The organism is Yinghuangia aomiensis, from assembly GCF_039542225.1.
Classification (GTDB): Bacteria; Actinomycetota; Actinomycetes; order Streptomycetales; family Streptomycetaceae; genus Yinghuangia; species Yinghuangia aomiensis.
In genome coordinates this window covers 287,838-371,981 of the sequence record NZ_BAABHS010000006.1, presented here as the reverse complement: position 1 = coordinate 371,981, position 84,144 = coordinate 287,838, and the positions used below count along the sequence as shown (strand labels likewise).

Annotated in this window: 68 protein-coding genes and 1 pseudogene (1 of these 69 cut by a window edge); 31 read left to right on the top strand and 38 right to left on the bottom strand. The window is 72.4% G+C overall.

All coding sequences use genetic code 11. The features are described 5' to 3' along the window. Window positions 1-116: 116 nt before the first annotated feature. Complete coding sequence (locus ABEA93_RS11060; protein WP_345675224.1) at window positions 117-1,175, bottom strand: MsnO8 family LLM class oxidoreductase; 1,059 nt, start codon at window positions 1,173-1,175, stop codon at window positions 117-119. A 1-nt stretch (window position 1,176) separates the two neighbouring features. Here ABEA93_RS11060 and ABEA93_RS11055 point away from each other — a divergent pair, with 1 nt between their 5' ends. Further along, window positions 1,177-1,788, top strand: a complete 612-nt coding sequence (locus ABEA93_RS11055) for a pentapeptide repeat-containing protein (protein ID WP_345675223.1) — start codon at window positions 1,177-1,179, stop codon at window positions 1,786-1,788. 1,218 nt (window positions 1,789-3,006) lie between these two features. Here ABEA93_RS11055 and ABEA93_RS11050 read toward each other — a convergent pair. Then, window positions 3,007-3,507 (bottom strand): methylglyoxal synthase, encoded by a 501-nt coding sequence (locus tag ABEA93_RS11050; protein ID WP_345675222.1) that lies wholly within the window; start codon window positions 3,505-3,507, stop codon window positions 3,007-3,009. Window positions 3,508-3,727: 220 nt separating this feature from the next. Here ABEA93_RS11050 and ABEA93_RS11045 point away from each other — a divergent pair, with 220 nt between their 5' ends. From ABEA93_RS11045 to ABEA93_RS11035, 3 genes are all read left to right on the top strand, one after another. Next, window positions 3,728-4,099 carry a DUF488 domain-containing protein gene (locus ABEA93_RS11045; protein ID WP_345675221.1) on the top strand — a complete coding sequence of 124 codons (372 nt, stop codon included), beginning with the start codon at window positions 3,728-3,730 and terminating at the stop codon, window positions 4,097-4,099. A 246-nt stretch (window positions 4,100-4,345) separates the two neighbouring features. Continuing rightward, entirely contained in the window at window positions 4,346-5,422 is a 1,077-nt protein-coding gene (locus ABEA93_RS11040; protein WP_345675220.1) for a Dyp-type peroxidase, read from the top strand. A gap of 128 nt (window positions 5,423-5,550) precedes the next feature. Next, entirely contained in the window at window positions 5,551-6,369 is an 819-nt protein-coding gene (locus ABEA93_RS11035) for a family 1 encapsulin nanocompartment shell protein (protein ID WP_345675219.1), read from the top strand. 106 nt (window positions 6,370-6,475) lie between these two features. Here the strand turns inward: ABEA93_RS11035 and ABEA93_RS11030 are convergent, their stop codons facing one another. Then, a complete protein-coding gene (locus ABEA93_RS11030) occupies window positions 6,476-7,288 on the bottom strand; it encodes an MHYT domain-containing protein (RefSeq protein ID WP_345675218.1) in 813 nt (270 codons plus the stop codon). Window positions 7,289-7,788: 500 nt separating this feature from the next. Here ABEA93_RS11030 and ABEA93_RS11025 point away from each other — a divergent pair, with 500 nt between their 5' ends. Beyond that, window positions 7,789-8,181, top strand: a complete 393-nt coding sequence (locus tag ABEA93_RS11025) for a sigma factor (protein WP_345675217.1) — start codon at window positions 7,789-7,791, stop codon at window positions 8,179-8,181. Between the two features lie 145 nt (window positions 8,182-8,326). Here ABEA93_RS11025 and speB read toward each other — a convergent pair whose 3' ends face one another. The 3 genes from speB to ABEA93_RS11010 are packed head-to-tail and all read right to left on the bottom strand — an operon-like array spanning window position 8,327 to window position 11,728. Then, window positions 8,327-9,292: an agmatinase gene (gene speB, locus ABEA93_RS11020; RefSeq protein ID WP_345675216.1), complete on the bottom strand. Its 966-nt coding sequence runs from the start codon at window positions 9,290-9,292 to the stop codon at window positions 8,327-8,329. Further along, window positions 9,289-10,254 carry a nitrilase-related carbon-nitrogen hydrolase gene (locus ABEA93_RS11015; RefSeq protein WP_345675215.1) on the bottom strand — a complete coding sequence of 322 codons (966 nt, stop codon included), beginning with the start codon at window positions 10,252-10,254 and terminating at the stop codon, window positions 9,289-9,291. The genes speB and ABEA93_RS11015 overlap by 4 nt, the downstream gene beginning before the upstream one ends. Before the next feature lies 1 nt (window position 10,255). Beyond that, complete coding sequence (locus ABEA93_RS11010; protein WP_345675214.1) at window positions 10,256-11,728, bottom strand: purine-cytosine permease family protein; 1,473 nt, start codon at window positions 11,726-11,728, stop codon at window positions 10,256-10,258. A gap of 114 nt (window positions 11,729-11,842) precedes the next feature. Between ABEA93_RS11010 and ABEA93_RS11005 the strand changes: the two genes are divergently transcribed. Further along, window positions 11,843-13,540: a PucR family transcriptional regulator gene (locus ABEA93_RS11005; RefSeq protein ID WP_345675213.1), complete on the top strand. Its 1,698-nt coding sequence runs from the start codon at window positions 11,843-11,845 to the stop codon at window positions 13,538-13,540. Between the two features lie 44 nt (window positions 13,541-13,584). Here ABEA93_RS11005 and ABEA93_RS11000 read toward each other — a convergent pair whose 3' ends face one another. Next, the gene (locus tag ABEA93_RS11000; protein ID WP_345675212.1) at window positions 13,585-14,349 is read right to left on the bottom strand and encodes a crotonase/enoyl-CoA hydratase family protein; all 765 of its coding nucleotides are present in this window, start codon (window positions 14,347-14,349) and stop codon (window positions 13,585-13,587) included. A gap of 242 nt (window positions 14,350-14,591) precedes the next feature. Between ABEA93_RS11000 and ABEA93_RS10995 the strand changes: the two genes are divergently transcribed. Then, complete coding sequence (locus ABEA93_RS10995; protein WP_345675211.1) at window positions 14,592-15,626, top strand: hypothetical protein; 1,035 nt, start codon at window positions 14,592-14,594, stop codon at window positions 15,624-15,626. 24 nt (window positions 15,627-15,650) lie between these two features. Here the strand turns inward: ABEA93_RS10995 and ABEA93_RS10990 are convergent. After that, window positions 15,651-15,857 (bottom strand): annotated as a pseudogene (locus tag ABEA93_RS10990) (ubiquinone-dependent pyruvate dehydrogenase); the annotation flags it as partial. 258 nt (window positions 15,858-16,115) lie between these two features. Here ABEA93_RS10990 and ABEA93_RS10985 point away from each other — a divergent pair. Further along, window positions 16,116-17,057, top strand: a complete 942-nt coding sequence (locus ABEA93_RS10985; RefSeq protein ID WP_345675210.1) for a hypothetical protein — start codon at window positions 16,116-16,118, stop codon at window positions 17,055-17,057. Window positions 17,058-17,096: 39 nt separating this feature from the next. Here ABEA93_RS10985 and ABEA93_RS10980 read toward each other — a convergent pair whose 3' ends face one another. Then, a complete protein-coding gene (locus ABEA93_RS10980; RefSeq protein WP_345675209.1) occupies window positions 17,097-18,833 on the bottom strand; it encodes a pyruvate dehydrogenase in 1,737 nt (578 codons plus the stop codon). Window positions 18,834-18,915: 82 nt separating this feature from the next. Between ABEA93_RS10980 and ABEA93_RS10975 the strand changes: the two genes are divergently transcribed. After that, entirely contained in the window at window positions 18,916-21,198 is a 2,283-nt protein-coding gene (locus tag ABEA93_RS10975; RefSeq protein WP_345675208.1) for a molybdopterin-dependent oxidoreductase, read from the top strand. A gap of 236 nt (window positions 21,199-21,434) precedes the next feature. Here ABEA93_RS10975 and ABEA93_RS10970 read toward each other — a convergent pair whose 3' ends face one another. Further along, window positions 21,435-21,815, bottom strand: a complete 381-nt coding sequence (locus ABEA93_RS10970) for a hypothetical protein (RefSeq protein WP_345675207.1) — start codon at window positions 21,813-21,815, stop codon at window positions 21,435-21,437. A 262-nt stretch (window positions 21,816-22,077) separates the two neighbouring features. On the opposite strand from ABEA93_RS10970, the gene ABEA93_RS10965 reads away from it, so the two are divergent. Then, the gene (locus ABEA93_RS10965) at window positions 22,078-22,989 is read left to right on the top strand and encodes a helix-turn-helix domain-containing protein (protein WP_345675206.1); all 912 of its coding nucleotides are present in this window, start codon (window positions 22,078-22,080) and stop codon (window positions 22,987-22,989) included. On the opposite strand, the gene ABEA93_RS10960 is transcribed toward ABEA93_RS10965, so the two are convergent. After that, a complete protein-coding gene (locus tag ABEA93_RS10960) occupies window positions 22,964-23,668 on the bottom strand; it encodes a class I SAM-dependent methyltransferase (RefSeq protein WP_345675205.1) in 705 nt (234 codons plus the stop codon). The genes ABEA93_RS10965 and ABEA93_RS10960 overlap by 26 nt on opposite strands. A 295-nt stretch (window positions 23,669-23,963) precedes the next feature. Here ABEA93_RS10960 and ABEA93_RS10955 point away from each other — a divergent pair, with 295 nt between their 5' ends. Then, window positions 23,964-24,449 carry a hypothetical protein gene (locus tag ABEA93_RS10955; RefSeq protein WP_345675204.1) on the top strand — a complete coding sequence of 162 codons (486 nt, stop codon included), beginning with the start codon at window positions 23,964-23,966 and terminating at the stop codon, window positions 24,447-24,449. 62 nt (window positions 24,450-24,511) lie between these two features. Here the strand turns inward: ABEA93_RS10955 and ABEA93_RS10950 are convergent, their stop codons facing one another. The 4 genes from ABEA93_RS10950 to ABEA93_RS10935 form a co-directional block, all read right to left on the bottom strand. Then, window positions 24,512-24,745: a hypothetical protein gene (locus tag ABEA93_RS10950; RefSeq protein ID WP_345675203.1), complete on the bottom strand. Its 234-nt coding sequence runs from the start codon at window positions 24,743-24,745 to the stop codon at window positions 24,512-24,514. Between the two features lie 50 nt (window positions 24,746-24,795). Continuing rightward, window positions 24,796-25,650, bottom strand: coding sequence for an acyl-CoA thioesterase (locus ABEA93_RS10945; protein WP_345675240.1), 855 nt, complete (start codon window positions 25,648-25,650; stop codon window positions 24,796-24,798). A gap of 168 nt (window positions 25,651-25,818) precedes the next feature. After that, a complete protein-coding gene (locus ABEA93_RS10940) occupies window positions 25,819-26,988 on the bottom strand; it encodes a penicillin-binding transpeptidase domain-containing protein (RefSeq protein WP_345675202.1) in 1,170 nt (389 codons plus the stop codon). 135 nt (window positions 26,989-27,123) lie between these two features. Next, on the bottom strand, window positions 27,124-27,657 hold the full coding sequence (locus ABEA93_RS10935) for an arsenate reductase/protein-tyrosine-phosphatase family protein (protein WP_345675201.1): 534 nt from the start codon (window positions 27,655-27,657) through the stop codon (window positions 27,124-27,126). Window positions 27,658-27,902: 245 nt separating this feature from the next. On the opposite strand from ABEA93_RS10935, the gene ABEA93_RS10930 reads away from it, so the two are divergent. Beyond that, a complete protein-coding gene (locus ABEA93_RS10930) occupies window positions 27,903-29,288 on the top strand; it encodes a DUF5685 family protein (protein ID WP_345675200.1) in 1,386 nt (461 codons plus the stop codon). Between the two features lie 46 nt (window positions 29,289-29,334). Here ABEA93_RS10930 and ABEA93_RS10925 read toward each other — a convergent pair whose 3' ends face one another. Together ABEA93_RS10925 and ABEA93_RS10920 are read right to left on the bottom strand one after the other, a co-directional pair. Further along, the gene (locus ABEA93_RS10925) at window positions 29,335-31,629 is read right to left on the bottom strand and encodes an FdhF/YdeP family oxidoreductase (protein ID WP_345675199.1); all 2,295 of its coding nucleotides are present in this window, start codon (window positions 31,627-31,629) and stop codon (window positions 29,335-29,337) included. A 45-nt stretch (window positions 31,630-31,674) separates the two neighbouring features. After that, entirely contained in the window at window positions 31,675-32,787 is a 1,113-nt protein-coding gene (locus ABEA93_RS10920) for a globin domain-containing protein (RefSeq protein WP_345675198.1), read from the bottom strand. A gap of 540 nt (window positions 32,788-33,327) precedes the next feature. Between ABEA93_RS10920 and ABEA93_RS10915 the strand changes: the two genes are divergently transcribed. Next, complete coding sequence (locus ABEA93_RS10915) at window positions 33,328-33,888, top strand: histidine phosphatase family protein (RefSeq protein ID WP_345675197.1); 561 nt, start codon at window positions 33,328-33,330, stop codon at window positions 33,886-33,888. Window positions 33,889-34,328: 440 nt separating this feature from the next. On the opposite strand, the gene ABEA93_RS10910 is transcribed toward ABEA93_RS10915, so the two are convergent. The 3 genes from ABEA93_RS10910 to ABEA93_RS10900 form a co-directional block, all read right to left on the bottom strand. Then, window positions 34,329-38,711, bottom strand: coding sequence for a protein kinase domain-containing protein (locus ABEA93_RS10910; RefSeq protein WP_345675196.1), 4,383 nt, complete (start codon window positions 38,709-38,711; stop codon window positions 34,329-34,331). A gap of 578 nt (window positions 38,712-39,289) precedes the next feature. After that, on the bottom strand, window positions 39,290-40,477 hold the full coding sequence (locus ABEA93_RS10905; protein WP_345675195.1) for an acyl-CoA dehydrogenase family protein: 1,188 nt from the start codon (window positions 40,475-40,477) through the stop codon (window positions 39,290-39,292). Beyond that, window positions 40,477-41,517, bottom strand: coding sequence for an acyl-CoA dehydrogenase family protein (locus ABEA93_RS10900; protein ID WP_345675194.1), 1,041 nt, complete (start codon window positions 41,515-41,517; stop codon window positions 40,477-40,479). The genes ABEA93_RS10905 and ABEA93_RS10900 overlap by 1 nt, the downstream gene beginning before the upstream one ends. A 252-nt stretch (window positions 41,518-41,769) precedes the next feature. Here ABEA93_RS10900 and ABEA93_RS10895 point away from each other — a divergent pair, with 252 nt between their 5' ends. The 3 genes from ABEA93_RS10895 to ABEA93_RS10885 all read left to right on the top strand — a co-directional run bounded on the left by ABEA93_RS10895 (window position 41,770) and on the right by ABEA93_RS10885 (window position 44,559). Next, entirely contained in the window at window positions 41,770-42,771 is a 1,002-nt protein-coding gene (locus ABEA93_RS10895) for a hypothetical protein (protein WP_345675193.1), read from the top strand. Window positions 42,772-43,268: 497 nt separating this feature from the next. Beyond that, window positions 43,269-43,817: an ATP-binding protein gene (locus tag ABEA93_RS10890; RefSeq protein ID WP_345675192.1), complete on the top strand. Its 549-nt coding sequence runs from the start codon at window positions 43,269-43,271 to the stop codon at window positions 43,815-43,817. 505 nt (window positions 43,818-44,322) lie between these two features. Next, window positions 44,323-44,559, top strand: a complete 237-nt coding sequence (locus tag ABEA93_RS10885; RefSeq protein ID WP_345675191.1) for a DUF397 domain-containing protein — start codon at window positions 44,323-44,325, stop codon at window positions 44,557-44,559. 173 nt (window positions 44,560-44,732) lie between these two features. Here the strand turns inward: ABEA93_RS10885 and ABEA93_RS10880 are convergent, their stop codons facing one another. Beyond that, on the bottom strand, window positions 44,733-45,599 hold the full coding sequence (locus ABEA93_RS10880; protein WP_345675190.1) for a helix-turn-helix domain-containing protein: 867 nt from the start codon (window positions 45,597-45,599) through the stop codon (window positions 44,733-44,735). Window positions 45,600-45,921: 322 nt separating this feature from the next. On the opposite strand from ABEA93_RS10880, the gene ABEA93_RS10875 reads away from it, so the two are divergent. Both ABEA93_RS10875 and ABEA93_RS10870 read left to right on the top strand, forming a co-directional pair. Then, window positions 45,922-47,286: an SWIM zinc finger family protein gene (locus ABEA93_RS10875; protein ID WP_345675189.1), complete on the top strand. Its 1,365-nt coding sequence runs from the start codon at window positions 45,922-45,924 to the stop codon at window positions 47,284-47,286. Continuing rightward, window positions 47,283-50,024 carry a DUF6493 family protein gene (locus tag ABEA93_RS10870; protein ID WP_345675188.1) on the top strand — a complete coding sequence of 914 codons (2,742 nt, stop codon included), beginning with the start codon at window positions 47,283-47,285 and terminating at the stop codon, window positions 50,022-50,024. Before ABEA93_RS10875 ends, ABEA93_RS10870 begins: the two co-directional genes overlap by 4 nt. A 350-nt stretch (window positions 50,025-50,374) precedes the next feature. Here ABEA93_RS10870 and ABEA93_RS10865 read toward each other — a convergent pair whose 3' ends face one another. Both ABEA93_RS10865 and ABEA93_RS10860 read right to left on the bottom strand, forming a co-directional pair. Next, window positions 50,375-51,601, bottom strand: coding sequence for a helix-turn-helix domain-containing protein (locus tag ABEA93_RS10865; RefSeq protein WP_345675187.1), 1,227 nt, complete (start codon window positions 51,599-51,601; stop codon window positions 50,375-50,377). 50 nt (window positions 51,602-51,651) lie between these two features. Continuing rightward, window positions 51,652-52,314 (bottom strand): O-methyltransferase, encoded by a 663-nt coding sequence (locus ABEA93_RS10860; protein WP_345675186.1) that lies wholly within the window; start codon window positions 52,312-52,314, stop codon window positions 51,652-51,654. Between the two features lie 126 nt (window positions 52,315-52,440). Here ABEA93_RS10860 and ABEA93_RS10855 point away from each other — a divergent pair, with 126 nt between their 5' ends. Further along, complete coding sequence (locus tag ABEA93_RS10855; RefSeq protein WP_345675185.1) at window positions 52,441-52,860, top strand: ankyrin repeat domain-containing protein; 420 nt, start codon at window positions 52,441-52,443, stop codon at window positions 52,858-52,860. A 91-nt stretch (window positions 52,861-52,951) separates the two neighbouring features. Beyond that, window positions 52,952-53,650: a hypothetical protein gene (locus ABEA93_RS10850; RefSeq protein ID WP_345675184.1), complete on the top strand. Its 699-nt coding sequence runs from the start codon at window positions 52,952-52,954 to the stop codon at window positions 53,648-53,650. A gap of 4 nt (window positions 53,651-53,654) precedes the next feature. Here ABEA93_RS10850 and ABEA93_RS10845 read toward each other — a convergent pair whose 3' ends face one another. The 4 genes from ABEA93_RS10845 to ABEA93_RS10830 form a co-directional block, all read right to left on the bottom strand. After that, complete coding sequence (locus tag ABEA93_RS10845; protein ID WP_345675183.1) at window positions 53,655-55,016, bottom strand: M16 family metallopeptidase; 1,362 nt, start codon at window positions 55,014-55,016, stop codon at window positions 53,655-53,657. Further along, a complete protein-coding gene (locus ABEA93_RS10840; RefSeq protein ID WP_345675182.1) occupies window positions 55,013-56,338 on the bottom strand; it encodes a M16 family metallopeptidase in 1,326 nt (441 codons plus the stop codon). The genes ABEA93_RS10845 and ABEA93_RS10840 overlap by 4 nt, the downstream gene beginning before the upstream one ends. A gap of 234 nt (window positions 56,339-56,572) precedes the next feature. Next, window positions 56,573-57,001: a type II toxin-antitoxin system Rv0910 family toxin gene (locus ABEA93_RS10835; RefSeq protein WP_345675181.1), complete on the bottom strand. Its 429-nt coding sequence runs from the start codon at window positions 56,999-57,001 to the stop codon at window positions 56,573-56,575. Between the two features lie 235 nt (window positions 57,002-57,236). Beyond that, window positions 57,237-57,722, bottom strand: coding sequence for a winged helix-turn-helix transcriptional regulator (locus ABEA93_RS10830; RefSeq protein WP_345675180.1), 486 nt, complete (start codon window positions 57,720-57,722; stop codon window positions 57,237-57,239). Window positions 57,723-57,899: 177 nt separating this feature from the next. Here ABEA93_RS10830 and ABEA93_RS10825 point away from each other — a divergent pair, with 177 nt between their 5' ends. The 3 genes from ABEA93_RS10825 to ABEA93_RS10815 all read left to right on the top strand — a co-directional run bounded on the left by ABEA93_RS10825 (window position 57,900) and on the right by ABEA93_RS10815 (window position 61,925). Next, complete coding sequence (locus ABEA93_RS10825) at window positions 57,900-59,324, top strand: MFS transporter (protein ID WP_345675179.1); 1,425 nt, start codon at window positions 57,900-57,902, stop codon at window positions 59,322-59,324. Between the two features lie 84 nt (window positions 59,325-59,408). Next, complete coding sequence (locus tag ABEA93_RS10820; RefSeq protein ID WP_345675178.1) at window positions 59,409-60,092, top strand: TetR/AcrR family transcriptional regulator; 684 nt, start codon at window positions 59,409-59,411, stop codon at window positions 60,090-60,092. Window positions 60,093-61,064: 972 nt separating this feature from the next. Continuing rightward, a complete protein-coding gene (locus tag ABEA93_RS10815) occupies window positions 61,065-61,925 on the top strand; it encodes an SCO6745 family protein (protein ID WP_345675177.1) in 861 nt (286 codons plus the stop codon). A 419-nt stretch (window positions 61,926-62,344) separates the two neighbouring features. Here the strand turns inward: ABEA93_RS10815 and ABEA93_RS10810 are convergent, their stop codons facing one another. Beyond that, the gene (locus ABEA93_RS10810) at window positions 62,345-63,328 is read right to left on the bottom strand and encodes an STM4015 family protein (RefSeq protein ID WP_345675176.1); all 984 of its coding nucleotides are present in this window, start codon (window positions 63,326-63,328) and stop codon (window positions 62,345-62,347) included. 255 nt (window positions 63,329-63,583) lie between these two features. On the opposite strand from ABEA93_RS10810, the gene recD2 reads away from it, so the two are divergent. Next, the gene (gene recD2 / locus ABEA93_RS10805) at window positions 63,584-65,857 is read left to right on the top strand and encodes an SF1B family DNA helicase RecD2 (protein WP_345675175.1); all 2,274 of its coding nucleotides are present in this window, start codon (window positions 63,584-63,586) and stop codon (window positions 65,855-65,857) included. Here recD2 and ABEA93_RS10800 read toward each other — a convergent pair. From ABEA93_RS10800 to ABEA93_RS10760, 9 genes are all read right to left on the bottom strand, one after another. Further along, window positions 65,850-66,686, bottom strand: a complete 837-nt coding sequence (locus ABEA93_RS10800; RefSeq protein ID WP_345675174.1) for an ABC transporter permease — start codon at window positions 66,684-66,686, stop codon at window positions 65,850-65,852. The genes recD2 and ABEA93_RS10800 overlap by 8 nt on opposite strands. Further along, window positions 66,683-67,588, bottom strand: coding sequence for an ABC transporter ATP-binding protein (locus ABEA93_RS10795; RefSeq protein ID WP_345675173.1), 906 nt, complete (start codon window positions 67,586-67,588; stop codon window positions 66,683-66,685). Before ABEA93_RS10795 ends, ABEA93_RS10800 begins: the two co-directional genes overlap by 4 nt. 192 nt (window positions 67,589-67,780) lie before the next feature. Further along, complete coding sequence (locus tag ABEA93_RS10790) at window positions 67,781-68,503, bottom strand: response regulator transcription factor (protein WP_425584894.1); 723 nt, start codon at window positions 68,501-68,503, stop codon at window positions 67,781-67,783. After that, window positions 68,500-69,708 (bottom strand): sensor histidine kinase, encoded by a 1,209-nt coding sequence (locus tag ABEA93_RS10785; protein ID WP_345675172.1) that lies wholly within the window; start codon window positions 69,706-69,708, stop codon window positions 68,500-68,502. The genes ABEA93_RS10790 and ABEA93_RS10785 overlap by 4 nt, the downstream gene beginning before the upstream one ends. 124 nt (window positions 69,709-69,832) lie before the next feature. Further along, window positions 69,833-70,552 (bottom strand): rhomboid-like protein, encoded by a 720-nt coding sequence (locus ABEA93_RS10780; RefSeq protein ID WP_345675171.1) that lies wholly within the window; start codon window positions 70,550-70,552, stop codon window positions 69,833-69,835. 6 nt (window positions 70,553-70,558) lie between these two features. Continuing rightward, window positions 70,559-71,257, bottom strand: a complete 699-nt coding sequence (locus ABEA93_RS10775) for a rhomboid-like protein (protein ID WP_345675170.1) — start codon at window positions 71,255-71,257, stop codon at window positions 70,559-70,561. A 164-nt stretch (window positions 71,258-71,421) separates the two neighbouring features. Then, window positions 71,422-72,264, bottom strand: a complete 843-nt coding sequence (gene pssA / locus ABEA93_RS10770) for a CDP-diacylglycerol--serine O-phosphatidyltransferase (protein WP_345675169.1) — start codon at window positions 72,262-72,264, stop codon at window positions 71,422-71,424. Further along, on the bottom strand, window positions 72,251-72,919 hold the full coding sequence (locus ABEA93_RS10765) for a phosphatidylserine decarboxylase (RefSeq protein WP_345675168.1): 669 nt from the start codon (window positions 72,917-72,919) through the stop codon (window positions 72,251-72,253). The genes pssA and ABEA93_RS10765 overlap by 14 nt, the downstream gene beginning before the upstream one ends. Before the next feature lie 459 nt (window positions 72,920-73,378). Then, window positions 73,379-75,064 carry an N-acyl-D-amino-acid deacylase family protein gene (locus tag ABEA93_RS10760; RefSeq protein WP_345675167.1) on the bottom strand — a complete coding sequence of 562 codons (1,686 nt, stop codon included), beginning with the start codon at window positions 75,062-75,064 and terminating at the stop codon, window positions 73,379-73,381. A gap of 143 nt (window positions 75,065-75,207) precedes the next feature. On the opposite strand from ABEA93_RS10760, the gene ABEA93_RS10755 reads away from it, so the two are divergent. The 5 genes from ABEA93_RS10755 to ABEA93_RS10735 all read left to right on the top strand — a co-directional run bounded on the left by ABEA93_RS10755 (window position 75,208) and on the right by ABEA93_RS10735 (window position 79,509). Further along, the gene (locus tag ABEA93_RS10755; protein WP_345675166.1) at window positions 75,208-75,858 is read left to right on the top strand and encodes a TetR/AcrR family transcriptional regulator; all 651 of its coding nucleotides are present in this window, start codon (window positions 75,208-75,210) and stop codon (window positions 75,856-75,858) included. Between the two features lie 163 nt (window positions 75,859-76,021). After that, window positions 76,022-76,873, top strand: coding sequence for an alpha/beta hydrolase (locus tag ABEA93_RS10750; protein ID WP_345675165.1), 852 nt, complete (start codon window positions 76,022-76,024; stop codon window positions 76,871-76,873). 77 nt (window positions 76,874-76,950) lie between these two features. After that, on the top strand, window positions 76,951-77,640 hold the full coding sequence (locus ABEA93_RS10745; RefSeq protein WP_345675164.1) for a peptidyl-tRNA hydrolase: 690 nt from the start codon (window positions 76,951-76,953) through the stop codon (window positions 77,638-77,640). Window positions 77,641-77,986: 346 nt separating this feature from the next. Then, window positions 77,987-78,361, top strand: a complete 375-nt coding sequence (locus tag ABEA93_RS10740) for an STAS domain-containing protein (RefSeq protein WP_345675163.1) — start codon at window positions 77,987-77,989, stop codon at window positions 78,359-78,361. A gap of 233 nt (window positions 78,362-78,594) precedes the next feature. Beyond that, window positions 78,595-79,509 (top strand): NAD-dependent epimerase/dehydratase family protein, encoded by a 915-nt coding sequence (locus ABEA93_RS10735; protein WP_345675162.1) that lies wholly within the window; start codon window positions 78,595-78,597, stop codon window positions 79,507-79,509. Between the two features lie 99 nt (window positions 79,510-79,608). On the opposite strand, the gene ABEA93_RS10730 is transcribed toward ABEA93_RS10735, so the two are convergent. Next, window positions 79,609-80,793, bottom strand: coding sequence for a phytanoyl-CoA dioxygenase family protein (locus tag ABEA93_RS10730; RefSeq protein ID WP_345675161.1), 1,185 nt, complete (start codon window positions 80,791-80,793; stop codon window positions 79,609-79,611). A gap of 279 nt (window positions 80,794-81,072) precedes the next feature. On the opposite strand from ABEA93_RS10730, the gene ABEA93_RS10725 reads away from it, so the two are divergent. Continuing rightward, complete coding sequence (locus ABEA93_RS10725) at window positions 81,073-82,449, top strand: peptidoglycan-binding protein (RefSeq protein WP_345675160.1); 1,377 nt, start codon at window positions 81,073-81,075, stop codon at window positions 82,447-82,449. Between the two features lie 1,400 nt (window positions 82,450-83,849). Further along, window positions 83,850-84,144, top strand: the beginning of a protein-coding gene (locus ABEA93_RS10720) for an SPFH domain-containing protein (protein WP_345675159.1). 941 nt of this gene lie beyond the right edge of the window; only the first 295 of its 1,236 coding nucleotides appear in the window; it begins with the start codon at window positions 83,850-83,852; its stop codon lies off the right edge, out of view.

Below are 84,144 nucleotides of genomic sequence, written 5' to 3'. Positions count from 1 at the left end.
ACCCAGGCTGTCCTGGCCCTGGCTCGCCGGAGAGTCAACGTCCTGTGGGCGCTGATTCGCGACGGACAGTGCTTCCAACGCGGACTCCCGGTCACAGCAGCGGCTTGACAACATCATTAGGAGGTGGTGACCGGTGCCGGTGCCGGTGCTATTGCCGTTGCCGTTGCCGTTGCCGTGGTCAGGGCGGCGAGGCGGGCGAAGGAGTCGTCCAGCGCGTCGCGGTCATAGGTGCTCGTGGTCACCAGGAACTCGTCGGCGCCGGTGCGGCCCAGCATCGCGCCCAGTTCCTCCTCGACCCGGTCGGCGGTGCCGCGGATCTGGCCGCGGAGGGCGTCGGCGAAGTAGGTCCGCTCCCGGTCGGTCATCGCCAGGCCGCGCACCTCGGCCGCGGGCACCAGCGGCGGGAACACCCCGTGCGTCCGCGAATACGCCGCCGACCAGGCCTCGGGGACCAGCAGCTCCTCGGCGGCGGCGTCGGTCTCCGCGACCGCCACCGTTCCCGCCACGACGACGTAGGGCACGTCGGCCCACGGCGACGGCCTGAAGCCGGTGCGGTACGCCTCGATCGAGCGCAGCAGCCGCTCGTCGTCGCCGCCGAGCGGCGCGATGACCAGCGGCAGGCCCGCCCGCGCCGCGATCTCGGCGCCGTCTTTGGTCGCGAGCACGAACGGCGCGGGACGCAGGCCCTCGGCCGGGCGAGCGTGGACGTCCGGGTACACCACCTGATCACCCGTGAAAAATCCCAGCAGTTCGTCGAGTTGCGCGGAGAATCCGGCCGCCGCGTCCTTGCCGTGGCCGAGCGCCCGCCGGATCCCGTCGGTGAACCCCACCGAGCGCCCGAGCCCCATGTCGATCCGCCCCGGAAACAGGCTCTCCAGCACGCCGAACTGCTCCGCCACCACCATCGGCCGGTGGTTCGGCAGCATCACGCCGCCGGTGCCCACCCGGATCGTCTCCGTGGCTGCCGCCACCGCCGCGGCCAACACCGTCGGCGCCGATCCCGCGACCCCCGGCACCCCGTGATGCTCCGACACCCAGAACCGGCGGTACCCCCACGCTTCGGCCTTCCGGGCGAACGCGACCGTCGACGCCAGCGCCCGGGGATAAGGTTCGCCGCGCCGGGTCCGCGACCGATCGAGGACCGAGAACGGTGTGGTGCGCAACAGCGAGGTCATGATGACGACAACAGATGACACGCCGGAGGATTCCCGCGACGAGGTCTACACGGGGGAGGACTGGTACGCCCGCGACCTGTCCGGGCGCACCTTCCGCGACTGTTCGTTCATCGACTGCGACTGGACGGAGGTCGTCGACGACGGCGCCGTCTTCGCCGGCTGCACGTTCGCCAACGTGATGTTCAACGCCTCCCGGCACACCGGTGCGGCGTTCACGAACTGCACGTTCCGCAACTGCACCTTCTTCGACGTGCAGTTCACCGACTGCAAGCTGATGGGCAGCCAGTTCACCCGCTGCTCGTTCGCCGCGTTCGAGGTGGACGGCGGCGACTGGTCGTTCGTGGGGCTGGCCGGCGCGGAACTGAAGCAGTCCACCTTCGACGGGGTGAGGCTCCGCGAGGCGGACCTCGGTGAGGCGGTCTTCACGAAGGCCGCGGTCACGGGCTGCGACCTGTCCGGGGCGCAGCTCCGCGGCGCCCAGTTCACGGATGCGGACCTGCGGGGGAGCGACCTGAGTTCCCTGGAGCCGCTGACGGTGGACCTGCGGGGGGCGTTGATCGGGGTGGAGCAGGCGGCGGTTATCGCGGTGGGGTTGGGGATGCGGGTGGGATAGGGGGAGGGGGAGGAGGAGCGGGAGTGTCGGGTGGGGGCTGCGTGGCCGGGTTTGGGGGGCGTTGGCTGTGTGGGGCTCTGATCCGGCGTTGGGGTCGGGCGGCGCCGCCGGCCAGGGCGGGGGTGTGGGCGCTGTGGCGTCGCGGTCACGGTGAGGTTTTGCGGTGTTGCCCGTTGTGGGTGGTGTTGAGGGGGCGGGCTGCGACTGGTTGCCCGGGCGCACACGCTGAGCGTCGCCGCGGCCGGACTGTGGTGCGGGCGGTGCGGGGTGCTGTGCTGAAGCGCGGGTTGCCCGGGCTGCCGCGGAGGGTGGCGGGCCGGGGGCCCGGGGCCGTGGCTTCGGCGGTGGGGGCGTTGCGCCTGAAGCGTCGGCAGGTCTGTGATGACGCGCAATCCGGGGGACGCCCGCTCGCGAGCACGAGTGGCCCGCCCAACCGCTGAGGGGACGGTCTGGAGTGTCGAATTTGTCGGGTTTGCCGGGATGCTGCGCCGGAGCGCAGGTCGCTGGCCCCGCTGCCGAGGCTTTTGTGCTCCTGCTTGCTTTCCGGCCGTAACCGGGGCGTGGTGTCGGCGTTTGCAGGGCGAGGTGTGGTGACCGACGGGTGACGGGCGCTGGTTGAGGGCTCGGCTGTGCTGCGGTTTCGTCCGCGCGTTCGACGTCTCGCGCCTGCCGGGTCCCCCGGACGAGCGCGTCGCCGTCGGTGGGCGCGACCTTTTCGCGTCTCAATCGTTGGCGGAACAAAGGGAGCCAGGCCGCACGACACACATGCCCGACGGGGGTGCATGAGTGCCCCGGGCGGCCGGTGCTCCTTGACCGGTCGACGAACGGCTGCCGACGCCCAGCGCCGCAGCCGAACGCCGCGCCGGTTCGTCCACGCGACGAACCGGCCGAGCCGACCGGCCCGGGCGGCGACGGGGGCCGCCTGGGCCGGGCGGTGCCGGGTGGTGCGGGTCAGATTCCCCGGAGCTGTGCTGTGGCCTGCTCCGAGGCGAGCCCGGGCAGCCACGGGGGCTGCCCGGGCCGACTGGTGCGGGCGTTGTGCTGTGCGAGGCAGGTGGGTTGAGGCTTGGCTCGCGCAGGGGGAGTCCAGGCAGTGACGGGGGCTGCCTGGGCTCACCGTGAACGCTGCGCGGCCGGCCGGCTTGCGCGGCCCGCCTGCCCGAGGCGCCTACGTGGCCGGGCTGCGTGTCACGGACGCGCGGCGCCCCGCTCGTCGCCTCAGGAGGCGACGCGGCCCGCCAGCCGGGTGTCCACGTGTTCCCGCGTCGCGCCGCCGAGCAGCGGGGAGGTGATCACCAAGTCCGCGGTCGACCGGTTGCATGCGACCGGGACGTTCGCGAGTACGGCCAGGCGCAGCAACGCCCGGACGTCGGGCTCGTGAGGCTGCGCGGTCAGTGCGTCCCAGAAGAAGATCAGCAGATCGACGTCGCCTTCGGCGATCCGCGCCCCGACCTGCTGGTCGCCACCGAGCGGCCCGCTGCGGAAGCGCACGATCGAAAGCCCCGTCGCGTCGGCGACCAAGCCGCCGGTGGTGCCCGTGGCGTACAACCGGTGCGGCGCGAGCACCTCACGGTGCTCCAGCGCCCACGCCACCATGTCCGGTTTGCAACTGTCGTGCGCGACCAGCGCAATGCCCATGGCCTCGGTGGCGGCTATGCCGGCACTGTCGGCCGGAGCGACGTCCAGCGGGTCCGCGGAACTCAGCGCGTCTCGGGTCATTCGGGTTCTCTGACTCTCTTCTCGCGGTCGCCCGCGTTCGATCCGGCAGTGTGCGGACAGGACGGACAAGACCGGCCCCACCGGCCCCGCCCACTGGTCTGGTCCACGCATTATCGGCCACCCGTGTGACGTGTCGATGTCCCGGACCAGTCCCCGAGATGACCACCCCGGCGGTCCGACCCCCGGTTTCCCCCACCCCACCAACGGGCAGCCGCGCCCCATGGGCAAATCGAGTGCCAACACCCCGTTCCGCCTCCGCCGGATCTACGACCCGGTGGAGGAGGACGGTGGGCGGCGGGTGCTGGTCGACCGGCTGTGGCCGCGCGGCATCAGCAAGGAGCGGGCGCACCTCGACGACTGGGCCAAGGACGTCGCCCCGTCGACCGAACTCCGCAACTGGTTCCACGTCGACCCCGACAAGCGCTTCCCCGAGTTCGCCAAGCGCTACGACGCCGAACTCGGCGGTCCCGCACAGCAGGACGCCATCGCCGGACTGCGCGACGCCGCCGCCCACGGCCCCGTCACCCTCCTGACCGCCGTCAAGGACCCCGACGGCAGCTACCTCTCCGTCCTCCTCAAGCGCCTCGAATAGCGACCCGCCTCATCGGGAGACGACGCGGACGACCGCCCACCGGCGACCGCCCAACGACGACCGCCCACCGGCGCGCGTAAACCACCGATACAGGCCCTTGGTCCCGGATTCACCCCCGCATCCGCGGGGCACCCTTCCCAGACCACGAGCCACCCGCCAACAAGCCACGCGCCCACAGGCCCACACGCCCACACGCCCGCAGACCAACAGACCCCCGACGCACCCCCGGCCCCCAGGAGCCCGCGCATGATCCCGTCGCCCTCCCCCTTCCCCGAGCCCCAACCCGCGCTGGCCCCCCTGACCAGCGCGGCCGTGTTTCTCGTGGTGACGGTCGAGCCGGGTGGCGAGCAGCAGGTCCGGGATCTGCTGCCGGAGATCTCCGCGCTCACGCGCTCCGTCGGTTTCCGGGTGCCGGAGGCCGCGCTGTCGGTGTGCACGGGGATCGGCTCGGACGTCTGGGGCCGGCTCTTCGCCGGCCCGCGGCCCGCCGAGCTGCACCCGTTCCAAGAACGCGTCGGGCGGATCCACCGGGCGCCGTCCACCCCGGGCGATCTCCTGTTCCACATCCGCGCGCACCGCATGGACCTGTGCTTCGAGCTGGCCTCGCACTTCATGTCGCGCCTCGAAGGCGCCGTCGCCGTGGTCGACGAGACGCACGGGTTCAAGTACTTCGACGACCGCGACCTGCTCGGCTTCGTCGACGGTACGGAGAACCCCGTCGGTTCCCCCGCCTACCGTGCCGCCATCGTCGGCGACACCGACCCCGAGTTCGCGGGCGGCAGCTACGTCATCGTGCAGAAGTACCTGCACGACCTCACCGGCTGGAATGCCCTGACCGTCGAAGCCCAGGAACGCGCCGTCGGCCGGACCAAGCTGTCCGACATCGAACTCGACGACGACGAGAAGCCCGCCGACTCGCACGTCACGCTCAACACCGTCGAGGACGACGACGGCAACCAGCTGCAGATCGTGCGCCGGAACATGCCCTTCGGGTCGTTCGGCCGCGGCGAGTTCGGGACGTACTTCATCGGCTACGCGGCCACCCCGTCGGTCACCGAACGCATGATCGACAACATGTTCCTCGGCGACCCGCCCGGCATCCACGACCGCCTGCTGGACTTCTCCACCGCGGTCACCGGCGGATTGTTCTTCGTCCCGTCGCAGGAGTGGCTCGACGCCGACCACCCGGCCGCCGGCAGCGGCGCCGCCACGGAACCGGCACCCGCGACCCGTGCCGAGCCGGACCCGGCACCGACGGCCGAACCGGCGCCCGACCCGGACCCCCACGCCGGCTCCCTCCGCATCGGCAGCCTCAAAGCCTGACACCGCAGCCACCGCAGCCACCGCAGCCATCGCAGCCGGAACAGCAGCCAAGCCGCCGGCCGAGGACCGAACCCCACCCCCCGCCAGCAGAAAGCCGCAAGCCGCAAGCCCGAACAGGAGCACCCCCGATGAACAACCTCCACCGCGAATTGGCCCCCGTCTCCGAGGCCGCCTGGGCCGAAATCGAGGAGGAGGCGAAGCGCACGTTCACGCTGCACCTGGCCGCGCGCCGCGTCGTCGACCTGGACGGGCCGTCGGGGACCGCGCTGGCCGCCGTCGGCACCGGGCACCTCACGGCACTGGACTCGCCCGGCGACGGCGTCCAGGCGCGGCGGCGCGAGGCGCAGCATCTGGTGGAGCTGCGCGTGCCGTTCGAGCTGGACCGGGAGGCCGTCGACGACGTGCTGCGCGGCTCCGCGGACTCCGACTGGCAGCCGGTCAAGGACGCGGCCCGCACCATGGCGCTCGCCGAGGACCGCGCCGTGTTCGAGGGCTGGGCCGCGGTCGGTATCGAGGGGATTCGCGCGGACGCGAGTACCGCTGCGGTGGCGCTGCCGCCGCGGGTCGAGGACTACCCGGACGCGGTGTCGCGCGGCCTCACCGCGCTGCGCCTGGCGGGTGTGGGCGGGCCGTACGCGCTGCTCCTCGGCGCGGATGCCTACACGGCGGTCAACGAGACGTCCAACCACGGTTATCCGGTCCGCGAGCACGTCGCCCGGGTGCTGGCCGGCGGCGGCGAGATCGTGTGGGCGCCCGCGCTGCAGGGCGCGGTGCTGATGTCGACGCGCGGCGGCGACTTCACCCTGCACCTGGGCCAGGACCTGTCGATCGGCTACGAGTCGCACGACGCGACGACGGTACGGCTCTACCTCACCGAGTCGCTGACGTTCTCCCTGTACTCGCCGGAAGCCGCCGTGGCCCTCACCGCCTCGGCCACGCCCCTGTAGCCAAGAACGCCGCACGAAGAACGAAGAACGAAGCACGAAGAACGAAGCACGAAGCAACGAAGAACGCCGCAGGAGTCCGCCGGCCCGACAGGCCGGCGGCTCCGTCTCACCGCCCCGACGTGCCGGCGTGCCTGCCGTGCCGGCCGCGGGACAGCCGGTCGAGGCGTTCGTCGAAGTCGGCGTCCTCGCGCAGTTCGTCCTCGGTCGGGGAGAGCGCGACGACGAACAGCGTGATGACCGTGAACAGGCTGATGCCGGTGATCAGCGGCGCGATGAAGTTGCTCGCCTGCGCACCGGCGACCGGCGCCGTGCTCATCTGCACGGTCGCGCTCAGCGAGGCCATGCCGGTGTAGTGCATGCCGCACACGGCGATGCCCATGACCAGCGCGGCGCCGGTCGTGGCCAGCGGGCCGCGGACGTTGAGGGCGAACCAGAGCGCGGCGGTCGCGGCGACCACGGCGATGACGACGGACGCGGCGACGGTGGCCGGGGCGTAGGACAGGTGGCCGTGCATGTTCATCGCGTACATGCCCATGTAGTGCATGACCGCGACGCCGCAGCCGGTCAGGAGGCCGCCGACGGCGAGCCGCCGGTAGCCGCCGTTGCCGGTCGCCGCGGTGATCAGGCCCGCGGCCACGACGGTGATGGAGACCAGCAGGCTGAGCACGGTCTGCGGGACGTCGTAGCGGATCGGCGTGCCCTCGACGGAGAAGCCGAGCATGGCGACGAAGTGCATGACCCAGATGCCGGTGCCGCCGATGGAGATCGCGGCGAGCGTGAACCAGGCGACGCGGGCCCAGCCGGTCAGCGCGCGGGCCCGGGACGTGCACAGGAGGCCGAGTGATGCGCCGACGCACGACATCACATAGGCGAGCACGGGTGTGAGCGCACCCGAGGAGAAGTGGTCGATGTGCCCCATGGCGGGGGGTTCCCTTCGGAACGAGCGGAGGAGGCGGCCGTGATGTGCAGGCCGCGGAGGGGCTCGGCAAGGCCTCGTTCCGTCCGGGCGCGTTACGTCGGGAACCCCACCCGGCGCCGGGGCGGAATCGGAAGGCCGACTGCGCGGCGTCGATGATGGCATAGGCGAAATCCCGCCATGGTGCGGGGGTCTGCGCGTGTGGTGGGACGATTACTAGGCGGTATTACGTCGTATACGGAATGCAGCGCGGGACACAGGGCGGGACCCAGGGCGGGCGCAGTGCGGGCGCAGTGCGGAACGCGCTGCCGAACGCAGCGCCGAACGTATGCGGAATGCGTGCCATCACCGTCGATTGCCATCCGATCGTTAAGCCACAGGCACCCGGCATTCCCCAAAACACCGTTGATCCGCCCACCCGGAAATCGGAAGGTAGGACCAGGAAACTCAGCTCACCCCATGCCGGCCACCGCCCACCCCCTCGCCAACCACGGGAGCCCCCGATGTCGACCCGCCTCGAAGACGCCGCCCGCCCGTCGGCCCCGCACTCGGGCACGCCCGTCGGCACGCCCGGCCGCGATGCCGCGGATCCGCGCGGACCCGGCCCGGAGTCGGGGCCACCCGGTACCGCGGCCGCGATTCCGGAGCAGCCCGCCGACCTCACCCGCCGCTTCGAACACGAAGCGCTGGTCCACCTCGACACGCTCTACGCCGTCGGCCTCCACCTCACGCACGGCGACCGCGCCGACGCCGAGACCCTCGTCGAGGAGACCTACGTCCGCGCCTACCGCGCCTACGCGCAGTTGCGCCGCGGCGTCGACCTCGGCGCGTACCTGCTGCGCACCCAGCGCGAGGTCTGGCGGGACACCCATCCCAGCCGGCCGCTCAGCGCATAAGCACCGCGAAAAGCACACAGCCCCGGGGCCGCGGCTCACGCCGTGCCCCGGGACCGCGCCCACGGTTCCGCCCCCGTTCCACCCCTGTTCCTCGTTCCTCCGTCCCCCGATCCCTCGTTCCTCCGTCCCCCGTTTCGGCCCCCGCTCAGCCGCCGTCCCGCCGGTTCCGCGCCAGCACCGACAGCAGCTCGTACGCGGTGTGCGCGGCCGCCACACCCGTCAGTTCGGCGTGGTCGTAGGCCGGTGCGACCTCGACGATGTCCGCCCCGACCACGTTCAGTCCGACCAGGCCGCGCAGCGTCCCGAGCAGCTCGCGGCTGGTGAGGCCGCCTGCCTCCGGCGTCCCGGTGCCCGGCGCGTGCGCCGGGTCCAGCACGTCGATGTCCACGGACACGTACACCGGCCCGTCGCCCAGCCGGGCCCGCATGCGCTCGACCACGGACGCGACGGTGGCGTCCTGGTAGTCGTCGCTGTGCACGACCTGGAAGCCGAGGACACCGTCGTCGGTGAGGTCCTGCTCGCTGTAGAGCGGCCCGCGGATGCCCACGTGCAGGCAGCGCGTCGGGTCCAGCAGCCCTTCCTCCGACGCGCGCCGGAACGGGGTGCCGTGCGTGTACGGCTGGCCGAAATACGTGTCCCACGTGTCGAGGTGCGCGTCGAAGTGCACCACGGCGACCGGCCCGTGCGCGGCGGCCGCGGCGCGCAGCAGCGGCAGGGCGATGGTGTGGTCGCCGCCGATGGTGAGCAGCCGGGTGCCCCGCGCGGCGAAGTCCCGCGCGGCCAGTTCCACGGTCTTGATGGCGTCTTCGATGTCGAACGGGTTGACGGCGATGTCGCCCGCGTCGGCGATCTGCAGTTCGGCGAACGGCGAGACGTCGAGCGCCGGGTTGTACGGCCGCAGCAGCTTCGACGAGGCGCGCACGTGCCCGGGGCCGAACCGGGCGCCCGGCCGGTAGCTGACACCGCTGTCGAACGGGACGCCCACCACCGCGACGTCCACGTGCTCGACCTCGTCCGCGCGCGGCAGGCGCGCGAAGGTGGCGGGTCCGGCGAAACGCGGGATGCGCGTGGCGTCGACGGGGCCCTGAAGCGAGCCTCGGGGGTCGGTCATCGGGAGTCCTTTGCGGGGTTGTCGCCAACGGTGTCGCGGGTGCCGACGGCCACCGGCGCATACAGCTCCGGCCGCCGGTCGGCGTGTACGTCGTTGTATGTGCCGATGTGTTTGTCGCGGGCGTCCGCCAGGCGGCATTCCGCGATCAGCAGGGTTTCCTCGCCGGGGTGCGGTCCGGCGAGCGGGAAGCCGTCCGGGTCGGTGATGACCGAGCCGCCGACCCAGTCGGTGCCGCGTTCCGGTCCGGCCCGGTCGCACGCGGCGACGAACATGCGGTTGACCGCGGCGTCCGCCTGCACCCGCACGACCTCGGCGGGGCGTTCGCCTTCCGGGCGGGGCGCGTACGGCCAGTTGACCGGTGCGCACAGCAGCTCGGCACCGGACAGGGCCGGAAGCCGTACCCATTCGGGGAACTCCAGGTCGTAGCAGACCATCAGGCCCACGTCGCCGAACGCGGTGGCGACCACCGGCGGGGGAGCGTCGCCGGGCACGAAGAACTCGCTCTCCCGTCCCCAGAGGTGAGCCTTCCGGTAGACGGCGCGCACTCCGTCCGGGTCGATCAGCACCGCCGAGTTCCGGATCAGCCCGTCCGGAGCGCGCTCGGCGAGCCCGGCCACGATCACGATGCCGTGCCGCCGGGCGGCTTCCGTCCACGCGGCCACCGCCGGCCCCGCGGCTTCGGCTCCGGGCCCTTCCCCGGCCGGCGGCCCGACCGGTTCGGCGAGCGCCGCGGCCTCCGCGGCATCCCGGAACACATAGCCGCTGTTGGCGAGTTCGGGCAGCACCACGATCCGGGCCCCGGCCTCCGCCGCACGGTCGACCGCGTCCAGGGTCGCGGCGCGGTTGGCCGCCGGATCGCCGACGGCCAAACGCACCTGCGCGCAGGCCACCACCGTCACCCCGGAGCCGGTTCCGGAACCGGCTCCGGCCATCGCCCCCGACTCGGCCGCGGCGCCGTCCACGTCAGGCCTCCCGTGCGCCGAGCGCGGCGTCCGCATCCGCTTCGGCGGCTTGTTCCGCGGCGGTGTCGATACTCCGTCCCAGCCACGCGTACAGCACGCCGGAGACCAGCAGGCCGACGAGGAAGGACAGGTCCGCGCCGCCCAGCGCGTCCGCCGCGGGGCCGGTGAAGAACGAGATCTTGAAGAACGGCACCATGGCCGCGAAGCCGGCGACGTAGGCGACCATGCCGCGCCACTGCCAATTCCCGTACGGGCCCTTCGGGTCGAAGATCGCCGCGATGGAGTAGTGCCCGCGCCGCACGAAGTAGAAGTCCGTGAGGTTCACGGCCGTCCACGGCACCAGGAAGTACAGCATCATCAGCACGAAGTCGTTGAAGTTCGCCAGGTAGTCGTCCGGCAGCACCAGCGCGACGACGAAGATGACCACCGCGATGACGCCGATGCCGGTGACCCGCACCCGGATCGTCGGGCGCACCGGCCGGAACGCGTCGACCGCGCTCGTCGTGGTCAGCATCGCGCCGTACGCGTTGACCGCCATGATGCCGATCAGCGCCACCGAGGACAGCAGCACGGCGAAGGTGCCGAAGCCCGGCATGATGTCGTTGCCGACCTGCCGGATCGCGCCGATCGCGCTCGGCTCCGGCAGCGCGGACGCGATGAGCGCGCCGAGCGACATGAGCCACGCGGCGGACCCGGCGGCGCCGGCGTACGTCCACCAGATGACCTTGCGGGCCGGGACGTTCGCGGGCAGGTAGCGCGAGTAGTCGGAGACGTAGACCGCGTAGCTGATCTGGTAGCCGGCCGCGGCGGAGAACACGATGAGGAACGACGTCCAGTCCAGGCCGCCGCCGGTCGCGGGCGCGTGCACGTCGAGGTTGACGGCCGCGCCGACGGTCAGGATGCCGAAGACCGCGATGAGGATGTACGTCAGCCAGCGCTGCACCAGGTGCAGCAGGTCGTGTCCGATGATCGCGAGGACCACGGCCACGCCGATGAGCGCGGCGTACCAGAAGACCTTGCCGCCGGGCAGCACGGTCTGCAGGCCCTCGGTGGCGAGGATGACGTTGAAGACGTTGAAGCCGACGTACACGAACACGACGGCGGCGAACGGCAGGATCGCGCCGCGCAGGCCGAACTGCGCGCGCGACTGGATCATCTGCGGCAGGCCCATACGCGGGCCCTGGTTGGCGTGGAACGCCATGAAGAAGGTGCCGAAGCACGCGCCCAGGACGACCGCGAGGACCGACCAGCCGAGGCCGAGGCCGAGGGACGGGCCGATGAAGCCGGTGACCATCGTGGTGAGGACGAAGTTGCCGGTGAACCAGAAGGGGCCCTGGTGCCAGACCTTGCCGTGCCGCTCGTTCGCGGGCACGTAGTCGATCGACCGGGTTTCGATGCGCCCGGACAGGGGGGCGGGTCCGTCGAGTCCGGAGACTCTCACCGGTCCCGCGGCGGGGCGTTCGGTGGTGTCCATTCGGGTCTCCTGGGGGAGCGCGGCAGGGATGACCTCGTGAAGGTATGCCTGCCGTACAACCGTAAACGATCGAAAAATTGTCGAACCTGGGGAAAAGTCGTCGACACTGTGTCCATGGATGCCCACAGGGATATGTCCGGTGATGACAGTTTTTCCAGCGGTTCGGGCGTTTCCGCGGGTGCGCCGGGCGTCGGGACGGACGTGGTGCGGATCGCCGACCTGGTGGCGCTGCCGGAGCTTCGCCTTGCGGTCGCCGCGGGCGCGGCGCACCTCGGCCGCCCGGTGGAGGCCGCGCACGTGTCCGAGCTGCTGACGCCGGGGCAGTGGCTGCAAGGCGGCGAGCTGCTGATGACGATCGGCCTGCTGCTGCCGATGACGGACGAGGCGTGTGCGGCGTACGTGCGCGACGCGGCCGCGGACGGGTCCGGCGCGTGCGGCCTGGTGCTCGGCCTGGGGCGCGACCTGCCGCACCAAAGCGCACCCGAGCCGCTGGTCGGGGCGGCGGAGGCGGCGGGCATGCCGTTGCTGACGGTGCCTGACGAGGTGCCGTTCATCGCGGTGACCAAGGCGGTGTTCGACGCCCGGGCGGCCGTGCAGCGGCGCGCGCTGGAACGTGCGTTCGAGGCGCAGCGGCGGCTGACCACGGCGGCCGCGTCGGGGCAGGGCCTGACGGCGACGCTGCGGGCGTGGACCGTCGCGACCGGGGTGACGGCGGTGGTGACGGATCCGCTGGGGCGGCTGATCGCGGACGCGGGCAACGGGGTGGCCGGAGGATCCTCGGGTGCCCTCCCCGACGCCGCCGGGGACCTCCTCGGCCGGGTCGCCGCGCGCGGCCTGCACGGCAGCGGCAGCAGCATCCGCGGCGATCTGCGGGTCGAGGTGCTGCCGCTCGGTGCCGAGCGGCTGCGCGGGCTGCTCGTGCTCGGCGGACACATCGGCGCGGAGGAGCGGCTGCTGGCGTCCGGCTTGGTGTCGTTGCTGACGCTGGAACTCGAACGGCGCCACCTCGCCGACGAGCCGGTGCGGCGCCGGCGGGCGGCCCTGCTCGGCCGCCTGCTGGCCGCGGAGACCACGCCGGAGCAGGCGCGCGACGTGCTCGCGGGGGCGGGGCTGGGGGCGGAGCGGGTGCGGGGCTTTGCGGTGGAGACGGCCACCGGGGGAGAACGTGCGGAGTCGGCCCCGGGGGCGGCCCAGGCCGGACCGCCCCCGGGGCCGGCCGCTGCCGACGTGCCGTCCCGTGCCGGTGCGGACCCGGGCTCGGCCGCCGAGCTGGCCGCGGACCTCGCCCTGGCCCTGCCCGGCGGCCTCGTCCGGATCGGCGGCGGCGTGGTCGAGGCCGTCTGCGGCGACGACCTCGACGTCCGCGAAGTCCTCGACCGGTTCGCGCCGGGACGGGCGGCCGGGATCGGCCCTGTCACCCCGCCGGAGGCGGCCGCGTCGTCGGTCCGCCAGGCACGGGCGCTGCTGCCGCTGAGCCGCGCGTCCGGGCGCCCCGTCGAAGCCGAGCACGGCGGGTCGAGCGCGCTGCTGCTCGACCTCGCGGACCGGGACACGCTGACCGCGTTCGCGGACACCGTCCTCGGCCCGCTGGACGCCGCCGACCCGTCGGGGGAGCTGGCCGCGACGCTGGAAGCCTGGCTCGAAGCCGGCGGGTCCTGGGACGAGACCGCCCGCCGCCTCGGCGTCCACCGGCACACCGTGCGCAACCGCATCGACAAGGCCATGGCCGCGACCGGCCGGCACCTCGACGCGGGCGGCGACCGGTTCGACCTGTGGATGGCCGTCCGGATCCGGCGCCGGGAACGGCCGTAGTCCGCGCGGTCAGGCGCAGACCGGGGCCGCCGTGCGCCGCACCGTCACTCGCCCCGCCACACCGGCGCCCGCCGCTCCGCGAACGCCACCGCGCCCTCCCGCGCGTCCGCCGACCTGAACACCGGAGAGAGGATCGGCGACTGCCGGGCGAACGCCTCGTCCGCCGGCCAGTCCTGCGACTCCGCCACGATCCGCTTCGTCGCCGCGACCGCCAGCGGAGCGTTGGCCGCGATCCGCGCCGCCAGCGCCCGCGCGCCCGGCAACGCCTCGCCGGGCGCGGTCAGCGCACTCACCAGTCCCAGACGCTGCGCGTCGACTGCCGACAACTCGTCGCCGGTCAATGCCAGTTGCAGGGCGACGGCGTACGGGATCCGGCGCGGCAGCCGCATCAGGCCGCCCGCGCCCGCCGCCAGACCGCGCTTGACCTCGGGAAGCCCGAACCGCGCCTCGTGCGAGGCCACGATCAGGTCGCAGGCCAGGACGATCTCGAAGCCGCCCGCGAGCGCGTAGCCTTCGACCGCGGCGATCACCGGCTTCGCGGGCGGCTTGGCGGTGATCCCGCCGAAGCCGCGCACGTCGTGGATCGGGTTGTCGCCCGACACGAACCCCTTCAGGTCCATGCCCGCGCAGAACGAGCCGCCCGCGCCGGTGAGGATCGCGACCGTCAGATCCTTGCGCGCCTCGAACTCGTCGAGTGCGGCCGCGATTCCCTCGCTCACCGCGTGGTTCACCGCGTTGCGGGCGCGCGGCCGGTTGATCGTCACGACGGCGATCCCGTCGGCGTGCTCGACCAGCACCTCGTCGGACATCGGACCCCCTGCGTCTCGCGTTCCCGGACCGGATCGACCAATGGAGCTGAACTAGCGTTAACTTATGGGTCGTTCCTTGAGGCGACAAGGACGATCGGCCGGCCGTGAGGATTCGCGCGGCGTGGATGGTGCCGCGGCGGATGCGCGTGTGATGGTCGACACGACGCGGGCGGCGGTGCGACATTGAGCCGACGGCGAGGCAGCCCGGCCTCGCTGCCTTGCCGGTGGTCGAGGAGGCGCACATGAGCGGTCCCGACGGTGGATCCGAGAGCGGAGCGGCGCCGCACCGCCCCGGAGCCGGGCTGCCCTTGGGCGATGTGGACTGGACGTGGCGGCCGCCGCCGCTGGAAGCGGTCGCACCGGGATTCGGGGCCGCGCAGGGGCGGATCACCGTCGTGCGCGGGCACGAACAGGCGTTGCGGCAGGCAGGCTCCGGCCCGGACGGGGTGCCGCTGCTGGTGCGGCCGCCGGCGGGTGCCGACCCGGCCGCGCTGATGGCGGCGTACGGGGAGCACTTGGAGCGCGAGCGCGACGGCGTACTCACCCAGGCAATCGTGGCGGTCAAGGACGCGGTCGTGCAGAAAACCCGGCACTACCTCACCAATTCGTCGGTGTTCGACCCGTCGCAGGTCACGTCGTCGATGCAGGCCGCCACCCTGGACGTCGCCGGGCGCGTGACCGCGGCAGCTTTCGGCAGGTCGTCCGATGCCGGGGCACAGCCCGGCCTGCCCCGTACACGGTCGCGCGACCACACGTGGGCCGCGGCGGAGATCGACGCAAAGGAAAAGGTGCTCGGCCGAAGTCCGGGCGGCCGACACCAAATGGACGCCCTCAAAGTGGCGGTCGAGCTCGGCGGCCTGGCCGCGGCCGCCCGGGAACACGTCGAGATCAGCCGGGCGCGGGGCGACACCGTGGCAGGGAACCGCTCGGCCGAGTACGGCAGGCAGGGCCTCGCCGAGGCCGAGTACCACGCGGGTCTCGCCGCGGAGTCGGGCCGGAGGGGAGTCAAAGCCTACGCCGACTGGCTCACGATCCCTGGCGGTGCCCGAGCGACGATCGACCTCACGCGCGGGCACGTCGGGCAGGCCGCGGCGCGCCTCGACCGCGTGGCGGCCGGCCTCTCGTCCGCGACGGACATGAAGGCCGCACGGTCGCCGGTGTCGGCTGATGCGGTCAACGGAGCCATGCAAAACTTCACCATCGCGCGGGCCTTCTCGAACGTACCTGCGCTGGCCGCCGAACTCGTCCCCGGAGCGGGCCGTTCGCCGGCCGGTTGAGCCGACCACGTCAGTCCCGCGCGCCTACGGCCGCGGAATGTTCCGCAGGTTCGACCGCGCCAGGTCCAGCATGCTGCCAACGCCGCCGGCCAGCACCGTCTTGCCCGCCGCCAGCGCGAAGCCCTTGACCTGGCCGAACGTGAAGTGCGATGGCACGGACAGGGCGTTCGGGTCGGTCACCACGTCCGCCAGCGCCGGGCCGGGCGTGCCCAGCGCCTCGCGCAGCACGCCTGTACCCGGGGTGGATCGGCGCGTGGTGGTCGACGTCCTTCTGCGTCTCGCGTTCTCGGGACGAAGCTGAACCAGCGTCAACTTGAAGGCCGTTCTTTGAGCGGACAAGTGTGGACACGGCGCGCTCGGCGATGCGAGATTGGCGGTCCCGATCGGCTGCCGGGCCGACCGCCGGTGGCCGAGGAGGAACGGGTGAGCGGATCCGACGGGCCTGGCACACCGATCCGTCAGCCTGGTGTCGTCCTGCCATCGGGCAACATGAAATGGACGCTGCAGCGGCCCCCGTTGGACGTGGCCATGCCCGCGGTCAGCAGCCTGCTGGGGCGGCTGAACGCCGTCCGAGGCCACGAAGCGGCGCTGCGGGAGCGGGGATCCGGAAGCGATGGTGTGCCGTTGCTGGTTCCGCCGCCGGCGGGCCGTGACCCACACACGCTGATGAAGGCCTATGGGGACACCTTGGAAGGGGATCGGGACAGAGCGCTCGTCGGCGCGATCGGCTCGGTGGCCGACACCATCGTGAACAACACGCTGGTGCAGGTTCGCAAGCTGAAGGAGCGTCGGGAGATGCTGGATGAGGCCGCGCAGCATGTCACCAGGCACGTGGCGGCCGCCGCGTCCGGCAGGCTGTACCAAGCCGGCGGGCCGCCGTCGGAGCCCCCGCCCTCGCTCGACCACACCTGGGCCGCGGCCGAGATCGACGCCAAGGACAAACTCCTCGGCAGGCGGTCGGCCGACGACCGGCAGGCGCACGCCCTCAACATCGCCGCCGACCTCGGCGGCCGGGCTGCCGCGGCCGGAGCGCACGCGGCGATCCAAGACAGCTGGGGCCGCGCCGAGAAGGCGTCCTTGGTCCGCCGCCACCACCAGCGGAGCCTCGACGAGGCCGTACGCCACGCGGGGCTCGCCGCCGAGCAGGCCCGGACGACAACGGCGGCCTACGCGGCGTGGTTGGTCGCCCCCGACGGGGCCCGGTCGGTCGATGCCGCCCGCGAGCGTGCCGGGCAGGCCGTGCAGGCGAGCCTCGACCGTGCGGCGGTCGGGCTGGCGTCCGCGACGGAAACGAAAGTGCCGAGGCCTCACGTGGCGGCGAACACAGTCAACCGCTCCATCCAGTCCGCGAACGTGACCAGGGCTTTGGCCGCCACACCCGCCTTGGCTGCCGAACTCGTCCGCGAACCGGGAGTGTCGCTGGGCGGCTGAGCCGGCGACTGCCTTCCGCGGCCTCTGTGCCTCGCCGCCCTACGGCCGCGGAATGTTCCGCAGGTTCGACCGCGCCAGGTCCAGCATGCTGCCCACGCCGCCGGCCAGCACCGTCTTGCCCGCCGCCAGCGCGAAGCCCTTGACCTGGCCGAACGTGAAGTGCGATGGCACGGACAGGGCGTTCGGGTCGGTCACCACGTCCACCAGCGCCGGGCCGGGCGTGCCCAGCGCCTCGCGCAGCACGCCTTCCAGATCCGTCGGCGACGTCACCCGCCACGACGGCATGCCCACGCCGCGCGCGATCGCGGCGAAGTCGACCTGGGGATGGTCGGTGCCGTAGGCCGGCATGCCGTCCACCAGCATTTCCAGGCGCACCATGCCCAGGGACGCGTTGTTGAACACAATGGTCTTCACCCCGAGCCCGTGCTGCACGACGGTGATCAACTCGCCCAGCAGCATGCTCAGTCCGCCGTCGCCCGACAGCGACACCACCTGCCGCTCCCGGTCGGCGAACGCCGCGCCGATCGCGTGCGGGAGCGCGTTCGCCATCGTGCCGTGCGTGAACGAACCGATGATCCGCCGCCGACCGTTGGGAGTCACATAGCGCGCAGCCCACACGTTGTTCATGCCGGTGTCGACGGTGAACACCGCGTCGTCGGCGGCCACCGTGTCCAGGATGGCGGCCGCGTACTCGGGATGGATCGGCACGTGGTGGTCGACGTCCTTCGTGTACGCGTCCACCACACCGCTCAGCGTCTTCTCGTGCTTGCGCAGCATCGTCTCCAGGAACTTCTGGTCCCGCTTCTGCCGCAGCAGCGGCTGCAAAGCCTCCAGCGTCGCGCCGACGTCGCCGTGCACGGCCAGCTCCAGCGGCGTGCGGCGGCCGAGACGGCTCGCGTCCCGGTCGATCTGGACGGTGCGGGCGCCGGGGAGGAAGGAGTCGTAGGGGAAGTCCGTGCCGAGCAGCACCACCAAGTCGGCGTCGTGCACCGCGTCGTAGCAGGCGCCGTAGCCGAGCAGGCCGATCATGCCCACGTCGTACGGGTTGTCGAACTGGATCCACTCCTTGCCGCGCAGCGTGTGCCCCACCGGCGCTTGCACCGTCGCCGCCAGCCGCATCACCGCCGCATGCGACCCGCGCACGCCCGCACCGCAGAACAGCGCGACCTTGGACGCCGCGTTGATCTTCTCCGCGAGCGCCGCCACCGCGTCCGGCGCGGGCGACAGCACGCCCGTCGACGCGGACACCGCGCTGCGCCCGACCGGGTTCGACGCCGACTTGTCCGCGATGTCGCCCGGCACCACCAGCACCGACACCCCCGGTCCGGCGATCGCGTGCTGCACCGCCGTGCGCGCCATCCGCGGCATCTGCTCGGGCTGCGACAACATCTCGCACCACTGCGCCAGGTCGCGGAACAGCAGCTCCGGATGCGTCTCCTGGAAGAAGCCCGTGCCGATCTGCGACGCCGGAATGTGCGAGGCCAACGCCAGCACCGGCGCGCCGCTGCGCTGCGCGTCGTACAAGCCCTGCACCAGGTGCGTGTTGCCCGGGCCGCACGACCCCGCGCACACCGCCAGCTGCCCGGTGACCTGCGCTTCGGCGGCGGCCGCGAACGCGCCCGCCTCCTCGTTGTGCACGTGCACCCACTCGATCGCGCCATCCGAACGCCGGATCGCATCGACCACCGGGTTGAGGCTGTCACCGACCACCCCGTAGATGCGGCGCACCCCCGCCTGCCGCAGAACGGTCACCAGCTGATCGGCGACGGTGGGCATGCTGCACTCCTCGCACTCTTCATCCTGCAGGGCATCTCTGCCATAGTCGCCGACGCTTCAGCGCGACCAGGGGAGGCACGCCGTGACCAGCGCAGTAGACCCGAACACCGGCGCGAACGGGGCCGCCGGCCCCGAACCGACGACAACCGTGCACCGGCGCACCTGCCACCTGTGCGAAGCCATGTGCGGTCTGGAGATCACCGTCTCCGGCAACTCGGTGCAACGCATCAAACCCAACAAGAACGACGTGTGGAGCAAGGGGCACATCTGTCCGAAGGGCACCACGCTCGGCGCCCTGCAGAACGACCCCGACCGGCTCCGCACCCCGATGATCCGCACCGGCGACACCTGGCGCGAAGCCACCTGGGACGAGGCCTTCGCCGAATGCGAACGCCTCCTGCGGCCGGTCCGCGAAACCCACGGCCCCAGCGCCCTCACCGCGTTCCTCGGCAACCCGCTCGCGCACAACATGGCGCTCGCCCGCTACTCCGGCATCCTCATCGGCATGGCCGGAATCCACCACATCTACTCGTCCGGCACCGTCGACCAGTGGCCCAAGAACGTCTCGTCGCTGCTCATGTACGGCGGCATGTGGACGATCCCGGTGCCCGACCTGCGCCGCACCAGCGACCTGTTCGTCGTCATGGGCGCCAACCCGCAGGCCTCCCAAGGCTCGCTGCTCGCCTGCCCGGACATCATGGGCGAGATCAAACGCATCCGCCGCGGCGGCGGCAAGGTCGTCGTCATCGACCCGCGCCGCACCGGCACCGCCGACGCCGCCGACGAATGGCTGCCGATCGTCCCCGGCACCGACGCCGCGCTGCTCATGGCCGTCGTGCACACCCTGTTCGACGAGAAGCTCGTGGAACTCGGCGACGCCGCCCCGCACATCGCCGGTGTCGACCAGGTCGCCGCACTCGCCCGCGACTGGACCCCCGAATCCGTCGCCGCCACCTGCCGCATCCCGGCCGACCGCATCCGCGAACTCGCCCGCGAACTCGCCGCCGCCGAGTCCGCCGTCGTCTACGGCCGCATCGGCCTGTGCAACCAGGAGTTCGGCACCCTCGCCAGCTGGCTCGTCGACGTCGTCAACATCCTCACCGGGCACTTCGACACCCCCGGCGGGCTGATGTTCCCCAAGCCCGTCAACTGGTCCGTGGCCACGCTCACCCAGGGCAGCAAGAACGCCGACGGCGCGCCGTTCGGACGCTGGCACTCCCGCGTCCGCGGCGCCGCCGAAGTCCTCGGCCAGGTCCCGGTGTCCTGCCTCGCCGAGGAAATCGACACCGAAGGCGAAGGCCGCATCCGCGCGCTCATCACCATCGCCGGAAACCCGGCGGTCAGCGCCCCCGGCGCGGCCCGCCTCCGCGAGGCGCTGCCCAAGCTCGACGCGATGATCAGCATCGACAACTGGATCAACGAGACCACCCGGCACGCCCACGTCATCCTGCCCGGCCCCGGCCCGCTGGAAAGCCCGCACTTCGACGACCTGATGTGGAACTTCGCGGTCGGGAGCGCGGGCAAGTGGTCCGAGCCGGTCGTGGCGCCCGAGGACCCGGACCGGCCCGCCGAATGGGAAATCGTGCTGCGCCTCGCCGCGATCGCCGCGGGACAGCCTGCCGCGGGCGTCGACGTCGCGGCCCTCGACGACATGTGGTTCGGCGTCCTCGCCCGCGCCTGCGGCCTCGACCCCGACGAGATCCTGCCGCACTACGACCACGGCGGCCCGGAACGCATCGTCGACCTGTCCATTCGCACCGGCCCGTGGGGCGACCGCTACGGCCAGGTCGAAGGCGGCCTCACCCTCGCCGACTTCAAAGCCGCCCCGGACGGCATCGACCTCGGCCCGATGGTGCCGCGCGTCGCGGAGATCCTCACCACGCCCACCGGCAAGGTCGAGATAGCCCCCGACTACATCACCGCCGACCTGCCGCGCCTCCGCGCCCATCTCGACCGGGTGGCCGACCCGTCGACGCTGCTGCTGGTCAGCCGCCGCCACCTCCGCTCCAAGAACTCGTGGCTGCACAACGTCCCGGCTCTCGTCGGCGGGTCCAACAAGTGCACCCTGCTGATCCACCCCGACGACGCCGCCCGCAGCGGCCTCCACGACGGCCGCCCCGCCGAAGTGGCCTCCGACGAAGGCGTGATCGAGGTCGCCGTCCAGGTCACCGACGAGATGATGCCCGGCGTGGTCTCCATGCCCCACGGCTGGGGCCACGACGAACCCGGCACCCGCATGGACACGGCCCGCAGCCACGCGGGCGTGAACTCCAACATCCTCGCCCCCGGCACCTTCGTCGACGCGATCTCCGGCAACGCCGCCGTCAACGGCATCCCGGTCCGCGTCCGGGCAGTGGCCGGTTAGGACCCGCCCTGGGGCGGTTCGGGGACGGTCCCGGGACGGCGTCGTCGTCGTGGACGCGGGCCGCGACCCGGGCAACGTCGGCGACGTCGACGCCCCGTCCGCCCGCGAACCGGCAGGTCTCGTCACCCCGTCCCCGGCGGTCTCCCGCTCATGCCGCCCCGCCCGGCCGGCGCCTGCCTGGTCGACGGCCGGGCGGGGGCCGCGGGGCCGGGTGGCCGCGCGGTCAGGGGGTGCGGTCAGGGGGTGCGGTCGGCGGAACCGGCGCGGAGGGCGGCGGTGCGGCAAGGGCGGCAGGCGAAGACGGGCGTGCCGGACGCAAGGCGGCCGATCGGGCGCAGCGTGGGGTGGGGGGTGTCGCAGGCGACGCAGGTGCGGCCGCCGCGCTGGGCGTCGGTGAGGGTGTCCGCGGGGCCCGGCCACGGCTCCCGGGCGGCCGGGCCCGCGTTGCCTCGGGGACGGCGCAGGACCGCCGCGACCAACCCGGGCAGCCCGCCGCCGGGCGTGGCCCCGTCGCGCCCGTAAAGGGGCTCGCGGGACCACGCCGACGGGCGCGCGGCGGAGCGGTCGCGCCGGCGCGGGGTTGGGCGGCCGCGGCGGGTGATCCGGACGACGGGCACGGCACACACCTCGATGCAGGGGCAGGGGTGTGCGGGCCCCCGGCCTTCCGGACGGGCCGCGAACGCGGCCCGACGCGCCCCGCCGCGTCCCACCCGTCAGGTGGCCGGCGGCGGCTTCGAGGGTGGCGGCCCTCGCGGCCATCCTCGCGACGTGCTTTGCTGCGGGGCAACGTCCATTTTTTGAACGGTTACCGGGCAGCGCGGCCGCGACCTATGATCGGCGCCGCCGGAGATCCGGCAGAGCCGGGGGAGCGACGAGCCGATGCCACGAGACAGCACCAGGACGGCGCAACTACCGGCCTCCGCACTAGCGTTGCGCTGGCTGCGGCACGACCGCGGGTACACCCAGGACGAAGCCGCGCAGGTCACGGGCGTGGCCACCTACCGGCACTACGAGCACACCAGGCCGCTGCGCGACCATGCGCTGCACCAGATCATCACCGGCTTCGCGCTGGACGCCGAGGAGATCGCCCCGCTCGCGGAAGCCGCCGACCGGGGAAGGCCGGTCGTCGACTGCATCAGCCAGGCACCGGAAACGCTCGGTGATTTAGGCGAGTTCGTCGACTCGCTGGCAGTCCCCGCCTACGTCACCGGGCCGTGGTGGCAGATCGTCCGCAGCAACCAAGCGGCCGGCGAATGGCTTTCCGACCTGCTGGAGCCCGACGCGCCCGAGACGATCGGCCGCAACTCGCTCGCCATGATCTTCTCCGAGAAACGGCGCGCCGTCAGCCGCGACGGCAGCGAATGGCACGACGGGGCCAAGGCGTTCCCCGAACCCGCACCCGAACGGCGGGAGTACCTCGACCGGTTCATCGGCGCGTTCAAAGCCACCTGGCTGCGGCACTGCGCCCACGAGCCGTGCCGCAGCCGCTTGGACGCGGTCACGTGTTACCTGGCCACGGTCAGCCCGTACTGGAAGCACCGCTGGGAGCACGTCCCGGCCCGCGAACGCGGCCTCGCGTCGTCCGGGCACACGCTGACGCCGCGCTGGAACTCCCGCCCCGAGCACAAGTGGTACGACCCGGACCGGGAACTCCTGTACCGCGTCTCCACGTTGATCACCGAGCCGTGGACTCCGCTGGCCCGCACCGACTACCGGGTGACGATCGTGTCGATTCCCGGCCTGATCCCCGGAGTCCGCCCGGAACCTACCGCGTGGCGGCCCCGCGCGTGACGATGAGGCTGCGCCCGACACCGCGCGCTTTGCCGTACGGGACCTCGACGACCTCGCCGCGGTGGCCGTCCCCTTCCAGCCAGGCGAGCACGCGCTCGACCGGGTAAGGCACGCCGTCGCTCGCCACCAGCGGGTGGATGCGTATCGTGCCGCCGGGCCGGACGACGCGCAGGAGTTCGCGAAGTCCTGCGTCCGGGTCGACGGCGTCGTACGTGAACAACAGGTGCGACACCAGGGCGACGTCGAACTCGGCGTCCGCGAAGGGGAGATCGGGCAGGACGGCGGGCTGGTAGCGGCGTGTCCGCCCGTCCGGGCGGTAGTCGGCGAAGAACCGTTCGCCGGCCACCCGCCAGCGCTCCTTCTGCTCCGCCAGCCAGTCCGAGTCGATCTCCGGCCGCTCGTCGTGCACGCCGAACGCCAGCTCCACGTCCGAGGCCAGCCGACGGCGCAACTCGTCGGCGGAGAGCACATACAGCGGATCGACCGCGGACACGTCCGCCCCGGCATCCGCCGCCTCCGCCGCGAACGACGAAGCCCCACCCGGACAATCGAGCACCCGACGCCCCGCCAACGCGGCCAACTCCAGGGCGAACATCAACTCGTAGTCCCGGGCCGGCCGCGAGGAAACGATCAGGCGGTCGAGGTCGGGCCATGGCGAACTGCGCGGAGGTTGTTGCACCTCCACACGATGGCGGCCCCGCCGCGCCCCGCGCAAGATCACAAAACGGGTTGGGTGGTCACGGGGCGTAGTCGGGCGTCGAATCCCGGACACCGCGGGGGAACCCCGACCCGGCCCGCCCACCGGCGGACCGGCCCGGACCGCGCAGAGACCGCGCCGAGGTCGAGCCGAGGTCGAGCCAGGACTGCGCCGAACAGGCGACTCCGCCGCGTGGCACCCGCCCGCCGCGCGCCCTCCATGCACACGATCGCCGTGGATGCCCCGCACCCGGCGGGGCCGCACGAAGGTGGACCCGATGCCGCGCCTCGCCCGACGCACCGCCCCTGTGGTGGCCCTCTCGGCCGCCCTCGCGACGCTGCTCGCCGCCCCGGGCGCCGCGGGCGCCGACCCGGCCCCGCAACCGGGCTACCGCGCCGCCGTCGTCGGCGGCGGCAAACCCCACGACGCGGTCGAGGGCACCACGTGGGGCACCTACGCCCGCCTGATCGACACCGCCACCAACAGGCGCGTCGGCGAGGCGAGCATCGGCTGCACGGTCGAAAAGGCCCGCGCCGAGCGGCTGATCGCCCACTGCATCCACAGCCTCACGGTCGACGGCCGCGGAACGCTGCTGATCGAGGGCACCCACCACTACCGCGACGTCACGGTCATGCCGGGGACTGCGGACCCGATGCGGCTGATGGTGATCGGCGGGACCGGGGCGTACGCCCGGGCGTCGGGGACGGCGGACGCGACGGAGGCCCCGGGCGGGTATGTGTACAAGATCAACGCGGTCCTGTAGCGAACGAGTCGGCGTCGGGCAGCCCGGTGACGGGCTGCCTCGTCACCCGTCCAAGGCGGTTCTCAGTCCTCGCCTTCCGGAATCCCCGGCACCCCCAGCGCCGCGAGCACACTGAAGAACAGATCCTCGGCGAACGTCTCGTCCTCTTGCATGGCGGCCAGTACCGCGTCCGGGTCGGGCGTCAGTCCGGCTTCCTCGGCCCAGGCGGCGGCTTGCCGTGCCCGCTCGGGCAGTTCGGCGCGGATGCGGGCTTCGGCGGCGTCGAACGCGGCATCGTCGGCGCGCAAAGGTGGCACGTGCGTCCGACATCGGCCGAGGTCGGGTTCGCCGGTTATGTGCCGAAAGGTCAGTGCTGCCGGATCAAGGCTTCCTGTACCGCGCTTGCCACCAGGATTCCTTGGTGGTCGTAGAACTCGCCCATCGCCAGGCCGCGCGCGTCCTGGGCCGTCGGCGAGGCCTGTGCGAACAGGAGCCACTCGTCGGCGCGGAACGGGCGGTGGAACCACATGGCGTGGTCGAGGGAGGCCATCTGGAGGTTCTGCGGATCGGTGATGTGCGGGCCTGCCGCGGTGCCGGCCAGGGTCAGGTCGGACATGTAGGCCATCGCGCAGACGTGGAGCAGCGGGTCGTCCGGAAGCTTCTCCGCGGCCTTCATCCACACGCGCTGGTGCGGGATGCCGTCGGTCATGTGGGTGACCGCGGTGCTCTCCGGCGGGACGAAGCGCATGTCCATGACGAGGCGGGTCTGGGAGACCTCGTAGTGGTCGCGGGCTTCGCGCGGCAGGCCTTCGTACGGGTCCGGCAGGTCCTCCGGCCGCGGCACCTCCGGCATCGCGCGGCGGTGCTCGGGGGTCTCCTCGGGCACCTTGAAGGACGCGGACAGGGCGAAGATCGTCTCGCCGTTCTGCACCGCGGTGACCCGGCGGGTGGTGAACGACCGGCCGTCCCGCATGGTGTCGACGAGGTAGACGATCGGCGACGTGGTCCGACCCGGGCGCAGGAAGTAGCTGTGCAGCGAGTGGACGTGCCGGTCGGACATGACGGTGCGTCCGGCCGCGACCAGCGCCTGCGCGGCGACCTGCCCGCCGAACGCCCGCAGCGGGGCGCCCGCGTGGACGTGCCCGCGGAAGATGTTCTTCTCGATCTCCTCGAGAGCGAGCAGGTCCACGAACGTTTCGGCGCGGCCGCCGGCGAAGGCCACCGGGCGGCCGGACGCGGCCGGGGTGTCCGGACGGCCCGGCCGTCCCTCGGGAAGATCGCTCACGTCGTCATGGTGCCAGATACGGGGTCGCGGAGCGATGCACGCGCGCCTGCGGAATTCATGACGTTGCGCACGCCCGCGGCCCCGTTCGGTTGGCCGGGGCGGAGGTCAGTTGGCCGGGACGGCGCGCAGGAACTCGGCGACGGCCGGGCCCGCGGCCTTCGAACCGGACGCGCCGCCGGGGGCGTACGCCGCCACCGCGATCTTGCCGCGGTAGGCGACCATCCAGCCGTCGGTGGTGTCGCCGCCCTTCTCCGCGGTGCCGGTCTTCGCGCCGACGCCGGGGATGCCGCGGAACACGTCCTTCGCGGTGCCGCTCGTCGCGCAGTCGGCCATCATGCCGCGGATCGCGGTGGTCACCGAGCGCGGCAGCTTGGCCTTCGTCGAGTACACCGGGCCGCCGCGGACCAGGACCGGCTGGTGGAATTCGCCGGTGATGGCGGTGGCGACGACCGACGCCATCGTCATCGCGTTCATCTGGATCCTGCCCTGGCCGATCATCTGCGCGGCCTTCTCGTTCTCGCTGCCCGCCGCGGGGACCTTCCCGTCGACCGTCCCCAGGCCCGGTTTGACCTGCCAGGCGTTGCTGTTGAGGCCGAAGTACGTGCTGGAGAAGTCGGCGAGGTCGCCGGTGCCGATCTTGCCGCGCTGCTCGATGAACGCGGTGTTGCACGACCGGGCGAAGTCCTGCCGGAACGTCGCGCCGGGGATCGCCATGTTGTCGACGTTGTGGAACGGCTGCCCGTCGACGTTCGAGGTGGCCGGGCACGGCGCGGAACCGTTCGGGCTGACGATGCCCTTCGACAGCAGCAGTGCCGACGTGACGATCTTGAACGTGGAGCCGGGCGGGGTCGCGCCGGAGAGCGCGTCGTTCTGGCCGGTGATCGCGACGATCTCGCCGTTGTCGACGTTCAGCGCGACGAGCGCGATGTTGCGGTCGCCCACGGCGGCCTCCGCGACGGCCTGCAGTTCGGGGTCGATCGTGCGGGAGCCGGGGCCGGTGTCGGCCGGCTCGGGGGACGCGGACGCCGATTCCGTGGCGGACGGCTCCGGGCTCGGCAGCGTGAACGTCGGCGTCGGGGCCGGCGTCGGTGTAGGCGGCGGCGGTGTGCTGACCGGGATGGTCGCCGGGGCGGTCGCGGACGCGTTGCCGGTGTTGTCGCCGTCGGACAGTGCGCGGTAGCCGACGAGACCGCCGACGGCTATCGCGCCGATCAGAAGAAGACCGAGGACGGCGCCGAGCATGCCTTTGGCGCCGTCGAAACCTCTGCTGGACATGGGTGCCGAGATCCTGTTCCCCCGTGGTGCGCACACGAGTTGTGCGACCGGACAGTTGCCTTCGTGGCAGGCCGTGGAGCCTAGCCGCGACGGAACCGGATTTCGACCCCTTGCCGGGAAGGTGTTCGGCCGGCGTCAGCGCGTGAGCAACGCGACCAGCCGGCGGACCTGGCCCTCGGCCCGGTCGGCGAGCGTCCGGTAGGTCTCGATCGGCTCGCCCAGCGGATCCGCCAACTCGTCGTCGGCCCGCGCCATCCGCCGCGCGTCCCGCAACCCGTCGACCTGCGCCACCCACTCGCGCACCGTCAGCTCGCCCCGCGGCCCTGCCTTCTCCCCGAGCCGCGCCAACTCGCCCAGCACGAACGCCCGCGGCTCCACCGCCGCCGACCGTGCCGTCATGCCCCACACGTGCTCGCGGGTCATCCCCACGACGACGTCCGCCTCGTCGAGCATCTCGGCCGTCAGCTTCCGACTCGTATGCGCATGCGGCGCGATCCCGTGCTCGCGCAGCACCTCCGCGCTCTCCTCGGTCATCGCCGCCTCCCCCCACCCGAGAGTCCCGGCCGACGCCACCTGCCATGCCCCCGGCACCCCCGCCAGGTGATGCCGCAACATGGCCTCCACCATCGGCGAACGGCAGATATTGCCGGTACACACCACGAGGATCATGGGGGAACGGTACTGCGACCCACGGCGGCGGTGACACGGGCCGCCCCTCGGGATCGAAGCGGGCGGCCGACCCGGTCGCTACCCTGAGGCGCGTCGGACCGGCGGGTCGGTACGGGTGGGTGTCGTTGTGGCGCCCGGGGGCGTGCCGTCGCGGGTTCGAGGGAGGGGTCTGTCAGGGGGACCTGGGCCAGTACGACTTGCCGGGGACACCGCGTGCGGTGGACCGGCCTCGGGGAGGGATCGCGTTGTTCGGGATCATCAGGCCGTGCCGCCATTCGCTGGCGGAGGGGTTGCGGGACTCGTGGATGGCGCACTTGTGCGGGCTGTGCCTGGCGCTGCGCGACGACCACGGGCAGGCAGCGCGGGTGGCGACGAACTACGACGGGCTGATCATCTCGGTCCTCGTCGAGGCGCAGGCCGAGCCCGGGGACGGCTCCGGGCGGCGGAAGGCCGGGCCCTGTCCGCTGCGCGGGATGCGGACGGCGGAGGTCGCGCGCGGCGAAGGCGCCCGGCTGGCCGCGGCCGTGTCGCTGGTTCTCGCGTCCGCCAAGATGCAGGACCACGTCGACGACCGCGACGGTGTGTTCGCGCGCAAGACCGTGGCCGGCGGGGCCCGGAAGGTCGCCTCCCGGTGGGCGCGGCAGGGCGGCGACACCGGGCAGGAAGTCGGGTTCGACACGGCGCTGCTGACCGACGCGGTGCGGCGGCAGGGCGACGTCGAGGCGCTCGCCGGGCCCGGCACGCCGATCCTGGCGGTCACCGAGCCGACCGAGACCGCGACGGGTGCGGCGTTCGCGCACACCGCGGTGCTCGCCGGGCGGCCGGAGAACGTCGAGGCGCTCGCCGAGGCCGGCCGGCTCTTCGGCCGCCTCGCGCACCTGCTGGACGCCGTCGAGGACGTGTACGCGGACCGCGAGTCCGGGTCCTGGAACCCGCTGTTGGCGACCGGGACCGGACCCGACGAGGCCTACCGGCTCTGCCGCGACGCGGCGCACGGCATCAAGCTCGCGCTGCGCGATGCCGTGTTCACCGACCAGCGCTTGGTGCACACCCTGCTGGTGCACGAGGTCGACAACGCGGTCGACCGGACGTTCTCGCACGCCGGGTTCCCGCCGCCGAAGAAGAAGCAGCACGGGGCGTCGTGTTCGGGCAAGAACCACCGGCATGAAGGCGAACCGGCGGTCGGGCTCGGGCTGATCGCCGCGCCCGAGGTGCTCGGGATCGCCGCGGCGCCCGGGAACTCCGAGGCTCCGGCCGCCTCGTGGCCGCAGCAGAATCCGCAGGCTCCGCCGCAGCAGCCCGGCAACCCGTTCGGGCCGCAGCACGGCAACCCCAACTGGAACCCGCAGCAGCCCAACGGCCCGTGGAACCCGCCCCCGGGCGGCGGCGGCCGCGGGCCCGGCCGGCGGCACAACCCGCTGCTGGCGTGCCTGATCTGGACCGGCCTGTGCTGCACCTGCCAGGCGTGCTGCCGCGAGGAGTTCAACGACCCCTGCACCGGCCAACTGCGCAAGGGGCCCTGCCGGGACTGCGACTGCGATTGCGACTGCTGCTCCGGCTGCGGCGACTGCTGCAGCTGCTGCGACGGGTGCGACTGCTGCGACTGCGGCGGGTGCGACTGCAGCTGTTGACGCGGCCAAGTGCCGGGGGCGTCGACGCCCCCGGCACCACGGGACGTCAGGCCCGCTGCTCCAACCGCACCACCACCGACTTCGACGTCGGCGTGTTGCTCACCTCCGCCGTACTGTCCAGCGGCACCAGCACGTTCGTCTCCGGGAAGTACGCCGCGCAGCAGCCCTTCGCCGTCGGATACGCCACGACCCGGAACTCCGGTGCGCGCCGCTCGACCCCGTCCTTCCACTCGCTCACCAGGTCCACCACCTCGCCGTCCGCGACACCCAGCGCGGCCAGGTCGGCGGGGTGGACGAAGACCACCCGGCGGCCGGCCTTGATGCCCCGGTAGCGGTCGTCGAGCCCGTAGATCGTGGTGTTGTACTGGTCGTGCGACCGCACCGTCTGCAGGATCAGCCGCCCGTCCGGGACCCGCAGCACCTCCAGCGCGTTGACCGTGAAGTTCGCCTTGCCGGTCGCCGTCGGGAACCGGCGCTCGTCGCGCGGCCCGTGCGGCAGCACGAAACCGCCCGGCACCCGCACCCGCGCGTTGAAGTCCGCGAACCCCGGGATCACCCGCTCGATCCGGTCCCGGATCAGGTCGTAGTCGCCCGTGAAGTCCCGCCACGGCACCGCGACCCGGTCGCCCAGCACCCGCTCGGCGAGCCCGCACACGATCGCCACCTCGGACCGCAGCTCCGGCGACGCCGGGTGCAGCCGGCCCGTCGACGCGTGCACCGCGCTCATCGAGTCCTCGACCGTCACGAACTGCGGCCCGCTCGCCTGCACGTCCGCGTCCGTCCGGCCCAGCGTCGGCAGGATCAGCGCCCGCCGCCCGGTCACCGCGTGCGAGCGGTTGAGCTTCGTCGACACCTGCACCGTCAGCGCGGTATTCCGCAGCGCCGCCTCGGTGGCCGGCGTGTCCGGCGTCGCCGCCACGAAGTTGCCGCCCACCGCGAAGAACACCTTCACCCGGCCGTCGCGCATCGCCCGGATCGCGTCGACCACGTCGTGCCCGTGCTCGCGCGGCGGCGCGAACCCGAACTCGGCCTCCAGCGCGTCCAGGAATGTCGCCGACGGCTTCTCGTAGATGCCCATCGTGCGGTCGCCCTGCACGTTGCTGTGCCCGCGCACCGGGCACACACCCGCACCCGGTCGGCCGATGTTGCCGCGCAGCAGCAGGAAGTTGACGACCTCGCGGATCGTCGGCACCGAATTGCGGTGCTGCGTCAGGCCCATCGCCCAGCACACCACGACGCGGCGGGACTTCAGCACGCGCTCGTGGATCCGCTCGATCTGGATACGCGGCAGACCGGTCGCCTCCAGCACGTCCGCCCAGTCCGTCGCCCGCACATCGGCCGCGAACTCCTCGTAGCCGGACGTGTGTTCGTCGACGAACGCGCGGTCGACCACGGTGCCCGGCGCGGCGTCCTCCGCCTCCAGCAGCATCCGGTTGAGCGCCCGGAACAGCGCCAGGTCGCCGTTCACCCGGATCTGCGCGAACTCGTCGGCGAGCGGCGTACCGCTGCCCGCAATACCGTTCGGCCGCTGCGGGTTCTTGAACCGCATCAGGCCCGCCTCGGGCAGCGGGTTCACCGCGACGATGTGCGCGCCCGCCCGCTTGGCCTTCTCCAGCGCGCTCAGCATGCGCGGGTGGTTGGTGCCCGGGTTCTGGCCCACCACCATGATCAGGTCGGCCTCGTGCAGGTCCTGGAGCGACACCGAACCCTTGCCGATGCCGATCGTCTCGGACAGCGCGGAACCGCTCGACTCGTGGCACATGTTCGAGCAGTCCGGCAGGTTGTTCGTGCCGAACGCGCGCACGAACAGCTGGTACACGAAAGCGGCCTCGTTGCTCGTCCGGCCCGACGTGTAGAACGCCGCCTGGTCCGGCGAGTCCAACGCCGCGAGTTCCTCCGCGACCACGCCGAACGCGTCGTCCCACGAGATCGGCGTGTAATGCGTGGCCCCCTCCGCCAGGTACACCGGATGCGTCAGGCGCCCCTGCTGCCCCAGCCAGAAATCGGTGCGCTCCGCCAGGGACGCCGCCGAGTGCGCCGCGAAGAACTCCGGCGTCACCTGCCGCAGCGTCGCCTCCTCGGCGACCGCCTTCGCGCCGTTCTCGCAGTACTCGCCGATCGGACTCCGGTGGTCGCCCTCCGGCCACGCGCAGCCGGGGCAGTCGAATCCGTCCTTCTGGTTCACCTTGAGCAGCGTCTGCGCACTGCGCTTGACGCCCATCTCGCGCCCCGCGTGCTTGAGCGTCGACAGGATCGCCGGAACACCCGCGGCGAACCGCTTCGGCGCGCCCACGGTCATCCCGCTGTCGTCGACATCCGAGACGGGTGGTTTGGTGACCATGAGTGTGCGCCTGCCTTTCGAGCCCTGGGGGGTGCGGGTCACACGCTAGTCCCCGGGTCGACCGGCCCCCAAGAGCCGGTCTCCGTGCGCCACGGTGTCCAGGCTCTCGGTCAGCATCCGGGCGGGCGGCACCCCCAGGTCGGCGGTCAGCCGCCGTGTGGTCGCCTGCACCATCGCGGACGAGCCGCTGATGAAGATGTCGTGGTCCTGCCACGTGCCGTAGCGGGCGACGATGTCCGGGAGCGTGCCGCGGGCGCCGCCGAAGTCGCGGTCCTCGGAGACGGTGGGGACGACGTGCAGCCACGGGTACATGTCCGCCATCGCGCTGAGGGCGCGCAGGTCGTACAGCTCCGAACTGTGCCGGGCGCCGATGAACACGTGCGCCTGGTGTGCGAGCTGACGCTGGGCCATGTGCTCGACCAGGGCTTTGATCGGGGCGAGGCCGGTCCCGCCGGCGATGCACAGCGCACGGCGCAGGGATTCGCCCCGCATGACGAGGGCGCCGCGGGCGGGGCCGAGGCGTATGTGGTCGCCGACGGCGGCTTTGTGGACCAGCGCACGGCTCACCCAGCCGGCGGGGACAGCACGCACGTGCAGTTCGAGGAGGTTGTCGGGCCGGGGCGCGTTGGCGATCGAGTAGTGCCGCCACACGCGCGGCCACCAGGGCGTTTCGACGGTGACGTGCTGGCCGGGGCGGTACGGCAGCGGACGGTCGGGGGCGACGGTGAGAACGGCGATGTCGGAGCCGCGGCGCTCGTGGGCGATGATCGTGCCGTCCCACCAGGGCGGGGACTCGGCGGCGTCCTGCTCGGCGGCGTCGATCATGACGTCGGATGCCCAGGTGTAGAGCGCGAGCCAGGCGTCCTGGGTCGCCTGGTTCCAGCCGCTGCCGCTGTAGCGGGCGAGCGCGCCGATCAGGGCGTGGCCGACGGCGGTGTAGTGGGCGGGGAGGACACCGTATTTGCGGTGGTCGCGGCCCAGTTGGCGGAGGAAGCCGGTGTGGTCGTCGGGGTCTCCTGTGCTGAGCCTGAGCAAGGCGGCGAGGAGGCGGTCGCGTTGCGCGTTCATCATCGGCGGGAACATCGCGCGGAGGTCGGGGCGCTCGAGGAAGAGCAGGGCGTAGAAGTGCGCCACGAGGTCGTCGGCGCGGGGGGCCACCAGGGCGAGGTTCTTGTGGAGGAGGGCGGTGGCGGTGGGGTTGTGGGGCGGGGTGAGGTTCGGGGGGCGATGGGGATGGGGTCGGTCTGCGGGTGGCTCCGCGGGCTGGGGTGGCTCCGCGGGCTGTGATGGAGGCGGCGGGATCGTTGGGGGAATGGCCGCGGGCAGCGCGGGGAGCGGTACGCCGGTGGGTGGCGTATCGCGGGGCTTGCGGGGTTGTGCGGCTTTGCGAGGTCTCATTCGACGCACCCGGACGGCGTGGCTAGGCGGACCGCGCCCTCGTGGGCCGGGTACGGCCGCCGAAGAGGCGGACAGACCGGACACGACGCGCAGGCGGAGCGACAGCGACGCTAGGCCGGGGCAGGGGGCACGGAGTGCGGGTTCCGGCGAAGCGGGACGGTGCACGCGGGTGGGGCGTAACGTTGATCGGATGCCCGGAAAGGGACGGGTGGGGGTGGGCGGGGCAAGGGGGACAGTTGCCGAAATCCGACGGGCGGGTTGGGGCTGGTGTGTTCGCTCGGTCCTGGGAACGGAGCGCCGATGGCGGTCGAGATCGTGTACGAGACGCACGCCACCACTACCGACAACGAATCGGGCATCGCCACCGGTTGGCTCCCGGGCCGGCTCTCCGAACTCGGCCGCCGCCAGGCCGCGGAACTCGGCGAACGCCGCCGCGCCGGCGGCTTCGCGGCCGTGCTCACGTCCGACCTCCACCGAGCCGTCGAGACCGCGCGGATCGCGTTCCCCGACGGAACACCACCGCTGCACCTGGATACCCGGCTGCGCGAATGCAACTACGGCCACCTCAACGGCAGCCCGGTCTCCCGCATCGCCGCCCAGCGGCTCCACCGCATCGACGACCCTTTCCCCGGCGGCCAGAGCTACCGCCAGGTCCTCGCCGCCACGGACGCGTTCCTGCACGACCTGGCCGCCCGCCGGAACGGCACCCGGGTCCTGCTGATCGCCCACTCGGCCAACCGCTGGGCCCTGGACTGCCTGCTCACCGGAGCCTCACTCGAAGACCTCGTGACGGCCCCACCGGCCTGGCGCCCGGGCCGGCACTACACCCTGCCCGCCGACTGGACTGCCACGACCCGCTGAGATGCCCGGAGACCGCACTACGCCCGGCGTTTGCGCTTGAGCAGCCCGCAGCCCGCAGCCCGCAGCCCGCAGCCCGGCGTTGGCGTCCGTCCCGGCACAGCGACCTGCCGCGGTGTCCGGGCGGTAGGGCAGGACCCGCGGAACCAGCCGAGAAGTCCCCGTGAGGACACCAGGGCGGGAACGGCTTGTCGGGTTCACCCAGTTCCGCGACGGCCATGTTCCCGGCCCGCGGCCCGAAGTCGGTGTGCTGTCTTCGTGCTCTGGCCGTGGTCGACGTCGCCGCAACCGCCGGCGCTCCGGCGGAATCGCTATCCGCAAAGTAGCTTTGCGGATAGCGATTCTCGGCACAGGCCTCAGCCTTGGCCCGCTTGAGAGTGCCCCGTCCCCACACGACCCGGCTGGTGCGCCGTCCGACGGTCACAAAGGCGTCAGGAGGCCGCCTAGGCGCGGCGTTTGCGGCCGAACAGGCCTCGGCGTTGCCCGCCTTCGTCCGCGCCGTTCCGGGTGCGGGAGGCGGCGGTCGGTTCCGGGCGTTGCGGGCGGTCCGGAAGGGCCTCGGTGAACCAGCCGAGGAGTTCCTGCGACGACACCAGGGGCGGCAACGGCTCGTCGGGGTCGACCAGTTCCGCGTCGATCACTTCGATGTCCCCGGCGCGTGCGTCGAAGCCCGGACCGGACTCGCCGCCGTTCTCCTGTTCCGGTCGCGGCCGACGGCGCGCACCGGTCGCCGCGGCACGCCGCTCCTCGGCCCGGCGCTCTTGCGCGCGACGGGCTTCCTCGCGGCGTTCCTCCGCGCGGCGCTCCGCGGCGAGACGCTGGGCAGCCCGCCGTTCCTCCGCCCGCTGCGTCGCGGCGCGCCGGGCTTCGGCATGCTCCGCGGCCCGCTCGGCAGCGCGTTCGGCGGCCGTGGGGGTATGCGGGCGCCGCGGGCGAGTGGCGCGGGACGAGTCGGCGGTGGACGTGCCGGGACGCCGGGGGCGTCCGCGCGGCGGGGCAGTTGCGTCCGCGGCTGGGTCCTGGTCCGCCGTCCGGCCTGTGGCGGGTCCGGCAGTGGCGGTCTCCGAGGGCGCGTCGGAGTCGTCCGGGTCCGAGGCGGCTTCGTCGGGGGTTGCGGCGGCGGCCCCGGTGGCACGATCCGCGCTGTCCGCCGCAGGAGCGGACGTCGCACCAGGCGCCGTTTCGTCGGCCTTCGGCCCATCCGAAGCCTGCTCGGCGGCCGGGCCTGGAGCCTGCCCGGGGGCCGAGCTTGGAGCCTGCTCGGCGGCCGGGCCTGGAGCCTGCCCGGGGGCCGAGCTTGGAGCCTGCTCAGCGGTCGGGCCTGGAGCCTGCCCGGGGGCCGAGCCTGATGCCTGCCCGGGGGCCGAGCTTGGAGCCTGCTCGGCGACCGAGGGAGTCTCCGACGCGTCCGCCGAGGCAGGACAGTCCGCGGGTGCGTCGGAGTCCTGCGCTTCAGTCGACCCCCGGGCGGAACCGGCCGAGGGCGCGGGCGTCTCCGAGGCCTCGGAGGTGCGGTTCCCCGCAGAGTTTTGGGGATTGCCCGGTTGCGGTGAGCCGACTGCTTCGGTCTGCACCGTCCTCGACTTCGATGCGGACGGGGCCGTCGGTACCGACGTCTCCGTGGTGCCGGCCGTCCCCACGCCCGGGCTCTCGGCACGGTCGCGGCGCCCGCTCGGTCGGGCGGCTGCGCGTTCGTTGCTCTGTCCGGTCGTCGACTCCGAGGCGGAAGCGGCGGAAGGCGCGGGTGCGTCGGCAGCGGTTGCCGCAGGGGTGGTCATGGCGGCCACGGCGTTCGGGGTATCCGCACGGTCGCGCGACTTGCCCACTTGCGCTGCGCCGACTGCCTCGCCACGCGTCGGCGCGTCCGATTCGGCCGACGAAGGCGCCGACCCGTCGGCGGCCTCGGCCGGGGGAGACGCGGATGAGTGCTCCACCGACGTCGGGTCCGCGGTGTCGGTGCCGGAAGCAGGCTTCCGAGCGCCTTCGGACGTCGTCGAATCCACCGGCACCTGAAGCGAGTCCGCCGTATCCGCGGTTGCGGAACCCGCATCCGCCGTATCCGCGGTTGCGGAACCCGCGTCGTCCGCTACGCCGTCGGTACCGCGCTCGGCGTCGCTTCCCGGTTCATCGGAGTCCTCCGCACCGCTGCGCCGGTCACCGGAATTCGGCTGCGTGACAGGGGCGGCGGTCCGATCGGTGGCTCGTCCCGCGCTGTCGGGAACGGGTCCGGCCGAGCCGTTCACCGCGGCGGAGCCGGGGACCGTATCGCCTGCCGCTCGGTCCGCCGCGGACCGCCCCGGTTCGGAGGCTTCGGGCGTTGCGGCGTCGTCCGCCGACGACCGTGGACCCGGCACCGCGACGTCGTCGCTCGCGGTCGCCATGGCAGGCGGTGTCGCGGCATCGGTCGAACGGGCTTCGTCGCCCTCCGAATCGGCTGTGTTGTCGGGCACCGCATCCACGACGTCGCCGTCTGCCGCCACGCAGCCGTCGTCGGGTCCGTCGTTCCGGCCTTCGGCCGAGGGTTCCGCGGCTTCTCGCGCCGCCGAAGAAGTCGCCACGGAGGCCTCTGCGGCCTCGCCCGTCGCCTGGCTCGTGGTTCCGTCCGGCAGGCTGCCGGACGGGCCGTCCGCCTGTCCTACGACGTTTGCGGGATCCGCCGTACTGCCGGAGTCCGACGGGCCGTCGGGAGACCGCTCGTCGGACACCGTCGGCGCCTCGGCGGGCTTCGCCACCGCGCCATGCCGCCGCTGCCGCATCGGCCGCCGTCGGCTGACCACGCGCAGCTGTGCCGTCATCTCCGCGTCGGACTCCGCGGGCACGGCATGCAGCCCATGCCACGCAAAGCCGTCGGCCGTCGCCGCAGCGCCGTCCGCCGTCGAAGCCGCGGTACCGTCCGACGCCCCGACGGCCGAACCGCTCTCGTCCCCGGCCCCTGCCTGTGCCGGCACCGTCGGTCGGCCAAGCGGCCGCGGCGGCACGCCGACCGGCGCTGCGGCAGCCGCCACACCGTCAGCCGACGCCGACGCCGACGCCGACGTCCCGCTCCCGCCAACCCCAGACCGCCCCGCCTTCGGCGGCGTCTCCGGCCGCGGCGGTATCACCGTCGCCGAAGGACCCGAAGGACCCGATGCAGCGGAGTCCCCCGACCGAGCCCCGGGAACCATCCCCACGGCCTCGACCACGTCGGCCACAGACTCCTGCGCGGCCTCCTCGCCCCCGCCGGAACCCCCACCTCCACTCGGCGGATCCACCACCGGCCGAGGCGGCACCTGCCCGGGTACCTTCGCCGGCGGAGCCGCCGTAGGCCGCGGCGGAACCGCCCCCGCGGACACCCCGCCACCTGTCGCAGCCCCCGCAGCCCCCGCGTCCGGCGGCGTCGAAGGCCGCGGCGGCGCCCACCCCTTCGGCGCGTTCGTCGGACGCGGCGGGGTGTTCGGACGCGGCGGAACGGATCGTTCCTCCGCTGCGGCCTTGCTCACCACCAAGTCCTCTGCGGCCACCACGACGTCCTCGCGCGCCGCCGACGCCGACGTCGTCTCACGCAGCCGGTCCCGCTGGAACGTCCCGCCCCCGGGCCGGGAAGCCTCGTCCGGCCACGGCCGCCCCGCCGCCCCGGACCCCCCGGAACCGGAACCCGCCGCAGTGCCCGCCCCGCTCGGCGCGCCCGCACCAGCCGACTCGTGCTGCGTCGCCATGTCCCGCAGCCCGTCCTCGGACGCCTTGCGCCGCGGAGCGAACGCGTCCCACGTGCTCGCCGTGCCGCTCATCCGCAGCGCCGCGCCCGCCAAGCCGGTCATCAGGTCGTCGACGAGCCGGTTCCCCGACGGCCGTCCCGCCACGATCGGCTGCGCGGCGGCCCCGTCCACCTCCGCGCCCACCTCCGTGGGCAAGTCGTCGGCCGGGAGAGCGTCCGTCCCCAACCGCGGCGTCCCGTCCGCCGTGAGCCCCCACACCGCCGCCGCGCGCTGCGCGACCTCCGCGGCCAGGGTGCTCGGCAGCCAGCCGAGGCCGTCTTCCTCGGTGGCGGTCGCGGTACGGATCTGTGCCGCCGTCGGCCGGTCGGCGGGGTCCTTGGCGACGCATGCGGCAACCAACTCGCTCAGCCAGTCGGGGAGTTCGGTTAGGTTGGGGTCGCCCCGCAGGACGCGTTCACCGGTGCCGGCTTCGTCGTCGGCGCCGAACGGCGGGATTCCGGTGGCCGCGAACGCCAGCAGGGAGCCGAGCGAGAAGACGTCGGACGCGGCCTCCGCGGTTCGCCCGTCGAACTGTTCGGGGGAGCGGAAGCCGGGCGACGGCAGGACCGTCCCCACCACGACACCCCGGTCGGTGACCGTCGGCCCGTCGGGGCTGCGCGCCACGCCGAGGTCGACGATGCGCGGGCCGTCGGGTGCGAACGCGACGTGGTGTGGGGCGAGCCGGCCGTGGGTGAGGCCGACTTCGTGCAGGGCGGCGAGGGCGTCGGCGATGCCCGCGGCGAGCGCGCGCACGGTACGGCCGGGCAACCGGCCGTGGGTTTCCACCGCTTCGGCGAGCGACGGGCCGGGCAGGTAGGCAGTTGCCAACCACGGTGTGGGTCCGGCGGTGTCGGCGTCGACGACCGGGACGGCGTAGCGGCTCTCCATGCGGGACGCGGCGGACACTTCGCGGGCGAAGCGGGCGCGGAAGCCGGGTTCGCGTGCGGCGGCGGCGCGGACGGTTTTGACCGCGACGGGTTTGCCCTCGGCGGTGGCGCCGACGAACACCTGGGCGATCGCGCCCTCGCCGAGCACGCCGACGAGCCGAATGCCGCCAATCCGCAGCGGTTCGTCTTGGTGCAGGGCCCGCATCGCACTCCCTCGTCGGGCCCGATCCCGGCGCACGGACGCCGTTCCCGCGGTCGGGCCGATTCCTGGGCTGCGGACGCGCGCCACCCACGGATCCGGCCCACCGTACGGGGACGCAGTCTGCCAGAAGTGAAGGGGCCGGACGGGTGATCACGGACGCTCGGCGCGTCGAAGTGCAGTAAAAATCCCGCAGACGCGAGCCGGGGCGCACACCGCCCGCACGCCCGCGCGCACGAGCGGGCCCGCGCGCGGCCCCGCGCCCACGCCCGCCAAAGGGCCCGCGACCACCGGGAACTCCCCAGCAGTCCGGGCCCCCTGGCACACCGTCAGCTCGACGACAGCGACGTCGGCAGCGACGACAGCAGCATCGGTGGCGACACAGCCGGCAGCATTACCCAGCCCCATCGCCACCGCCACCGCAGCGCACCGGGCCCGCGCCGGTGGGTCCGTGCCCACGCCCACCGGGCCCGAACCGTCACAACAGCCTGTGCCCGAGCCCACCTCACCGAGCCCGCGCCGCCGCCCCAAAACGCCGGACCCGCGTCCAAGCACTCAACGCCGAGCCCCCGTCCGAGCCGATCTCACCGAGCCCGCGGCAACCCCAACCGATGCTCGGCGATGTTGTTCCGCTGAATCTCGCTGGTCCCCCCGTAGATCGTCGTCACCGGCGCATCGCGCGCCGCGAGGTCGACGAATCCCCACTCCTCGCCCGCCGCGTGCGTCGGCGACAGCAGGCCCGCGACGCCCGCCATCTCCTGGCAGGCTTCCGCCGCGCGGTTGTACGCCTCGCTCGCGTACAGCTTCGCCACCGACCCTTCCGTGGTCGGCAGCTTCCCCTGGCTGGCGATCAGCGCGGGCCGGATCGCGAGCAGCGCCGTCACCTCGTTGTCGACGGCGATCTTCGCCAAGCGGCGGCGCACCGCGGGGTCGTCGATCAGCCGCGTGCCGTCGGAGCGTTCCGCGGTGCGGGCCCAGTCGACGAAGCGGCGCAGCAGGGTGACGCCCTGGTTCATGTTGCCGAAGACGCCGCGTTCGTAGGCGAGCGCGACCTTCATGACGTCCCAGCCGCCGTTGACTTCGCCGAGCCGCCACCGGTCGGGGACGTGCACGTCGGTGAAGTAGGTGATGTTCGTGCGGTCGCCGCCCATGGTTTCGACGGCCTGGAACTCGATGCCCGGCAGGTCCATCGGCAGCAGGAACATCGTGAGGCCGCGGTGCTTGGCCAGATCGGGGTCGGTGCGGGTCAGCAGGATGATGTAGCCGGCCTCGTGGACGAGGGTGGTGAACATCTTCGACCCGTTGACCAGCCACACCGGTTCGTCGCCCGGGTGGCCGGGGATCCGTTCGGCGCGGGTGGCCGCGGCGGCGACGTCGGAGCCGGAGCCGGGTTCGGTGTAGCCGAGTGCGGCGATGGCTTCGCCGCTGTGGAACTTCGGCAGCACCTCGGCGACGTGGAACTCGCTGCCGATCTGCTCGATGACGCCCGCCACGAGCATGGCGTTGGCGAGCCCGTAGAAGGGCGCGCCGGCCAGGCCCATTTCGTCGAACAGCACGTACAGTTCCAGCGGGTCGCGGCCGCTCTCCCGGCCGGCGCCCGCCATGCCTTCGGCGATGATGCCGGTGGCGGCGAGCGCGCGGTGGAACTCCCAGTCGTGGAAGGTGCCCGTGCGGTGGGCGCGTTCGACCATCTCGGGGGTCAGATGGTCGGCGATGAACCGTTGGATCGAGGCGCGGAACTCCTCGACGGAAGGCTTCGGGGCGAAGTCCATCAGCGGGTCACCTCCGGCGCGGCCGGGCCGAACAGGCGGTCGGCGAGGCGCAGGTATTCGTCGTCCGGGTCGCCGAGCACGAGCGGCCAGCCGCGGGCCCGGCGGAAGTAGAGCTGGATGTCGTATTCGAGGGTCACGCCGTAGCCGCCGTGGTAGTGCAGGGAGCGGTAGGTCGTGTTGCGGGCGACGTCGGCGCACGCGAGGAACGCCATCGACGCGAGGCGGGCGGCTTCCGCCGTGTCGCCGGAGTCGTCCGCCCACGCGGCGCGCGCGGCGAGCAGCGTGGTGCCGTCGATCGGGCCGACCAGGTCGGCGAGGCCCTGCTGCACGGCCTGAAAGGCGGCGATCGGGCGGTCGAACTGGCGGCGTTCCTGGGTGTAGGCGATGCCGATCTCGAGGGCCCGGGCGGAGAGACCGGCGAGGGCGCCCGCGGTGGCGAGCTGCCAGTCGGCCCGCATCCGGGCGGACAGTGCCTCCGCGTCGGGACCGTCCGCGAGGACGATCCGGTCGCCGTTCCGCACGCCCCGGTCGGCCAGCGGCGCGCACGCGTGGTTCGGAGGTGCGGTCATCGGGGCGTCGGAACGCACCGCGACCAGCTCGTCACCGTCCAGTGCCACCACGACGTCGGCGACCGCGCCGCCGGGCACCAGCCGGGCGGTTCCGTCCACGGCCGGGTGCAGTGCGGGCACCGCGATGATGTCGCCTTCGACGGCGTCGCCGAACCAGGCCGCGTCGCGGCCGGCCGCGGTGCGCGCCAGCGTCCTGGTGGCGGCGAGGTGCTCGGCCAGCGGGACCGGGGCGAGCACCTTGCCGGCTTCCTGCATGAGGAGGAGCAGGTCGATCGCGGTCGCCCCGCCCCCGCCGAGCTTCTCGTCCACGCCCATGCCGGGCGCGCCTGTCTCGCGCAGCCGGGCCCACAGGGCAGGGGAGTGCCCGAGGGGTTCGGCGTCACGCACCACGTTGATCGGACAGCGGTCCGCGAAGAACCTCGCGAACGCGTCCCGGACCGTCTTCTGGTCCTCTGTCGGTTCCAAGTTCACTCGCGCACCGTAGCGGGGGTCATTCGACGTTGACAGGGTCAAAAGCTCGCGAAGATCTCGATCGCGTGACATTCCCCACCAGTTACTGGCGAGTAGGTGACCGCAGGCTCCGCGGCTGCAAAGATCTCACCCGCGAGTGACCCATCCGATTGAAGTAACGCTCCTGCGGGCCGGTGCCCGAGCGGACCCGAACGGTCCCTGGCCCCCGCGGCGCGCGAAGGGAGAACCGGGCTAGTGCGTACGATCCGCCAGGTGGCGTTGGCACTGGTGTTCCTGCTGGGTGTGGGATTGATCATCTTCCCCCTGGCAGACGGCATGCCGAAGAAGACCCAGGGCGTGGACAACGTCCAGAACACGTTCCGCGACGGCATGTCCGTCGAGGGGCTCAAGACCAGCCATGACGACCTCGTCACGATGCAGGCGATGCTCAAGCAGCTCAAGACCGAGACGATCCCGCAGCTGGCCGCGCGCAACAACCAGACGCCCGAACAGTTCATGGTGCTGCTCGGGGCGTTCCCCGCGGTGAAGAAGGGCCTCACCGAGGTCGACACGATCATGCCGCGCTTCGAGGCGGTCGTCGGCACGATGGAGGCGCAGGGCGAGAACTTCCGCAAGGCGGACGAGATCCCCACGGCGGACGTCCCGAACACCGCGGTCACCTACACCTTCCTGATCCCCGGGATCATCCTGGCTGTGGTCGGCGGCGCGGGCCTCTTCTTCTCGATCCGCGGCCGGCGCTCGGTGATACCGACGGTCGCGCTCGGCGTCTCGGTGGCGATGGGCGCGCTGCTGGTGGCCGGCACGCTGGCCACCGACCAGATCGACAAGACGAAGTCGGCCGAGAAGATGTTCAACGCCTTCCGGCCGGTCTTCTCCGAGCCGAAGTACCAGCAGATGCACGAGGACATGCAGACGCTGACCGCCTTCGCGAACGAGATGCAGACCAAGGCGATCCCGACGCTGGCCGCGATGAGCGGGCAGTCGGCCGACCAGTACACCGCGGGTATGGCGTCGCAGTACCAGGCGCTCGGCAAGGGCCTGCAGGAAACCCCGCGCATCCTCGCCCGCTTCAACGGCATGGTCGAGGACATCGGCCGCAACATCGACAGCTTCAAGGACGCGGACAGCATCCCGTCCGCGGACACTCCGGTTTCCCAGGTCCCGTGGTACCTGCTGATCGCCGGTATCGGGCTCATCGTCATCCCGGGTGCCGCCTTGCTGCCGCTGGGGCGCAAGGAGGAGCAGGCGGACTAGCCGCCACTCCTTCCCGCTCGACGGGCGGTTCCGCTGCGGCGGGGCCGCCCGTCGGCGTTTCTCGGCCCGATCGGCTCGACCGACGCGATCGGCCCGACCGGCGCCCCTGTCTAGCCGCCGCGCGAACGCCGCCTGGCGTGGAACGGCTGGAGCCGGGCACCGAGTGTGACGGCCGCCACGTGGCGCCAAATCGGAAATCTTGCCGGAAACACGGCTGATTTGCCGCGTGCACCCTGACGATGCACGTGCATCCGAGGCTTGCACTTGCATAAATCGAGACTGCACGTGCATCTGGTCTTGCACCCGCCGTGAGCATCGACATAATGAACAGAGTGCACGCGCGACGTAAGCGCGTGGATACGCATCGACGGGCCGGTTCGATTCGCGGGAGGCAAGACGGTGGTTTGCACAGTCCACCGCTGCACCGGAGCGGGCCCGGTGCGCTTAGGAAGGGCGCGGTTGGCGCGCTCACGTCGGGTGCCCGCCCGGAGGTGCGCATGACCGCCGTCAGTGCCGCGGGATTCTCTGTGGCCACGCTGTTCCGTATGGACCCGCTCGGGGAGACCGACGTGCCGTCGGCCGAGACCGGCGCCGCCACCGACATCGCGGTGTGTGCGCTCGGCCCGCGCCGCGAATCCGTCAAATCCGCACGGGACTTCGCCCGCGAGACGCTTGTCCGCTGGGGAGCCGCCAAGCTCACGGGCGATCTCACTCTCGTGGTGTCCGAGCTGGTCACGAACGCGCTGTGCCACGGGATGGCGGATGCGCCCGCCGCCCCCGACGGGGACGCGGACGACGACCGCGGCCCGTCGGGGCATCCCGTCCAACTCGCGATGCTCCGCAAGGGCACCCGGGTGATGTGCGCGGTGCAGGATCCCGGATGCGGTCTGCCGACCCCGCAGGAACTCGGCGACGGTGCCGAGACCGGTCGCGGTCTGCATATCGTGGAATGCTTCAGCACCGCCTGGGGCTGGTTTCCGCTGAACGGTGCGGCGACCCGGTCCGGGAAAGTGGTGTGGGCGATGTTCCAGATACCCGGGCAATAGCTTCCGGTATTCCGGGATTCCGGTACGCGACGCGTGCGCGAACCTCTTCCGATACGTATTGAGCCGAACGGCACGGTGCCCGCACCGCGCCTTTCGGCTTTTTGCGCAGCCGCGCCGCGGGGTTTTCCGGGCAACCCCGTACGACAATGTCCCGATTTCCGCCGCCCGGCATGGGCGATTTGCCGTGCCAGGCTGGTTGTGGCCCCTTTCGAGTGCCTCGCGCGGCGATTCTTTAAGCCTTTCTTAGGCTCCCGGTGTAATGCTCGCTATATCGCGCGCGGAGCTTGCGTGGCGCCCCGGGGGCGTGCGCTATCATCAGCTCGTACGCTGCATTTGCATGGTCAGATGCACGTGCAGATACAAACGGCAGGGACACGGCGAACGGTGCCGAGCCGTGCGGGACCCCCCGCGGCGCAGCTCCGGACGCGACGAACGGCACAGGTCGTACCACCGGGGGTGGGCAATCGTCGCCGGTTCGCCCGGCAAGAGGTCCAGGAGACATGTCATGCACGGAACGCACAACGGGATGCCGGCCGGGTCTTTGCACGGAGTGACGTGGCAGAAGAGCCGACGGAGCAACTCGCAGGGCAACTGCGTCGAGATGGCCAAGCTGCCCGGCGGCGACATAGCCGTGCGCAATTCGCGCTATCCCGAAGGCCCCGCGCTCATCTACACGCACGCCGAGATCGTCGCGCTCATCCTGGGCGCGAAGGACGGCGACTTCGACAACCTGATCGCCTGACTCGCCTGACCCGCGCCGCGGCACACCGGGCCGTTCCGGAACCGCCCAGGACCGCATGAAAACGCCGACGGGCCGCCACCGAGATCACCTCGGGGCGGTCCGTTTCCGCGTCTCAGGACACCGTGTTCGGGGCCGCCTTGCGCACCGGCGGCCTTGTCTCGGACGGCCTTGTCTCAGGTCTCCTTGAGGATGCGCGCGAGGAGATCCACACTCCGGTCCGGCGGAAGGCCGTCGACACTCAGCCGCTCCATGACCTCGGTGTACTGGTCGACGTCGTCGCGCTTGTCGAGATACAGCGCACTGGTCAACTGCTCGAGATAGACGACGTCCGGAAGATCCGGTTCCGGAAAACGCAGCAGGGTGAATGGCCCGCCTTCGGCGGCGTGCGCGCCGAAACGGAACGGCATCACCTGGATCGTCACGTGTGGCAGTGCCGCGGAATCGATCAGGTGCTGGATCTGGCCGCGCATCACTTCGCGACCGCCTATCGGCCGCCGCAGGGCGGCCTCGTCCAGCACCGCCCATACCCGCGGCGGCTTCTGGCGCTCCAGGATGAGCTGACGCTGCGTCCGCAGGCCCACGCGGCGTTCCACCTCGGCCGGTGACGCGGTGGGCTGGCCCGCCACGATCACCGCGCGGGCGTAGTCCGGCGTCTGCAACAGACCGGGAACGAATTGGACTTCGTACGTACGGATGACCGACGCCGCTTCTTCCAGGCCGACGTACACCTGGAACCAGCTCGGCAGGATGTCACCGTAACTGTGCCACCAGCCCGTGGCGTTCGCCTCCCGGGTCAGGTTGAGGAGAGCTTCCCGCTCCGTCTCGTCGTCCACGCCGTACATCGTCAGCAGGTCCGCGACGTCGCGGTCTTTGAAGCTGACACGGCCCAGCTCCATTCGACTGATCTTCGATTCGGAGGCGCGGATCTCATACCCCGCGTCCTCCCGCGAAATGCCTTTGGCTTCGCGCAGTCGGCGGAGCTGGGAACCGAGGAGAATACGGCGAACCGTCGAGCCGCTCCCCGGCTGCGCTGTGGGCATACGTCCTACCTCCGGCAGAATGGACCAGCGCATAGTATGACAGCGCCATCTCGCGTGTCCCCCAAACGCGGGATCAACGGTTGCTTCACGCCATCTTCCTACGGTCCGCGATCACTCGTGCGGACCATCACCCCGACGGTGTGTCGAACCGATCGCGTGCGCCCGCCTCACGACGGGTGCTTGATCTCTGTCCGACCCGTGAAGCTGCCGAAAGGTTGCGCGCCGAAGGCAAGGGTTCTCCCAACAACCCGAGTCCGCAAGGGCCGTGGCCGTATCGGAACCCCCGGGGGGTGGTGTCGGAGCCCCGCCGTACGTTGCGGACATGGCTTCCCTCGTCCAGTCCTATTCCTATCTGCGTGCCTCCGCGCTGCTTACCGAACCCGGCGGAACTCCGTCGCTCGGCCTGGAGACATGCGGCGGACTCACCTCGCACGGACTCGCGCCGTATCCGCGGTTCTTCACCGGGTTCCTCACCGCCCCCGCGGCCGCCGCGGGCAGCCTCCTCGCCGTCGCCGACGTCGCCGCGACCCGCTACTTCCAACCGCAGAACCGCGCTTCGCTCGACCCGGTGGTCACCGGCAACGGCGACCGGCTGCGCTTCGAGTCGTTCTCCGGCTGCGGCGGCGTCTACGCCCGCCTCGACGTCCTCCCGGGCGGCATCGACGGCGAGATCCTCGGCAACGGCACGACCAACGTCGACGTCAACGCCCCGCTCCGCGAAGCCCTCGCGATGATCGGCGGCGGCGAACCCTTGCACGTCGCCGTCGGACCGGACGACGTGACCGTGACCACCTTCGACGGCCCGGTCGTGGAGAAGAAGGTCCCGCTGCCCGACCGCTGGCTGCGCGGCTTCGCCGAAGTGCAGGTCATCGCGGCCCGGTTCGACCTGCGCGCGGAGATGACCGGCGTCGAAGCCACCCGCTTCCTGCGGACGCTCCCGAAGAACTCCCGCCAGGTGCTGTGGTTCAAGCCCGTCGGCCGCGCCCTGCGTGCCGCCTCCGGCCCGGCCCGCGGCGCGGTCTGCCTGGCCGGCCCGGACCGGCTGCGCACCTTCGCCCGGGTCCTGCGGCACGCGACCGCGCTGCGCGTGTACGGCCCGCCCGCGCCCACCGGGCCGGTCGCGTCCGCGTGGGAGATCGAACTGCCCGGCATGCGGCTGACGCTGACGCTGTCCCCGGACGCCGCGCGCGGCTTCTCCGGTGAGGGCGCGGTGCTCGGCGACCTGGCGTCCGCCTCCGGCGCCGCGGACGCGGACCTGGTGTCCGCACTGCTGGCCTGGGAGCCGCGGATCGAACTCGGCGAACTGGCGACCGAGTCCGGTCTGGGTATCGACCGCGTGCGCGCCGCGCTGGTGCGGCTCGGCACTGCGGGCCGGGTCGGCTACGACGTCGCGGAAGCGGCCTATTTCCACCGCGAACTGCCGTACGACACCGGCCGCGCCGAGGCGATGAACCCGCGTCTGCGGGACGCCCGCAGGCTCGTCGCCGAACAGCGCGTCGAACTGCGCGACGGCACGGCGGTGGTGGCGAGCCCGTCCGGGGCGACCTATCAGGTGCGACTGGCGGGAGACGGAGCGTGCACGTGCGAATGGTGGGCCAAGTATCGCGGTGGACGCGGGCCCTGCAAGCACTTGCTCGGCGCGCAGATGGCGGTGCGGGAGCGGGAGAACGCGGGAGTGTCGGCGTGAGCGGGGATGAGGTGGCGGCCGGGGAGCGGACGCCGGTCACGTGGGAGGACATCGAGGCGGCCTGGCGTCGCGGCGCCATCGGCGCCCTGCCCGTCCTCTTCCGCGGCATGCCAGAGAAGGAACGCAAGATGCTTGTCGCGGGCCTCAAGGAGCGCCAGGCGGCGCTGCGCACCGGCGAACTCGGCTGGGACGCCCACAGGCGGCATGTGCGCATGCTCAAGCTCGTGGGCCCGGCGGTGCTCGGCGGCCCGGCGGGCATCGCACAGTGGCTCGCCAAGCGCGACTTCGTGTTCGGGGCGGAAGGGCGGGATCCGCTGCACAAGGCGGTCGCCGAGATCATCCGCGACCGGAACCCGGAATGGCTCGGCAACGTCGCGGAGCGGCTGGCGCAGCGGATGACCGTGCGGACGTCGGTGCAGAACTGGTTCCTGGTGGACCGCCTGGCCCGGGCCGCGGGCGGGCCGCCACCGGGTGCCGACTCCTACGTGGCGGGCTGGCTGCCCTTCCACGGTCGCAACACCAAAGTGCCGTCGCTTGCCGACTCGCTTCGCGCCGACAGCTACACCCCGGTGATGGTCCCCCGTATCTTCGCGACCGACGGGGTCGGCGAAGAGCTGGAGATGTGGGCCAACACGGACGTCCCCGAACGAACGTGGGCAGTCGCCTTGCGGACGCTTTGCGACGAGGGCCTCGTCGACCGCGCTCAAATCGTCGACCGTTGCCTGGGGCGCATGCTGCGCGGCGCGGAGCCACGCCACCTGCGCGGCTTCCTGGCGCTGTACGAAGGTCTGGACGTCACCGACGACGAAGCCGCATCGCATGCCGTGGCCTACCTCCGTCTGTTGGCCGACGCCCCGGCGACCGTCGCGGTTGTCGCGCAGGTGACGCTGCGCCGCCTCGACGAGGCGGGCCGCCTCACCGCCGTGCAGGTCGAGGAAGCCACCAGGGCGGTGCTGTTCCGCTCGGAGAAGAAGCTGCTACGGCCGCAGTTCACGTGGCTGGGGAAGGCGGTCAAGGGGCATGCCGACCATGCCGGGGTGCTGATCGCCGCAGCTGCCACCGCCTTCGCCCACCCGGACACCGGGATCCAGGATCGGGCGCTGGCGTTCATCGCCAAGCATCTGCCGAAGTTGGCGGACGGGCAGGCGGAGCCGGTGCGCGAGGAGTTGCGGGCGGCGGTGGACATGCTGACGGGGACGGCCCGGGCGGGAGTGCTGGAGCTGCTGGGGGAGTCGGTCGAGGACGCCGCTCCGGAAGGCGACGCCGCGCCGGTCCACGTTCCGGCCGAGATGCCGCCGGACATCGAGTCCCTCGACGAATTGGTGTCGGAGGTTGCCGCGTTCATCGCCGCACGGCGGCGCTCGTCGTGGACCGGCGCGCGCAACACGCCGAGCGAGGACCCGTGGACGATCGAGCGCATCATCGCGGCGATGCTGCGCGAGCACGCCCGCGACCGCCGCGGGCTGGCCGCGACGATGGGGCCGATGGTGGACCGCGTGGAGGAGGCCGGGATCCTCGGCCGGCGGGACGACCACGTCGACGTGGCGGCGGGCCTCGGCAGCGCCGTCGTCGCCTCGGCGGGCGGCCGGCGGGTGGGCCGGCGGTGGTTCGAGGAACTCTTCGCTTCCCCGGAGGGCAAGAACGGCCGCGGGAGTGTGTCGGGGCATCTCGCCGCTCCGCACCGGGTCCTGGCCGGAAGGCTGTTCGAGACGGCGGAGCGGCTGCGGACGCCCTTCCCGGTGCCTTACCTGTCGCGTCCGGCGGACATCCGCGGATACGTCGACCCGGCAGAGTTCGTGCGCGGGCTGGAGAAGTGCGCGGCGGCCGGACGCGACCCGTGGCCGCTCGACTTGGAGCAGGCGTTGCTGCGCATGCCGTCGACGATCGACCCCGAGGTGGTGGCCCGTGCCGAGCGGCTGGGCACTCCGGCCGGGAAGTGGGCGGCCGATGTGATGGCCGCGGGCGGGATGACGGCCCCCGATGTGGCCGTGCTGGAGTCCGTGAACAGGAATCGTTGGCAGACGCAGCGCATCGGATACCACCTGCTGCCGACGGTGGGTGAAGTCCCGGAGCAGTTCGCCGACGGGGTCCTCGCGCGGGCGCTTTGCGGAATGGACCAGCCGGTCAAGCAGTTCCAGGCCTTGGCGTGGCAGGGGTTCCCGGAGGCGTCGAGCTGGCCGCTGGTTGCCCCGGGGCACCGCGACGTGATCGCCGCACACGCGGCGTTGAACATCGCCCACGCCGTCGACAACCCGCGTGCGGGCCTTGACGTCCTGCCGGTGCTCGCGGCGGCGGACGGCCAGGCCGGCGACGGCATCGCGGTGGCGTTCGCCTACGGCCTGGCGGCCCGCGAAGCCGTCGACCGCGCCCACGCGGTGGACGGGCTGATCGTTCTCGCCGGCCGCGGCACGGACGCCTGGAACGGGGCCGATCTCGGCCGAACCCTGTCGGAATTGATCCGCATGGACATCATCAGGACGACGCGCCTGGCCGAGTCGCTGCGCCAGGCGGTCGCCGGCGGCGCGAGCGCTGCCGTCTGGGCCGTAATGGCCGGCATGATCCCGGGCCTGCGCGGCGAACGCCCTGCCGGACTCGGTGATCTGCTCGCGGTCGCGGCGGAATGCGCGGCGCGGTCGGGAGCGCGGCAGTTCCTGTCCGGGCTGGAGCCGTACGTGAAGAAGGGCACGTCCCGTATCGCCGTCGAAGCTCGGCGTCTGGAGACGGTCCTCGCGGGTTAGTCGAGGCGGTCGACCGGACACCGCGGGCAACGGCATGGCGGATACCCGGACATCGGAGGAGGGGGAAGCGCGAGCGCCCACCCGGAGAGAGTCTCGGTGGTGGGGCGCAGGGGCGTGGTGGCGCCGGTGGCGGGGTCGATCGAGTAGACCCGGATGGTCATGCGCGCGGTGCGAGGCAAACGTTGGGCGGCGGTCATGGCAGGCTCCCCGACTGGTTGGAAGGCTGCCTGTGACGCTAGAAGCCGACCGCGCACGGCCCCAGGCCGCCCGCGTGGCAGTTCGGGAGCGCGCCCGACCGAACTGCCACGCCGCGTGGTAGTTCGGGAAGGCGGTTCTGCCCAAGGTGGCCGCTAACCGGTCACGTCCAAGAACACCGCCATGTCGCGCATCTCGCCGGTCAGCGTGCGCTTTCGCTTACGGAGGACGTCGCGCAGCACGCCTCTGGCCATCGTCTGGTGGCGGAGCCACTCAGGGGAGCGGGCGCGTACGTAGGCGAGTTCGTCCATCGCCTGCTGGTGGTCGCCGAGCACGGTGTGGGCTTGTGCGACGTCGAGGCGGTGGCGGTGCCAGTTGTCGCTGTTGGGCCGGCCGGCGCGGCGGCGGCCGTAGTCGCTCAGCGGGCCCTCGTCCGACTGCCGCAGGGCGCTGCGCGCGTCGCCGGTGATCATGACCGCTTCGACGGCTTTCATGGCGACGGTGACAGGTCCGAAACGCGACCAAGGGTGCCGCGGGTCGTGGTATTCGGCGCCGACGGCCACGGCGGCGGTCATCGCCACGCGCTGATACTCCTCCGCCTCGGCGGGCCGGTTGTTGCGTGCCGCCGCGGCAGAGGCCCGCAACGCCAGCCATCCCCACGCGGCCAGCCGTTCCGGCGAGGCCTGCGAAACCCGTGGCTCCACGACGTCGGCCGTCGTCGCGGCGAGCGACTCGGCGTCGTCGAACCGGCCTTGGCGCAGCAGTAGCCACGCCAGGCCGTTCACCCCGGATGCGGCCGTCATATCGTTACCGGCGTTCCGCGCGTCCGCGATCGCCCCGGCCAGCGCGTGGTAGGCCAGGTCGTAGTGCCTCGTCTGGGTGAGGAACCGCCCGGCAAGTTCCAGGACTTGCGAGCGGGCGACCAGCGCCCGGTCGGGGTCGTCGCCATCCACCGCGCGGTTCGCCTCCGCCACCAACCGGGGCAAGCGCTGGGCGACGCTCTGATAGCGGTCTGCGTGGTAGAGCCGCCCGAGTTCGACCGCCGAACGTTCCAGCGCCGACAACTCTGGTGCCTCGTCGCGCGGTCTGCCGACCGGCACCAGGCCGACCGGCGGTGTCAACGCCTTCCGCAAGGCGACGAGGTGGAGCCGGTTCGGGTCGTCGCCGTCCACCGGCTCCGGGGCATCTGCGGCCAGCAGCTCCGACGTCGGCACGGCGAGTGCCCGGGCGAGCGCGTGCAGGGTCGCCATCTCGACGGTCTTGCCCTGTTCGACCTTGCGCACCGTGCCGACACTCAACCCAGCGGCCTCGGCCAGCCTTTCCTGGCTGAGGCCACTCACCCGCCGGTGCCTTCGGACGTTCTCACCCAGCGTCCCGGTCATCGGCGCCACCCCTCAGAACACGCAATCGCCCTTCAACCGTACGCCGCCCCTCAGCCCTTCACCCGCGCCACCGTCAGCCCGTCCGCCACCGGCAGGATCACCGCTTCCACCCGCGGGTCCTTCTTCACATGCTCGTTGAACCGCCGGATGGCCGCCGGAGCCCCCGTCGCCGCCGGGTCCACGACATGTCCGCCGAAGAGCACGTTGTCCGCGAGCACCAGCGCGCCCGGGGTCATCCGCGGGATCAGGGCTTCCCAGTAGCCGACGTAGCCGTCCTTGTCCGCGTCGACGAATGCCAAGTCGATGTGCGGGTGGCTCGGCAGCGCGTTGAGCGTCTCGATCGCCGGGGCGATGCGCAGGTCGATCCGGTCGGCCACGCCCGCCTTCTCCCACGCCTCGCGTGCGACCGACGTCCACTCCTCCGACACGTCGCAGCACAGCAGTTTTCCGCCCTCGGGCAGTGCCCGCGCGATCGCCAGCGACGAGTACCCCGTGAAGGTGCCGACCTCGACCGCGAACCGCGGGGCGACGAGCGCGGTGAGGATGCTCAGGAACGTGCCCTGCTCCGGGGGGATCTGCATGCCGGACGGGCCCGCGAACGACCGGTGCGTGCGCTCGATCAGCTCCGCCTGCACCGGGTCGGGGGGCGTGGAGTGGTCGAGAATGTAGGTGTACAGCTCGTCGGTGATCCGGACGTTCTTGGACGTGTCCATCGTTCCTCCCACGGGGCCTCGGGCGCCTCGATCCTGCCAGCCGCCGGGTCGTTCGGTCCGGCATACGCGCCGGTGGGACAGGATGGGCGCGAGAGCCCCACGGCGAGCCAACGAACGGGAGCGGTCATGACCGGCGACAAGAACGAACCCTTCCAGCCCGATACGGAGGACGAGGCGGCGATGGCCGACCTCGCCGCGCGCGTCTTCGGCGCCGCGCGGGCCGGCGACGCCGAGATGCTCGCCAGCTACGTCGACGCGGGCCTGCCCGTCGACCTGGCCAACGAGGCGGGCGACACGCTGCTCATGCTGTCCGCGTACCACGGCCACGTGGCGTCCGTGCAGGTGCTGCTCAAGCGCGGTGCCGACGCGAACAAGGCCAACGACCGCGGCCAGACCCCCTTGGCCGGCGCGGTGTTCAAGAACGAGCCGGAGATCGCCCGCGCGCTGCTCGACGCGGGTGCCGACCCGGACGCGGGATCGCCGTCCGCGGCCGACACGGCACGGATGTTCGGCAAGCAGGACATGCTTTCGCGCCCGGCCGGGTAGGTAGTCCGCGCCAAGCGACCGGATTCCGGGTCGGCCGAGCACCGGCCCGGGACCCGGAACCCAGCCACGACGCCGAGCGGAGGCGGTGGCCATGAGCGGCGCATGGGAGGCGGGGGAGCACCCCGCCGGTTTCGCGGCCCGGTTCACGTTCGGGGCGGGCCTGCTGCACGTGCGGTCGGACCTGCCCGAAGCGATCGACGGATCGCTCACGCCGTGGAGCGACCGCTACCACGGGCTGGTGCTGCGCGTCCCGGGCGTGCGCCGGGTCCGCCGCCTCGAACTCGCGGGCGCCTTCGCGGGCGCGGAGCCGGACATCGTCGCCGAGCCGGGGGCGTTACCGGACCCGGCCCGCTACCTGACGCTCTACGACCTCAAGCATCCGGGCATCCCGGGAACCGCCGCGTTCCGGGCAATGGCGGCCACCGGGGCCGACCCCGGTCTGGCGGACGGCGAGGCGGCCGGGCGGCTGGTGGCCCGGGAATGCCACCGCTGGCCCGGGGTGTCCGCCGCGCGGCTGTTCCCGGCGGGCGAGAAGCTGCTGCACCTGGCGGTGCAGGGCGAAGGGCCCGTCGTCCGGCGTTGGCTGGACGACGAGGCCGCGCCCGCGTTGCTCCGGGCCGCCGGGGTGGTCGGCGTCCGCTGGTTCGATGCCGGCGAGGGCCGTCACCTCATCCTCTGCGAACTCCAAGGGCCGATCTGGCCGTTGCCGCCGGGCGTCGGCCCAGGGCTGGGCCCGGCGGTGTGGAGCGCCTACCGCCAGCAGTACGTGCGGCAGGCACCCGGCGAGTGAACCCCTACTCCTCGGGGACGACCCGCGTCACCGCGAACCCGGCCGCTTCCAAACCCGGTTCGACGACGGCCGCGTCGCCTTCGACGACGATGGTCAGCGCGTCCGGGCGCAGGTAGCGTCCCGCGGCCGCGTTGGCGTCGTCCCGGGAGGCCGCGACGACCTCGGCGTATTCGCGGGTCACGTGGTCGTCCGGCAGCCCGTGCACGACCGCTTCGCGCAGCCGGGCGCCGATGCCGCGCGGCGTCTGCAGGTGGATCGGCATGCTGCCCAGCACGTGCGCGCGGGTGGTGGTGAACTCGTCTTCGGTGATGCCGGCTTCGCGCATCCTGCGGACCTCGGCGAGGGCGTCGGTGACGGCGTCGGCGGTCACTTCGGTGTGCACGGACGCGGCGACGGTGAAGGTGCCGATGCGGCGGCCGTGCAGGAACGACGCGCCCGCGCCGTAGGTGTAGCCCTTCACCTCGCGCAGCTGGTGGTTGAGGCGGGACGTGAACGACCCGCCCAGCACCTCCGCGAACAGGTCGATCGCCACCAGGTCGGGCGTGGACCGCGGCGGACCGGTGTGGCCCATGCGCAGCACCGACTGCACGGCGCCGGGCCGGTCGACGAGCAAGACCCGCACCTCGGAGGGCGGTTCCGGCATCGCGGGCACGTCCGCCGGGCCGGAGGCGCCGGGGGCGTCGGCGAACACCGCGGCGGCCAGCGCGTCCAGGTCGACCGCGTCCAGGTCGGCGGCGACCAGCAGCGTGCCGGGCGCGGTCATGACCTTGGCGTGGAAGCCGCGGATGTCGTCGCCGGTGATGCGGGCGTTGCTCGTGGGCGTGCCGTCGAGCATCCGCCCGAAGCGGCTTTCCGGACCGAACAGGGCGCGCCGGTAGGCCTGCTGGGACCGGGTGCCGGGCTGCGACCAGGCGTGCTGGAGCGAGGTGGCGACGTCGGCGAGGAAGCGTTCCACGTCCGCGTCGGTGAACGCGGGGCGGCGGACGGCCTCGGCGAGCAGGTCCACGCCCGCGCCGAGCAGCGCGACCGGCACGTCGATGCCGATGCTCTGGGTCTCCCAGTCGTGGCTCCACGTCCAGCGGGCGCCGAGGCCTTCGACGGCGAGGCCGAATTCGTCGGCGGTGTACGAGCGGGTCCCCTCGTCGAGCAGCCCGCCGGTCACCCGGGCCAGGCCGTCCAGGCCGGCGGGGTCGTGCAGGGCGCCGCACTCCATGACGAGGCCCGCCCAGGCGATGGGGCGTCCGGGCAGGTGCGCGGCGACGATCTCGCCGCCGCCGGGGACGGCGATGCGGCGGACGTCGGGGAACACGTAGGGGCGCGGCGCGGTGCCCGTGGGGCGTTCGGCCACCAGGCGTTCGGCGGTCATGCGGCGCTCTCCTCGGCTTCGTCGGCCGTCCCGGCGGCGGATGCGGCGGGCAGGTAGGTCAGCACGATGCGGTTGTCGTCGCGGAACGTCTCGGCGGCGACGCGGGCGATGTCGTCGAGGGTCACGGCGTCGAGCAGGGCGATGCGGTTCCGGACGGCTTCCGCGTCGCCGAACCGGGTGGCGTACTGGCCGAGGGTGTCGGCGCGGCTGTTGACGGTGGCGAGTTCGCGGAACCAGTCGGCGGTGATCATCGCGCGGGCCCGGTCGAGTTCCTCCGGTTCGAGGCCGCCGCGGACGGCGTCGTCGCACACCTCGAAGTACGCGTCCACCACCGCGTCGGGCTCGATGCCGACGCGCGGCGCGCAGGCGCCCATCACCATCGACGGGTAGTGCATCAGGCCCCACGCCGCCATGAACCCGGACTCGGCCTGCGCCAGCCGGCGTTCGCTCACCAGCGTGCGGTACAGCCGCGATCCGCGGCCGCGGCCGAGGACCGTGGTCAGCAACTCGGCGGCGGGTGCGTCGGGGGAACCCCAGGCCGGGCCGCGGTGGCACAGGTAGATGCGCGGCATCGGCACGTCTTCGGTGAGCGTGACGCGCTGCGGGCTGCCGAACTGCCGCGGCAGCGGCTTGGCGTCCGGCTGCGGGACGGAGCCGCGCGGTTCCAGGCGGCCGAAGTAGCGTTCGGCGAGCTCCGCGACGCGCTCCGGATCGACGTCGCCGACGACGGTGAGGACGGCGTTGTCGGGCGCGTAGTAGGTGTCGTGGAACGCGGTGAAGTCGGCCAGCGAGGCGCTGTCCAGCTCGGCCATCGAGCCGATCGTGGAGTGCGCGTAGGGGTGGCCCTCGGGGTAGGCGAGGCCGACCATGACCTCGGACCAGCGGCCGTACGGCACGTTGTCGTACCGCTGGCGGCGCTCGTTCTTGACCACGTCGCGCTGGTTGTCCAGGGTCTCCTGGGTGAGTCCGAGGGATCCCATGCGGTCCGCCTCGAGCCACAGCGCGAGTTCGAGCTGCCCGGACGGCACGGTCTGGTAGTAGTTCGTGCGGTCCGGATTGGTCGAGGCGTTGATCGCGTCGCCGCCGCACGCCTGGATCAGAGCGAAGTGCTCGCCCTTGGCGACGTGTGCGGAACCCTCGAACATCAAGTGCTCGAAGAGGTGCGCGAATCCGTGCTTGCCGGGCGGCTCGTGGCGGGCGCCCACGTCATACCAGAGGTTGACGGCGGCAAGGGGCACGGACGGATCGGGGCTGACCACCACGCGCAGGCCGTTCGGGAGCACGGACTGGTGGATGGGCCACCGGAAGGCGGTATGCGGCACGGCGGATCGTCCCTTCCGGGACGCCCCTGCACGGCACCGCGCCCCGCACCGACGGCCCACTCGGACGATCAGTATTCCAGCAGGTCGCGCCTGGCGGGGCGGTGTTCGGGCGCGGTTGTCCGGATACGCCCGTACCGGGCCGGCCGCGAGGGCCGACCCGGTACGCCGCGGACCCCGTCATGGGTCACGCGGAAGTCATCGCGGATCCGCACCCGGACCCGGAACAGCTCGGGTTCAGGCGAACAGCGCCTGGAACTTCGCCAGCGACTCGACCAGGGCCTCCTGCGTGGCCTTGGTGACCTTGCCGGCCATCATCGAGACCGCGCCGCCCTTGACCTCGGAGTCGATCTTGAACAGCGTGCCTTCGCCGCTCGCCTCGACGATGAACGACTCGATCATGCTGACGCCCATCGGGCCCTTGCCGTCGAGGTCGAAGCGGACGCCCTCCTCGACGTTCTTGATCGTCCACTTGATGTCCGCCGGGAAGCCCATGAGCTTCATCTTCTCGTCGTACGCGACGCCGGCTTCGAGCTTCTCGGGGCCGCCCGCCGGGAACTCGACGTGCGGGACCATCCACTTGCCGAAGTCGGCGAAGTTCGTCAGCTGGGCCCAGACCGCGTCCGGCTTGGCGGCGATCTCGATCTGCTCGTTGATGACAGGCATGCGCATGGTCCTTCTGCTCGGCACGGGGGCGGGCGGACCGCCGCGTGCGGTTATCGCAGTTCCGGGTGGTGCGAGTGGTCCATCGAGGAGGGATTGCGCGTGTACCGGCGCGCACAGCCGAACCCCCGTCGGACCGGATGCCGCGAAGCTACCGCCGATATTTGGCACAGTCAATGGTGTCGGTGTCGGTCCGAGTGCGGGCCGTACAAGGGTTTCGGCGGTGTGCGGCCGGCCCTCAGGCGCCGTGCAGACGGGGCGGCAGGACCGTGCCGTCCGGGTCCCCCGGGCCCGGTGAGACGGTGAGCCCGGAACCGTCCAGCGCCTCTCCGCAGTGGTCGCACACCATCACGGCCGTGGTCGCCTGCCCGCACGTTGCGTGCGTCACCACGACCGGCGGCCCGTCCGGCGCCGCCCACACGTCGCCCCACTGCCGCATCGCGGTCAGTACCGGCCACAGCGCGCGGCCCTTGGGGGTCAGCCGGTAGTCGTACCGCGGCGGATTGTCCTGGTACGCCTCACGCGCCAACACCCCTTGCTCCACCAGGTGTTCGAGGCGCTGGGTGAGCACGTTGCGGGAGATGCCGAGCCGGCTCTGGAAGTCGTCGAACCTGGTCACCCCGAAGAACGCGTCGCGGACCACGAGCATCGTCCACCATTCGCCGGCGACCTCCAGAAACTGGGCGATCGAGCACGGCATGTCTTCGAAGCTCTTGCGGCGCATGGGACCGAGGGTAGTGGGTTGTTTGACGGAACTCATCTCGGCCGAGTGGGTTGCGTGAAAAGACCCGGTGTCTCTACGGTGGGCGCGTCGTGAGTGAGTTGTTTGATGAAACTCGCTCGTGGGTCTTTGCCCGCGCCCTTCGCCGGCGTTCCTCTACCACGCCCTTCTGGGGGATCCGTGTCCCAATCCGCCGCCCCGCCTGCCCGGGGACCGGTCGCCGCCGTGGTGTTCTCCGGTGTCGTCCTGGTCAACCTCGACCTGTTCATCGTCAACGTCGCCGTGCCCGCGATGGCCCGCACCTGGTCCGGCGCGGATCTGGCCGATTTGTCGTGGGTCCTCAACGGCTATGCGGTCGTCTTCGCGGCCCTGCTCGTGCCCGCCGGACGCCTCGCCGACCGCAGCGGCCACCGTGCGGCCTTCCTCCGCGGCACCGCTCTGTTCACCCTCGCCTCGGCCCTGTGCGCCGCCGCGCCGGGCGTCGCGTGGCTGGTCGCCGCACGGCTGCTGCAGGCCGCTGGGGCGGCGGTGCTCGTCCCCGCGTCCCTCGGACTTCTGCTCACCACGACACCGCCGGAACGCCGCGCCGCGGTGGTCCGCGCCTGGGCCGCGGTCGGAGGGCTTGCCGCCGCGCTGGGCCCGGTCCTCGGCGGGCTGCTCGTCGAACCGGGCTGGCGCTGGGTGTTCCTCGTCAACGTGCCCATCGGCATCGCGGCCGTCGCGACCGGCACCCGGGTGCTGCCGCGGTCGACCGCAGCCGCGCGCACCCCGATGCCCGACCTGTACGGCGCGCTCGTGTTCGTCGCCGCTGTCGCGGCCCTGGCCCTGGGCCTGGTCAAAGCCGAGGACTGGGGCTGGGGCTCGCCGCGGGTGCTCACCGCCTTGGCCGCGTTCCTCCTCCTCGGTGTGTGGTTCGCGGCCCGCACGGCCCGGCATCCGCGCCCGCTCGTCGAACCGGCCGTCCTCCGGGTCCGCGACTTCTCCGTGGCCGGGGTGGCGTCGGTCCTGTTCGGCATCGCTTTCGCGGGCATGCTGCTCGGCATCACGTTGTGGTGCCAGGAGGTGTGGGGCTGGACCGCCCTCACCACCGGACTCGCCTTCACTCCGGGCCCGTTGCTCGTTCCGCCGACCGCCGTCCTGGCCGGGAAGTGGGCACCGCGACTCGGTGCCGGCCGGCTGGCCGCCGCGGGCGGCGCCGTCTTCGCGGTAGGGATGCTGCTGTGGGCGCTCTGCCTCGACGTCGACCGGACCTATGCGGCCGGGATGCTCCCGGGCCTGCTCCTGTCCGGGCTCGGCGTAGGCCTGATGCTCCCGACCCTGGTCGCCGCCGCGGCCACCGCGTTGCCCGCCGGCCATGCCGCGACAGGGTCGGGCATGGTGACGATGCTGCGGCAGCTCGGCGCGGTGCTGGGGGTCTCGGTGACGGTGCTGCTGCTGGGGTCGTCTTCCTCTCCGGACGGCTTCACGCACGTCTGGTACCTGCTGGCGGGGGTGTCGCTGGCGGCTTCCGCCGTCGCGCTCCTGATCGGGCGCCGGGCGGAGACGCCCGCGCGGGCGGCGGCGGAGGCGGGGGAGGAGGCGGGGGAGGAGGTCGGGGTGGGTTGATGCTGCGTCAGGGGTCGTTCACCAAGATCCACTTGTCCCCCCGGTAACGGTCCGCCGATGGCTTCCGTCCAGCAGACTTGGCGCATGACGAACGACCCCGCGGAGCACTCCGCACGCGCCGGGCGGCCCCGCCGCCCGTCCGGCGCGACCCGCTCGCCCCGAACCCCCGGCCCGCCGAACGCCGCCGAGAAGATCCTCGCGTCCGCCGTGGAACTCTTCCGCGAACGCGGCCCGGCCGCCGTCTCGCTGCGCGAAATCGCCCGGCACGCGGGGGTCAACTACGGGCTGATCCACCACTACTACGGGACCAAGGAAGGCGTCCTCGCCGCCGTCTTCCGGATGTCCGCGGAGCGCGGCGAACGCGTCCTCGACGACGTCGCCGACTCCGCCACCGCCCTCGCCATCCTGGCCCACGACCCGCGCGCCTTCGCCCGCATGCTGGCCTTCGCGGTCCTGGAAAGCGACAGCTCCCAGGTCTTCGAATCGGAAACCCCCGGCATCCGCAAACTCCGCGAACTCATCGAACACGAGTGGACCCAGTCCGCGGCCGGCACCCTGCCCCCGCCGTCCACCCGGACCGCCTTCGACCCGCGCGTCATCGCCGCGACCTCGGTGCTGACCGTGCTCGGCTGGAGCCTCCTGTCCAGCTACCTCGTCCCCGCATCCGGCCTCGCCGAACGGGACCCGGACGACCTGAACGCCGAGGTACTCGAGGTCCTGCAGTGCCTGATCCGGGCCACGGCCCCGGGGCAGACACAGACCCCCTGACCGACCGCCGACCTGTCTCCGACCTGTCTCCGAACTGCCCCTGACCTGCCTCGTCGGATGCGCTGCCGCCGCGCATCCGGTCGGACACCCCTGAACGACACGGCTGGGCGCGCCGCCCCGCACCCGGCCGGGGCAGGTGTGGATTGACACCGAGGCCGAGCTTGTTCCGGCGCCGATGACGATGTGGGCCGGACCTTCACCGTGCCGACGAACGCTTACCAACAACGTGGGGCCTGCTCCGGCATCGATCACGGCGTGGCGGGGACCCCACTGTGCCGAAGAACGACCGGCATCGGGCCTGGCCTGTTCCGGCACCCGTCACCTCGCCTCCGCCCCACCTGCCCGCGATCACCCGCTCCACGACACGTGCGCGTTGGGCGGACCTGCCCGTGATGACGCCGCTGCGGCATCCCCACGGACCCGGCCCCGCCGCTACCGAGCAGGCTGCGCAGGTCCGGGCTTGGTGCTGCACGCTGCGGCCATGGGCCTTGCGTGCCGATGTCTGCCGCCGAATGCGGGGACGGGTGTTGTGTGGCTGTGTGTGCCGCCGAACGCGGGCACTCCGCGCGGCGCGGCTGCGCTTCCGCCCGGCTTCTGTACCGAACCGACGCCCTGCCCGGGTCGAGTGCCTGGGCACCTGCGGCCGGCGCGGCCGGGTGAGTGCGGGCCTGCCCTCGCGCGGACTCCGGCTCAGGCCTGGGAGCGGCTCGCCAGGTCCGGGTCCTCCGGGGTCGGTTGATGTGTCTTCGGTTGACCTGTCTCAGGACTACGGCTCACTTGCCGGCCTCAGCTGTGGCTGCGCCGGTCGTGGCCGGCGGCCCGGGTCCCGATCGGCCTCGTTTCTGCTTCCTCGTCCGCGGCTCCGGCCGGGGTCCCGCCGCGGTGTTCCGGCCCGAGGCCGGTCCCCGGTCGCGGTGGCGCCTGGGCCGCGGCGCAGAATGGGAGGCGCCACCATCGAGCACAGGAGGGCCCGTGACCGTCGACTCGCATCCCGCACGCCGGCTCTGGACCGCCGTCGAGCCACTCCACGCCGTCGTCTACTTCGCGCCGGAAGTCGCCGACGCCGCCGCGGCCGTCGGGCTCAAGGGCTGGTACATGAGCTACTTCGCGGGCCGTGCCGCGCCCCTCGGCGCGGTCGGCCCCGAGGCGGTGACCGCGATGTTCTTCGGCTTCGCGCCCGCCAAGGTCAGCCGCGCGCTGCCCGACGCGTGGGACTTCGCCACCCCGCGCGCGGTCCTCGCCAGCCGCCTCGAAGCCGTCGACCGGGCCCTGGCCCGCGCACTGCCCGAGGACGCCGACCTCACCCGGCTCGCCACGCTCCTCGAACACGCCGCCGGAGGCTGCGACTTCGGCGCCCGCCCGCTCGCCGCGGGGTGGTCCGGCGTCCGGCTCCCCGACGACGCGCACCCGCGCCTGCGCGCGTGGCTCGCCGCCACCGTGCTGCGCGAACACCGCGGCGACGGCCACGTCCTCGCCTCCGTCGACCACGGCCTCGACGGCCTGCAGGCCTCCATCACCCACAGCGCCACCGGGCTGACGGACGGCCAACGCGTCCAGATCAGCCGCGGGTGGACCGAAAAGCAGTGGGAACGCGCCCTCGTCGACCTGATCGGCCGCGGCGTCGTCGACACCGACGGGAACCTCACCGAATCCGGCATCGCGCTCCGCACTGCCGTGGAGGAAGCCACCAACCGCCTGGCCTCCGCCCCCGTCCGCACCCTCGGCGAGTACGCGGTCGAGGAAGCCATCGCCCTCGCGGCGCCTCTGTCCCGCCACCTCTTCGACACGTCCGAAATCCCGCTGCCGAACCCGATCGGCGTGGGACGCCCGTAGGTCCGACGCGGGAGCCGCGCAACGACCGCGCCCGAGAGGTCACCGCCGGATGTCCGTCCGGCGGCAAGGGCGGCATCATGAACCGGTGCCCGAACTGCTCGATCCGACCGCCAGGCTGCGTGTGTCGTTCGTGGCGGCGGTGGCCGAGTTCCGCCGGGACCGCGGCACTCCTCTGCCATGGTTCGTTGAAGACGTCGACCCGCCGGTCCGAAGGCGACCGGATGCTCGGCAGGTTGGCCATCCGCCACCGGCTGACCCCGGCGCTGGAAGAGCCTCCTGAACGGCCGGCCGCCGGGACACCTCGACATCGACGGACGCTTGCGCCGCGCGCCCAGCCGCACCCGCGCGGAACGACAGCGAGCACCGACGTGTGACCGGCTTCGGGACCAGGCCCGGGTATCGGCGGGCGGGCGGTCCGGCTACTCCGAGACCTCGACGTAGCGCCAGACCTCGCCGTCGTCCATGTCCTCTTCCTCCTCGACCTCGTCGAGGCCGAGGACGATGCCGGGAAGGGCCTCCGCCAAGCGGTCGCGCATGCGCTTGGTCATGAAGTGGTGGCCGACGAAAAGCTGATCGAGGTGGGTCAGCGGCTGCCCGGTGAGCAGTGCCTCGGCGCCCTCGTCGCCGAGCGTGCCCATCGACAGGTCGAGCCGGCGCAGGCGGGACACGATCGGGGCCGCGGCGACGGCGGCGGCGATCTCGTCCTGGATCTCGCTGTTCATCAGGCCGAGGGTGGTGAGTGCGGGCAGTCCGCGTCCTTCGAGGATGCCGGCCAGGTCGGCGATGGTGGCGTCGCCGCCGTACTCCTCGACGCCGAGCCACAGTTCGAGGGATTCCAGGGCCGGGAACACCGACGCGCCGACGGCGCGCACCACGTCGTCGGGGAGACCGCCGCTCTGGAACTCCAGGTGCCGCAGCGCCGTGTGTTCGACGGGGTCGAGGACGAGCATCGAGCCGCCCTTGACGATCAGCGTCTCCAGGCGGGGGAACGCCCGCAGCAGCGGCGTGATGTTGCTCTGCTGGATCCAGGAGATCTCGTTCTCCTCGAACCAGATGTCGCCGAGGAACAGGTGGCGAAGCGCAGGCAACCGGTCGGCATGCGCGACCAGTTCGTCGACGACGATGCGCGAACTCGCGTCTCCTCCGCCCCAGCATCCGATGACGATCGCGCTCACCTGCGTGATGTCGACCGCGGCGACGAAGCGCGCGAAATGCTCGGGGAAGGTCTCGGGCGGCCGGTACGCCGGTATGCGCAGGTTCCAGGCGGCCTCGTGCGCGGCGGGCAGCGGCTGCGGGTCCGAGGTGGGGGCGTCGCCGCGACGGGTGTCGTCCGGGTTCGGAAGGTCCTGCAGGCGGGCGACGGGCAGGCTGCCGAAGGTGTTCTCGTGCCCGTAGGTGTCCATGGCGGGGCGTCCTTCGCGGTGGTGTGGCGTGCGGGAGGGGGGGGACTTGCTTACCAGGGCGGACTGCCGACGGACTTCGTGGCGTCCGGCCGGCGGCCGGTCGAGCGTGGGGGCGGGTTGATCTCAACGTCGAGTACACGCTGACCGTGCGCTGAGCACGGAAGCAGTGGCATGTGGTGCACGGCCGTTGGTTTGTCCACAGGGTGGCCGACGGCTGCCCACCCCTGTCCGCGGCAGTGGATAGCCTCGGGCGCTATGAGTACCGGTGCGTTTCCGGGTGCCGCGGGCGGCATCGCCGGGGCCCCCGCCGAACGGGTGGGGGCTCGGCTCGATGCCGTGTTGGAGCGCGTCACCTATCAGAACGACGACAACGGGTGGACGGTCGCGCGCGTCGACACCGGGCGCGGCGGCGGTGACCTGCTGACCGTCGTCGGGCCGCTGCTCGGGGCGCAGCCGGGGGAGTCGCTGCGGCTGTGGGGCCGCTGGGGCAGCCATCCGCAGTACGGACGGCAGTTCCTCGTGGATTCCTACGAGACCGTGCTGCCCGCAACCGTGCAGGGCATTCGGCGCTACCTCGGCTCCGGGCTCATCAAGGGCATCGGGCCGCGGATCGCCGACCGGATCGTGGAGCACTTCGGCGCGGACGCGCTGGACGTCATCGAGCAGGACGTCGCCCGGCTCATCGAGGTGCCCGGACTCGGGCCCAAGCGCCGCGACTTGATCGCCGCGGCGTGGGAAGAGCAGAAGGCCATCAAGGAAGTCATGGTCTTCCTGCAGGGCATCGGCATCTCCACCTCGCCGGCGGTGCGGATCTGGAAGCAGTACGCCGAGCGGTCGATCGACATCGTGCGCAACGAGCCCTACCGGCTCGCCGCCGACGTGTGGGGCATCGGGTTCAAGACGGCGGACGCGATCGCCCGAGCCGTCGGCATACCGCACGACTCGCCGCAACGCGTCAAAGCCGGTCTGCAGTTCACGCTCTCGGAGGCCGCCGACAACGGCAACTGCTACCTGCCGCAGGACCAGCTCGTCACCGACGCCGTGGCGATACTCGACGTGCCGCCCGGCCTGGTGGCCCGCTGCCTCGACGAACTCGCCGAGGAGGAGGGCGTGGTCCGGGAGGAGATGCCCGGGCCGGTCACCCCGTCGGGCTCGCAGGGCGACCCGGTGCGGGCGGTGTACCTCGTGCCGTTCCACCGTGCGGAGATCTCGCTGGCGGGCCGGATCCGGGCGCTGCTGAACGCGCCCGACGACCGGCTGGGCGCGTTCCGGAGCGTCGACTGGGGCCGGGCGCTGGCCTGGCTGCACAGCCGCACCGGCACCGAACTGGCCCCCGAGCAGGAAGCCGCCGTCCGCCTGGCCCTCACCGAGAAGGTCGCCGTGCTGACCGGCGGCCCGGGCTGCGGGAAGAGCTTCACGGTGCGCTCGGTCGTCGAACTGGCCGTGGCCCGGAAGGCGAAGGTCGTGCTCGCGGCCCCCACCGGACGGGCCGCGAAACGCCTGGCCGAGCTGACCGGCGGCGAAGCCGCGACCGTGCACCGGCTGCTGGAGCTCAAACCCGGCGGCGACGCGGCCTACGACCAGGACCGGCCGCTCGACGCCGACCTCGTGGTCGTCGACGAAGCGTCCATGCTCGACCTCCTTCTCGCGAACAAACTCGTCAAAGCCGTCCCGCCCGGCGCCCACCTGCTGTTCGTCGGCGACGTCGACCAGCTGCCCAGCGTCGGCGCGGGCGAAGTGCTGCGCGATCTGCTCGCCGCGCAGCCGGTGCCGCGGGTGCGGCTGACCCGGGTGTTCCGCCAGGCCCAGAAGTCCGGCGTGGTGACCAACGCGCACCGGATCAACGCGGGCCGCCCGCCGGTCACCGACGGCCTCGCCGACTTCTTCCTGTTCCCCGTGGAAGAAGCCGAGGACGCCGCGAAACTGACCGTGGACGTGGTCGCCGAACGCATACCGCGCCGATTCGGCCTCGACCCGCGCCGCGACGTGCAGGTGCTCGCCCCGATGCACCGGGGTCCGGCCGGGGCCGGCGCCCTCAACCTGCTCCTCCAGCAGACGCTCACGCCCGGCCGCCCCGGTCTCGCCGAGAAGCGCTTCGGCGGGCGCACGTTCCGCGTCGGTGACAAGGTCACCCAGATCCGCAACAACTACGACAAGGGCTCCTCCGGAGTGTTCAACGGGACAGGCGGTGTCGTCACCGGCCTCGACCCGGTCGACCAGACGCTGACCGTCCGCACCGAGGAAGACGAGAACATCGCCTACGACTTCGCCGAACTCGACGAACTCGCGCACGCCTACGCCGTCACGATCCACCGCTCGCAAGGCAGCGAGTACCCCGCGGTGGTCGTCCCGCTGACCACGAGCGCGTGGATGATGCTGCAACGCAACCTGCTCTACACGGCCGTCACCCGCGCCAAGAAACTCGTCGTCCTGGTCGGCTCGCGCCGCGCCCTCGGCCAAGCCGTGCGTACGGTGTCCGCCGGGAAACGCTGGACCGGTCTCGACCACCGCCTCGGCCGGGTCAACTGACGTCGCGCCGGACGGTCCGCCACCAGCCGGCCGCGAACGGCACCAGCACCCACAGCGCCGCGGCCGTGCCGACCCGCGCCCACTCCGTCGCCGATATCGCCGCCGGGTCGCCGAGCGGCCCGAACGCCTGACCCGGGTTCAGCCAGCCGAACGGCCGCTCCAACGCGCCGATCGTGCCGCTCAGGATGCCCAGCACCGCGGGTATGCCGAACAGCGTCAGGATCGACAGCGTCGCGTTCGCCAGCAGCATGCCGAGCGCCAGGCCCATCGTCACCGACAAGCCGGTGTCGAGGAGGCTCGTCGCCACCAGCCGGCCCGACGGCAGCCAGACGACGTCCGCGCCGACATGCCCGGTCGCCCGGCCCAGCGCATGGCCGCCCCACGCCGCGACGAGGCCGACGCCCACGCCCACGGCCGTCAGCACCAGCATCGCCAGCCACTTCGCGACGACCGTGCGGCCCCGGTCAGGCACCAGCGCGAACGTCGTCAGCGCCGTCCGCTGCGTCCACTCCGCGCACATCGCCACCGCGGCCACCACCGGCAGCAGCACGGCGACACCGGTCTGCGACGCCGAGAACAGGCCCGCCGCGTCACGCTCGTCGCGGTCCGCCGCGAACACGACCAGGCACACCATGCCGATCGTCGCCGCGAGGATCACCGCGAACACCCAACGTCCCGACCGGGTATCGACGGTCTTGCGCAACTCCAGCGCGGTAAGGGTGCGTTGCGGCACCGGGGGAGCGGCGTCGAGGAGCCTCCCCGGGGTGCTCGCGACCGGGTCGAGCCCGCCCTCGGGGACCTGACCCCGTGCTGTCGTACGGACATTCATCGTGCGCCCTCCCCGGCCTCCGGCGAACCGGTCAACGACAGGAACAACTCCTCCAGCCCGACCCCCGCGGTGCCGTGCAGCTCCGCGAGCGCCACCCCGGCGCGCGCCGCGGCACGGCCGACCAGGGCCGGCTCGGCGTCCACGACGAACGCCCGGTCCGCCCGCGCCTCGCGGACCGCCAGACCGTCCGCAGCCAAGGCGGACCGCAGCGCAGCCGGATCGTCCGCGGCACGCACCACCGCACCCGAACGCCCTTGCGTCAGCTCGTCCTTCGCGCCCTGCGCGACCAGCCGGCCGCGGGCGATCATCACGAACCGGTCCGCGACCGACTCGACCTCGAACAGCAGGTGGGACGACAGCAGCACCGTCCCGCCGCGATCCGCGAACCCGCGCAGCAGCCCGCGCATCTGGTGGATCCCCTCCGGATCCAGCCCGCTCGACGGCTCGTCCAGAATCAGCACCGCCGGATCGCCCAGCAGCGCCTGGGCTATGCCCAGCCGCTGCCGCATGCCGAACGAATACCCGCCCACCCGGCGCTTCGCCGCCGACGCCAGCCCCACCTCGTCCAGCACCGCGTCGACCCGGGCATCCGGCACGCCCTGGGCGCGCGCGGCGAGCAGCAGCGTCTCGCGGCCGCTGCGCCCCGGATGGCGTGCCGCCGCGTCGAGCAGCACGCCCACATGCCGCCCCGGATTGGGGATCGTGCGATACGGCACGCCGAGCACCGAGGCCCGCCCCGCCGTCGGCGCGGTCAGCCCGCAGATCATCCGCATGATCGTCGACTTGCCCGCGCCGTTGGGCCCGAGGAACCCCGTGACGGTCCCCGGCGCGCACGTGAACGACACGTCCCGGACGGCGTGGTGGTCGCCGTACCGCTTGCTGAGTTTCTCGACCTGGATCATGCCTTCGAGCTTGCTCGCCGGCCCCGGGCCGCGGCAGCGGCCACAGGTCGAGACCTGCGTCGACTTCGGGTGGGAATCCACCCGCCGCAAGTCGGCGCCCGGTCAGACCGACGGCCAGACGCCACAGACCTTGGAGAGGCCCCCACAGCCGCAGCCCGCGGAAAGGGTCGGCGCCCCCGCACGGGAAACGACCTACCGCGGCGGCTCGGCGTCGTGCACCAGGATCGCGATCTGCACCCGGTTGTTGAGATCCAGTTTCGTGAACACCCGCGACACGTACGCCTTCACCGTCGCGATGCTCAGCGACAGCGCCCGCCCGATCTCCGCGTTGCCGAGGCCCTTGCCGACCAGTTCCGCGACGTCGCGTTCGCCGGGCGTGAGGCGTCCCAGCAGCGCCTGTGCGCGGTCGCGGCGCGGGTCGGCGCCGGTCTCCGCGACGAAGTCCATCATGCGGCGCAGCACCGACGGCGACAGCATGGGTTCGCCGCCCGCGACCTGCCGGATCGCCCGCACGATCTCGGCGGGCGGCGTGTGCTTGAGGAGGAAACCGCCCGCGCCCGCGCGCAGCGCCCGCAGCACGTGGTCGTCGGTGTCGAACGTCGTCATCACGACCACCTGCGGCGCATCCGGCAGCGCCCGCAGCCGGGCGGTGGCGGTGAGGCCATCCATGCCGGGCATGCGGATGTCCATCAGGACGACGTCCGGCCGCAGTTCGCGTACCGCTGCGGCGACGCCGGTGCCGTCCGCGGCCTCGCCGACCACCGCGATGCCGGGATCCACGGACAACATCATGGACAGCCCCATGCGCACGAGCGCATCGTCGTCCACGATCAGGACGCGCACCGGCGCGCTGTCGTCGGAGGATGCCTGCTCGGCGGGGACGTGGTCCGTCGCGGACGGTTCGTGGGAGGTCACGGGCTCCACGGTAGCCATGCCCGGAGCCGGAATTCTCCCTGTTCGTGCCCGTGTTCGAGTCGCCCGCCGACCAGCGCGACGCGTTCGCGCAGCCCGATCAGCCCGACTCCCGCACCGGGCAAGGCCGGTGGCACCACCGGCCGGTCGACCCTCGGCGGGTGGTGCAGCGAATTCGCGATTTCGACGGTCAGCGTTCCGGGTGACACCACGTCGACCAGGATGCGCACCGGCTTGCCCGGCGCGTGCTTCCGTGCGTTCGTCAGACCTTCCTGCACGATCCGGTACGCGTGCCGCCCCACCCGCGGCGGCACCGCCTCCGCATCCGCGCGCCCTCCGTCGTACGCGACCGCGATCCCGGTGCGCCGCGTTTCCTCGACCAGCCCGGGCAGATCGGCCAGTGTCGGCTGCGGCCGATCCGCGTCGTCGGCGCCCCCGGCCGGGCCGCCGTCCGGCCCGTCCGTACGCAGCATGCGGATGACGTCGCGCAGGTCCTCCAGCGCCTCGTGCGCGCATTCCCGGATGATCCCGGCCGCGCGGGACTGCGCGGTCTGCGTGCCCGCGGCGTACTCCAGGGCGCCCGCGTGCACCGCGAGCAGCGAGATGCGGTGCGCGAGCACGTCGTGCATTTCGCGGGCTATGCGCTCGCGTTCCAGGTGCCGGGCTTCCTCGACGCGCAGGCGCTGCTCTTCGTCGGCCTGCCGGGCGCGCTCCTGCAACGAGCCGACCAGGCGGCGCTGCGACCGCAGCAGCATGCCGGAGGTGAGCGCCACCGCGTCCAGGAACAGGAAGGTACCCGCACCCTGCGCGTAGTCGTGCCAGGACGCCGCCGCCGGCCAGAACAGCAGCAGCACCAGCAGCGCGTGGGCACCGGTCACGGTCACGGCGATCCGCGGCCGCCGCGCCGCCGCGGTGCTGCACAGCGCGGCCAGCGTCGCCCCCGCGGCCGCGGGCGCGATCAGCCCGACCGGGATGAACAGCACGGCCAGCCCGGTCGGGAACCGGCGCCGGTACAGCAGCAACAGCACGGCCGCGCCCAGCCCGACACCGATGTGGAGGCCGAGGGTGTCGCGGAGGCCCGGGTCGTCGACGAGGCTCGCGAGCAGCAGCAGGGTGCCGAGCACGAGGGCGCACAAGGTGACGGCCGCGTCGACCGCCCATAGGCGGGCGGTCCGCGGAGCCGGGAGCAAACGTCGCAGGTCGGGCACCCGACGAGACTAGCCACGCGGTCCGGCGGCGCAGAACAGCCGCAGGTCTACAGCCGCATCGACCTTGGTCGACGGTCCGGATCCGACGGTCCGGATCCGACAGTCGGCGCGGGAGCCGACCCGATCACGCCCCGGCTGGCCGCCGCACCGCAGCCTTGTGCGGCCGAGGCCGCCGCGCCCACAGCGTCCGCGCGGTGACCGCCGGGTCCCAGGTCCCCTTTCCGCGGGCCAGCGGGTAGCAGGCCAGGCCGAGGAGGACCGACGTGAGGTGCCCGATGTCGGTGAAGGTCGTCCCGTCGGCGAACGGGATGCTCACCGACAGCATGATCCCGGCCAGGTAGAGCCAGCGCCACGGCCGCGCGACGTACCAGACGAGCACGCCCATGACCGCTTTCAGCCCGTAGCTCACGCCCACGTCCACCACGTCGCGCAGGCTGCCGGGCAGCGCGCCCGCGTGGATCCCCAGCAGTACGAGCCCCTGGCTCAGGTACGTCGCGCCGACGTGCCCGATGACCACGACCGACAGCCACCGCCAGGTGCCCAGCCACTGTTCCGCGACCGCGTGGAAGACGGTGAACATGATCGCGTAGTACACCAGTCCGCCGCCGCTGGTCCACAGCGCGCTGCCGACCAGCACGTGCACCGGGTCGGAGCTGAGGTGGTCGATGTTGGTGCTGCGCTGCTTCAGGAAGACCTCGCGCGCGTCCTCCGGCAGCGAGTTGTAGATGAAGGTGGTGATGAAGAGGATCAGGTACCAGATGTACGTTCCCGGCGCCGACTTGATCCAGTCGCGGACGAAGTGGGCGACGCGGACCACCGTCCGCTTGGTGTCCGTCAGCCGCACGGCACGTCACCTTTCGGGAGACTTGTACAAAATCCTCCCTGAAAGCCTCCCAGACAGCCGCAGAGTCGGCGCGTTCCAGCGCGGCAGGTCCTTCACCAACTCGTAGCAGGCGAGACCGATCAGCACGGATGTCACGTGCCCGGCCGAGGTGAAGTCGCGGTCGACGTAGACCGGCACCCCGACATACGCGCCGAGCAGCGCCAGGTAGCACCACCGCAGCGGCCCGCCGAACCGGTAGAACAGCACCCCCGCGATCGCCATCAGCGCATAGCTCGGCCCGACGTCCACCGCGTTGCGCAGCCGCACCGGCAGCGTCCCGAACTTGATACCCAGCAGCACCAGCGACTGGCTGAGGTAGGTCGCCCCGACGTGCCCGAGCACCGCCACCGACAACCAGCGCCACGTGCCCATCCACCGTTCCGCGACCGCGAAGATCAGCGTGAACATCACGGTGAACTTGACGAGGTGCGGGCCGTCCGCCCACACGGCGCTCGCCGTCAGCACTTCCACCGGGTTCTGGTTCAGGTGCTTGATGTTCGTGCTGCGCTGCTTGAGGAACGACGTTCTGCGGTCCGGATCGAGATGCAGGTACACGTACGTCGTCACATACAGCACCAGCAGCCAGATGTACGTGCCGGGCGCCGAAGCCGCCCAGTCGTGCACGCCGCGGAGCCCCCGCCCCGCCGCGCGGACCGTACGCCCCATCCCTCCGCCCTTCCTCGACGCCTTCGGGTGGGTCGTGCCCCACCGTGCACCGTCCGGAACTCCCGGTACTTCCGGAACTCTCGGAACTCCCGGAAACGCCGACGGCCCCGGCCGAAGCCGGGGCCGTCGCCCGTACGTGTCCTACCGCCGTACCGCGAGCGCGGTCAGCGGATCATCCGGACGCCGATGAAGCGCGCACCGCGCCGCGTCATCGCCGCGACCGGAATGCTCATCGCGAGGCAGATCTGCAGGCTCGCGCCCATCATCAGCATCGAGTCGCCGCCGGGGGAGTCGGTCGCCCACAGCGTCAGGCAGCTCACGCTCGCCGCGATGAACAGCATGGTCAGAAGCGCCAGCTTGCCCTGCGGCTTCGGGTACTCGATCCGGCTCACCATCAGCCATGCGGTGGTCAGGATGCCCGCCGCGGCCACCGCGAACGGCAGGTCCAGCAGGACGATCGACACCACCGTCAGCGCGCCCATCGGGATCGGCATGCCCTGGAAAACCCCGGGGCGTCCCGGCGTCGACGCGAACCGGGCGAGCCGCAGCACACCCGCGATCAGCACCGCGAGCGCCACCAGCACGGCCGGCGTCTTGCCCGGGCCGAGCGGCACCGCCGCCCACGTCACCACGAAGAACGCGGGCGCCACACCGAACGTGATCACGTCCGCGAGGTTGTCCAGCTCCGCGCCCAGCGCCGAGCGGCGCAGCTTGCGCGCCACCAGGCCGTCGCACAGGTCGAACAGCGCGCCGATCAGCATCAGCACCACGGCCGCGCCGGCGCTGCGCCGGTCGGCGGGGACGCCATAGCCGTCCATGTGCTGCGCGACCGTCGCGACCGCGAGGAAGTACACCGCGAGGAAACCGCACGCGGCGTTGCCGAGCGTCAGGACGTCGGCGGCCGAGATGCGCGACGAGAGAGGGGTCTCCTCGTCGACGCAGTCGATCTTGGGGATCGGCCGGTCGTCGCCGAACTCGGCGATCTGGTCGAAATCAATCCCGGTCAAGGCGTGTCTCCCCGGCTTGCGTCCGCTGTCCCACGGTGACCGCCGGCTCGACGCCGGGCGGGAGGTACACGTCGACGCGCGATCCGAACCGGATCAGGCCGATCCGCTCGCCGACCGCCACCTCGGCTCCGGGCTCCAGGTACGGCACGATGCGCCGCGCCACGGTCCCGGCGATCTGGACGAGCTCGATCTCGCCGCGCGGGGTGTCGAACACCCACACCACGCGCTCGTTGTTCTCGCTCTCCTTGTTGAACGCCGGGATGTAGCCGCCCGGCTTGTGCTCGACGGACTTGACGACACCCGCCAGCGGAGCCCGGTTCACATGCACGTTCAGCGGGCTCATGAAGGTGGCGACCCGGATCCGGCCGTCCGGCCAGGGGTCGATGCTCTGCACGACGCCGTCCGCGGAGGCGATGATGCCGTCCGTGCCCGGAGTGCGCTCCGGGTCGCGGAAGAACCACAGCATGCCGCCGGTCAACGCCAGCGTCGGCACGGCCGCGAAGGCCCAGCGCCGGGAGCGGAGCGCCGCACAGCCGGTCACCGCGGCCGTCAGCGCGGTCGGCACCAGCCAGGGGGAAGCCCCCTTGGCGAGGCGCACGGCCGGGCGGCGCGGCGGGACGGCTGCGGAAGTCGGCGCGGGGGAATCGTCACTCATCGAGAACCTTTGTCGGGGGCGTGCCCGTGATTGGCGGGCGGCATTCGGCGGATGCTACCTAGACTGAGGGTCGTTGCGCTCCCCACCTCGGCCACTCTTTGACCGCGGGAGCACGGAGAAATCACCAAAATCGGATGGTTCCGGGATCTTTCCTGGCCGGGCACACGGCCGGAGGGATGCCCGATCGTGCCTGCTCGTGCCTTCCAGGTTGCCCTCCGGATACGCCCCGTGCCAAATCCCCTCCCTCGGAAAGACGCTGCAGCCAGGCGTTTCGAGCCGTTCATGCCATCTGTTTCGCGTTCTGTTACACGAGCGTGACAAACGCCGGGCCGGGCAAGGTGCCCGACCCGGCGTTTGGCCGTGGTCATGCGGGGGCGCGGTATGCCGCCTGCCGCGCGCGGGGTGTTTCGACCGTCCCCGCTTCCCCTCTCGGTGCTGCTCCGGACTCCGGTGTGCGGGTCAGGCGCTGCGGCCGATCATCGTGCCGGGCCGCTCCCCGGTGGGTTCCGCGCCGAGGACGGTCGGCACGCCGCGGACGACGGTCGCGCGGACGCCGGAGTTGCCGCGGCTGAAGCGCCACGACCCGTCGGGGTTGTCGTACAGCTTGATCTCGGGCCGCACCTCGATCTCGTCGAGGGCGAACACCGCGAGGTCGGCGGCCTTGCCTTCGGCGATGACGCCGCGGTCCCGCAGGCCGAAGTAGCCGGCGAGCTTGCCGGTCAGGTTGTGTACGGCCTCCTCGACGCTCAGCAGGCCCGCGTCGCGCACGTAGTGGGTGAGCAGGTAGACGTTCTCGCCCGAGCCGCAGAAGAGCTGGAGGTGCGCGCCGGAGTCGTTGATGTTGGTGAGCGTGTGCGGCTCCTTGAACAGGTCCGCGACGACCGGCTCGTCGAACTCGTCCGGGATGCCCTTCATGCAGGACTTGATGCCGTTGGCGATGATCCAGTCGGCGAGCGCGTCGGAGAGGTGCTTGCCTTCCTGCTCGGCGTAGGCGCGCCACGAGATGTCCAGCGGGCCCGCGCCGGTCTCGGAGATCGCGAAGACGAGCGACTCGGGGCGGTCCAGGCGGGACGTCGACGAGCTGATGCGGTTGTCGTAGTCCTCGCGGGCCTGCGCGCGCCACTCCGGGTCGGCGAGGACGGCGAGCTTCGTCTCGGCGGGGCCGTTGATCCACTCGTTCCAGGCGGCGACCCGCTGGAAGGTCAGGGCGCGCTCGAAGTTGAAGAACGGCTCGAGGGGCTTGTGCGGGACGTTGGGCCAGAAGTCGATGCCCTGCTCGCGCAGCCGGCGGTGCAGCGCGATGGTCTGCTCGCGCAGGTAGTCCTCGCGCACGGTGGAGGGGATGGCGGTCCACTGCCCGCGCACGCCGCGCGGGCCGCAGATGCGCGCGAACCGCTCGACGTCGCCGTCGATGTTCTCCGGCTCGTTGAACCGCGTGATCATCTGCAGGGTGGCGCCGGGGTGCTTGGCCAGCACGTCGATCAGGGCCTCGAACTCGGCGTCCTCGGCGAGCCGGGTGGGGACCAGCTTGAGGTAGCGGTCCTTGTCGAAGACGTTGGTCGACAGGCCGATCGCGCCGTGGCCGAGCGACTCGTCGAGCAGCTCGGCCATCGCGGCGATCTCGTCCGGCGTGGCGGCGCGTGCCCAGGCGGCTTCGGCACCCATGACGGTCGTGCGCAGCGTGAGGTGTCCGACGAAGCCCGCGACGTTGACGGTGGTCTGCTGGCCTTCGCAGGCTTTGCGGTACTCGGGCCAGCGCTCCCAGGTCCACGGCACGTTGTTGTGGAACGCGTCGAGGGGGAGGTCCTCGAGGAAGGTGAACAGGTCCAGGACGGGGCCGCGGGCGCTCTCCTTCAGCGGGGCGACGGACATGCCGCAGTTGCCGAAGACGACGGTGGTGGTGCCGTAGGCGGGCAGCGGGTCCAGGTCGGGGTTCCACCACATCGCGCCGTCGACGTGGGTGTGGGCCTCGATGAAGCCGGGCGCGACGTACGCTCCGGACGCGTCGATCTCCGGCTCGCCGCGCGACGCGAGGTCGGGGCCGACCTCGGTGATGAGGCCTCCGGTGACGCGTACGTCGGCGCGGTAGGCGGGCGCGCCCGTGCCGTCGACGACCGTTCCTCCACGTACCAGCAGATCGGCCATGGCCGTCTCCTCGCTTCCTTGCCGCGATGCTCGGGCGGGTGAGGCAGCTCCGAGGGGGCGGCCTCACATCCGGTTACGATGCAAGTTGTAATTTAACTAGGTGAACTAGTCAAGGCTTCGGGGCGGCTGGAAGAATCCCGGCCGTGCCGAACCGACCTTCCGCCCCGCCCGCCCGGGACCCCGCGAGCAGCCCCGCCGAGGAGCCCGTCCGCCGCCGCCCGATGGGCGGCCGGCCGCGCGACCCGCAGATCGACGGGGCGATCCTCGGTGCGGTACGCGCGCTGCTCGCGGAGGAGGGCTACGCCAAGCTCAGCTTCGAGACGGTCGCCCGGCGGGCGGGGGTGACCCGGCCGACGATCTACCGGCGCTGGTCGTCGAAGGCCCAGCTCGTGCACGAGGCGGTGTTCCCGACCCCGGGGCACGCGCCGCTGATCCCGGACACCGGGGACTTCGCAGCGGACGTGCGCCGGATGGTGGCGACCACCGTCGCGTCGTACTCGCGGCCCGAGGCGCGCGCGGCGCTGCCCGGGTTGTTCGGCGACCTGCACGACCGGCCGGACTTGCGCGCGACCGTGATCGACGGCCTGGAGACCCGCGTACGGGAGCACTTCCGGTCCCTGGTCGCGGCGGCGGTGGCACGCGGCGAGGTACGGGCGGACGCGGATGCGGACGTGGTCTTCGACGCGCTGATGGGAGCGGTGTTCAACCGGACGGTGGTGCGGGGGGATATGTCGGAGGCGTTCGTGGAGGGTTTGGCGGGGGTCGTGGTGGAGGGGGTTCGGGGGAGGGAGTGAGGTGGGTGTCGCCGCCTTTTCCCCAGCCGGGCCGTTGTCCACAGGCCGTCGCCCGAACCCCTCGGATCCTTCGCCCGTTCATGCCACGATGCGGCCACGGCATCGTTGATCACGGCACCCGCGTCCCGGAAGCGGGCGCGGGTCGGGGCGAAGGAGGCATGCGATGAGCCTGGACGGGTGGAATCTGCCCGAGGAGCGCGCGGGGCGACCCGCGCCGGACGACCTCGCCGCGCGCCGCAAAGCCGTCGCCGGGATACCCCAGCAGGTCGAGCCCGGGGCGACGGTGCGCCCGGAGACCCTCGGCGGCACGCCCGCGCTCGTGGTCGAACCTCCCGCGCCGGGCCGCACACTCTTCTATCTGCACGGCGGCGGCTACCGCCTCGGCGAGGCGGCCGGCTGGACCGGGTTCGCCTCGCGCCTCGCGCTCGCCGCGCAGGCGCGGATCGTCCTCGTCGACTACCGCCTCGCCCCCGAGGCGCCGTTCCCGGGCGCGCTGCGCGACGCCGCGGCGGCCTACGACGCGGCCTGCGCGGCGTACGGCCCGCTCGCCGTCGGCGGCGACTCCGCGGGCGGCGGCTTGGCGGTCGCGCTCGCGCTGGCGATCCGCGACGCGGGCCGGCCGGCGCCGACCGGGCTGGTGCTGCTGTCGCCGTGGCTGGACCAGACGTTCGGCGCGGAGGCGTACGTCCGCAACGGCGAGTCCGACCGGATGTTCGGCATGGAATCCGCGCGGGCCGGTTCGGAGCTGTACCTCCAGGGGCACGATCCGCGCGACCCGCTGGTCTCGCCGCTGTTCGCCGACCCGGCCGGGCTGCCGCCGGTCCTGCTGTTCGCGGGTGGTGCGGAAGTCCTGCTGGACGACGCGACGGCATTCGCCGGCCGGGTCGCCGCGGCGGGCGGCACGGTCGAGGCGTCGTTCGTGAGCGGAATGCAGCACGTGTGGCCGACGGTGTTCCCGGACCTGCCGGAGAGTGCGCGGGCGGTGGAGTCGATGGTGCGGTTCCTGACGGCCTGACGGCCTGACGGCTCAGTGGCGGCCCCACCCCCTCGCGCCGCCCCGCGCCCCCGCCCCCGCTAGGGCATGATCAACCCGTGACCACCACCCCCAACCGCGACGCCGCCCCCCAGTACGTCCTCCCGCTCGTCGTCCGCTTGGAGCGGGATGCCCCGCCCAGCCGCACCGCAGCCCTCGAAGCGGCTGCGCAGGCCGTGCCGGCGTTCCTCGCCGACGAGCGGTCGGTCGGTGACGGGGAGTGGGCGGAGCGTATTACCGCGTGGACGGACGGCCGGATCCGCAAGGTCGTCCGGCGGGCGCGCGGTGCCGAATGGCGGCGGGCGTCCGCGCTCGACGGGCTCACGTGGGAGCACGACGGCGCCGAAGTCCGGGTGTTTCCGCCCGTGCCGCTGGACGGGTGGCCGAAGGACCTGGCGCGGCTGCAGGTTTCCGGTACGGATCTGACCGACCCGGAGCCGCCGCCCGCGCCCGGTCCGGGAGTTCCGGTGCTGTGGCTCAACCCCGAACTCGACATGACCGCCGGCAAGGCCATGGCCCAGGTCGGACACGGCGCGCAACTCGCCTGGCTGCGCCTCGGCGACGAGGCCCGCGTGCGGTGGGCCGCCGACGGCTTCCCGCTCGCCGTCCGCACCGCGTCGGCTGCGGACTGGCCGGCCCTCACCCGCGGCGATCTGCCGCTCGTCCGCGACGCGGGTTTCACCGAAATCGCGCCCGGTTCCTGCACGGTCGTCGCCGACGTCCCGGAACTCCGCGGCGGCTACGCCTGACAGCGTCTGCGTCCGGTTTCGCCGACAAGTCGGGCGAGTGGTCGGCGAAATCCGGCCGACGGACAGGGCATGCCGGTGTCAACAGCCCCTCACCCTCCGTATCCCCCATCCCATGACACATCGTCAGAACACCATCGGATAGCGGCTTTTGACCTACTATCCACCACCACCGGTGACGAATTCGGACAGGAACCGAGACCCCCGCGTGACCGTGCCCTCCTGGGGTCGGCCGACGGCGGGCACTACGGTGGTGACCGGCCGGGTCGACCGCCCGGCTCCCGCGCCGCGCGGCCAGGGTCGCATGGGTCGCCGCGCGGATCCGTCCGTGATCAGGGAGCTGCCCATCGTGAATCTCCAGGTGACCACCGAGGACCACGAAGGCTGGACCGTGCTTTTCGTCGCCGGGGAGGTCGACTTCGCCGTCGTCCCGGAACTGGGGGAACACGTCAGACGCGCGGTGGCCCAGGGGCGGCACCAGCTGATCCTGGAACTGACCCGGGTCGTGTTCCTCGACTCGACCGGCATCGGCGCGCTGGTGGGTGCTCGGCGCCTGCTGCGGTCCTGCTCGGGCGAACTGCGCCTCGTCATGCCGGAAAGCACCGACCACCACGTCAACCGGGTCTTCACCGCACTGGGATTGCGCCGCCTCTTCGACGTCCACCCCACGCTGGACGAGGCCTTGGCCGACGAAGACGCCACCGGCGCGGTCGCCGCGGGCTGAACCGCCAATCCGGACCGCGAAACCGCAAAACCGAACCGCACGCTGAACGACCCGCTCCTGCACCGCATGCCCGGGACCCCGGCCCCCGCCCCCGTGCCTGACCTGCGGCCGCGCGCACCTCTCTGCCCCCTGTCCAGCGCCGCACCACGGTGCCCGCTCCCCGCGAAATGATTGCTCCTGTCAAGGGCCTGCGCTAACTTGCCGCCAATACCCGCAACGCAGGAGGGCTCGGCATGGCACTCGAAGGCTCGAAGATCGTCGTCACGGGGGTGACCGGACAGGTTGCGGAGCCGGTGGCCAAGCTCCTCGCGCGCGACAACGACGTGTACGGCGCGGCCCGCTTCGGTGACGAAGAAGCCCGGGAGCGCCTCGAAGCCGCCGGTGTGACCTGCGTCAAGATCGACCTGGGCGCCGGCGAGGTAGCGGACCTTCCCGCGGACGCCGACTACGTCATCAACTTCGCGGTCGCGAAGAGCGGCGACTGGGACGCCGACCTGGACGCCAACGCCGGCGGCGTGCTGTGGCTGATGGACCACCACCGCTCGGCCCGCGCCTTCCTGCACTGCTCGTCGACGGCCGTCTACCAGCCGAACGGGCACCGGAAGTTCAAGGAGTCCGACGCGCTGGGCGACAACCACCGCGTCTGGTCGTTCCTCGAGACGTACAGCATCTGCAAGATCGCCGCCGAAGGCGCCGCCCGCTGGGGCGCCGCGAAGTACAACCTGCCGACGACCATCGCCCGGCTCAGCGTCCCCTACGGCGACAACGGCGGCTGGCCCGCCATCCACCTGGAGATGATGATCGCGGGCGCGCCGGTGCAGGTGCACAGCGATGCGCCGAGCATCTACCACCCGATCCACGAAGAAGACATCGTCGCGTCGCTGCCCAAGCTGTTCGCTGCCGCCGGGACTCCGCCGACCGTCGTCAACTGGGGCGGCACCGAAGCCGTCTCCGTCGAGGAATGGTGCACCTACCTCGGCGAACTCACCGGCCTCGAGCCCGAATTCGACGCCACCGACGCGACCATCAGCAGCGTCGCCCTCGACCTCACCCGCATGCACGAGGTGATCGGCACCACCAACGTGCACTGGAAGGACGGCATGCGCCGCATGGTCGAGAAGTTCCACCCGGAACTGCTCAAGGGCTGACCCGGACCACCGTGCGGCCGACGGCACTTGCCTTGCCGTCGGCCGTGCGCGGTGTCACCGGGGTCCGCGGCGTCGGCGGTATCGGCCGCACAGGCGCCGTCAGCGCCCCAACCCCTCCTCCAGCTGGTCCGCGCTGCGGCTGCGGATCAGGTCGTTCGACGCCTGCCCCGGGCCGACGTTCTCGAACAGGGCCGGCGGGTGGTACGTCACGTACATCGTCCGCCGCCCGCCCTCCCCGGTCGGCGCCGGCGAGGCGTGCAGCACGTCGGCGATGTGCACGGTCACGTCGCCCGGCTCGGTCGGGATCGGCATGTACGGCAGATCCGCCAAGTCGCCCTGGCCCGGCGGCAGGCAGGTCTTGCCGTGGGTGCCCGCGACCGCCTCCAGGCAGCCGGTCTCCGGTGTCGAGCCGGTGAGTTGGATGCCGACGGCGACCGAGGGGCACATGATCGGGTGGCCGCCGAGGCCGCAGTCCGTGTGCCACGGAATGTTCGCCAGTCCCTTGAGCCGCCCTGCGGGCTTCAGCAGCGCGACGATGCCTTCCATGCGGTCCGTCGACGGCGCCAGGTCGTCGTGCAGAAGGCTCGACAGGCGCAGCAGCCGCGGATCGTGCGCGAGTGCGGCGATCGCCGAGGAATGCTCGCTCGCGTAGACGAGGCGGCACAGGACGTCCTCGCCGTCCTCGGTGGCCGCCCACCACGACCGGTCGTCGCCGGGCCGGGCGGCGTCGGCGAGCCGGTCGACCTCGGCGTTGAGCGCCGCGACCTCGTCGGGGGAGAACACCCCGCGTACCCGCATGACGCCGGTCGCCGCGAAGAACGCGGCCAAGTCGGCGTCGCTGTCGTCGAGCGTCCAGGCGCGGTCGAGATCCACGCGCCGCCCCTGGGCGTCGCTCAGCGCGGCGCCGGTCGGCAGGAAAATCGGAATGCCCTGGTAGAGCGCGCGCAGCACCGGCTCCCACGCGAACAGGTCGAGGACGGTGCCGTCGTGCACCTCGACTTCGCCCGCGATCGCCAGCGCGGCGGCGGTGCGCAGTTGGCTGACGAAGTCCGTCCACGCGGTCACCGACAAGGTGCACTCGCACGCGCTCGCGCGGCGGCCGGGCTCGACTCGCAGCCGCCCGTCGACGCCCCGGTAGGTCCAGCGCGAGTCGCCCACCCGCAGCGTCAGCGGTCGCAGCCCGCCCAGGCCGGTCGCGGCCATCAGCCCGCGTTCCCCGGCCAACAGGCTCGGCACGATGTCCCGGTGGTACGTCTCGGCGTCGATCGGATCGACCGCGTGCATGACGGCGCCCCTCCCCGCAGGTGACAACGGCCGCAGTATGCCCGGCTGGAAGCGGGGTCACCAGAGTCCCGGCGCCGCGAAGTCCGCGACGGATGACCTCCGCGCCGGAGCGGGGGAGTTCCCAAGTGAGGAGGCCCGTCCCGCGGCCCTTCGAGTGACCCAGGGTTTGGTCTCATATGGTCGATTTCGATCGAATTGGCCCGAATGGGCGTGACTTGTGTGATTAATGGTGTTCAATCGTCTTGGCCACTCTGCGTTGTGACGGCGAGGAAGGTGCTCATGGACGCCCCCGAATTCGACGACGTCGCCGATCCCTCCTGCACGTGCCTCCCCTGCGTGAGCGCCCGCAGGCTGGAGGCGCTCGCCCTCCGCACCGGGGGAAGTCCCGTGCGGCGCGCGCGGCGTACCGCCGCGACCTTCGTCACCGCCGGATTCGTCGCCGCCGGGGTGGCCCCCGCCGCCGCGCACGTGCTCGACCACGACAAGACCCTCGACGAGAACTCCCCGCGCCAACCCCTCGCCGACGGATCCGACGCGCAGGAGCAACTCCCGCCCGACGCCGGACTCGCGGGCTGGGACGGCAACGGCTCGCCGCAGGGCAGGCCCGGGCCGCTGCGCTTCGGCACGGCCGTCGGTACGGCCGGCAAGAGCGTCGCCCCTTCGATCGCCACCCCGAAGCGCATCGGCCTCGACACGATCACCCGGCAGCAGATACTCGACCGCGCCCAGTCCTGGGCCGACGCGGTCGTGCCGTACAGCCAGTCGGCGTACCGCAACGGCTACCGCACCGACTGCTCCGGCTACGTGTCGATGGTCTGGGGGCTCAGCGAGAACGCCTGGACCGGCAACCTCGCCGACTACGCCGTGCCCATCAGCCGTTCGGACCTGCAGCCCGGCGACATCCTGCTCTTCCACAACGCGGCCAACCCGGTGAGCGGCTCGCACGTGACCATTTTCGAGAAGTGGGCCGACTCGTCGCACACCAGCTACGTCGGCTACGAGCAGACCCCGCCCGGCACCAAGCACCGGACGATCCCGTACGCGTACTTCAGCAACTCGTCGAGCTACAAGCCCTACCGCTACAAGAACGTCACCGACGGCGGCGGGGGCGGCACGACGAGCCCGGGCAGCTCGGCGTTCCCCGGCGTCGAGTACTTCGGCCCGGGCAAGTCGAACGCGTACGTCACCCAGCTGGGCCAAGCCCTCGTGGCCAAGGGCTACGGCATGTACTACTCCGAAGGCCCCGGCCCGGAATGGGGGTCCGCGGACCGGAACGCGACCGCGGCGTTCCAGCGCGACCAGGGCTGGACCGGCTCCGAGGCGGACGGCATTCCGGGGCCGGACACCTGGAGCCTGCTCATGTCCGGCAGTTCCGGCGGGTCGACGGGCGGCGACGGAGGCGGGAGCACGCCGGCCACGCCGCCATTCCCCGGTGTGCAGTACTTCGGACCGGGGAAGTCGAACGCGTACATCACGCAGCTCGGCACGGCACTCGTCGCCAAGGGCTACGGCAGCTACTACAGCGTCGGCCCCGGCCCGTCCTGGGGCTCGGCGGACCGCAACGCCACCGCGGCCTTCCAGCGCGCCCAGGGCTGGACCGGCTCCGACGCGGACGGGATACCCGGGCCGGACACGTGGGATTTGCTGATGCGCTGACCACTCCGGAACCTCGACAACGGCCGCCTACCCGCACGGGTGGGCGGCTTCCGGCGGCCCGCCGGGACCTGCCACACCACGAACGGACCACTTGGCGGAACGTCCACCGCCACAGCAAGGCGTCGACGTACGACGCGTGAGGAGCACTGGTGACACGCGAAGACTCGACGGGGCGCCCGGCAGGGACGGGCCACGGACCCGACGGCACCCGACAACTCGCCGGAAACGCCACCACGGACGGCGGACGCCAAGCCGCCCCGGACCCGTGCGCGACGACCGGGCCGACCCCCCGGACGCCGCTCACCCGCACAGCCGACGCCGCCCGCGCGGTAGGCGCCGCGCTCGAACCCATGGCCGGCCACACGCGTCGCCAGGACACGACCGCCGCCGCGCCCTCGACGGACCACGGCGTGCCCGCCCGCGCCGACGGCATCCCGCCACGAAGCCCCGACCGCCGAGGCCCCGAAAGCCACTTCACCGCCCAGGCAGCGCCGGTCGACGCGCGCGCGACCACGCCCGCCACCGACGCGCCCCCCGCCCGCGTCACGGCCGCCGCGAAGAACGCCGCCGCAGCCCGGGACGCCGTCATCGCCACGGGCGTGGCCGGGACCCGTCCCGGTCGCGCCGGGTACGGGTGGGACCGGGCCGGCTCCCCCGCGCCGGATATCTCACGCGTCACCCCTGCCGCCGCGGCGTCCGCCCTCGGTCGCGACTCCGCTTCGGACACCCGGGCAGAGGCCCCGGGCCGAGCTTCCGCGTCGTCGCAGGGCGGCGTGGCGGAACCGGCGGTGCGTTCGGCCGGATCCGTTACCGGCGCCCACCCGTTCGCCGACAGTCGGGCGGGGGTGTTGGGGCGGGCTTCCGGGCCCTTGCAGGGCGGCGTGGCGGAACCGGCCACGGGCTCGGCCGGATCCTCCCCGGGTGCCCACCCCTTCGCCGGCAGTCGGGCGGACGCCCCGGGCCGAGCTTCCGCGTCGTCGCAGGGCGGCGTGGCGGAACCGGCCCCGGGCTCGGCCGGATCCGCCCCCGGTGCCCACCCCTTCGCCGACAGGGGAGCGGGGACCTCTGGCCGAGCTTCCGCGTCGTCGCAGGCCCGCGCGACGGAGCCGGCCCCACACGCCGCCGGAGCCGTCCCCGGCGTCCACGCCTCCGCCGCCCCCACTGCCTCTGTCCGGCAAGCTCGCTTCACCCCCGCCCCGGCAGCCGTGGAGGTCCCCAACCCCGCCGCCAGGGCCCCCCGGACCGTGCCGCCCCTTCCCTTCCTCCGTCAGTCCCGTCCCCCCAGACACGCCTCGCCCTCCCCCTTCCCCGCGCGGGCTGCCGCCGCGGGGGCTTGGGCGCGGCGGAAGTTGGCGGCGCGGGTCGGGGCCGCGCGGGTGCCGGTGGCGGTACGGGAGAGCGTGCCCGCTTCGGCTCCGGGGCCGTTCGTGGTCACCGTCCTCGACCACGACACGGCGGGCGGCGGCGATACCGCGCTGGACGGGCGCATCCTGGACACCGCCGAAGTCCGCGCGCTGACCGCGTCCGGAATCGGCTCGGCTCACCCGCGGCACGCCGACGGGCCACCTCGGGAACGAGGCACGCAGATGGCGACGACCCACAGCACCCCCGCCGACCCCGCCCGCCACTCCGGCGGCGACGGCACCCACGCCGGTCGGGCGGCGGCCGCGGACGCCGCCGCCGACAAGGCGCAGC

Bases quoted from the DNA above. Each gene is read 5' to 3' on its own strand.
- ABEA93_RS10800 (WP_345675174.1), bottom strand. From the start codon at position 66,686: ATGAATGTCCGTACGACAGCACGGGGTCAGGTCCCCGAGGGCGGGCTC.
- ABEA93_RS10995 (WP_345675211.1), top strand. From the start codon at position 14,592: ATGAGCGGTCCCGACGGTGGATCCGAGAGCGGAGCGGCGCCGCACCGC.
- ABEA93_RS11060 (WP_345675224.1), bottom strand. From the start codon at position 1,175: ATGACCTCGCTGTTGCGCACCACACCGTTCTCGGTCCTCGATCGGTCG.
- ABEA93_RS11010 (WP_345675214.1), bottom strand. From the start codon at position 11,728: ATGGACACCACCGAACGCCCCGCCGCGGGACCGGTGAGAGTCTCCGGA.
- ABEA93_RS10910 (WP_345675196.1), bottom strand. From the start codon at position 38,711: ATGCGGGCCCTGCACCAAGACGAACCGCTGCGGATTGGCGGCATTCGG.
- ABEA93_RS10885 (WP_345675191.1), top strand. From the start codon at position 44,323: ATGCACGGAACGCACAACGGGATGCCGGCCGGGTCTTTGCACGGAGTG.
- ABEA93_RS10750 (WP_345675165.1), top strand. From the start codon at position 76,022: ATGAGCCTGGACGGGTGGAATCTGCCCGAGGAGCGCGCGGGGCGACCC.
- speB (WP_345675216.1), bottom strand. From the start codon at position 9,292: ATGACCGACCCCCGAGGCTCGCTTCAGGGCCCCGTCGACGCCACGCGC.
- ABEA93_RS10955 (WP_345675204.1), top strand. From the start codon at position 23,964: ATGCCGCGCCTCGCCCGACGCACCGCCCCTGTGGTGGCCCTCTCGGCC.
- ABEA93_RS11055 (WP_345675223.1), top strand. From the start codon at position 1,177: ATGACGACAACAGATGACACGCCGGAGGATTCCCGCGACGAGGTCTAC.
- ABEA93_RS10880 (WP_345675190.1), bottom strand. From the start codon at position 45,599: ATGCCCACAGCGCAGCCGGGGAGCGGCTCGACGGTTCGCCGTATTCTC.
- ABEA93_RS10985 (WP_345675210.1), top strand. From the start codon at position 16,116: ATGAAATGGACGCTGCAGCGGCCCCCGTTGGACGTGGCCATGCCCGCG.
- ABEA93_RS10925 (WP_345675199.1), bottom strand. From the start codon at position 31,629: ATGGTCACCAAACCACCCGTCTCGGATGTCGACGACAGCGGGATGACC.
- ABEA93_RS10935 (WP_345675201.1), bottom strand. From the start codon at position 27,657: ATGATCCTCGTGGTGTGTACCGGCAATATCTGCCGTTCGCCGATGGTG.
- ABEA93_RS10980 (WP_345675209.1), bottom strand. From the start codon at position 18,833: ATGCCCACCGTCGCCGATCAGCTGGTGACCGTTCTGCGGCAGGCGGGG.
- ABEA93_RS10735 (WP_345675162.1), top strand. From the start codon at position 78,595: ATGGCACTCGAAGGCTCGAAGATCGTCGTCACGGGGGTGACCGGACAG.
- ABEA93_RS10865 (WP_345675187.1), bottom strand. From the start codon at position 51,601: ATGACCGGGACGCTGGGTGAGAACGTCCGAAGGCACCGGCGGGTGAGT.
- ABEA93_RS10855 (WP_345675185.1), top strand. From the start codon at position 52,441: ATGACCGGCGACAAGAACGAACCCTTCCAGCCCGATACGGAGGACGAG.
- ABEA93_RS11000 (WP_345675212.1), bottom strand. From the start codon at position 14,349: ATGTCCGACGAGGTGCTGGTCGAGCACGCCGACGGGATCGCCGTCGTG.
- ABEA93_RS10905 (WP_345675195.1), bottom strand. From the start codon at position 40,477: ATGGACTTCGCCCCGAAGCCTTCCGTCGAGGAGTTCCGCGCCTCGATC.
- ABEA93_RS10965 (WP_345675206.1), top strand. From the start codon at position 22,078: ATGCCACGAGACAGCACCAGGACGGCGCAACTACCGGCCTCCGCACTA.
- ABEA93_RS10940 (WP_345675202.1), bottom strand. From the start codon at position 26,988: ATGTCCAGCAGAGGTTTCGACGGCGCCAAAGGCATGCTCGGCGCCGTC.
- ABEA93_RS10725 (WP_345675160.1), top strand. From the start codon at position 81,073: ATGGACGCCCCCGAATTCGACGACGTCGCCGATCCCTCCTGCACGTGC.
- ABEA93_RS10875 (WP_345675189.1), top strand. From the start codon at position 45,922: ATGGCTTCCCTCGTCCAGTCCTATTCCTATCTGCGTGCCTCCGCGCTG.
- ABEA93_RS11040 (WP_345675220.1), top strand. From the start codon at position 4,346: ATGATCCCGTCGCCCTCCCCCTTCCCCGAGCCCCAACCCGCGCTGGCC.
- ABEA93_RS11005 (WP_345675213.1), top strand. From the start codon at position 11,843: ATGGATGCCCACAGGGATATGTCCGGTGATGACAGTTTTTCCAGCGGT.
- ABEA93_RS10775 (WP_345675170.1), bottom strand. From the start codon at position 71,257: ATGGGGCGTACGGTCCGCGCGGCGGGGCGGGGGCTCCGCGGCGTGCAC.
- ABEA93_RS10760 (WP_345675167.1), bottom strand. From the start codon at position 75,064: ATGGCCGATCTGCTGGTACGTGGAGGAACGGTCGTCGACGGCACGGGC.
- ABEA93_RS10915 (WP_345675197.1), top strand. From the start codon at position 33,328: ATGGCGGTCGAGATCGTGTACGAGACGCACGCCACCACTACCGACAAC.
- ABEA93_RS10765 (WP_345675168.1), bottom strand. From the start codon at position 72,919: ATGAGTGACGATTCCCCCGCGCCGACTTCCGCAGCCGTCCCGCCGCGC.
- ABEA93_RS11025 (WP_345675217.1), top strand. From the start codon at position 7,789: ATGTCGACCCGCCTCGAAGACGCCGCCCGCCCGTCGGCCCCGCACTCG.
- ABEA93_RS10810 (WP_345675176.1), bottom strand. From the start codon at position 63,328: ATGGACACCTACGGGCACGAGAACACCTTCGGCAGCCTGCCCGTCGCC.
- ABEA93_RS11050 (WP_345675222.1), bottom strand. From the start codon at position 3,507: ATGACCCGAGACGCGCTGAGTTCCGCGGACCCGCTGGACGTCGCTCCG.
- recD2 (WP_345675175.1), top strand. From the start codon at position 63,584: ATGAGTACCGGTGCGTTTCCGGGTGCCGCGGGCGGCATCGCCGGGGCC.
- ABEA93_RS10820 (WP_345675178.1), top strand. From the start codon at position 59,409: ATGACGAACGACCCCGCGGAGCACTCCGCACGCGCCGGGCGGCCCCGC.
- ABEA93_RS10730 (WP_345675161.1), bottom strand. From the start codon at position 80,793: ATGCACGCGGTCGATCCGATCGACGCCGAGACGTACCACCGGGACATC.
- ABEA93_RS11030 (WP_345675218.1), bottom strand. From the start codon at position 7,288: ATGGGGCACATCGACCACTTCTCCTCGGGTGCGCTCACACCCGTGCTC.
- ABEA93_RS10830 (WP_345675180.1), bottom strand. From the start codon at position 57,722: ATGCGCCGCAAGAGCTTCGAAGACATGCCGTGCTCGATCGCCCAGTTT.
- ABEA93_RS11035 (WP_345675219.1), top strand. From the start codon at position 5,551: ATGAACAACCTCCACCGCGAATTGGCCCCCGTCTCCGAGGCCGCCTGG.
- ABEA93_RS10850 (WP_345675184.1), top strand. From the start codon at position 52,952: ATGAGCGGCGCATGGGAGGCGGGGGAGCACCCCGCCGGTTTCGCGGCC.
- ABEA93_RS11045 (WP_345675221.1), top strand. From the start codon at position 3,728: ATGGGCAAATCGAGTGCCAACACCCCGTTCCGCCTCCGCCGGATCTAC.
- ABEA93_RS10890 (WP_345675192.1), top strand. From the start codon at position 43,269: ATGACCGCCGTCAGTGCCGCGGGATTCTCTGTGGCCACGCTGTTCCGT.
- ABEA93_RS10845 (WP_345675183.1), bottom strand. From the start codon at position 55,016: ATGACCGCCGAACGCCTGGTGGCCGAACGCCCCACGGGCACCGCGCCG.
- ABEA93_RS10835 (WP_345675181.1), bottom strand. From the start codon at position 57,001: ATGCCTGTCATCAACGAGCAGATCGAGATCGCCGCCAAGCCGGACGCG.
- ABEA93_RS10795 (WP_345675173.1), bottom strand. From the start codon at position 67,588: ATGATCCAGGTCGAGAAACTCAGCAAGCGGTACGGCGACCACCACGCC.
- ABEA93_RS10860 (WP_345675186.1), bottom strand. From the start codon at position 52,314: ATGGACACGTCCAAGAACGTCCGGATCACCGACGAGCTGTACACCTAC.